Annotated in this window: 81 protein-coding genes and 1 tRNA gene (1 of these 82 running past the window's edge); 66 read left to right on the plus strand and 16 right to left on the minus strand. The window is 71.9% G+C overall.

Features of this window, described 5'->3' with window-relative positions:
* A protein-coding gene (locus tag M3666_RS06620; protein ID WP_251154809.1) for a sodium:proton antiporter crosses the window boundary here: on the minus strand, positions 1–505 show its start. 1,184 nt of this gene lie to the left of the window's left edge; 505 of the gene's 1,689 nt are visible here — the first part of the coding sequence; its start codon is at positions 503–505; its stop codon lies off the left edge, out of view.
* A 116-nt stretch (positions 506–621) separates the two neighbouring features.
* Between M3666_RS06620 and M3666_RS06625 the strand changes: the two genes are divergently transcribed.
* The 3 genes from M3666_RS06625 to M3666_RS06635 all read left to right on the plus strand — a co-directional run bounded on the left by M3666_RS06625 (position 622) and on the right by M3666_RS06635 (position 3,840).
* Positions 622–1,878, plus strand: a complete 1,257-nt coding sequence (locus tag M3666_RS06625) for an inorganic phosphate transporter (protein WP_081984745.1) — start codon at positions 622–624, stop codon at positions 1,876–1,878.
* A 55-nt stretch (positions 1,879–1,933) separates the two neighbouring features.
* Complete coding sequence (locus M3666_RS06630) at positions 1,934–2,230, plus strand: hypothetical protein (RefSeq protein WP_066653232.1); 297 nt, start codon at positions 1,934–1,936, stop codon at positions 2,228–2,230.
* Positions 2,231–2,355: 125 nt separating this feature from the next.
* Positions 2,356–3,840: an aspartate ammonia-lyase gene (locus M3666_RS06635; protein WP_066653235.1), complete on the plus strand. Its 1,485-nt coding sequence runs from the start codon at positions 2,356–2,358 to the stop codon at positions 3,838–3,840.
* A gap of 103 nt (positions 3,841–3,943) precedes the next feature.
* Here M3666_RS06635 and M3666_RS06640 read toward each other — a convergent pair whose 3' ends face one another.
* Together M3666_RS06640 and M3666_RS06645 are read right to left on the minus strand one after the other, a co-directional pair.
* Complete coding sequence (locus M3666_RS06640) at positions 3,944–5,032, minus strand: YihY/virulence factor BrkB family protein (RefSeq protein WP_066653237.1); 1,089 nt, start codon at positions 5,030–5,032, stop codon at positions 3,944–3,946.
* A 176-nt stretch (positions 5,033–5,208) separates the two neighbouring features.
* Entirely contained in the window at positions 5,209–6,525 is a 1,317-nt protein-coding gene (locus tag M3666_RS06645) for an MFS transporter (RefSeq protein ID WP_209686084.1), read from the minus strand.
* Positions 6,526–6,738: 213 nt separating this feature from the next.
* On the opposite strand from M3666_RS06645, the gene M3666_RS06650 reads away from it, so the two are divergent.
* The 3 genes from M3666_RS06650 (at position 6,739) to M3666_RS06660 (ending at position 10,401) form a co-directional block, all read left to right on the plus strand.
* Positions 6,739–7,110, plus strand: coding sequence for an FKBP-type peptidyl-prolyl cis-trans isomerase (locus M3666_RS06650; protein WP_058728797.1), 372 nt, complete (start codon positions 6,739–6,741; stop codon positions 7,108–7,110).
* Positions 7,110–7,946 carry an aldo/keto reductase gene (locus M3666_RS06655; RefSeq protein ID WP_251154810.1) on the plus strand — a complete coding sequence of 279 codons (837 nt, stop codon included), beginning with the start codon at positions 7,110–7,112 and terminating at the stop codon, positions 7,944–7,946. Before M3666_RS06650 ends, M3666_RS06655 begins: the two co-directional genes overlap by 1 nt.
* A gap of 208 nt (positions 7,947–8,154) precedes the next feature.
* Positions 8,155–10,401, plus strand: a complete 2,247-nt coding sequence (locus M3666_RS06660; RefSeq protein ID WP_251154811.1) for an ATP-binding domain-containing protein — start codon at positions 8,155–8,157, stop codon at positions 10,399–10,401.
* Here M3666_RS06660 and M3666_RS06665 read toward each other — a convergent pair.
* From M3666_RS06665 to M3666_RS06675, 3 genes are all read right to left on the minus strand, one after another.
* The gene (locus M3666_RS06665; protein ID WP_251154812.1) at positions 10,391–10,669 is read right to left on the minus strand and encodes a protealysin inhibitor emfourin; all 279 of its coding nucleotides are present in this window, start codon (positions 10,667–10,669) and stop codon (positions 10,391–10,393) included. The two genes, M3666_RS06660 and M3666_RS06665, sit on opposite strands and share 11 nt — an antisense overlap.
* Positions 10,670–10,686: 17 nt before the next feature.
* The gene (locus tag M3666_RS06670; RefSeq protein ID WP_251154813.1) at positions 10,687–11,739 is read right to left on the minus strand and encodes a M4 family metallopeptidase; all 1,053 of its coding nucleotides are present in this window, start codon (positions 11,737–11,739) and stop codon (positions 10,687–10,689) included.
* Positions 11,740–11,823: 84 nt separating this feature from the next.
* Positions 11,824–12,930, minus strand: coding sequence for a glycoside hydrolase family 6 protein (locus M3666_RS06675; protein WP_251154814.1), 1,107 nt, complete (start codon positions 12,928–12,930; stop codon positions 11,824–11,826).
* A gap of 103 nt (positions 12,931–13,033) precedes the next feature.
* Between M3666_RS06675 and M3666_RS06680 the strand changes: the two genes are divergently transcribed.
* The 3 genes from M3666_RS06680 to M3666_RS06690 all read left to right on the plus strand — a co-directional run bounded on the left by M3666_RS06680 (position 13,034) and on the right by M3666_RS06690 (position 14,625).
* The gene (locus tag M3666_RS06680) at positions 13,034–13,480 is read left to right on the plus strand and encodes a VanZ family protein (RefSeq protein ID WP_251154815.1); all 447 of its coding nucleotides are present in this window, start codon (positions 13,034–13,036) and stop codon (positions 13,478–13,480) included.
* 100 nt (positions 13,481–13,580) lie between these two features.
* The gene (gene rpsO, locus M3666_RS06685) at positions 13,581–13,850 is read left to right on the plus strand and encodes a 30S ribosomal protein S15 (protein WP_058742593.1); all 270 of its coding nucleotides are present in this window, start codon (positions 13,581–13,583) and stop codon (positions 13,848–13,850) included.
* A gap of 154 nt (positions 13,851–14,004) precedes the next feature.
* Positions 14,005–14,625 carry a CE1759 family FMN reductase gene (locus tag M3666_RS06690; RefSeq protein ID WP_066653250.1) on the plus strand — a complete coding sequence of 207 codons (621 nt, stop codon included), beginning with the start codon at positions 14,005–14,007 and terminating at the stop codon, positions 14,623–14,625.
* Between the two features lie 27 nt (positions 14,626–14,652).
* Here the strand turns inward: M3666_RS06690 and M3666_RS06695 are convergent, their stop codons facing one another.
* Positions 14,653–15,864, minus strand: coding sequence for a hypothetical protein (locus M3666_RS06695; RefSeq protein WP_251154816.1), 1,212 nt, complete (start codon positions 15,862–15,864; stop codon positions 14,653–14,655).
* Positions 15,865–16,170: 306 nt separating this feature from the next.
* Here M3666_RS06695 and M3666_RS06700 point away from each other — a divergent pair, with 306 nt between their 5' ends.
* Complete coding sequence (locus M3666_RS06700) at positions 16,171–18,444, plus strand: polyribonucleotide nucleotidyltransferase (protein ID WP_066653253.1); 2,274 nt, start codon at positions 16,171–16,173, stop codon at positions 18,442–18,444.
* 81 nt (positions 18,445–18,525) lie between these two features.
* Here M3666_RS06700 and M3666_RS06705 read toward each other — a convergent pair whose 3' ends face one another.
* Both M3666_RS06705 and M3666_RS06710 read right to left on the minus strand, forming a co-directional pair.
* Positions 18,526–19,053, minus strand: coding sequence for a YbhB/YbcL family Raf kinase inhibitor-like protein (locus tag M3666_RS06705; RefSeq protein WP_066653256.1), 528 nt, complete (start codon positions 19,051–19,053; stop codon positions 18,526–18,528).
* A 124-nt stretch (positions 19,054–19,177) separates the two neighbouring features.
* Positions 19,178–19,825 (minus strand): TetR/AcrR family transcriptional regulator, encoded by a 648-nt coding sequence (locus M3666_RS06710; protein ID WP_066653259.1) that lies wholly within the window; start codon positions 19,823–19,825, stop codon positions 19,178–19,180.
* Between the two features lie 244 nt (positions 19,826–20,069).
* Between M3666_RS06710 and M3666_RS06715 the strand changes: the two genes are divergently transcribed.
* Both M3666_RS06715 and M3666_RS06720 read left to right on the plus strand, forming a co-directional pair.
* Complete coding sequence (locus M3666_RS06715) at positions 20,070–21,404, plus strand: pitrilysin family protein (RefSeq protein ID WP_251154817.1); 1,335 nt, start codon at positions 20,070–20,072, stop codon at positions 21,402–21,404.
* Positions 21,405–21,409: 5 nt separating this feature from the next.
* The gene (locus tag M3666_RS06720) at positions 21,410–22,012 is read left to right on the plus strand and encodes a histidine phosphatase family protein (protein ID WP_066657952.1); all 603 of its coding nucleotides are present in this window, start codon (positions 21,410–21,412) and stop codon (positions 22,010–22,012) included.
* A gap of 50 nt (positions 22,013–22,062) precedes the next feature.
* On the opposite strand, the gene M3666_RS06725 is transcribed toward M3666_RS06720, so the two are convergent.
* Positions 22,063–22,572: a GNAT family N-acetyltransferase gene (locus M3666_RS06725; RefSeq protein ID WP_251154818.1), complete on the minus strand. Its 510-nt coding sequence runs from the start codon at positions 22,570–22,572 to the stop codon at positions 22,063–22,065.
* A gap of 22 nt (positions 22,573–22,594) precedes the next feature.
* Between M3666_RS06725 and M3666_RS06730 the strand changes: the two genes are divergently transcribed.
* Positions 22,595–23,347, plus strand: coding sequence for a 4-hydroxy-tetrahydrodipicolinate reductase (locus M3666_RS06730; RefSeq protein ID WP_251154819.1), 753 nt, complete (start codon positions 22,595–22,597; stop codon positions 23,345–23,347).
* Positions 23,344–23,811, plus strand: a complete 468-nt coding sequence (locus M3666_RS06735; protein ID WP_308301836.1) for a tetratricopeptide repeat protein — start codon at positions 23,344–23,346, stop codon at positions 23,809–23,811. The genes M3666_RS06730 and M3666_RS06735 overlap by 4 nt, the downstream gene beginning before the upstream one ends.
* Before the next feature lie 75 nt (positions 23,812–23,886).
* On the opposite strand, the gene M3666_RS06740 is transcribed toward M3666_RS06735, so the two are convergent.
* On the minus strand, positions 23,887–24,798 hold the full coding sequence (locus tag M3666_RS06740; protein ID WP_251154820.1) for a TIGR01777 family oxidoreductase: 912 nt from the start codon (positions 24,796–24,798) through the stop codon (positions 23,887–23,889).
* Between the two features lie 78 nt (positions 24,799–24,876).
* On the opposite strand from M3666_RS06740, the gene M3666_RS06745 reads away from it, so the two are divergent.
* From M3666_RS06745 to dapF, 17 genes are all read left to right on the plus strand, one after another.
* Complete coding sequence (locus M3666_RS06745; protein ID WP_251154821.1) at positions 24,877–25,701, plus strand: thymidylate synthase; 825 nt, start codon at positions 24,877–24,879, stop codon at positions 25,699–25,701.
* The gene (locus M3666_RS06750) at positions 25,701–26,207 is read left to right on the plus strand and encodes a dihydrofolate reductase (RefSeq protein ID WP_251154822.1); all 507 of its coding nucleotides are present in this window, start codon (positions 25,701–25,703) and stop codon (positions 26,205–26,207) included. The genes M3666_RS06745 and M3666_RS06750 overlap by 1 nt, the downstream gene beginning before the upstream one ends.
* Before the next feature lie 372 nt (positions 26,208–26,579).
* Complete coding sequence (gene dapA, locus M3666_RS06755) at positions 26,580–27,557, plus strand: 4-hydroxy-tetrahydrodipicolinate synthase (RefSeq protein WP_251154823.1); 978 nt, start codon at positions 26,580–26,582, stop codon at positions 27,555–27,557.
* A gap of 48 nt (positions 27,558–27,605) precedes the next feature.
* On the plus strand, positions 27,606–29,282 hold the full coding sequence (locus M3666_RS06760; RefSeq protein WP_209686063.1) for a ribonuclease J: 1,677 nt from the start codon (positions 27,606–27,608) through the stop codon (positions 29,280–29,282).
* Positions 29,283–29,370: 88 nt separating this feature from the next.
* The gene (locus M3666_RS06765) at positions 29,371–30,390 is read left to right on the plus strand and encodes an efflux RND transporter periplasmic adaptor subunit (RefSeq protein ID WP_251154824.1); all 1,020 of its coding nucleotides are present in this window, start codon (positions 29,371–29,373) and stop codon (positions 30,388–30,390) included.
* Positions 30,387–31,160 carry an ABC transporter ATP-binding protein gene (locus M3666_RS06770; RefSeq protein ID WP_251154825.1) on the plus strand — a complete coding sequence of 258 codons (774 nt, stop codon included), beginning with the start codon at positions 30,387–30,389 and terminating at the stop codon, positions 31,158–31,160. The genes M3666_RS06765 and M3666_RS06770 overlap by 4 nt, the downstream gene beginning before the upstream one ends.
* Positions 31,157–32,404, plus strand: a complete 1,248-nt coding sequence (locus M3666_RS06775) for an ABC transporter permease (protein ID WP_066653280.1) — start codon at positions 31,157–31,159, stop codon at positions 32,402–32,404. Before M3666_RS06770 ends, M3666_RS06775 begins: the two co-directional genes overlap by 4 nt.
* Before the next feature lie 68 nt (positions 32,405–32,472).
* Positions 32,473–35,529 carry a DNA translocase FtsK gene (locus M3666_RS06780; protein WP_251154826.1) on the plus strand — a complete coding sequence of 1,019 codons (3,057 nt, stop codon included), beginning with the start codon at positions 32,473–32,475 and terminating at the stop codon, positions 35,527–35,529.
* Positions 35,530–35,533: 4 nt separating this feature from the next.
* Positions 35,534–36,169, plus strand: coding sequence for a CDP-diacylglycerol--glycerol-3-phosphate 3-phosphatidyltransferase (gene pgsA / locus M3666_RS06785; RefSeq protein ID WP_066653285.1), 636 nt, complete (start codon positions 35,534–35,536; stop codon positions 36,167–36,169).
* A 44-nt stretch (positions 36,170–36,213) separates the two neighbouring features.
* The gene (locus M3666_RS06790; protein ID WP_251154827.1) at positions 36,214–36,735 is read left to right on the plus strand and encodes a CinA family protein; all 522 of its coding nucleotides are present in this window, start codon (positions 36,214–36,216) and stop codon (positions 36,733–36,735) included.
* A 155-nt stretch (positions 36,736–36,890) separates the two neighbouring features.
* A complete protein-coding gene (locus tag M3666_RS06795) occupies positions 36,891–37,199 on the plus strand; it encodes a helix-turn-helix domain-containing protein (protein WP_058742950.1) in 309 nt (102 codons plus the stop codon).
* A 65-nt stretch (positions 37,200–37,264) separates the two neighbouring features.
* A complete protein-coding gene (locus tag M3666_RS06800) occupies positions 37,265–37,489 on the plus strand; it encodes a DUF3046 domain-containing protein (RefSeq protein WP_209686053.1) in 225 nt (74 codons plus the stop codon).
* A 257-nt stretch (positions 37,490–37,746) separates the two neighbouring features.
* Complete coding sequence (gene recA, locus M3666_RS06805) at positions 37,747–38,805, plus strand: recombinase RecA (protein WP_066653287.1); 1,059 nt, start codon at positions 37,747–37,749, stop codon at positions 38,803–38,805.
* Positions 38,802–39,905, plus strand: coding sequence for a RecX family transcriptional regulator (locus M3666_RS17030; protein WP_251154828.1), 1,104 nt, complete (start codon positions 38,802–38,804; stop codon positions 39,903–39,905). The genes recA and M3666_RS17030 overlap by 4 nt, the downstream gene beginning before the upstream one ends.
* Before the next feature lie 61 nt (positions 39,906–39,966).
* Entirely contained in the window at positions 39,967–41,460 is a 1,494-nt protein-coding gene (gene miaB / locus M3666_RS06815) for a tRNA (N6-isopentenyl adenosine(37)-C2)-methylthiotransferase MiaB (protein ID WP_251154829.1), read from the plus strand.
* A complete protein-coding gene (gene miaA, locus M3666_RS06820) occupies positions 41,447–42,415 on the plus strand; it encodes a tRNA (adenosine(37)-N6)-dimethylallyltransferase MiaA (RefSeq protein WP_251154830.1) in 969 nt (322 codons plus the stop codon). The genes miaB and miaA overlap by 14 nt, the downstream gene beginning before the upstream one ends.
* Entirely contained in the window at positions 42,412–43,302 is an 891-nt protein-coding gene (gene dapF, locus M3666_RS06825; protein WP_066653297.1) for a diaminopimelate epimerase, read from the plus strand. The genes miaA and dapF overlap by 4 nt, the downstream gene beginning before the upstream one ends.
* A 275-nt stretch (positions 43,303–43,577) precedes the next feature.
* On the opposite strand, the gene M3666_RS06830 is transcribed toward dapF, so the two are convergent.
* On the minus strand, positions 43,578–44,192 hold the full coding sequence (locus tag M3666_RS06830; protein ID WP_251154831.1) for a class I SAM-dependent methyltransferase: 615 nt from the start codon (positions 44,190–44,192) through the stop codon (positions 43,578–43,580).
* A gap of 61 nt (positions 44,193–44,253) precedes the next feature.
* On the opposite strand from M3666_RS06830, the gene hflX reads away from it, so the two are divergent.
* Positions 44,254–45,792 (plus strand): GTPase HflX, encoded by a 1,539-nt coding sequence (gene hflX / locus M3666_RS06835; protein WP_066657961.1) that lies wholly within the window; start codon positions 44,254–44,256, stop codon positions 45,790–45,792.
* A gap of 159 nt (positions 45,793–45,951) precedes the next feature.
* On the opposite strand, the gene lexA is transcribed toward hflX, so the two are convergent.
* On the minus strand, positions 45,952–46,596 hold the full coding sequence (lexA, locus tag M3666_RS06840; protein ID WP_251154832.1) for a transcriptional repressor LexA: 645 nt from the start codon (positions 46,594–46,596) through the stop codon (positions 45,952–45,954).
* A gap of 235 nt (positions 46,597–46,831) precedes the next feature.
* Here lexA and M3666_RS06845 point away from each other — a divergent pair, with 235 nt between their 5' ends.
* The 25 genes from M3666_RS06845 (at position 46,832) to M3666_RS06965 (ending at position 71,718) form a co-directional block, all read left to right on the plus strand.
* Positions 46,832–47,206, plus strand: coding sequence for a LysM peptidoglycan-binding domain-containing protein (locus M3666_RS06845; protein WP_066653310.1), 375 nt, complete (start codon positions 46,832–46,834; stop codon positions 47,204–47,206).
* Positions 47,207–47,279: 73 nt separating this feature from the next.
* Positions 47,280–48,404: a histidinol-phosphate transaminase gene (locus M3666_RS06850; protein ID WP_251154833.1), complete on the plus strand. Its 1,125-nt coding sequence runs from the start codon at positions 47,280–47,282 to the stop codon at positions 48,402–48,404.
* The gene (hisB, locus tag M3666_RS06855) at positions 48,401–49,003 is read left to right on the plus strand and encodes an imidazoleglycerol-phosphate dehydratase HisB (RefSeq protein WP_251154834.1); all 603 of its coding nucleotides are present in this window, start codon (positions 48,401–48,403) and stop codon (positions 49,001–49,003) included. Before M3666_RS06850 ends, hisB begins: the two co-directional genes overlap by 4 nt.
* Entirely contained in the window at positions 49,000–49,635 is a 636-nt protein-coding gene (hisH, locus tag M3666_RS06860; protein WP_066653320.1) for an imidazole glycerol phosphate synthase subunit HisH, read from the plus strand. The genes hisB and hisH overlap by 4 nt, the downstream gene beginning before the upstream one ends.
* 132 nt (positions 49,636–49,767) lie before the next feature.
* Positions 49,768–50,514: a bifunctional 1-(5-phosphoribosyl)-5-((5-phosphoribosylamino)methylideneamino)imidazole-4-carboxamide isomerase/phosphoribosylanthranilate isomerase PriA gene (priA, locus tag M3666_RS06865; RefSeq protein WP_066653322.1), complete on the plus strand. Its 747-nt coding sequence runs from the start codon at positions 49,768–49,770 to the stop codon at positions 50,512–50,514.
* 14 nt (positions 50,515–50,528) lie between these two features.
* Positions 50,529–51,353, plus strand: coding sequence for an SseB family protein (locus tag M3666_RS06870; RefSeq protein ID WP_066657963.1), 825 nt, complete (start codon positions 50,529–50,531; stop codon positions 51,351–51,353).
* Positions 51,354–51,463: 110 nt separating this feature from the next.
* Complete coding sequence (locus M3666_RS06875) at positions 51,464–52,342, plus strand: ParA family protein (protein ID WP_066653324.1); 879 nt, start codon at positions 51,464–51,466, stop codon at positions 52,340–52,342.
* Complete coding sequence (locus M3666_RS06880; protein ID WP_374109569.1) at positions 52,326–53,222, plus strand: ScpA family protein; 897 nt, start codon at positions 52,326–52,328, stop codon at positions 53,220–53,222. The genes M3666_RS06875 and M3666_RS06880 overlap by 17 nt, the downstream gene beginning before the upstream one ends.
* On the plus strand, positions 53,212–53,898 hold the full coding sequence (gene scpB, locus M3666_RS06885; RefSeq protein WP_285841128.1) for an SMC-Scp complex subunit ScpB: 687 nt from the start codon (positions 53,212–53,214) through the stop codon (positions 53,896–53,898). Before M3666_RS06880 ends, scpB begins: the two co-directional genes overlap by 11 nt.
* A gap of 233 nt (positions 53,899–54,131) precedes the next feature.
* Positions 54,132–54,434, plus strand: a complete 303-nt coding sequence (locus M3666_RS06890) for a hypothetical protein (protein WP_251154835.1) — start codon at positions 54,132–54,134, stop codon at positions 54,432–54,434.
* Positions 54,435–55,039: 605 nt separating this feature from the next.
* Positions 55,040–55,795, plus strand: a complete 756-nt coding sequence (locus M3666_RS06895) for a pseudouridine synthase (RefSeq protein ID WP_251154861.1) — start codon at positions 55,040–55,042, stop codon at positions 55,793–55,795.
* Positions 55,796–55,806: 11 nt separating this feature from the next.
* A complete protein-coding gene (locus tag M3666_RS06900; RefSeq protein ID WP_374109571.1) occupies positions 55,807–56,940 on the plus strand; it encodes a prephenate dehydrogenase in 1,134 nt (377 codons plus the stop codon).
* Between the two features lie 200 nt (positions 56,941–57,140).
* Complete coding sequence (cmk, locus tag M3666_RS06905) at positions 57,141–57,824, plus strand: (d)CMP kinase (RefSeq protein WP_285841182.1); 684 nt, start codon at positions 57,141–57,143, stop codon at positions 57,822–57,824.
* Between the two features lie 122 nt (positions 57,825–57,946).
* Positions 57,947–59,470, plus strand: coding sequence for a ribosome biogenesis GTPase Der (der, locus tag M3666_RS06910; protein ID WP_066653326.1), 1,524 nt, complete (start codon positions 57,947–57,949; stop codon positions 59,468–59,470).
* 15 nt (positions 59,471–59,485) lie between these two features.
* Positions 59,486–60,085, plus strand: a complete 600-nt coding sequence (locus tag M3666_RS06915) for a hypothetical protein (protein ID WP_251154837.1) — start codon at positions 59,486–59,488, stop codon at positions 60,083–60,085.
* A gap of 70 nt (positions 60,086–60,155) precedes the next feature.
* Positions 60,156–60,686, plus strand: a complete 531-nt coding sequence (locus M3666_RS06920; RefSeq protein WP_209686029.1) for a hypothetical protein — start codon at positions 60,156–60,158, stop codon at positions 60,684–60,686.
* A 58-nt stretch (positions 60,687–60,744) separates the two neighbouring features.
* Positions 60,745–65,208 (plus strand): FtsK/SpoIIIE domain-containing protein, encoded by a 4,464-nt coding sequence (locus M3666_RS06925; protein ID WP_251154838.1) that lies wholly within the window; start codon positions 60,745–60,747, stop codon positions 65,206–65,208.
* 129 nt (positions 65,209–65,337) lie between these two features.
* Complete coding sequence (locus M3666_RS06930; RefSeq protein WP_058728075.1) at positions 65,338–65,634, plus strand: WXG100 family type VII secretion target; 297 nt, start codon at positions 65,338–65,340, stop codon at positions 65,632–65,634.
* An 80-nt stretch (positions 65,635–65,714) separates the two neighbouring features.
* On the plus strand, positions 65,715–66,266 hold the full coding sequence (locus M3666_RS06935) for a hypothetical protein (RefSeq protein ID WP_144411262.1): 552 nt from the start codon (positions 65,715–65,717) through the stop codon (positions 66,264–66,266).
* Positions 66,263–67,117 (plus strand): hypothetical protein, encoded by an 855-nt coding sequence (locus M3666_RS06940; protein WP_251154839.1) that lies wholly within the window; start codon positions 66,263–66,265, stop codon positions 67,115–67,117. Before M3666_RS06935 ends, M3666_RS06940 begins: the two co-directional genes overlap by 4 nt.
* Positions 67,110–68,609 carry a hypothetical protein gene (locus M3666_RS06945; RefSeq protein ID WP_251154840.1) on the plus strand — a complete coding sequence of 500 codons (1,500 nt, stop codon included), beginning with the start codon at positions 67,110–67,112 and terminating at the stop codon, positions 68,607–68,609. Before M3666_RS06940 ends, M3666_RS06945 begins: the two co-directional genes overlap by 8 nt.
* Before the next feature lie 631 nt (positions 68,610–69,240).
* The gene (locus M3666_RS06950; RefSeq protein ID WP_209686020.1) at positions 69,241–69,708 is read left to right on the plus strand and encodes a hypothetical protein; all 468 of its coding nucleotides are present in this window, start codon (positions 69,241–69,243) and stop codon (positions 69,706–69,708) included.
* Positions 69,709–70,016: 308 nt separating this feature from the next.
* Positions 70,017–70,388 (plus strand): hypothetical protein, encoded by a 372-nt coding sequence (locus M3666_RS06955; RefSeq protein ID WP_251154841.1) that lies wholly within the window; start codon positions 70,017–70,019, stop codon positions 70,386–70,388.
* A gap of 103 nt (positions 70,389–70,491) precedes the next feature.
* Entirely contained in the window at positions 70,492–70,740 is a 249-nt protein-coding gene (locus tag M3666_RS06960; protein ID WP_209686016.1) for a hypothetical protein, read from the plus strand.
* Positions 70,741–70,848: 108 nt separating this feature from the next.
* The gene (locus tag M3666_RS06965) at positions 70,849–71,718 is read left to right on the plus strand and encodes an oxidoreductase (protein WP_066653379.1); all 870 of its coding nucleotides are present in this window, start codon (positions 70,849–70,851) and stop codon (positions 71,716–71,718) included.
* Between the two features lie 227 nt (positions 71,719–71,945).
* Here the strand turns inward: M3666_RS06965 and M3666_RS06970 are convergent, their stop codons facing one another.
* Both M3666_RS06970 and M3666_RS06975 read right to left on the minus strand, forming a co-directional pair.
* On the minus strand, positions 71,946–74,114 hold the full coding sequence (locus M3666_RS06970; protein ID WP_251154842.1) for an ATP-dependent DNA helicase RecQ: 2,169 nt from the start codon (positions 74,112–74,114) through the stop codon (positions 71,946–71,948).
* 90 nt (positions 74,115–74,204) lie between these two features.
* Positions 74,205–75,719: a hypothetical protein gene (locus M3666_RS06975; RefSeq protein WP_251154843.1), complete on the minus strand. Its 1,515-nt coding sequence runs from the start codon at positions 75,717–75,719 to the stop codon at positions 74,205–74,207.
* Positions 75,720–75,790: 71 nt separating this feature from the next.
* Between M3666_RS06975 and M3666_RS06980 the strand changes: the two genes are divergently transcribed.
* From M3666_RS06980 to M3666_RS07010, 7 genes are all read left to right on the plus strand, one after another.
* On the plus strand, positions 75,791–76,621 hold the full coding sequence (locus M3666_RS06980; RefSeq protein ID WP_251154844.1) for an endonuclease/exonuclease/phosphatase family protein: 831 nt from the start codon (positions 75,791–75,793) through the stop codon (positions 76,619–76,621).
* On the plus strand, positions 76,618–77,217 hold the full coding sequence (locus M3666_RS06985; protein WP_251154845.1) for a hypothetical protein: 600 nt from the start codon (positions 76,618–76,620) through the stop codon (positions 77,215–77,217). The genes M3666_RS06980 and M3666_RS06985 overlap by 4 nt, the downstream gene beginning before the upstream one ends.
* Before the next feature lie 170 nt (positions 77,218–77,387).
* Positions 77,388–77,461 (plus strand) — tRNA-Pro (locus M3666_RS06990).
* Between the two features lie 122 nt (positions 77,462–77,583).
* Positions 77,584–78,564 (plus strand): GNAT family N-acetyltransferase, encoded by a 981-nt coding sequence (locus M3666_RS06995; RefSeq protein WP_251154846.1) that lies wholly within the window; start codon positions 77,584–77,586, stop codon positions 78,562–78,564.
* A gap of 89 nt (positions 78,565–78,653) precedes the next feature.
* Positions 78,654–80,141 (plus strand): hypothetical protein, encoded by a 1,488-nt coding sequence (locus tag M3666_RS07000; RefSeq protein WP_251154847.1) that lies wholly within the window; start codon positions 78,654–78,656, stop codon positions 80,139–80,141.
* Positions 80,142–80,221: 80 nt separating this feature from the next.
* Positions 80,222–80,860: an SRPBCC family protein gene (locus M3666_RS07005; protein WP_251154848.1), complete on the plus strand. Its 639-nt coding sequence runs from the start codon at positions 80,222–80,224 to the stop codon at positions 80,858–80,860.
* The gene (locus M3666_RS07010; RefSeq protein ID WP_209686002.1) at positions 80,857–81,528 is read left to right on the plus strand and encodes a DUF4166 domain-containing protein; all 672 of its coding nucleotides are present in this window, start codon (positions 80,857–80,859) and stop codon (positions 81,526–81,528) included. The genes M3666_RS07005 and M3666_RS07010 overlap by 4 nt, the downstream gene beginning before the upstream one ends.
* Positions 81,529–81,540: 12 nt before the next feature.
* Here the strand turns inward: M3666_RS07010 and M3666_RS07015 are convergent, their stop codons facing one another.
* Entirely contained in the window at positions 81,541–81,789 is a 249-nt protein-coding gene (locus M3666_RS07015; RefSeq protein ID WP_251154849.1) for a hypothetical protein, read from the minus strand.
* A 306-nt stretch (positions 81,790–82,095) separates the two neighbouring features.
* On the opposite strand from M3666_RS07015, the gene M3666_RS07020 reads away from it, so the two are divergent.
* The gene (locus tag M3666_RS07020) at positions 82,096–83,205 is read left to right on the plus strand and encodes an acyl-CoA desaturase (RefSeq protein ID WP_209685998.1); all 1,110 of its coding nucleotides are present in this window, start codon (positions 82,096–82,098) and stop codon (positions 83,203–83,205) included.
* 132 nt (positions 83,206–83,337) lie between these two features.
* Complete coding sequence (locus tag M3666_RS07025) at positions 83,338–86,121, plus strand: non-ribosomal peptide synthetase (protein WP_251154850.1); 2,784 nt, start codon at positions 83,338–83,340, stop codon at positions 86,119–86,121.
* Positions 86,122–86,450 lie beyond the last annotated feature (329 nt).

Raw genomic sequence — 86,450 nt, forward strand, 5'->3', positions numbered from 1 at the left:
CCGCCGCGATGAGCGTGAAGACCCGCACGAGGGTGAGGGACGCGGCGTCGTTGATGAGGCTCTCGCCGGACAGGACCGTCATCACCCGGCGGGGGAGTCCGAGCTTCCGGCCGATCGCCGCGGCGGACACCGCGTCCGGCGGGGCGACGACGGCGCCGAGCAGGATCGCCGCGGGCCAGTCCATGTCCGGGATGATGATGTACGCGGCGAGGGCGACCGCGAGCGCGGTGACGATCACGAGGAAGATACCGAGACGGCGGATCTGCTTGATGGACTGCCGGAAGCTCTGCCACGACACGTCGAGGGCGGCGGAGTAGAGCAGCGGCGGCAGGACGACGGTGAGGATCACCTCGGAGTCGATCTCGATCTCCGGCAGGCCCGGCAGGAACGACACCGCGAGCGCCACGGCCGTGACGAGCAGCGGCGCGGGCAGCCCCTTGGCCCGCGCGAAGCCGGTCACCGCGAGTGAACCGATCAACAGGATGAGGAGTTCCGCGGTGTCCATGGGGTCCATTCTCCCATCGACATGATTCGCAGGCTGAACGATCCCGCAGGTCGGGTGGCGCGGCGGCGGACGACAGGGTTTGCCCCGGAGCCGATCGGCTGCGACACTTGCCCGCGGTGGACATCACACTCATAGTCGTCCTGGTCATCGCGTTGGCCCTCTTCTTCGACTTCACAAACGGTTTTCACGACACCGCCAACGCGATGGCGACACCGATCGCCACCGGTGCCATGAAGCCCAAGGTGGCCGTCACGGTCGCCGCGGTGCTCAACCTCGTCGGTGCGTTCCTCAGCACCGCCGTCGCGACGTCGATCTCGCACGGCCTGATCAACGAGGGCCCCGGTGGCGTCGCGATCACCCCGGAGATGATCTTCGCGGGCCTGATCGGCGCGGTCGTCTGGAACATGATCACGTGGCTGCGCGGTCTGCCGTCGTCGTCCTCGCACGCGCTGTTCGGCGGGCTCATCGGTGCCGCGATCGTCGGAGCCGGCTTCGACTCCGTGAACTACGCCGCGCTGCTGACCGTCGTGATCATCCCCGCGTTCCTGTCGCCGGTGATCGCCGCGCTGGTCTCGCTCCTCGCCACGCGCATCGCCTACCGCGTGACCCGTCGTCCGGTCTTCCCGAACGAGCGCGGCGGCTTCCGCATCGGCCAGGTGTTCACGAGCTCGATGGTCTCCCTCGCGCACGGCACGAACGACGCGCAGAAGACGATGGGCGTGATCACGCTGACGCTGATCGCCTCGGGCGCGCAGTCGGCGAACCAGGGCGTGCAGTTCTGGGTCGTCGTCGCGTGTGCGCTCGCGATCGCACTCGGCACGTACACCGGTGGTTGGCGCATCATCCGCACCCTCGGGTCGGGTCTGACCGAGATCCGCGCCACCCAGGGCTTCGCCGCCGAGGCGTCCACCGCAGCCACCATCCTCGCGTCGAGCCACCTCGGCTTCGCGCTCTCGACCACGCAGGTGTCGTCGGGGTCGATCATCGGCGCCGGGCTCGGCCGTCGTGGCTCGAAGATCCAGTGGTCGACGGCGGGCAAGATCGTCGTCGCCTGGTTCATCACGCTGCCGGCCGCCGCAGCCGTCGGCGCGATCGCGTCCGGCATCGCCCGGCTCGGTGTCGGGGGACTCGTCATCGACGCGGTCGTCGGCGCAGCCGTCATCCTCGGGCTCTACCTCTGGTCGCTGCGGAAGCCGCACGACCAGGCCGCCGCGATCGAGGTGGACGTAGCCGCCAACGCGGTCTTCACCCGCAAGGAGCTCCGCGACATGCAGCGCAAGAAGCGTGCCGCCCAGGTCGCCGAGCGGCGCGCCGAGCTCAGCCGTGAGCGCACCCTGCGCCGCATGGCCGGACGGAACGGAGGGCGCCGCTGATGGGCATCGCCACTGACTCGCGCAGCTTCGCATCCCTGGGCGGAGGGATCCGCTGATGGGCATCGACTGGTTCGCATTCCTCACCGTGGCGATCGTCGCGGTCGTCTCCGCGTGCTTCGTGGTCCTCGTCTACTCGATCGGCCTGCGCCTCTGGAGCGCCGCCGACACGCGCGCCGGCAAGTACACCGTGAAGGACGACGGCACCGTCGGCCCCGCCACGGCCGGCTTCCCCCAGCCCGGCACCGTCCAGCCCGGCGTCCGCGCGTTCCGCGCGCTCGCCGTCGCGTGCTTCGCCGTCTCCGGCCTGGCCGTGCTCTACGGCATCTACCTGATCGTCCCGCAGTTCCACTGACGGTCACGTCCACCTGACGGACGGGAGGCCCGTGGCGACGCCGCCACGGGCCTCCCGTCCGTCGTCGGTCACCACGCGCGCCCACCTGCCGGACCCGACCGGCCGGACGGGCTAGCCTCGACAGGGTGACCGGCAACGAAGCAGCGCGCACCAGGACCGAGACCGACTCGCTGGGATCCCTCGAGGTCCCCGCCGACGCGTACTGGGGCATCAACACCCTCCGGGCGCTCGAGAACTTCCCGATCACGTCGGTGCCGATCGCGGTGTACCCGGACCTCGTCGAGGCGCTCGCGACCGTGAAGCAGGCCGCCGCGCGGGCGAACAAGGCCATCGGGGTGCTCGACGCCGAGCGTGCCGACGCCATCGACCAGGCGGCGCAGGAGGTCCGCGACGGGAGCCTCCGCGACCAGTTCGTCGTCGACGTCGTGCAGGGCGGCGCGGGGACGTCGACGAACATGAACACGAACGAGGTGCTCGCCAACCGCGCCCTCGAGATCCTCGGGCGTGAGAAGGGCGACTACGCGTACCTGCACCCGATCGACCACGTGAACCGCAGCCAGTCGACGAACGACACCTACCCGACGAGCATCAAGCTGGCGATGATCCTGGGGGTGCGGCGGCTCACCGAGCAGCTCGAACTGCTCTCCGACGCGTTCGCCGAGCGCGGCCGGGCGTTCCAGGACGTCCTGAAGGTCGGGCGCACGCAGCTGCAGGACGCCGTGCCGATGACCCTCGGGCAGGAGTTCACCGGGTTCGCGCACACCATCCAGGAGGACGTCCTGCTCCTCCGCACGGTCTCGCCGCTGCTCGCGGAGACGAACCTCGGGGCGACGGCCATCGGCACGGGCATCACCGCGGACCCGCAGTACCGCGACGAGGTCCGTCGGCAGCTGCAGGTCGCGAGCGGGCTCGACATCGTCACCGCACCCGACCTGATCGAGGCGACGAGTGACGCCGGTGCCTTCATGACGCTGTCCGGCACGGTGAAGCGCAGCGCGGCCAAGCTGTCGAAGATCTGCAACGACCTGCGGTTGCTCGCGTCGGGGCCGCAGGCGGGGCTCGGCGAGATCACGCTGCCCGCGCGCCAGGCCGGGTCGTCGATCATGCCGGGCAAGGTCAACCCGGTGATCCCGGAGGTCGTCAACCAGATCGCGTTCGCCGTCGCCGGTGCCGACACCACGGTGACGATGGCCGCCGAGGGCGGGCAGCTGCAGCTCAACGCCTTCGAGCCGATCATCACCCACTCGATCCTGCAGTCGCTGCAGTGGATGGCGAGCGGGTGCGCCACGCTCCGGGTGAACTGCGTCACGGGCATCGAGGCGAACGAGGCCAAGCTCGCCGCGCAGGTGGACACCAACGTCGGCGTCGTCACCGCGCTGACGCCCTACATCGGCTACGCGGCCGCGGCGTCGATCGCGCACACCGCGTTGACGACCTCGACGCCGATCGCGACGCTCGTCACGGCGGCGGGGCTGATGGACGAGGACCAGGTGCAGCGGGTCCTGTCGCCGGCGCGCTTGTCGGGCATCGAGCTCGCGACGGGGGCGATCCCGATCGTCACCGAGGAGATGTTGGACGCCGAGGCGGAGCGGGTCGCGCGCGAGCGCTGACCCCGTCCCGCGGGACGCAACCTCGGCGGCACTGCGCAGCGGTACAGCGCTGCGAGGCGTCGCCGACGTTGCGTCGTGCGGAGCGCCGCGCGAGCGCTGGAGCCTAGGGCAGCGGGGGCTCGCCGACCCGCACCTGGTGCGACATCGCGCGCAGGTGCTCCTCGGTCGGCGAGGGCTCCTCGTGCTCGTCCTCGGCACGCTGCTGCGCGGCGAGCCGGACCCGGTGCGCCGCAGCGATGTCCTGGTCGCGCCAGCGTGCGAGCGTGAAGTTCCGCGTGACGTCGCGGAGTGGCAGTCGGATCGACTCGTCAGCCTCGATGCCCGCGAGGAGCTGGCGCATCCGGATGACCTCGGAGTCGAGCTCCCCGCCGACGACGAGCACGAAGTTCGAGATGTACAGGTACACGAGCAGCAGGATCGCGCCACCGAGCCACCCGTAGGCCCGGTTCCCGCTGCCGCCGACCGTCTCGACGTAGATCGAGAAGCCGAGGGTCGCCACCGCCCAGGTCACGATCGCGAACGCCGCTCCGGCCGACACCCACCGCAGCTGCGGGGTCTTCACGTTCGGCGTCGCGTAGTAGAGGACCGCCACCATCACCACGAGGACGACGGCGAGCACGGGCCACTTCGCCACGTTCCACAGGTCGTCGATCCACGGTGCCCACCCCAGCTGCCGGACGATCGCCGCCGAGATCGTCGGGGTGCCGAGCAGGATGACGATCGCGATCGCCCCGCCGACCATCACGAGCAACGTGACGAGGAGCATCATGCTGCGGAACTTCCAGATCCGCCGGCCCTCCTCGACCTCGTAAGCGGTGTTCATCGCGCGTCCGAACGCCGTGGCGTACCCGGAGAGCGACCACAGCGTCAGGACGAGCCCGATCGAGAAGCCCACCCACGGGTTGTCGAGCGTCAGCAGCTGGCGCAGCGGCCCCTCGAGGTGCTGCGCGGTCTCGGGGCGGACGATGAAGCCCAGCACCTGGATGATGTCCGTCAGGCTGTCGCCCTGCCGGTCCACGACGGACAGGGCCGACACCACGGCGAGCGCCGCGGGGAACACGGTCAGCAGGGCGAAGAACGTCAGGGAGGCCGCGGCGTCCACGACGCGGTGGCGGATCACCGAGTGGTAGGTGCGCCGGACGACCGCGCGGACGCCGGTCCGCTGCAGGTCGCGCGAGGCGCTGTCGGGCATGCGATGTACCGTACCCGACCCCACGACGGCCGGGAGGCGCGGTGCGGCACCGCCACGCGCCTCCCGTCCGCGGACAGCTGCACGAGACTCGGCCCCGCGGACAAATTCGCCGTTCCCGCGCGCGAGTCTCGTCCGCCAGGCCGAGTCTCGGACCTGACGGGGCCGGCACCCGCCGGTCAGTTCGCGTGCGGGTCGAGTGCGTCGTACCGGCGGAAGGAGGGCACCAGCCGGAGCAGCAGTGCCACGAGGCCGATGATGAGCACGCCGCCGATGATCGGCGGGTACGCGATGCCGGCCGCGACGACGAGGCCGGCGTACAGGTCGCCGAGGCGCGGGCCGCCGGTCACGACCACGATGAAGATGCCCTGCAGCCGTCCGCGCATCCCGTCGGGCGAGGCCGCCTGCAGGATCGTGTTCCGGAACACCGAGCTGACGTTGTCCGCGCCGCCCGCCGCCGCGAGGAACAGCGCCGCGAGTCCGAGTGCGGGCAGGATCTCGATGCCGAAGGCCTCGCCGGACCGACCGCCGAGCAGGTGCGCCACCGCGATGACGACGCCGAACGCCGCGATCGCCGCGCCGTACGCCGTGATCGCCCAGCCGACGGCCTCGCCCTGGCGTCGCACGTGCCCGAGCGGGCCGGAGAACACGCTCGACAGCAGCGCGCCGACGGCGTAGGCGGCGGTCAGGGTGCCGACCGTGATCGACCCGCCGCCGATGACCAGCGCCCCGATCGCCGGGAAGAGCACGCGCGGCTGGCCGAACGTCATCGCGACGATGTCGAGCACGAACGTCATCGTGATGTTGCGGGACCGCCTGAGGAACCGCGCACCCTCGACCAGGGAGCGCAGCCCGGGGCGGAGGGCGTCGTGCTCCGCCGCCATCCGGGGGAGGGTGAAGACGCCGAGGAAGGCGAACGTGAAGAGCACGACGTCGATCGTGTAGGTCGGTGCGAAGCCGACGCTCGCGATGAGGACACCGGCGATCGCCGGGCCCACCGTCACCTGGAACCCGGACGCGATGCCACCGAGGGCGCTCGCCGCCGGGAGCAGGTCCGTCCCGACGAGCCGGGGGACGATCGCCGAACGCGAGGCGTTGCTCACGGTCGCGGCGACGGCGTTGACGGTCGCGAGCACGTAGAGGAGCGCCACGCTGTGCAGCCCGAGCCAGGCGTGCGTGGCGATGAGCGCGACCGCGGCCCAGGCGATGATCGCGGACACGAGGGCCACGAGCCGCCGGTCGAAGGCGTCCGCGAGCATCCCGCCGTAGAGCCCGGCGACGATCATCGGGACGAGGGCGATCACGCCGACGAGCGCGACCGCGAAGGTCGAGCGGGTGATCTCGTAGACCTCGAGGCCGACCGCCACGGTGGTCATCTGCGTGCCGATGCCGGCGATCGCCGTGCCGGCCCAGAGCCGCGCGAACGCGGGGGAGCGGCGGAGCGGGGTGAGGTCGGCGAGCAGGCGGCGGCGGGGTTCGGTGTCAGGTCGTGTCACGGTGGAACCATTCTGCGGCCTGCGCCGCCCCGAGCGGGCGGAATCTGCGGGCTCCGGCGACGCGAGCGGGCGGAATCTGCGGGCTCGGGCGACGCGAGCGGGCGGAGTGTGTCGCGTTCGTCCGCTGAGCGTGACGGATCGCGCCCGTTCGCGGGGAGCGAGACACCCGCGCCGCCGGGGGAGCCACCACACCCCAGCTGGTTGACTGACGCCATGACTGACCTCAACAGCAAGCCCGAGTTCGACGCCCCCGAGGGCCCGGCTCCCACCGAGCTCGTGATCACCGACATCGTCGAGGGTGACGGCGACGTCGCGCAGCCCGGCTCGACCGTCAAGGTGCACTACGCCGGCGTCGAGTACGAGTCCGGCGAGGAGTTCGACAGCTCGTGGAACCGCGGCGAGCCGATCGACTTCCCGCTCGCAGCACTCGTCCGTGGCTGGCAGGAGGGCATCCCCGGCATGAAGGTCGGCGGGCGCCGCAAGCTCACCGTCCCGCCGGAGCTCGCCTACGGCCCGGCCGGCGGCGGGCACTTCCTCTCCGGCAAGACCCTCATCTTCATCATCGACCTGCTCGGGGTCCGCTGATGCAGGTCGGCGCGCCCACCATCGAGCTGAACGACGGCCACCGCTTCCCGGAGCTCGGCCTCGGCACCTACGGGCTGAACGGCGACGAGGGCGCCGCAGCGGTCGGCGCGGCGATCACGAGCGGCTACCGGCTGCTCGACACCGCGCTGAACTACGGCAACGAGGACGCCGTCGGCCGCGCCGTGCGCGAGTCGGAGGTCGACCGCGAGGCCCTCGTCGTCACGTCGAAGCTGCCCGGGCGGCACCACGGCTACGACGAGGCACACCGCTCGATCGACGAGACGCTCGGCAACCTCGGGCTGGACCGCGTCGACCTGTACCTCATCCACTGGCCGAACCCGTCGGTCGGGAAGTTCGTCGACACGTGGAAGGCCTTGGTCGACCTCCGGGACAGCGGCAAGGTCCGCTCGATCGGCGTCTCGAACTTCACGCCCGAGCACCTGAAGGCGATCATCGACGCCACCGGTGTCGCCCCGGCGGTGAACCAGGTGGAACTGCACCCGTACTTCCCGCAGGCCGAGCTCCGCAAGGTGCACACCGAGTACGGCATCGTCACCGAGAGCTGGAGCCCGCTCGCGAAGCAGTCCGAGCTGCTCACCGAGCAGCCGGTCCTCGACGCGGCGGCCGCGCACGGCGTGACGCCCGGCCAGGTCGTGCTGCGCTGGCACGTCCAGCTCGGCGCGGTCCCGGTGCCGAAGTCCGGCGACGCGGACCGGCAGCGGGAGAACCTCGACGTCTTCGGCTTCGCGCTGACCGACGACGAGGTCCGCGCGATCTCCGGGCTCGAGCGTGGGCGTCTCTGGGACGGCGACCCGGACACGCACGAGGAGATGTAGGGGCTGCGGCCCCCACGGACGGACGGGCGCGCCCCGCTGAGCGGCGACGCGAAGCGTCGCGCGGGGCGCGCCGACCGAGCCTGCGAGGGAGGGGTGTCGGCCGACACCGCGCCTCCCGTCCGTCCCCCGGTCGCCCGTGCGTCTCGTCGCCCCCGGAGGTCGCCCGGCGGGACTACACTGGACACCCCTGTTTCCCGAAGGGTGGCGTGTGTCCGAACCGACCGAGACCGACCGCGAACGTAGCTACGTCGACGGTCTCTTCACCCGTCTCGACGAGCTGACGTCCGAGGCCGAGCAACGTCTCGCCGAGACCCGCCGCCAGGCGGTCGGCGGCAACCACCAGAGCCGCAGCGAGCGTGACGCCTACGCACGCCTGTACGAGGACACGATCGCCACGCTCGACCGCGTCGGCGACCGCCTGGTCTTCGGTCGGCTCGAGGTGTCCGAGCCGGAGTCGCCCGACGACACGTTCCGGTACATCGGCCGCGTCGGCCTCCGCGACGTCGAGCACCGACCGCTCCTGCTCGACTGGCGCGTCCCCGGTGCGAGCGCCTTCTACCAGGCGACCGCAGCGCACCCGATGGGCATGCGCGCCCGCCGCCACCTGACGCTCGAGGGTCGCACGGTCGTGAACGTCGAGGACGAGGTCTTCGACGCGACGCTGTACGACGACGAGCGCACGCACCTGCAGGGCGAGGGAGCGCTGCTCGCGGCGGTCACCGCCGAGCGCACCGGTCGGATGACCGACATCGTCGCGACGATCCAGGGCGAGCAGGACCGCATCATCCGCTCCGCGCTCGAGGGCGTCCTCATCGTGCAGGGCGGCCCCGGTACGGGCAAGACCGCCGTGGCGCTGCACCGCGCCGCGTACCTGCTGTACACGCACCGCGACCGGCTCCGGGGCTCCGGCGTGCTCATGGTCGGGCCGTCCCCGGCGTTCCTGACGTACATCGAGCAGGTGCTGCCGTCGCTCGGCGAGACCGGCGTGGTGATGGCCTCGCTCGGGTCGCTGTACCCGGGCGTGCACGCGACGATGCACGACCACGGGGACGTCGCCGCGGTGAAGGGCTCGGCGCAGATGGCGTCGCTGCTCCGCCGTGCCGTCCGCTCCCGCCAGGTCGTCCCGACCGAGTCGGTCGTGCTCGACGTCGAGGGGGAGCGGCTCACGGTGCCACCGCAGCTCGTCGCCGACGCCCTCAAGCGGGCGCAGGACCGCGGGAAGCCGCACAACGTCGCCCGGGTGACCTTCAACAAGATCGCCCTCGACGCGATGACCCGCCTGCTCGCCGACCAGCTCCGCGCCCGCGGCACGACGGTGGACGAGGCCGACGAGAAGGTCCTGCGCGAGGACATCCGCAGCTCGTACGACGCCCGAGTCCTGCTCAACACCGCGTGGCTGCCGCTGCCGCCGGAGAAGTTCCTCGAGGACCTGTACGCGCGCCCGAACTGGCTCGCCTCGCTCACGCCGGACTGGACACCCGCACGCCGCGCACTGCTCCAGCGACCGCGTGGCGCGGGCTTCACGATCGAGGACGTCCCGCTCCTCGACGAGGCCGCCGAGCTCCTCGGGCCGTTCGACCCGACCGGCGGTGCCGCGAAGCGCGCGGCCAAGGCCAGCCGCAACCGCGACATCGAGAACGCCCGCCAGGCGATCGAGAACATGGGCGTCGAGGGCATCGTCTCCGCCGAGCAGGTCGCGGGGTCCTTCGCCGAGGGCGGCGATCCCCGCACGACGGCCGAGCGCGCCGCCGAGGACCGCGAGTGGACCTACGGGCACATCGTCGTCGACGAGGCCCAGGAGCTCTCACCGATGCAGTGGCGGGTCCTCGCCCGCCGGAACCCGCTGCGGTCGTTCACGATCGTCGGTGACATGGCGCAGGGTTCCTCGCCGGCCGCCGCACGCACGTGGGACGACGTCGTCGGTGCGCTCGCACGCCGCCGTCGCGGACGTGCGCCCGTGGTGCCGCTCGACCACCGGATCGCCGAGCTCACGGTCAACTACCGCACGCCGCGCTCCATCGTGCAGGCGGCGGGCGCGTTCGCCGACGCCGCCGGACTGGCGGTCACGCGCACCGAGGCCGTGCGCGACGGCGACCCGGTCGACCGCGTGTCCGTGCCCCGGGCGGCGCTGCTCGACACGGTCGCCGAGCACGTGGACGCCGAGCGGGAGCGCATCGGCTCCGGCACGATCGGCGTCATCGTGCCCGAGGCCGAGCTCACCGCCGTCCGCGAGCGGCTCGCCCGCACCGACGCCGACGTCCGGGGGCTCGGCTCGCCGCGACCGGGGTCGGTGACGGTCTTGACGGGGGCGGACGCGAAGGGCCTCGAGTTCGACGGCGTGCTGTTGGTCGACCCCGACCGGGTCGGCGCCGACGCGGCACGCGCCGCGGCCGCGGTCTACGTGGCGATGACGCGACCGACGCGACGGCTGGTCGTGGTCGACGTCACCGACTGATCGGCTCGCCCTCGTCGCGCACCCGTGCGACGAGGGCCGCCCACGGGCCGTCGAGCTGGCTGCCGGGGATCGTGACGGTGGTGCGGGCGACCGTCACCGTCCACGTGAAGTCGTCGGGGACGGGGTGCCTCCGCCGGACCGGTGCCTCGCGCGGGAGGGCGCCGACCAGGTCGTCCCAGGCGTCCGGGTCGTCGCACGAGTCGGTGTCGATCCGCCAGCCCCGCGAGAGGCCGGCGAACCCACCACTGCGGCGGACGACGATCTGCATGCTCCGGTTGTACGCCGTCACGGACCGGTGAGCACGCCGACGCTCCGCCAGGCGTCCTCGACCGCGGCGTGCTCCGTCGAGCCCTGCCCGAAGCGTGCCGCGGCGGCGTCGACCGTGACCCGTGCGAAGCCGGCGAAGTCGATGTCCTCGGTGGTCTCGGGCGACGTCAGGGCGTCCCACCAGACGGCTCCCGCGCCCTCCCACGCGTACCCGCCGATGGTGGTCGCGGCGAGGAAGAACGCGTGGTTCGGGATGCCCGAGTTCAGGTGCACGCCGCCGGAGTCCTCGGTGGTCTCGACGTAGTCGGCCATGGTCGCCGGCTGCGGGTCCTTCCCGAGCACCGGGTCGTCGTACGCGGTCCCCGGGGCCCGCATCGACCGGAGTGCCACGCCGTGCACGTCATCGGTGAAGAGCCCCTCGCCGATCAGCCACGTGGCCTGGTCGGCGGTCTGCCCGGCGGCGTACTGCGCGACCAGCGAACCGAACACGTCGCTCACCGACTCGTTCAGCGCGCCCGACTGCCCCTGGTACGTAAGGTCGGCGGTGTACTGGGTCACGCCGTGGGCCAGCTCGTGGCCGATGACGTCGAGCGCGACCGTGAAGCGCCGGAACACCTCGTCGTCCCCGTCGCCGAACACCATGCGACGCCCGTCCCAGTAGGCGTTGTCGTAGTCCTGCCCGTAGTGCACCGTGGCGTCGAGGGGGAGCCCGGCGCCGTCGATCGACACCCGGCCGAACACGTCGAGCCAGAACGCGTGCGTCGCGCCGAGTCCGGCGTACGCCTCGTCGACCGCGGCGTCACCGGAGTCGGGGTCGCCCTCGCGCCGGACGACCGTGCCGGGCAGGGTGGTCGTGCCTCGCGCGTCGGCGACGGTGCGCTGCGGCGAGCGGTCGACCGAGCCGCTGATGCCCTGCGGTCGGACGCGGTGCTCGTGCTTCGGAGCGGTGACGACGTCCATCTCGGCGAGCGCGGTCCGTGCCGCCGAGGCCGCGCGGGGGTGCTCCGACGCGGCGGCGACGGCGCGCAGCAGGTACGGCGGGACGACGGAGTGGCGGCGGGTGGCGGTCATGGCGCCATGGAACCACCGACGACCGACGACGGTGCTGCCCGGTCCGGAGCGGCTGGCCGGCTGGGGCTGCCGGGGCCCGGCGGGTCAGTCGCGCTGGCGGTGCTCCACCAGCGCCAGGGCGTACGACTCCCACCACTGCCCGGCCGCCGGTCCGCCGTTGCAGGTGCCGTCGCTGAGCCCGGGCGTCTTCACCCAGAGCAGGGCGTCGAGCCGGGTCGACCCCGCGGTGACGTGCGGTGCCTGTCCGAGTCCCGCACCCTCGGGGTTGCACCAGGTGCCGCGCCAGCCCTGCCCGTTCCGCGAGACGTCGATCACGAAGTGCGGGTCGCCACCGATCGCGTCCGCCAACCGGTCGGCGTACGCGCGTTCCGTGTCCACCCGGTAGAAGTTCGAGACGTTCGTCGCGAAGCCCTGCGTCCGGTCGACCCCGGCCGCCCGCAGCCACCGTGCCATCTCGGTCACGGGGACCCGGTCCTCGTTGCCGCCGTCGAGGTACACCGTCAATCCGTGTCCGGCGAGCTCGTCCACGACGCGGTCCAGCAGTCGCAGGCGCTCCCGGCCGAGGCGCTCGCAGACGTGGATCTGCGCGATCGAGTCCGGTTCGACGAGCACGACCGCGTGCGAGCCGGCCATCGCCCGGACGGCCGACCGCACCCACGGCAGGTAGGCGTCCTCGGCGGTGCCGCCGGCGGAGTAGCTGCCGCAGTCGCGGTCCGGGATCGCGTAGAGGACGAAGACGGGCGTGCGGTGCTGCTGCTCGGCGCCCCGGACCACCCGCCGGACGACCTGTCGGGTGACGGACTCGGAGGGGTTCGTCAGCCAGGTCGCGACGGGCTGGTCCGCGATGACGTCGATCTGCTCGGCGGTCGCGCGTTCGCCGTCCGCTCGGGCCTCGGCGGCTCGGCGCGCAGCCTGTCCGTCCTGGTCCGGCTGGTGGGCCAGGCCGCCCGGGAACGCGGCCGCGGCCGACTCGCGCTCCGCGATCGCCCGGCCCGGCTCGACACCGTTGCTCCTCGTCCTCGTCGTCGTCGCGCCGGGGGTGCCGGTGCCGTCCGGACCGTCGTCGGACCCCGACACCGTGGAGAGGACGAGCCCGCCCACGGCCACGGCGACGACCGCTCCGACGGCGAGCACCGCCCACTGTCGTCGTCCGCTGCCCCTGGTGCGGCCGCGCGTCCCCTGCTCCGGCATGCGTCCATGTTGGCAGCAGGCCACAGCGTCGTGCCAGGGTGGCCCGGCGTCCGCCCAGGTGGGGCGCGGCCGGCTGCCAGGAGCCGGCAGCGATACTGACCGGATGTTCCGGAAGCTCCTGCTGCTCGCCCTCACCGCCGGCTACGCCTGGGTGATCTGGCGGATGACCCTCACGCCGCGGGTCTTCACGCACGCGCAGGACGAGCTCGTGGTGCACGTGATCGGTTGGATGCAGCAGCTGCCGCACGGTGCCTGGTTCACCTACGACCGGGTCGAGTTCCTCGCGAACATCGGGATGTTCGTCCCCGTCGGGATGATCGCAGCGCTGTGGCTGCCGCGTCGCTGGTGGCTGCTGGGCGCCGTGGTCGCGGTCGTGCTGTCGGTCGGGATCGAGCTCGCGCAGGCCCGCTTCCTGCCGTACCGGGTCGCGGATCCGCGGGACGTGCTGTCGAACGGTCTCGGCGGGCTGCTCGGTGCCACCCTCGTCGGGCTCGTCCGGAGCCTGCTGCCGGTGCCGCGACGGCAGCGGCTGCGCGCCCGCCCTGCCTGATCTCTGGTAGTCTCGTCCGGTTGCCGTCGAACGGCCGCGGACAAAGAGCGCCCATGCATCAGGCATGAGCACCGCGCAACGGACAGGAAGGGGATCATCCATGGCACTTGACGCGAAGGTCAAGCAGGAGATCATCGAAGAGTACGCGACCCACCCGGGCGACACCGGATCCCCCGAGGTCCAGGTCGCCGTTCTGACGCGTCGCATCAACGACCTGAACGAGCACCTCAAGGAGCACAAGCACGACCACCACTCGCGTCGTGGTCTGCTGCTCATGGTCGGTCAGCGTCGCCGTCTCCTCGGGTACCTCTCCGACGTCGACATCAGCCGCTACCGTGCGCTCATCGAGCGCCTCGGCCTGCGTCGCTAGTCGACTCGCAGACACTGCGTGACCGAACGCCCCGGTCCTCCTCGTGAGGACCGGGGCGTTCCTCGTCCCCGGCCGGCCACGACCGGGAATGGTTGCGCCCCGGCCTCGGTTCGGTACGATGTTCATGCAAACGCATCGAAAGTCGGGAACTGTCATGACCACAATCGCCGTCGTCTCCGCCGGGCTCTCCGAGCCCAGCTCCACCCGCCTGCTCGCGGATCGGCTCGCCGCGTCCGCGGTCACCGCCGTCTCGGCCGACCAGCCGGGAGGCACGGTGGACGTCCGCCACGTCGAGCTGCGTCCGATCGCCCACGAGATCGTCGACGCGATGCTCACCGGGTTCGCCGCACCGGGCCTGGCCGCCGCTCAGCGCACCGTGCTCGAGGCAGACGCGCTCGTCTTCGTCACCCCGGTCTTCACCGCGGGGATGAGCGGTCTGGCGAAGTCGTTCCTCGACGTGCTCGACAAGGACGGCGTGACCGACCTGCCGGTGCTGCTCGCGGCGACCGGGGGCACCGCACGGCACTCGCTCGCGATCGACCACGCCCTCCGCCCGGTGTTCGCGTACCTGCGCGCCGCCGTCGTACCGACCGGTGTCTTCGCCGCGACCGACGACTGGGGGAGCGAGGCGGACTCCGCCGCGCTGGACGCACGCATCCGCCGGGCCGGGGTCGACCTGGCCTGGGCGATCCGCGCCTCCCGGCGGACGCCGCAGCAGGAGACGCTCGCCGCGCCGACCGACTTCGCGTCCCTGCTCGGTGGCCTCGGCCACTGACCCGCGGTACCGGACGGTGTCGGCCGGTCAGTACCAGTGCGGGTTGACGCTCATCTCGTGGTTCCACGCCGCGCAGGGCGAGCCGTAGGCGTCGTGGATGTACGCCAGCCCCCAGTTGACCTGGGTGGCGGCGTTCGTCCGCCAGTCCGCCCCGGCGACCGCCATCTTGCTCGCGGGCAGTGACTGGGGGATGCCGTACGCACCGCTCGAGGCGTTGAGGGCGTTGGCCCGCCAGCCCGACTCCTGGTTCCAGAGGGAGACCAGGCACGAGAACTGGTCTCCGCCCCAGCCGTAGGCGCCGATCGCACTGCGGGCGTACGCCTGCGCACCGGCCGGGTCGACCGTGACGCCGCCCGTGCTCGGGTAGGACGTGTCGGTCCCGCCGCTGGTCGCGACCGGCGCCGGGGCCGAGGGGGCGGCTGCCGCCGCCGCGCGCTGGGCTGCGGCGGCTCGCTCGCGCGCCCGCTGCTGCGCGGCCTTTTGTGCGGCGACCTGCACGCCGAGCTCGTACCGCTGCTCGGTCGTGGCGGTGGTGTCCTTCAGGGTGGCCAGCTGCGCGTAGAGCTCGTCGCTGTGCTGCTGGGTGTCGGCGACGGCCCGCTCGGCGGCGTCGGAGGCCGTCCGGGCCGTGGCGGACCGTTCCTCGGCGGCGGCGGCGAGGGTGCTCCGCTCGGACTCGGCACGCTCGGCCTGGTCGTGCAGCGACTCCGCCGTGCGGCCGGCGACCGAGGCGTCCTCGAGGACGCCCTCCCACGTGCTCGAGAGCTGGTCGACGGCGCCGAGCTGGTAGAGCAGCTGGTCCGGGTCGTCCGTGGTGGCGATGCGCGTGGTCATCGCGTTCTGGCTGCCGTCCCGGTACAGGGTCGCGGCGAGCTGCCCCGCACGGTCCTGCGCCTGGGTGGCGGTGCGCTCGGCGGTGTCGGCCTGGGACCGGAGCGCCGTGGCGGTCTGCGTCGCCGACGCGAGGTCCGCCTCGGCACGGTCGGCGGCCTCGGAGGCGTCGAGGGCGGTCTGCGACTTCGCCGCGGCGTCGGCCTGCACGGACCGCAGTGCCGCCTGCACCTTCGTCGCCTCTGCGGCCGCGGCCTGCTCGTCCCCCTTCGCGCGCTGCACGTCCTGCCACGTGGGGTACTCCGTCGTCGACGCGCTCGCGGGCAGGGCGGTGACGACCGGTGCGACGAGCGCGCCCACGACCACGGCGGCCGCGACGAGCACGCGCCGGGGAGGGCTGGTGCGCATGTCGGCAGGCTACCGGGGACACGCCCGTTCGCCAGGAGCAACACCCGCCGGGTGCCTGAGGACTGGTAAAGTCCTCATCGTCCGGGGACCGTTCTCCGGACGTCACGCTCCGGACGTCACAATCGCGGAGCTGGCACACAACACTGCGCAGACCGGGCACGGAGCTGGTCATCGGTGGTGGCTCGCGGGCCGTTCGGAGTCCCGAGTGCTTCTACTGCTGGCCAGACATGCGCCCCGACCCCTCGGCGCGCACGCACCACGAGTGCCGTCGCCCAGGTCTGCCGAACACGTCAAGGAGGCACCCTTTTGGAGGGTCCCGAGATCAAGTTCGCCGAAGCCGTCATCGACAACGGCAAGTTCGGCAAGCGCGTCGTCCGGTTCGAGACCGGCCGCCTCGCACAGCAGGCCCAGGGCGCGGTCGCCGCGTACCTCGACGAGGAGACCATGCTCCTCTCGGCCACCAGCGCCGGCAAGCACCCGCGTGAGGGCTTCGACTTCTTCCCGCTGACGGTCGACGTCGAGGAGCGCTCGTACGCCGCCGGCAAGATCCCCGGTTCGTTCTTCCGTCGCGAAGGCCGTCCGAGCACCGAGGCGATCCTCGTCTGCCGTCTCATCGACCGGCCGCTGCGCCCGTCGTTCGTCGACGGCCTGCGCAACGAGGTCCAGATCGTCATCACCGTCCTGAGCATCGCGCCGGACGAGTTCTACGACGCGCTCGCGATCAACGCGGCGTCCGCGTCGACGCAGATCTCCGGTCTGCCGTTCTCCGGCCCGATCGCCGGTGTGCGCCTCGCGCTCATCGGTGACCAGTGGGTCGCGTTCCCGAAGGCCTCGCAGCTCGAGGAAGCGGTCTTCGACCTCACCGTCGCCGGCCGTGTCGTCACCGACGACCAGGGCAACGAGGACGTCGCGATCATGATGGTCGAGGCGGAGGCGACCGAGCACGCCTGGGGCCTCATCCAGGGCGGCGCCACCAAGCCCGACGAGGCGATCGTCGCGCAGGGCCTCGAGGCGGCCAAGCCGTTCCTCAAGGTCCTCGTCGAGGCGCAGGCGAAGATGGCCGCACAGTCGGCCAAGGAGATCCAGGACTACCCGGTCTTCCCGCCGTACGCCCCCGAGGTCTACTCCGCCGTCGAGGCCCTCGCCCTCGACGAGCTCAAGGACGTCTACCAGATCGCCGGCAAGCTCGAGCGTCAGGACAAGGACGACGCCCTGAAGGCCCGCGTCAAGGAGGCCGTCGCCGCCAAGGTCGAGGCCGGGGAGCTCCCCGAGTCCGCCAACGGCCAGGTCAGCGGAGCGTACAAGTCGGTCACGAAGAAGGTCGTCCGCGGCCGCATCCTGACCGAGCAGGTCCGCATGGACGGTCGCGGCCTCGCCGACATCCGTCCGCTCGACGCCGAGGTCGCCGTGATCCCGCGCGTCCACGGCTCGGCGATCTTCCAGCGCGGCGAGACGCAGATCCTCGGCGTCACCACGCTGAACATGCTCAAGATGGAGCAGCAGATCGACTCGCTGTCGCCCGTCACGAAGAAGCGCTACCTGCACCACTACAACTTCCCGCCGTACTCGACGGGTGAGACCGGTCGCGTCGGTTCGCCGAAGCGTCGCGAGATCGGGCACGGCTTCCTCGCCGAGCGCGCCCTCGTGCCGGTGCTGCCGTCGCGCGAGGAGTTCCCCTACGCCATCCGTCAGGTGTCCGAGGCCCTCGGCTCCAACGGTTCGACGTCGATGGGCTCCGTCTGCGCCTCGACCCTGTCGCTCCTCAACGCCGGTGTGCCGCTGCGCGCGCCGGTCGCGGGCATCGCGATGGGCCTCGTCTCCGACACCGTCGACGGCCAGACCCGCTACGCGGCGCTGACCGACATCCTCGGTGCCGAGGACGCCCTCGGCGACATGGACTTCAAGGTCGCCGGTACCTCCGAGTTCGTCACCGCCATCCAGCTCGACACGAAGCTCGACGGCATCCCGTCGTCGGTCCTCGACGCCGCGCTGAAGCAGGCCAAGGAGGCCCGCTCGGCCATCCTCGGTGTGCTCACCGAGGCGATCGACGCCCCCGACGAGATGGCGGACACCGCTCCGCGCGTCATCTCGGTGCAGATCCCCGTCGACAAGATCGGCGAGCTGATCGGCCCGAAGGGCAAGACGATCAACGGGATCCAGGACGAGACCGGCGCCGACATCTCGATCGAGGACGACGGCACGGTCTACATCGGCGCCGTCGACGGCCCGTCGGCCGAGGCCGCCCGTGCGCAGGTCAACGCCATCGCGAACCCGACGAACCCGGAGATCGGGGACCAGTTCCTCGGCACGGTCGTCAAGATCGCGACGTTCGGTGCCTTCGTGTCGCTGCTCCCGGGCCGCGACGGTCTGCTCCACGTCTCCGAGGTCCGCAAGCTCGCCGGTGGCAAGCGCGTGGAGAACGTCGAGGACGTGCTCGGCGTCGGCCAGAAGGTCCTGGTCGAGGTCACCAAGGTGGACGACCGCGGCAAGCTCTCGCTCGCGCCGGTCGTCGCCGACGAGGTGGACACCGAGGGCCGCGAGGGCCACGAGAAGCACACCGAGGACAACGCCGAGGGTTGATCCCTCGCGCCTCGCGCTGCTGACACGACGACGGCCGCCACTCCTGCTGGAGCGGCGGCCGTCGCCGTGTCCCGGGCGGCGTCAGGAGGCGGGGGTCTCCTGCGTGCCGGTGAGCTGCGCGCGGCCGAGCAGGTGCTCGCGGAGCAGGAAGCCGACGACCGCCGGCGTGGCGTCGGCGGGGGCCTCGAGCACCGGCACGTCGAGGGCGCTGACGGTGAAGACGTAGCGGTGCGGACCGTGGCCGGCGGGCGGGGCGGCACCGAGGAAGGTGTCCGTGCCGTACTCGTTGCGACGCCGCAGCGCCTCGGCGGGCAGCAGCGCGTCGTCGGTGCCGGCGCCCTGCGGGAGCGACGTGGTCGAGGCCGGGACGTCCGTCAGGCTCCAGTGCCAGAAGCCCGAGCCGGTCGGGGCGTCGGGGTCGTACACGGTGAGGACGTAGCTCTGCGTGCCGTCGGGGGCGCCGGACCACTCGAGCGCGGGGGAGCGGTCCTCACCACCGGCGTCGGAGCCGCGTGCCCAGTCGGGCAGTGCGCCACCGTCGCTGAAGTCGGGGCTGGTCAGGGTGAACGAGGGGACCTCGGGGAGGTTCCAGTTGGGGTCGTTGGCCATGCGTACAGCCAACACCCGCGTCCTGTCCCGTGGATGGGACGGACGGGAGGCGCGGGACGGCGCCGCCACGTGCCTCCCGGTCGTCCGCTGCCCACCCGGGAGGCGTCGGACGGGCCCGTCCTGGTCAGCGCGTGATGACGCGCTCGACGACCCGCCCGAGCGCGGCGGTGGCCGCGATGGCGTCGCCGGCGTACGCACCGGCCATGACGCCGTCGCGCGCGAGCATGAGCTCGTCGGCGCCGTCGCCCGGCATCGGGTGTCCGGCGCGCTGCAGCAGCGCGAAGAGCTGTTCCGTGTACCAGTCGCGGTGCGCGGCGACGACCTGGCGGACCGGGTCGCGGGGATCGTGGTACTCGGCAGCGGCGTTGAGGAAGGCGCAGCCGCGGAAGTCCGGTCGGCCGACGTCGTCCGAGACGGCGGAGACCCAGGCGCGGACGGCCTCGACCGGGGAGGCTGCCTCCTCGACCAGGCGCGCGAAGGCCTGCTGCACCCGCTCGTCCTGCGCCCGGATGTAGGCCAGGATCAGGTTGTCCTTCGACCCGTAGTGCTTGTAGAACGTCGCCTTCGTGACGCTCGCCTCGGAGATCAGGCGGTCGACGCCGACGCCGCGGATGCCCTCTTCGTAGAAGAGTCTCGACGCGGTCTCGAGGATGCGGACCTTCGCGCCGCCGGAGCGGGGAGCCGGGGGGACGCTCGACCCGTCCGGCGACGCGAGGTTCGTGCTCGGGCCGGGGAGACGCTGGACGGCCGGTTGGGGGGAATCGACCGTCACAGCGCTGCTCCTCGGACTCATCGGCTCCGCGGGGGAGTGGGGGACTCCGCCGCGCAGGACTGATGTCCCGAGCCACCGGGTCGGAATCTAGGGGGGCTTCCGACCCGATGTGACGACTGTACCACAGTGAGGACAGACAGACGAGTCTTTCTATCCTCCTCGAATGTACCCCAGTTCGAGGCACGCGCCGCGAGCCTGTGGAATCTGGATGATCGGCCCCGCCGGGTCAGTAGGCTCTCCTGCGATGAACCAGCCAGTGCCGTTGCCGCTCGAGGCCCAGGACACGTCCTTCCTGACGTCCGGTGGTGCCTTCGTCCGTCGATCCGTGCTGCCGTCCGGTGTCCGGGTCCTCACCGAGTCGGTGCCGGGGGCGAGCTCCACGAGCCTCGGCTTCTGGGTCGGTGTCGGGTCCCGTGACGAGCGCGAAGGGCAGTTCGGGTCCACGCACTTCCTCGAGCACCTGCTCTTCAAGGGCACCGGTCGACGCAGCGCACTCGACATCGCCATCGCGTTCGACTCCGTGGGCGGTGAGCACAACGCCGCGACCGCCAAGGAGTACACCTGCTACTACGCGCGGGTCCGGGACACCGACGTCCCGATGGCGGTCGAGGTGATCGGCGACATGGTCACCGGCTCGGTGCTCGACGCGGACGCCTTCGCCGTCGAGCGCGGCGTCATCCTCGAGGAGCTGGCGATGGCCGCCGACGACCCGGCGGACGTCGCGGGCGAGGCCTTCTTCGCCGCTGCCTTCGACGGGCACCCCCTCGGCCGTCCGATCGGCGGGATACCCGAGAGCATCCGTGCCGTCGGGCGCGACGAGGTCCTCGACCACTACCGGGAGCACTACGCACCGAACGGCATCGTCGTCACCGCCGCTGGTGCCGTCGACCACGACCGCTTCCGCGAGCTCGTCGAGCGCGTCTTCCGCGACGCCCCGCGGGCCTCGCCGCTCGCCCGGCGCTCTCCGCAGCCCGTCGCCGACCCGGCGGTGCCGCGCCTCGCTGTCGCGCACCGGCCGACCGAGCAGGTCAGCATGCTCCGTGGTTCGCAGGGGCTGGACCTCCGCGACGAACGCCGCCCGGTGCTCAGCGTGCTGAACGCCGTGCTCGGCGGGGGCATGAGCTCGCGCCTCTTCCAGGAGGTCCGCGAGCGCCGCGGACTCGCCTACGCCGTGTCCTCCTTCGCCCCGGCCTACCTCGACAACGGCGCCTTCGGCGTCTACGCCGGCTGTGCCCCGGACAACGTCGCCGGCGTGGTCAAGATCATCGACGCCGAGTTCGCACGGATGGTCGACGACGGCATCACCGAGGACGAGCTCCGCCGCGCCAAGGGCCAGATCGAGGGAGCCCTGACGCTCTCGCTCGAGGACTCTGACGCCCGGATGACCCGCCTCGGCCGGTCCGAACTGGGCACGGGGGAGTTCACCGACCTCGGCACCGCGCTGCAGCGGGTCGACCGGGTCACCGCCGGCGACGTGCTCGACCTGGCGCGCGACCTGCTCACCCGACCCACGATCACCTCGGTGGTGGGAGCCGTGCAGCGGGACGAACTCGCCGCGGCCATCGGCGTCGAGGGGTGACGGACGTGTCGCACTACCTGTACCTCGTCCGGCACGGTGAACACCAGGACGCCGAGCACGGACTCCGCGACGGCAAGCTCTCCGAACGCGGCAAGCGCCAGGCAGTGCTCGTCGCCGACCGCCTCGGCGGGGTGCCCTTCGACGGCGTGTACCACTCGCCGCTCGACGCGCCGAGCGAGACGGCTGCGTACCTCGCACAGCGGCTGCCCTCGATCCAGCCGGAGCCCTCGACGCTGCTCTTCGACTGCATCCCGTCGGGACCGACGCCGGACATGCCGCACGCGTACCAGGGCTGGTACGGCGGCGTGACGGAAGAGGAGATCGTCGCCGGGCAGGCCCAGATGGGCGACGCCGTCGCCGAGTGGTTCACCCCGGCGCGCGAGGACCGCCACGACCTGCTCATCACGCACAACGCCGTGATCGGCTGGTTCGTCCGCGAGGCCTTCCAGGCACCGGAGTGGCGCTGGATGGGCACCAACGTGGCGCACACGGCGCTCACCATCATCCGGATCCGCTCCGCGAAGCCGGCCGAGGTGGTCACCCTCAACGACCTGGCGCACCTGCCGGTGGAGCTCCGCACGGGTCTGCCGGTCGAACAACCCGTCTAGCGGCCCGCCACCCAGCGCGCCACGGGGCCGGCCGGGAGGCACGACACCGGTCAGCGCACCGGCTTGCGGTACCAGGCGGTCGCGTTGGGGTTCTCGTTGAACGCCGCGGTGCGCTCGTACCCGCGGCTCCGGTACATCGCACCCGCGGCGACGAGCGAGTCGTTCGTGTCGAGGACGACGCTCGTCGCGCCGAGGTCCCGCGCGGCGCCCTCCAGTGCGTCCATCACCGCGGTCGCCACGCCCCGACCCCGTCCGGCGGGGGAGACGTAGACGTGCTTCACCTCGAACCGTGCGTCGTCGTCCGGCGTGGCATCGCCGTCCGCACGGGCGGCGATCCGTCGCAGGCCGCCGCACCCGATCGGGAGCGCCCCGTCCTCGTCGACCTCGTACGCGACCACGAACACGCCGTTCGGCGCCGTGAACTCGACGGCCGGGGTGCGCTTCCGCGAGTACGAGCCCTGCGCACTCGGGAAGGTCGCCTCGCGCTCGTCGAGGTAGGCGTCGAGCAGCGCGTCGACCTCGGGTGCATCGGCGGGGACGGACCTGACCTGGAGCGGCATGCGTCGATCCTAGGATGGAGCCATGGTCACTCCCGTCGCCGTCGTCGGCGCCACCGGTCGTCTCGGGGGCCTGGTGGCCTCCGTCGTGGAGTCGCTCGACGGCTTCGAGCTCGTCGCGTCGCTGTCCTCGAAGGACGCCGTGCACGAGGCACCGCCGTCGGCGTTCGGCGGAGCAGCCGTCGTGGTGGACGTCACCGTCCCGGCGCTGAGCCCCGCGATCGTCGACCACGCCCTGGCGAGCGGCGCGAACGTCCTCGTCGGGACCTCCGGCTGGTCGCTCGACCGCCTCGCGACGCTCCGCTCCGGGCTCGAGGCGCGGCCCGACCAGGGTGTGCTCGTCGTCCCGAACTTCTCGATCGGGTCGGTGCTCGCCACGCACCTCGCCACGATCGCCGCGCCGTGGTTCCCGTCCGTCGAGATCGTCGAGACGCACCACGCGGGCAAGATCGACAGCCCGTCGGGCACCGCCGTCCGGACCGCCGAGCTCATCGCGGACGCCCGTCGCGAGGTCGGCCCCGTCGACGCCCCGCACGTCGACCAGCGTGCCCGCGGGCAGCAGGTGGCGAGCGTCCCGATCCACTCCCTGCGCCTGGCGGGGGTGAAGGCGGTGCAGGACGTGCTGCTGAGCGGCCCCGGTGAGACCGTCACGATCCGCCACGACACGAACGACGACGTGGCCTACGTCGCAGGCGTCCGCGCGGCGCTGTCCGCCGTGGTCGGTGCCCGCGGCCTGACCGTCGGGCTCGGCAGCGTCCTCGGCATCGGCCAGCCGTGACGTCGACCTGGCGGTCCCTCCGCTCCCCGTTCTGGGGTGCGGCGCTGATGACCCTGCTGCTCGCGCTCTACATCGGGCTCGTCGGTCAGCGTGCGGTCGCGTTCGTGGCGACCGGGCAGCCGATCGGCATCGGCATCGGCGTCGCGCTGTTAATCGTCGCGGCGATCGGCGCGCTGCTGCTCGTGCTCGAGGTCCGCTTCGGGCTGCGCATCACACGGCTCGGCGCGCGGCTCGAGCGCGAGGGCGCGACCCCGGACGACGTCGTCCCCGTCCGCCCGTCGGGGCGCCCCACGCGCGAGGCAGCCGACGAGCTGTTCCCGCGGTACCGGGACGCCGTCGAGGCCGACCCCGAGGACTGGCGCGGCTGGTACCGACTGGGCATCGTCTACGACGCCGCCGGTGACCGCAAGCGCGCGCGAGCGGCGATGCGGACCGCACTGGTGAAGGCGGCGGCGACCCGCTGACGGACGGGAGGCCCGTGGCAGTGTCCGCCACGGGCCTCCCGTCCGCCGGGTCGTCGGGTCGTTCCGGTCGTCGGGTCAGAAGGCCGCGTCGACCGCGTCCTCGGCGTGCTCGTACCGGAACCGGTAGCCGGACCCGGTGAGCTTGCGCGGCACCATGCGCTGGCTCGAGAGCAGCATCTCGTCGGCGGCCTCGCGGAGCAGCGTGCGCAGGGCGAAGGCCGGTACGCTGAACAGGTAGGGGCGGTGCAGGTCCTCGGCGACGCGGCGGGTGATGCGGTTCGACACCGCGGCCTCCGGCCCGGCCAGGTTGACGGGGCCGCGCACGTCGGCGGCCTCCGGGCTGGTGGCGAGGTGCACGATCGCGCCGACCTCGTCCTCGAGCGCGATCCACGGCCAGAACTGGCCACCGGTGCCGAGCTTGCCGCCCAGTCCCGCCTTGGTGAGCGGTACGAGGGGTGCGAGTGCGCCGCCGCCCTGCCCGACCACGATGCCGGTGCGGAGCAGGACGACGCGGACGCCCTCGGGGGCTGCGGTCGCGGCGGCCTCCCACTGCGTGCAGACGTCGGCGAGGAAGCCCCGGCCGGCCTCGGCGTCGTCGTCGAGGACGTCCACGGGACGGTCGCCGTACACGCCCGAGGCCGAGCCGGACAGGAAGAGCGCCGGAGGGTTCGTCGCGTGGCGCATCGCCTCGACGAGGGTCTCGGTGGCCTGCACGCGCGAGTCGAGGATCTCCCGCTTGTACGACTCGGTCCAGGGCAGCCTGCCGATGTTCGCGCCGGCGAGGTTGATCACGACGTCCGCGCCGTCGAGCACCGCCGGGTCGAGCGGTCGCGTGCCGGGGGACCAGCGGAACGCGCTCGCGGTGCGGGGTTCGCTGCGGGTCAGCGTCGTGACGTGGTGTCCGGCCTCGCGCAGGGCGCGGACGAGGGGGGTCCCGATGAAGCCGGACGCACCGGCGACGAGGATCGAGATCGGCTGGGTCGACATGCGGCCCACGGTACTCAGCGAGCCCCGGGTTCTCCTCGTGGACGGAGGCTCGCCGTGTCGTGGACGTAGGCTCTCCGTGTGAGCGAGACCGTGCAGCCCGATCCCACCGTCCCCACTCCCTACGAAGACCTGCTGCGCCGGGTGCTCGAGGAGGGTGCGCCGAAGGGCGACCGCACCGGCACCGGCACGCGCAGCATCTTCGGCGCGCAGCTCCGGTACGACCTGTCGCAGGGCTTCCCGCTGGTCACGACCAAGCGCGTGCACTTCAAGTCCGTCGCCTACGAGCTGCTCTGGTTCCTGCGCGGCGACGGCAACGCCCGGTGGCTGCAGGAGCACGGCGTGCGCATCTGGAACGAGTGGGCGGACGAGGACGGCGACCTCGGCCCGGTCTACGGCGTGCAGTGGCGCTCGTGGCCGACCCCGTCGGGGGAGCACGTCGACCAGATCGCCCAGGTGATCGAGCAGATCCGGACGAACCCGGACTCCCGTCGTCTCATCGTCTCGGCCTGGAACGTCGCCGACGTGCCGGAGATGGCGCTCGCCCCCTGCCACGCGTTCTTCCAGTTCTCCGTGGTCGACGGCAAGCTCTCGTGCCAGCTGTACCAGCGGAGCGCGGACATGTTCCTCGGCGTGCCGTTCAACATCGCGTCCTACGCGCTGCTCACGCACATGATCGCCGCGCAGACCGGGCTCGAGGTCGGCGACTTCGTGTGGACCGGCGGCGACTGCCACGTGTACGACAACCACGTCGAGCAGGTCCGCGAGCAGCTCTCCCGCACGGCGTACCCGTACCCGACGCTCGAGATCGCTCCGCGCGACTCGATCGACGACTACGTGTACGAGGACTTCACGGTCGTCGACTACGAGCACCACCCGGCGATCAAGGCCGCGGTCGCCGTCTGATGGCCTGGACCGAGCCCGTCCGCGGTGTCGGCATGGTCTGGGCGCGCACCGCGTCCGGCGTGATCGGCGCCGACGGCGGCATCCCGTGGCACGTCCCGGAGGACCTCGCGCACTTCCGGCAGGTCACCGGCGACGCCGTGGTCGTGATGGGGCGGCGCACCTGGGACTCACTGCCGCCGCGGTTCCGACCACTGCCGGGGCGTCGGAACGTCGTGCTGACGCGGGACCCCTCGTGGTCGGCCGAGGGCGCCGAGGTCGTGCACGACCTGGCGACCGCACTCGACACCGACGAGACCGTGTGGGTGATCGGCGGGGGAGCCGTCTACGCCGACGCCCTGCCCTTCGCCGACCGGGTGTCCGAGACGATCGTCGACCGTGACGTACCGGGAGACACCCGCGCGCCGGCGCTCGACGACGCGTGGGAGCTCGTCGACGAGGGCCCGTGGCAGGAGTCGCGCGTCGACGCCACCCGCTACCGCTTCCTGGAGTGGCGCCGCCGCGCGTAGTGCCCGCGGTGCCCGCGGTGCCCGCGGTGCCCGCGATGCCCGCGGCCGGCACGCGCCGGCGCGACGTGCTCGCGCACAACACGAAGCACGTCGCGCCACGCAATCCCGTGGCGCGACGTGCTTCCGGTTGTGCACCGCGCCAGCGCGCGGCGTCCACCCGCCGGGCCGTGAGTCGCCGCACGGAGCCGAGCCGCGCCTCCCGGCCGCAGCCGCGCGCCGTCCGCGAGCCGCGCCTCCCGCACGGAGCCGAGCCGCGCCTCCCGGCCGCAGCGGAGCCGCGCCGGAGCCGGCCGCGGCGTCGCACCGTCCGCGAGCCGCGCACCGTCCGACCGGACGGCGGTGCCGTCGCGCATCCCCGGTACGCTGGAGGGCGTGTCCCCGCGTGAGAATCCCTTCGGTCAGGTCCTCGTCGCCCTCGTGACGCCGTTCACGGCCGACGGCGAGGTCGACTGGCCCGGCGTCGAGCAGCACATCGACGACTGCATCACGGCCGGCGCCGACGGCATCGTCGTCACCGGCACCACCGGCGAGACGAGCACGCTGACCGACCCGGAGAAGCTCCGCCTGGTCGAGGTCGGCAAGTCCGTCGCCGCGGGCCGCGCGAAGATCATCACGGGCGGCGGCTCCAACGAGACCGCGCACGCGATCCACCTCTACAAGCAGAGCGAGAAGGCCGGCGCCGACGGCGTGATGATCGTCACGCCGTACTACAACAAGCCGACCCAGGCGGGCGTCCTCACCCACTTCCGGATGATCGCCGACGCCACCGACCTGCCGGTGATCCTGTACGACATCCCGGGCCGCACGGGCATCCCGATCACGTACGAGACCATCGTGCGGGCGTCGCACCACCCGAACATCCTCGCCGTGAAGGACGCCAAGGGCGACTTCGCCGAGGTCTCCCGGGTGCTCAACAACACCGACCTCATGTACTTCTCGGGCGACGACACGAACGTGCTCCCGCACCTGTCGATCGGCGCCACCGGGCTGATCGGCGTCACGGCGAACATCACGAGCACGCCGTACCGCACGGTCGTCGACGCCGTGAACCGCGGCGACCTGGCGACCGCCACCGCGGAGCACAAGCGCGTCGAACCGCTCGTCCGTGCGATCATGACCCACGTCCCCGGGACCGTCGCGGCGAAGTACGTGCTCCACGGCCTCGGCCGGATCGGCAGCCCGCGCGTCCGGCTGCCGCTCGTCGGCCCCGAGGACACCGAGGCCTACGCCATCGAGACCTCCCTCGAAGCGGTCCGGGACATCCCCGGTGCCGACTTCTCGAACTTCCGCCCGGACCGCAACGCGGCGGCCGGCGGCGCACTGCCGAAGGTGCCAGGCACCACACGTTAGGAAAGCACGCGGCGCAGCGGTAGCGCGTCGCACGACAGTCAGGACCGAATGCCCACCCAGATCTCCACACCGCAGCCGCTCGAACCCGGCACCCTCCGCGTGATCCCCGTCGGGGGTCTCGGCGAGATCGGTCGCAACATGACCGTGTACGAGTTCGACGGCAAGCTGCTCGTCGTCGACGCCGGCGTGCTCTTCCCCGAGGAGCACCAGCCGGGCGTCGACCTCATCCTCCCCGACTTCGGGCCGATCCGGGACCGTCTGGACGACGTCCTCGGTGTCGTGCTCACCCACGGGCACGAGGACCACATCGGCGCCGTCCCCTACCTGCTCAAGCTCAAGGGCGACATCCCCCTGATCGGTTCGACGCTGACCCTCGCACTCGTCGAGGCGAAGCTCAAGGAACACCGGATCAAGCCCTACACGCTCGTCGTGCAGGAGGACCAGACCGAGCAGCTCGGTCCGTTCCACCTCGAGTTCGTCGCCGTGAACCACTCGATCCCGGACGCCCTCGCCGTCGCGATCACGACCCCCGCCGGGCGAGTGCTGCACACCGGTGACTTCAAGATGGACCAGCTCCCGCTGGACGACCGGATCACCGACCTCCGCGCCTTCGCCCGCCTGGGCGAGCAGGGCGTCGACCTGTTCCTGCCGGACTCGACCAACGCCGACGTCCCCGGGTTCACCGCGCCCGAGCGTGACATCGGACCGGTGCTCGAGAACGTCATCTCCCGCGCCCGCAAGAAGGTCGTCGTCGCCAGCTTCTCGTCGCACGTCCACCGCGTGCAGCAGGTCCTCGACGCCGCCGCCGCGACCAACCGCAAGGTCGCGTTCATGGGGCGGTCGATGATCCGCAACATGACCATCGCCGCCGAGCTCGGCTACCTCCGGGTGCCGGACGACGTGCTCATCGACACGAAGAAGGCGAAGAACGTCCCGGACGACCAGATCGTCTACATGTCGACGGGGTCGCAGGGCGAGCCGATGGCCGTCCTCGCGCGCATGGCGAACCTCGAGCACCAGATCGAGATCGGCGAGGGCGACACCGTCATCCTCGCGTCGAGCCTCATCCCGGGCAACGAGAACGCCGTCTACCGGGTCATCGACGGGCTGACGAAGCTCGGCGCGAAGGTGGTCCACAAGGGCAACGCGAAGGTGCACGTCTCCGGTCACGCGTCGGCCGGCGAGCTCCTCTACTGCTACAACATCCTGCGCCCGCGCAACGTGCTGCCCGTGCACGGCGAGCACCGCCACCTGTACGCGAACGCCGACCTGGCGATCCAGACGGGTGTGCCGCCGCGCAACGTCATCCTCGGCCAGGACGGCATCGTCGTCGACCTGAAGGACGGCGTCGCGAGCGTCGCCGGACAACTCGACATCGCCTACGTCTACGTCGACGGATCGACCGTGGGCGAGATCACCGACGCCGACCTCAAGGACCGTCGGGTCCTGGCGGAGGAGGGCTTCATCTCGATCTTCTGTGCCGTGGACTTCACGACGGGGCAGTGCGTGGTCGGCCCGGAGATCCAGTCGCGCGGCTTCGCCGAGGACGACTCCGTCTTCGACGACGTCCGTCCGCAGATCGCGAAGGCGCTCGCCGACGCGGCGGGCAACGGCACGCGGGACGCGCACGCCTTCCAGCAGGTCGTCCGCCGCACCGTCGGCCGCTGGGTGAACACGAAGCACCGCCGCCGCCCGATGATCGTCCCGGTGGTCATCGAGGCGTAGGCAGACGCGCCGCAGCCGGCCGGGTGGCCGACCTGCGTCATCCCACAGGCTGATGCTCCCTCGGTATGTCAGCCAATACCGTCCCAGGGTGACCGTCCTGCGTCGCTGGGTGTGGCCCGGCCTGAAGTTCCTCGTGTTCGCCGCCATCGCGGTGTCCCTCGTCCGCCTCGCCTTCTTCGCGGCGCAGCCCGAGGGCGAGGAGACGACCCCGACCGCGCAGCTGGAGGACCCGACCGTCACCGTCGAGACGGGGGACGTCGTCAACGACGTCGAGGCGACCGGTCACGTCGAGTCCGTCGCTGCGACGCCGGTGCGCTCCACCGCCGAGGGCACGGTCAACCGGGTCTTCGTGACGAACGGCACGCACGTCGAGCAGGGCGCGCCGATCATCGACCTCCGGGTCGAGACCCCGGCGGAGGGCACCACCGAGGACGGCGAGCCGTTGCCGGCGTCCGTGACCTTCGCGACCGTCGTCGCCTCGTCGTCCGGCACGGTGTCCGGACTCGACCTGGTGGCGAAGCAGCCCGTCGCGATCGGTGACACCGTCGCCCGGGTCGCCCCGGAGTCGTACCGTGTGACCGCGACGCTCGAGGCCGCCCAGCTCTACCGACTCACCTCGCGTCCCTCCGAGGCGACCGTGACGATCACGGACGGGCCGGCGCCCTTCACCTGCACGAACCTCGCGCTCAGCTCCGCGTCCGCCTCGGCGGCGGGCGAGCCGTCGGACGCGGGTGCCGACGGTGCGGACGGTGGCGAGGGCTCCTCGGGTGCCGAGGGTGCGACGCAGCTGCGGTGCGACGTCCCCGGGGACGTCACCGTGTTCCCGGGGCTCGAGGTCACGGTCGCCGTGTCCGCGGGCTCGGCCGAGGGCGTGCTGACGCTCCCGACGACCGCCGTGCAGGGGACCGCGCAGCGCGGCGTCGTCACCGTCGTCGACGACGACGGGAAGCGTTCCGAGCGCGAGGTCGCCCTCGGCCTCAACGACGGCGAGACCGTCGAGGTGCGTGACGGGCTGACCGAGGGCGAGACCGTCCTGCAGTTCGTCCCCGGCAAGGAGGCGCAGCCCGAGGACGAGTTCGCCGAGGACGGCGCGGTGGTGACCGGATGAGCCTCGTGCACGTCCGCGACCTCCGGAAGTCCGTCCCGCTCCCCGACGGCTCCACGCTGGAGATCCTGCGCGGTGTCGACCTCGACGTCGAGGCGGACAGCCGCGTCGCCATCGTCGGCCGCTCGGGCTCGGGCAAGTCGACGCTGCTCAACGTCCTCGGCCTGCTCGACACCCCGACCGAGGGGCTGCACGAGTTCGACGGGCGGGACGTCGGCCGTGCCGGCTCGGTCCGACGCGACCGGGTGCGCGGCGCGGACGTCGGCTTCGTCTTCCAGCAGTTCAACCTGCTGCAGGGTCGCACCGCGGTCGAGAACGTCGAGGTCCCGTTGCTCTACGCGACCGGCCGGGCGTTCTGGTCGCGTCGTCGCCTGGCAGTGGAGATGCTCGACCGGGTGGGCCTCGCCGACCGTGCCGACACGCAGCCGCACCGGCTCTCCGGCGGGGAGCAGCAGCGCGTCGCCATCGCCCGGGCACTCGTCCGGTCGCCGCGGCTCATCCTGGCCGACGAGCCGACCGGTGCACTCGACGTCGACACCGGCCGCGTGGTCATGGAGCTGCTCGAGACCGTCGCGGCCGAGACCGGCGCGGCGCTCGTCACCATCACCCACGACACCGCGGTCGCAGCACGGGCGGACGTCGTCCACCGGATCGACCACGGGCTCGTCGTCGACACGGCAACGTCCGATACCGCGTCCGCGTCCGCGTCTGCCTCCGCGTCCGAGTCCGCCTCCGCGTCCGCTTCCGTCGACGGGCCGGGGGTGGCGGCGTGAACCGGCTCCTCACCACCGTCGTCGGGACGTTCGTCGAGTCCTGGCAGGAGCTCCGCGTGCACCGCGGCCGGGTCGTGCTCAGCCTGATCGGGGTCACGATCGCGGTGGCGTCGCTCGCGGTCGTCGTCGGCTTCGGGTCGCTCGCCGAGCGGGTGACCGCCGCCTTCAACGAGCAGTACGGCGGACGGCCGGCGACCTACCAGGTCACCGGCTCGTCCTCGGCCACGGGGGACGGCACGGGTGCCGCTGCCGCGGCCGACGCCGCGGCGCTCGACCGGGAACTCCGCGCCGGCGCCGAGCGCTACCACGTCCGGTTCTCGACCGAGGCGTCGTGGACGCAGCGCCCCGTGCAGTTCCCCGACGGGGTCACCCTGGCCCAGGGCGTCACCGTCGACCCCGCGTACGCCGAGATGCACCGCGTCCGCGTCGACGACGGCGCGTGGTTCACCGAGGACGACCGGGACCGGCTCGCGCCGGCGCTCGTCGTCAACCAGGCGTTCCTCGACCGTCTCGGCAGCCCGGACGTCGTCACGCACCCGGTCGTGCGCCTGCCGGGGACGCCCGACGTCACCGCGGTCGTGATCGGCCGGTACGTGTCCTCGGAGTACGACACCGAGCCGATGTTCTACCAGCTGGCGCGGTCCGTCGCGACGTCGAGCGCGGAGGCCGCACCCGACGACGGCTCGCAGCGGCTGTTCGAGGTGTGGGTACCGGAGAGCGACGGGAAGGCGGTCGCCGGACGGATCGCATCGGATGCCGAGCGGGCGCTCGGCCCCGGGTGGACCGTCGACGCGAACCGCTCCGACGCGGCCGGCTCGGTCGACGGCGACCCGCTCGGTGCGCTGCGCTGGGTGATCGCCGGGGTCGCCGTCCTCGTCCTGGTGCTCGGCGGGCTCGGGCTGCTCAACGTGTCGCTGGTGAGCGTCCGACAGCGGATCCGCGAGATCGGCATCCGACGCGGGGTCGGTGCGACCGCCGGACGCATCTTCGTCGCCGTGCTGCTCGAGAACGTGCTGGGGACGCTGGTCGCCGGCGGGATCGGCGTCATGGTCGGCGCGGCGGTGCTCGGGAACGAGACCGTCCGGGGGCTCATCACGAGCGGGGTCGACGTCGGGGGAGCGCCCTTCCCGGTCGAGGCGGCGCTGATCGGTGTCGGCTCGGCGCTGCTCGTCGGGGCGCTCGCCGGGTTCCTGCCCGCGATCGTGGCGGTCCGGGTCAAGGTCATCGACGCGATCCGGTACTGAGCTCGGAGGGCGTCCGGTCGCGGCGGGGCATCCACGGAATGTCCCGAGCGGGGATTAGGCTCCGTCGCATGGCCGGAGGCACCAAGTCGACCACGCGCTCGCGCGCGTCCACGTCGTCCCGCGGGAGCGGGTCGCGCGGTACGTCGCGCACGCAGGCCACGACGAAGAAGCTGCCGCAGGCGGCACCCACCCCGGTGTTCCGCGAGCAGAACCCCGTCGTGACCGCATGGCTCGCGATGGCGCACGGCGTCGGAGCACTGTTCCGGCTGCTCGGCAAGGAGACCCTCGCCAAGGACGAACGACGCGACGGTTTCCCGTTCCTCCTGTTCGTGCTCGCGCTCGCGGGCGGTGTCGTCGAGTGGCTCAATCCCACGAACCCGGTGTCCGTCACGCTCGACGCCTACACGTTCGGCGGGCTCTTCGGGCGACTGGCGGTCGCACTGCCCGTCATCATGATCGTCTTCGCCGGATGGCTCTTCCGCCACCCGGCGTCGGTGCACGACAACACCCGGATCGGCATCGGTCTCGGGCTGATGCTCGTCTCCATCGCGTCGCTCTGCCACGTGTTCGGCGGGCAGCCGAGCGCGTCCGACGGCATGGTCGCCCTGGCCGCCGCCGGTGGTGTCCTCGGCTGGGTGGTGATCAGCTGGCTCGTCGCGGTCGCCACCGTGTGGGTCGCGGTGCCGGTCGCGGTGGTGCTGCTCGTGCTGTCGCTCTTCATCATCACGAAGACCCCGCCGAACAAGACCGGACGCCGGCTCCACGAGCTGTACGCGTACCTGTTCGGTGCGCCGGCCCCCGTGGCCGAGGACGAACCCGCCACCGAGGCGGACGCCGCTCCGGCCGCGCCCCGAGCACGGACGTCGAAGCGCCGCACGAAGGACCAGACCGACTTCCCGCTGTTCGAGGACCTCGGGTTCGAGGACGAGCAGGCTGCCGGCGGTGAGGACGCCGAGAGCACCGTCCCGTGGTGGCGCCGCAACAAGTCCGGGCGCGAGGAGGACCCGGCGTACGACAGCCCCGTGCTGCCCGCGTCGGCGACGCAGGCCGTGCCCGACCGCGGAACCGGTGCCGGTGGTGCCGGGACGGCTGCCGCTGCCGGTGCCGCTGCTCCGGCCTCCGGCGCGGGCGCGGCCGCCGGACTCGTGGACCACACGCCCGTGGCGCCCGCCTCGGTGAACCTCAACGACTCGGTCGAGCACGACGACGTGCACGGCGCACAGGAGGTCGAGCAGGACCTCGCCGTCGCCGAACAGGCCCTCCGCGACTTCGGCACCCCGGTGCCCGAGCAGCCCGCGGCGGTCGCCCGGCCCGACGCCGGAGTCTCCCCGGTGGTCTCGCCGACGGCGCCCGAGCCCGAAGCCGCCGACGACGGCCTGCCCGCCGCGACCGCCGCCGACGAGGACCCGGCAGCCCCGTACCGCCTGCCCGCAGCCACCACCCTCAGCGCCGGCACCCCCTCGGTCGCCCGCAGCCAGGCGAACGACGACATCGTGGCGGCGATCACCGGCGTGCTCACCGAGTTCAAGGTGGACGCGAAGGTCACGGGGTTCTCGCGCGGACCGACGGTCACGCGCTACGAGATCGAGCTCGGTCCCGGTGTGAAGGTCGAGCGCGTCACGGCGCTGTCGAAGAACCTGTCGTACGCCGTCGCGTCGAACGAGGTCCGCATCCTGTCGCCGATCCCGGGCAAGAGCGCGATCGGCGTGGAGATCCCGAACACAGACCGCGAGATCGTCTCCCTCGGCGACGTCCTGCGCTCCGGCGCGGCCACGAAGTCGAAGCACCCGATGACCATCGGCGTCGGCAAGGACGTCGAGGGCGGCTTCGTCGTCGCGAACCTGGCGAAGATGCCGCACCTGCTCGTCGCCGGCTCCACGGGCTCCGGCAAGTCGGTGTTCATCAACTCGATGATCACCTCGCTGCTGATGCGCGCGAAGCCGTCCGAGGTCCGCATGGTCCTCGTCGACCCGAAGCGCGTCGAGCTGTCGATCTACGCCGGGGTCCCGCACCTCATCACGCCCATCATCACGAACCCCAAGAAGGCCGCCGAGGCGCTGCAGTGGGTCGTGAAGGAGATGGACATGCGGTACGACGACCTGGCGTCGTTCGGGTTCCGGCACGTCGACGACTTCAACAAGGCCGTGCAGAACGACGAGATCGTCCTGCCCGCCGGCAGCGAGCGGAAGCTCAAGCCGTACCCGTACCTGCTCGTCGTGGTCGACGAGCTCGCGGACCTCATGCTCGTCGCCCCTCGGGACGTCGAGGAGTCGATCGTCCGGATCACCCAGCTCGCCCGTGCCGCCGGCATCCACCTGGTGCTCGCGACGCAGCGGCCCTCGGTCGACGTCATCACCGGTCTCATCAAGGCGAACGTCCCGTCGCGCGTGGCCTTCGCGGTCACGAGCGTCACCGACTCGCGGGTCATCCTCGACCAGCCGGGCGCCGACAAGCTCATCGGGCAGGGTGACGGGCTCTTCCTGCCGATGGGCTCGTCGAAGGCCGTCCGTGTGCAGGGTGCCTGGGTGCAGGAGAGCGAGGTCGCCGAGGTCGTCGCGCACGTCACGCGCCAGGCGCGCCCCGAGTACCGGCAGGACGTCCAGGCCGTGGTGGAGCGCAAGGAGATCGACGCCGACATCGGCGACGACCTCGAGCTCCTGCTCGCCGCGGTCGAACAGGTCGTCTCGACCCAGTTCGGCTCGACCTCGATGCTGCAGCGCAAGCTCCGCGTCGGCTTCGCGAAGGCGGGCCGACTGATGGACCTCATGGAGTCGCGTGACATCGTGGGGCCGTCCGAGGGGTCGAAGGCCCGCGACGTGCTCGTCACGCCCGACCAGCTCCCGGGCGTGCTCGCGAAGCTCCGGGGCGAGGAGCCGCCGGCTGCTCCGGCTGCCGACGGACCGCCGTCGGTCCGGCCGGGAGGCACGACCTCCGTCGCCGGGGCCGACCCTGCTCCGGCTGCGGCCGGCTCCGGGGCTCCTGCCGGACCCGCCGGGGCGGGTGCCGGTGGTCAGGACGACGACCGGTACGGCTCGGACCCGGTGGCGGACATGACCCGCGGGTACCCTGAGGTCGAGGACGACGGACCGGACGAGGACGCATGGGGACTGACGGGCAGGGAGTGAGCACGTGACCAGCTCGGAGACCACACACGGGGCTCGGTTCCCCTGGCGCGGACGGTTGCTCCGCAAGGGGGACGGCCCGGCATCGACCGCGAACGTCGCCAACATCATCACCGTGGTGCGCATCCTCATGGCGCCGCTCTTCTTCGTGATGCTGCTCTCCGACGGCGGCCAGGACACGTCGTTGCGCGTCTGGGCGGCCGTCGTGTTCGTCGTCGCGATCGTCACGGACAGTGCGGACGGCATCATCGCCCGACGCCAGAACCTGGTCACGGACTTCGGCAAGCTCGTCGACCCGATCGCCGACAAGGTCCTGATCGGCGGTGCCCTCGTCGCGCTGTCGATCCTGGGTGAGCTGCCGTGGATCGTCACGGTGCTGATCATGCTCCGGGAGATCGGCATCACCGTGTTCCGCTTCGCCGTGCTGTCCGACCGGGTCATCCCGGCGAGCCGCGGCGGCAAGATCAAGACCGTGCTGCAGGCCGTCGCGATCACGCTCGCACTGTTCCCGTGGTGGAACGTCGTCGGTGACCTGGCGCACTGGGTGAACGGCATCCTCATGACGGCGGCGCTCCTCGCGACGGTGCTCAGCGGGGCGGACTACCTGTGGCAGGCCTGGAAGCACAACCGCCGAGCAGCATGACGTCGGCCGGTACCGGGGCCGCCGGTCCGACGGGTCGGTCGTCGATGCCGGGGTCGCAGTCGGGGTCGGTATCGGACGAGAAACTGGCGCGCGCGCTCGTCGGTGTCCTGACCGCCCGGGGCGAGACCGTCGCGGTCGCCGAGTCCCTCACTGGCGGACTCGTCGTCGCGACGCTCGTGGGCGTCCCCGGGGCCAGCACCGTCGTCCGCGGCGGGGTGGTCGCCTACGCCACGCCGGTGAAGGCGACGGTGCTCGGGGTCGACGCCGACCTGCTCGCGTCGAACGGCGCGGTCGACCCGGAGGTTGCACGGCAGATGGCCTCGGGCGTCCGGACGGCCCTGGCGGTGGACGGCGTCCCCGCCACGTGGGGGATCAGCACGACCGGCGTCGCCGGACCGGACCCGCAGGACGGCAAGCCGGTGGGCACCGTCTTCGTCGGCATCGCATCCGCGGAACGCAGTGTCGCGACGGAGTTGCACCTCGAGGGGGACCGGGCAGCAATCCGCTCGGCCACCGTCTCCGAACTCCTGGCACGGATGACGACCGAGGTCGACAGCGGGGAATAGGTCCTGTTGCCACTGGGTTACATCCCACGCAATCTCCAGCAGGACGGCAGCCGGCGTGGTTAGCATGCTGCGAACGGCAACGCTACTGTTGCTGAACCCGACCCCAGGTCACCCGGACCGGGCGGGCGCGGAGACGACAGGAAGGAGGAGTCCACATGGTTCTCGTTCGTCAGGAGATCGGCGACGTGCTTCGGGACTTCCGCTTGCAGAAGGGCCGGACCCTCCGTCAGGTCGCATCCAAGGCCAGTGTCGCGCTCGGGTACCTCAGTGAGGTCGAGCGTGGTCAGAAGGAGGCCAGCTCCGAGATCCTCGCCTCGGTCGCGGATGCCCTCGACACCCCGATCTCGACCATCATGCGCGAGGTGGGCGACCGTCTCGCAGTCGTCGAGGGGCTCACCCCGGTCCCCGACACGCTGCCCGACGACCTCGTCGCCGAGTTCGACAACGACCTCGCGGTGCGCTGACGCACCACCCTCTCGAACGCCCTCGCCGGTCCGCCGGCGGGGGCGTTCGTCGTTACGCTGGACCGATGCGCGTGAGTGAGTTCTGGCGAGCCGTCGACCAGGTGTTCGGGGAGGCCTACGGCGCCGTGGTGTCCCGCGACGTCGTGCTCGAGGAGCTCGGTGGACGTTCGGCGGCGGACGCGCTCGACGCGGGCATCGACGCCAGGCGGGTGTGGGAAGCACTCTGTGACTCGCAGGACGTCCCGCTGGACAAGCGGCACGGCAAGGGCCTGGCCGAGCCGCGCGACTGACGCCGTCGTCCGAAACTGTGTTCGGCGTGTTGCTCGAACGCGTGTTCGATCGGTGCTAGGTTCCTGCACATCGGCGCTGTCCCGGACCATCGTCCACAGGTCGCGCGGTCGCAGGCAGTGATGTCGGTGGCCCGCCCTAGGTTCGAGGTCATCGGGAACAGCCCGAAGCCTTGTCGCCGAACACCAGCCCTGCACCACCGGCTGGGGTGGACGCGACAGCCTACAGGCGGCCGACACCGAGCACGAAGGAGCATCCCATGCCATCACCCGCAGACCGCGAGAAGGCCCTCGAGACCGCACTCGCCCAGATCGACCGGCAGTTCGGCAAGGGGACGGTCATGCGTCTCGGCTCGGACGAGCGCGCGCCGGTCGCCACCATCCCGACCGGCTCCGTCGCGCTCGACGTCGCACTCGGCATCGGCGGCCTCCCGCGCGGCCGCATCATCGAGATCTACGGCCCGGAGTCGTCGGGTAAGACGACCCTGACGCTGCACGCCATCGCGAACGCGCAGCGCGCGGGTGGCATCGCAGCCTTCATCGACGCGGAGCACGCGCTCGACCCCGAGTACGCGAAGAAGCTCGGTGTCGACATCGACGCCCTCCTCGTGTCGCAGCCCGACACCGGTGAGCAGGCGCTCGAGATCGCCGACATGCTCGTCCGCTCGGGGTCGATCGACCTGATCGTCGTCGACTCGGTCGCCGCCCTGGTGCCGCGTGCCGAGATCGAGGGCGAGATGGGCGACTCGCACGTGGGTCTCCAGGCGCGCCTCATGTCCCAGGCACTGCGCAAGCTCGCCGGTGGCCTGAACCAGACGCAGACCACGATGATCTTCATCAACCAGCTGCGCGAGAAGATCGGCGTGTTCTTCGGCAGCCCCGAGACCACCGCCGGCGGCAAGGCGCTCAAGTTCTACGCGTCGGTCCGCCTCGACATCCGTCGCATCGAGACGCTGAAGAGCGGGACCGACGCCGTCGGCAACCGCACCCGCGTCAAGGTGGTGAAGAACAAGATGGCTCCGCCCTTCAAGCAGGCCGAGTTCGACATCCTGTACGGCACGGGCATCTCGCGCGAGGGCTCGCTGCTCGACTTCGGTGTCGACCACGGCATCGTGAAGAAGTCGGGTGCCTGGTACACCTACGACGGCGACCAGCTCGGGCAGGGCAAGGAGAACTCGCGCTCGTTCCTGATCCAGAACGCGGACATCGCGGCGGAGATCGAGGGCAAGATCCTCGCGAAGCTCGGCGTCGGTGGCGCCAAGGCCGATGCTCCGGTCGAGTCGATCGCGCCGAAGCTGGCGGAGCGCAAGGGCGCGTGACCGGCGCAGACGACCACGACGAGGGCCTCGCACCGGTCACCGACCTGTTCGGTGCGCGGTCCCGTCGTGGTCGACGCACCCCGCCGGCGGAGCCGGAACCTGTCCGATCGAGCCCGGTCGAGCCGGGCACGGCCGAGCCGGGCACGGTCAGGCCGGGCACGGTCGAGCCGAACCCGGTCGAGCCGAGCCTGAGCCCGGTCGATCTGGCTCCGCGCGCGGAGCGTGGCGTTCCCGGCGGCACCGGGTCGTCCGACGACGGCTGGGCGCCCGAGTCGATGGTGCTCGGTGACGACGAACGGCGGTTCGGCCGGGCACCGACCACCGCGGCGGACGACGAGTCCGCCAGCTCGGGGTCGGCGACGGGGACGCCCGTCGAGGACGACCCGCCGGTGCCGGCCGCGATCCCCTTCCGCGGACAGCAGTCCGAGGCGGAGTGGGTGTCGCCGGTCGTCGGCGACGGCTCCGGTCGGAGTGCACGCGCCGAGCAGCACGGGTACGACGACGACACCGCGGACGCCGCGAGCGCATCGGTGTTCGCCATCGCCAGCGGTGACGAGATCGACCCGGCGGACGCCCCACGACCGCTCGACGAGCAGCGCGCCGATGCCGAGCGCGTGAGCATGCGGGCGCTCGGGCGCAAGGGGGTCAGCGAGTCGGAGATGCGGCAGCTGCTGACGAAGCAGGACCTCGACGACGACGTCGTCGAGCACGAAGTCGCCCGACTGGTGCGCGTGGGCCTGCTCGACGACGTGGCCCTCGCCACCGACCTGGTGGACCGGCTGCACGAGCGCAAGGGCCTCGGCCGCCAGGGCGTGGTCGCCGAGCTGCGGCGCCGTGGCATCGACCAGGCGGCGATCGACGCGGCGCTCGAGGCCGCGGAGGACGACGCCGACGACGAGTTCGTCCGCGCGATCGAGCTCGCTGAGAAGCGTGCACGCCAACTCCGTGGGCTCGACCGTGCGACTGCCGAGCGGCGCCTGAGCGGCTTCCTGATGCGCAAGGGGTACGGCTCGGGAGTCGTCCGCATCGCGGTGGAGCGGGCGCTCGACGGTCCGCCGCGACGCTCGCCCTCGGGTGGGGGCACCGTCCGCTTCGAGTAGCGCGGCGGCGGGCTCGACGGCCGTCCTGCGGACGCCGCGGTCGACCTACACTGGGACGATCATGGCCACCGTCGAAGCCCGCCCCAGAACCTACGAGGTCCGCACCCACGGGTGCCAGATGAACGTCCACGACTCGGAGCGCCTGAGCGGGTCGCTGCAGGCGGCCGGGTACGTCGCGTCGGACGGCGAGCAGGCGGACGTGGTCGTCATCAACACCTGCGCCGTGCGCGAGAACGCGGACAACCGTCTCTACGGCAACCTCGGGCAGCTCGCGGGCATCAAGCGCACGCACCCCGGCATGCAGATCGCCGTCGGCGGGTGCCTGGCGCAGAAGGACAAGAACGTCATCCTCGAGAAGGCGCCCTGGGTCGACGTCGTCTTCGGCACGCACAACATGGGGTCGCTGCCGACCCTGCTCGAGCGGGCTCGGCACAACGACGAGGCGCAGATCGAGATCCTCGAAGCGCTCGACGTGTTCCCGTCGACGCTGCCGACCAAGCGCGACTCCACGCACAGCGGCTGGGTGTCGATCTCCGTCGGCTGCAACAACACCTGCACCTTCTGCATCGTCCCGTCGCTCCGTGGCAAGGAGAAGGACCGTCGTCCGGGCGACGTGCTCGCCGAGATCCAGGCGCTCGTCGACGACGGAGCCATCGAGGTGACGCTGCTCGGGCAGAACGTCAACTCCTACGGCGTGGAGTTCGGCGACCGTCAAGCGTTCGGCAAGCTGCTCCGCACCGCCGGTCAGATCGACGGCCTCGAGCGCGTGCGGTTCACGAGCCCGCACCCGGCCGCGTTCACCGACGACGTGATCGACGCCATGGCCGAGACCCCGAACGTCATGCCCCAGCTGCACATGCCGCTGCAGTCCGGGTCGGACCGGGTGCTCAAGGCCATGCGTCGGAGCTACCGGAGCGAGCGGTTCCTCGGCATCCTCGACCGCGTGCGGGCGAAGATCCCGGACGCCGCGATCTCCACCGACATCATCGTGGGGTTCCCCGGTGAGACCGACGAGGACTTCGAGGACACCCTGCGCGTCGTGGAGCAGTCGCGGTTCGCCTCGGCCTTCACGTTCCAGTACTCGATCCGTCCGGGCACGCCGGCGGCGACGATGCCGAACCAGCTGCCGAAGGAGGTCGTGCAGGAACGCTACGACCGGCTCATCGCGCTGCAGGACCGCATCACCGCCGAGGAGCACGCGAAGCAGGTCGGTCGGAGCGTCGAGGTGCTCGTCGCCACCGGCGAGGGCAAGAAGGACGAGACCACCCACCGCCTGTCCGGCCGCGCCGAGGACTCCCGCCTCGTGCACTTCGCCGTGCCGCAGGGCTCCGCCGTCCCGCGTCCCGGCGACGTCGTCACCGTCGAGATCACGCGCGCAGCCCCGCACTTCCTGATCGCCGACAACGAGGGCCCCCTGCGGATCCGTCGGACCCGTGCCGGTGACGCCTGGGACCGTGCGCAGGCCGAGAGCTGCGGTGTGCCGACCCCGTCCGCCCCGGGCGCCGGGCCCCGTCCGGTCTCGCTCGGGCTGCCGAGCCTCCGTGTCGGACGCTGACCGGCCGCTCGCGGCGGTCGGACCGCGCCAGGACCGTACCCCCGACCTGATCGCGGTCGTCGGTGCGACCGGCACCGGCAAGTCCGAGGTCGCCCTCGCCGTCGCGGAACGGCTGCGGGCGAGCGGCCGTCCCGCGGAGGTCGTGAACGCCGACGCCATGCAGCTCTACCGCGGCATGGACGTCGGCACCGCCAAGCTGTCGGTCGCGGAGCGGCGGGGCATCCCGCACCACCAGCTCGACGTGCTCGCGGTGACCGACGAGGCGAGCGTCGCGGCCTACCAACGCGGCGCCCGTGCGGACGTCGAACGGATCACGGCGGACGGCGGCACCGCGGTGCTCGTCGGCGGCAGCGGGCTCTACGTGTCGGCGGTGCTGTTCGACCTCGCCTTCCCCGGCACCGACCCGGAGCTCCGCGCCGAGCTCGAGCGCGAGCACGCCGAGCACGGGCCGAACGCCCTCCTCGCGCGCCTGCGCGCCCTGGACCCGGCCGCGGCAGCCGACGTCGACTCCCGCAACCCTCGGCGGCTCATCCGGGCCGTGGAGATCGCGAGCCGGTCCGAGGTCGTGACCCCGCGCCTCCCGGCCGCGCCCCGCGCATGGCGACCGGCTCGGGTGCTGCACCTGCACCGCGAGCGCAGCGGGCTCGTCGCGTCCCTGCACGCGAGGGCCGAGCGGATGTTCGCCGACGGCCTCGTCGACGAGGTGGAGGCGCTCCGCGCGGAGGGGTTGGAGCAGGGACGCACGGCGCGCGCGGCGATCGGGTACTCGCAGGCGCTCGACGTCCTGCACGGCCGAGCGACGACGGCCGAGGCGGTGGAGGCGACGGCCGTCGCGACCCGCAAGTACGCCAGGCGACAGGTGTCCTGGTTCAAGCGGTACGACGCCGAGGTGATCGACGTCAGCGGCGCCGACGTCGCGGGGCTGCATGCGGCGGCCCGTAGGATCGTGCCGTGACCGAGCTGCACTTCACGAAGGGCCAGGGGACGGGCAACGACTTCGTCCTGTTCGCCGACCCCGACGCAACGGTCGACCTGACCCCCGAGCGCATCCGGGCCATCGCCGACCGCCGCTTCGGCGTGGGCGCCGACGGTGTCATCCGGGCGGTCCGGTCGGAGGCGATCCCCGAGGGGCGCACGCTCGTCGCCGTCGAACCCGCCGCCACCTGGTTCATGGACTACCACAACGCCGACGGCTCGGTCGCCGAGATGTGCGGGAACGGCATCCGCGTCTTCGCGCGGTACCTGACCGAGTCCGGGCTCGTCGACCTCGCGCCGGGGGAGACGCTCACGGTCGGCAGCCGCAAGGGGCTCGTCGACGTCCAGCGCACCACGAACGGCTTCTCGGCCGACCTCGGGCGCTGGGGCCTCGGCATCGAGGGCGGCGGGGCGAACGACGTCACCGTGCGGGCGAAGGAGCTCGACGGTGCACGACCCGGACTCGGCATCGACGTCGGCAACCCGCACGTCGTCGTGGCCGTGGCGACCGAGGACGAGCTCGCCGAGGTCGACCTGACGTACGTCCCCGTCCTCGACCCGGCGCCCGCAGCGGGCGCGAACGTCGAGTTCGTGCTGCCCGGTGACCCCCTCGTCAAGGACGGCGTGGGGGAGATCACCATGCGCGTGCACGAACGGGGGAGCGGCGAGACGCTGTCCTGCGGCACCGGTGCGGTCGCGGCCGCCCTCGCCACGCGGTACTGGGCGGGGCCCTCGGCGCCGGACACCTGGCGGGTGCGGGTGCCGGGCGGGGTCGTCACCGTGCGGATGTTCGCGGCGGAGGACGGCGAGCACGTCGCGCTGGCCGGTCCGGCAGAGCTCGTGTTCTCCGGGGACCTGACCGTCTGACGGTGCCGCGGTGCCGCGGTGCTGCGGTACCGCGCTGCCGCCGTGCCCGCGCGAGCGGGACGCCGTCGTGCCAGTGCGACGGCGAGGTGCAGACGACGCGCCGGCGTGCTCGCGAGACACCGGCGTGTCCTCGAGACGCCGTCATGCGTGCGAGACGCCGTCGATCTCGGCGGCGTCTCGGCTGTCCGGATGCGTCTCGCGTCGACGCCGGCGTCTCGTGCGGGTACGGGCGCAGCCCAGCGCAGCCCGACCCGCCGCCTGCGCCCTGCCCCGGGCTACTCGGCGGTCCGGCGGACCCGGATCACGCGGAAGCCCTTGTCGGTCGTGGCCCGCGACACCGCGAACCCGTCCCCGAGCGCGTCCCCGAGCCACCGCTGCAGGGAGTCCCCGCCGAGGTCCTTCGACACCACCAGCCAGGCGTCCCCGCCGACCTCGAGCCGGGGCAGCCACGTCAGCAGGATGGCGTGCAGTTCGTCCTTGCCCACCCGGATCGGCGGGTTGGACCAGATCGTGCGGAAGTGCAGGTCCGCCGGGAGCTCGTCCGGCAGCCCGACGGTGACGTTCGACACCCCGGCTGCGACGGCGTTGCGCTGCGCGAGACCGAGGACCCGCTCGTTGACGTCCACGCCCCAGACCCGGGCGTCCGGCGACTCGAGCGCCATCGTGATAGCGATCGGCCCCCACCCGCAGCCGATGTCGAGCAGGTCGCCCTCGGGCGCGGGCGGCGGCACGGAGCCGAGCAGCACCCTGGTGCCGCGGTCGACACCGTCCGGGCTGAACACGCCCGCGGCGGTGGACAGCGTGAGCGACCGTCCGGCGAGCGTGACGTGCACCTGTCGCTCACGGGCCTCCGACGAGGGGTTCGCGGAGAAGTAGTGCTCGTTCGCCATGGAAGAACCGTACCGGCGAGCCCGTGTGTCCCGGGCGTGGCGGCGGTACCCTGTGGAGAAGATGACGGAAACCACCATGAACGACGGACGATCCGACGACAGCGCCGAGGGTGTCGTGGAACGCGTCCTCCGCAATGCCGAGACCCGGGCCACGTCGGCGATCTTCGCTCCGGCCCAGGCCATCCAGACACGATCGGTCGACGAGCACGGCTGGTCCGGCGACGGCGACCAGTACGAGCGCGAGGACCGCGCCGCCCTGCGGCGCGTCACCGGGCTCTCCACCGAGCTCGAGGACGTCACCGAGGTCGAGTACCGGCAGCTCCGGCTCGAGCGGGTCGTGCTGATCGGCGTGTACCCCCAGGGCGACGCCCAGGACGCCGAGAACTCCCTCCGCGAGCTCGCCGCCCTGGCCGAGACCGCCGGTGCCGTGGTCCTCGACGGGCTCCTGCAGCGCCGGCCCAACCCCGACCCGGCGACCTACCTCGGCAAGGGCAAGGCCGAGGAGCTCGCCATGGTCGTCAAGGCGACCGGCGCCGACACGGTCGTCGCGGACACGGAGCTCGCCCCCTCCCAGCGCCGAGCGCTCGAGGACGTCGTGAAGGTGAAGGTGATCGACCGGACCGCCGTGATCCTCGACATCTTCAGCCAGCACGCCACCACGCGCGAGGGCAAGGCCCAGGTCGAGCTGGCCCAGCTGCAGTACCTGCTGCCGCGTCTGCGCGGCTGGGGTGAGTCGATGTCCCGCCAGGCCGGTGGTCAGGTCTCCGGCGGTGCCGGCATGGGGTCCCGTGGTCCGGGTGAGACGAAGATCGAGCTCGACCGCCGGCGCATCAACACGCGCATGTCGAAGCTCCGCCGTCAGATCGCGGGCTTCCGACCGGCTCGGGAGGCCAAGCGCGCCGACCGGCACCGCAACGAGGTGCCGAGCGTCGCGATCGCCGGGTACACCAACGCCGGCAAGTCCTCGCTCCTGAACCGCCTGACGAGCGCGGGCGTCCTGGTGCAGAACCAGCTGTTCGCGACCCTCGACGCCACGGTGCGCCGGACCGAGAGCAGCGCCGGCCGCGAGTTCACGTTCGTCGACACGGTGGGCTTCGTGCGGAACCTGCCGCACCAGCTGGTCGAGGCCTTCCGCTCCACGCTCGAGGAGGTCGGCGAGGCCGACGTCATCGTGCACGTGGTCGACGGGTCGCACCCCGACCCCGCCGCGCAGCTCGCGACGGTCCGCGACGTCATGGGTGACGTCGGAGCGCGGGACATCCCCGAGGTCGTCGCGTTCAACAAGGCGGACCTCATCGACGAGGCGCAGCGACTCGTGCTGGTCGGACTCGTGCCGGACGCGGTGTTCGTCTCCGCCCGCACGGGCGAGGGCGTGCCCGAGCTCCTCGCCGCGATCGAGGCACGGCTGCCAGAACCGGACGTCGAGTTGACGGTGGTGATCCCGTACGACCGTGGCGACCTGGTGTCGTCACTGCACGACGCGGGAGCAGTCGAGACGACCGACTACGTCGAGGACGGCACCCGCCTGCGGGTGCGCGTCTTCCAGCGCCAGGTCGCGGAGCTCGACCCGTACGTGGTCACGCCGGTCGCGACGGCGTAGTCCCGCAGGCGGTCGCGCCACACCACCGGCCGGGAGGCACGGGTCGGCTCCGGCGTGCCGGTCCGGCCCCTCGGCGGTACGGTGCGGTCGCCTGCCCACGTCGCGCCGTCGGACGGTGCGGCGTGACTTCGCACAACGCGGAGCAGCGTTGTTCCGGCGTCAGATCGAGCGCAAGACCGCGACGACCTTGCCGAGGACGGTGGCCGCGTCGCCGAGGATCGGTTCGAACGCGGAGTTGCGCGGGAGCAGCCACGTGTGGCCGTCGCGCTGGCGGAAGACCTTGACGGTCGCTTCCTCGTCGAGCATCGCGGCGACGATGTCCCCGTTGTCCGCGGTCTGCTGCGACCGGACGACCACCCAGTCGCCGTCGCAGATCGCTGCGTCGATCATCGACTCGCCGACGACCTTGAGCATGAAGAGGTCACCCGTGCCGACCAGCTGCCGGGGGAGCGGGACGATCTCGTCGACGTGCTGCTCGGCCGTGATCGGCACACCGGCGGCGATCCGACCGACGAGCGGGACCAGGGTCGTGGCGTCGACGTCGGGCGTCTCGACGTCGGGGGTCGGTTCGTCGACCAGGACCTCGAGCGCGCGCGGACGGTTCGGGTCACGACGGATCCAGCCGCCGAGCTCGAGCTGGCCGAGCTGGTGGGAGACGCTCGAGAGCGAGGAGAGGCCGGCGGCGTCGCCGATCTCCCGCATGCTCGGCGGGTAGCCCCGGCTGGTGATCGACGCGCGGATCGCGTCGAGGATCGCCTGCTGCTTCGCCGTCAACGGCTTCTGGACCCGCAGTTCGTCCGCCACGTCGTCTCGCCCTTCGTCGGTGCCGGGCGGTCGGGCAGGAATGTCAGTGGTCCCCGCTTGACTCGTCCCAGTCGATCGAAACAGTATCCGACCGCTCCGGGCCGGACAAACACCTGTTCGAGCGTGTCGGCAGAAAATCCCGCACAGATCTCTTCCTGGGACTTGTGCGAGGTCGCATTCGAAACTATGTTCGGTACACGACTTCGGTTCCTCCGAACGGGAAGGCAAGAACGACATGAGCACCATCGCCATCGCTGACCAGCGCACTGCGACGCCCGCCGTCCGTACCCGCCTGCGCATCACGCGCCGCGGCCGCATCGTCCTGACGACCGTCGCGGCCCTCCCGGTCTTCCTCGTCGTCGCCCTCTCCGTGCTGAACGGTGGACAGGCCTCTGCCGGCGACTCGTCGCGTGCCGGTGCTCCCGTGCACTTCGAGACGGTCACCGTGCAGCCGGGTGAGACCCTGTGGCAGCTGGCAGAGGAGACCGCGCCGCAGGCCGACCCCCGCGACTTCGTGCAGGACGTCGTGAGCCTCAACGCCCTCGACGGTTCGACGCTGCAGGCCGGCGAGCAGATCGCGATCCCGGTCAAGTACACCGCGGGCAACTGATCCGGTCGGCGCTCGCCTGACCACCGTCCGGACGGCCGGTCGCCGTCCGGGGGTCCCGGCCTACGATGGGTCGGTGGACACCACGCTCGAAGACCTCCCGATCCGTGACGACCTCCGTGGGCAGAGCCCGTACGGGGCTCCGCAGAAGCACGTGCGCGTCCAGCTCAACGTCAACGAGAACACGCATCCCGTACCGGAGGCCGTCGCCGAGGACATCGTCGCCTCGATCCGGCAGGCCCTGACGACCGTGAACCGCTACCCCGACCGCGAGTTCACCGAGCTCCGGGAGTCCCTCGCGGGCTACCTGAACGGTGGACTCTCCGCCGGGCAGCAGCTCACCCCTGCGCACCTGTGGGCGGCGAACGGGTCGAACGAGGTCCTGCAGCAGCTCCTGCAGGCGTTCGGTGGCCCGGGCCGGTCGGTGCTCGGGTTCCCGCCCACGTACTCGATGCACTCGATCCTCGCGTCCGGCACCGGCACGCGCTGGATCCCCGCGCAGCGCGACGACGAGTTCCGCATCGCGCCGGAGACGGTCGTCGCGGCCATCCGGGAGCACCGACCCGACATCGTGTTCCTGTGCGGCCCGAACAACCCGACGGGCACCCCGCTCGACATCGAGACGATCCGCGCGGCCTACGACGCGACGGACGGCATCGTGATGGTGGACGAGGCCTACGCCGAGTTCATGCCCTCGGACGCCCCGAGCGCCGTCACGCTGCTGCCCGGCCGTCCGCGGCTCGTGGTCTCCCGCACGATGAGCAAGGCCTTCGCCTTCGCCGGAGCCCGCGTGGGGTACCTGGCGGCCGACCCCGCCGTGGTCGACGCGCTCCGCCTGGTGCGGCTGCCGTACCACCTGTCCGCGCTGACGCAGGCGGCGGCGGTGGCGGCGCTCCGGCACGCCCCGGTGATGCTGGCGATGGTCGACGACATCAAGCAGCAGCGTGACCGGATGGTCACGGAGCTCCGGGCGATGGGGTACCGCACGTACGAGACCTGGTCGAACTTCGTCCTGTTCGGCGGGGTCGCCGACCCGAACGCGGCGTTCGAGGCCCTGCTCGACCAGGGCGTCATCGTGCGCGACCTCGGCATCCCGAACCACCTGCGCGTGAGTGCGGGGACGGAGGAGGAGACCACCGCGTTCCTCGAGGCCATGCGCCGCGTGGCCGCCGTGCAGCCGCCGGTTAGGGTTGACGCATGACCGCCCGCACCGCCTCGATCAGCCGGAGCACCAGCGAGTCGAGCATCGAGCTCTCGCTCGACCTGGACGGCACCGGTTCGTCCGACGTCTCGACGAGCGTGCCCTTCTTCGACCACATGCTGACGGCGTTCAGCAAGCACTCGCTCATCGACCTCCGCGTGCGCTCGACGGGCGACACCGACATCGACGTGCACCACACGGTCGAGGACACGGGCATCGTGCTCGGGCAGGCCCTGAAGCAGGCCCTCGGCGACCGTGCCGGCATCGGCCGTTACGGCGACGCGCTCGTCCCGCTCGACGAAGCCCTGGCCCAGGCCGTGGTGGACGTCTCCGGTCGTCCCTTCCTCGTGCACTCCGGTGAGCCCGAGGGGTTCGAGTTCCACCGGATCGGTGGGCACTTCACCGGTTCGATGGTGCGCCACGTGTTCGAGGCGATCACGTTCAACGCCGGCATCACGGTGCACGTCCGTGTGTTCGGTGGCCGTGACCCGCACCACATCGCCGAGGCCGAGTTCAAGGCCTTCGCGCGCGCGCTGCGCCGCGCCGTCGAGCTCGATCCGCGGGTCGACGGCATCCCGTCCACGAAGGGGAAGCTGTGACCGCGAAGCCGAACGTCGTCGTCCTCGACTACGGATCGGGCAACGTCCACTCGGCTGCCAAGGCGCTCGAGCGCGCCGGCGCCGACGTCACCCTGACCGCCGACAAGCAGGCCGCGCTCCGCGCCGACGGTCTGCTCGTGCCGGGTGTCGGCGCGTTCGCCGCCGTCGTCGACCAGCTCGAGGGCGTCCGCGGCGGCGAGATCGTCGACCACCGTCTGGCCGGCGGGCGACCGGTGCTCGGCATCTGCGTCGGCATGCAGGTCATGTTCGCCCGCGGGGTCGAGCGCGGTGCGGACGTCGAGGGGCTCGGCCAGTGGCCGGGCACGGTCGAGGAGATCCGTGCCGAGGTCCTGCCGCACATGGGCTGGAACACGGTCGAGGCCCCCGAGGACTCCGTGCTCTTCGACGGCCTGCACGACGAACGGTTCTACTTCGTCCACTCGTACGGCGTGACGGACTTCCCGCTCGACGCCTACGGCCCGTTCCGTGCGCCGCGTCTGACCTGGGCCGAGCACGGGCAGCGGTTCGTCGCCGCGGTGGAGAACGGCCCACTGACGGCCACGCAGTTCCACCCGGAGAAGTCGGGGGAGCCGGGCATCCGGCTGCTCCGCAACTGGGTCGACTCGCTCTGACCCGGCCGTCCACCGGGCGGACGACCGCCCGACGGTCGCACGCCGCGCCTCCCGGCCGCAACGGGAACCAGAGCCGGACCGGCCGCGCCGCCACGACGGCCGCACCACACCGCATCGAGAACCGACAGGACCATGACCGACCTCACCTCGACCCCGCCCCTCGTCCTGCTGCCCGCCGTCGACGTCGTCGACGGCCAGGCCGTCCGCCTCACGCAGGGCGAGGCCGGCAGCGAGACCTCGTACGGCGACCCCGTCGCCGCGGCCCGCACCTGGCGCGACCAGGGTGCGGAGTGGATCCACCTCGTCGACCTCGACGCGGCGTTCGGGCGCGGTGACAACCGGGCGGTCATCGCGAAGGCGATCCGCGAGGTCGAGGGCGTCTCGGTCGAGCTCTCCGGCGGGATCCGCGACGACGCCTCGCTCGAGGCGGCGCTCGCGACCGGTGCTGCGCGCGTCAACCTCGGCACCGCGGCGCTCGAGAAGCCCGAGTGGGCTGCGCGCGTCATCGGCGAGTACGGCGAGCAGATCGCCGTCGGACTCGACGTCCGCGGAACCACGCTGGCGAGCCGCGGCTGGACCGAGGACGCCGGGGACCTGTGGGAGGTGCTCGACCGGCTCGAGGCCGCCGGGTGCGCCCGCTACGTGGTGACCGACGTCACGAAGGACGGCACGCTGCAGGGGCCGAACGTCGAGCTCCTGCGCGAGGTCTGCGACCGCACCGACCAGCCCGTGGTGGCCTCGGGCGGCATCTCGACGCTCGAGGACCTCCGAGCGCTGCGCGAGCTGGTGCCGCACGGTCTCGAGGGCGCCATCATCGGCAAGGCGCTGTACTCCGGCGCCTTCACGCTGCCGGCCGCCCTCGACATCGCCTCGGAGTAGGCACCGTGGCGGGCATCTCGAACGGTCGCGGCACCGGGCCCGAGGCACCGGCATCGGGGGCGCACGACGACGCCCACACCCCGGGCGGTGCCGCGGACTCGGCGGGGAACCCGTGGGCGGGACGGACCTTCGACGCCCACGACGACGTCTACGCCGACGACGACGGCCTGGCGGACCCGGCGCTCGTCGCCGCGATCACCGCCCTGCAGCAGGGCGGGTCGCAGCGAGAGGTCGTCGAGGCCCTGCGTGGCGCACGACTGCTCATCCCGCTCGTGGCCGAGGCCGGTGACGTCGGGCACACCCCCGACGGGAAGCTCGTCGACAAGACCCAGGAGCTGTCGATCGTCACCGTCGCCGGCCCCGACGGGCGCAGCGTCATGCCGGCGTTCACGTCCGCCGAGGCGATGCGGTCCTGGGACGCCACCGCCCGACCGGTCCCCGCGGACGCACGCCGGGTGGCGATGGCTGCGGCGAGCGAGGAGACGCAGCTCGTCGTGCTGGACCCGACCGCGCCGACCGAGTTCGTGCTCCGTCGACCCGCCGTGTGGGCGATCGGGCAGGACCTGCCGTGGACGCCGTGCTTCGAGGACGCCGAGGTCGGGCAGGCCTTCGCCGCCTCCGTCGTCGACGAGTCCGCCGTCGCACGCGTCGAGCTGTCGCCGGGCGACCCGCTCGGACGCTTCGCCGGTGCCGAGCTGACGGTCGGGCTGGCGCTGCACCCGGGGCTCGACCAGGCTGCCGTCCAGGCGCTCGTCGGCCGGCTGCAGCAGCGGTGGACGGCGGACGCCGTGATCGCGGACCGGGTGGACAGCATGCGCGTGGCGCTGCGACCCGCCTGACGCAGGACCGACCGTGCGGCCGGGAGGCACGGCCCGGCGCCGTCCCGCCCGCTGCGGCCCGTGCGGCGGTGCGACGGGGGCCGCTCGCGCCACGCCGGTACGATGACGGGGTGAGCACGAACCCGACGACCACCCCCGGCTCCGAGCAGACCCCGGTCGGCCCCACCGGTCGGCCCGTCCGGCAGTTCCCGGTGCCCGCGCCGCTCGACGGCCACGGCCCGGCTCGCATCATCGCGCTCTGCAACCAGAAGGGCGGCGTCGGCAAGACCACGACGTCGATCAACCTCGGCGCCGCGCTCGCCGAGTACGGCCGCAGGGTCCTCGCCGTCGACTTCGACCCGCAGGGCGCCCTGTCCGCCGGCCTCGGGGTCCGCACCCACGACGTGCCCACGGTCTACGACCTGCTGATGGGTTCCGTGAAGGACCCGCGCGAGGTCATCCGCCAGACGAACGTGCCGATGCTCGACGTGATCCCCGCGAACATCGACCTGTCCGCCGCCGAGGTCCACCTCGTCAACGAGGTCGCCCGCGAGCAGATCCTGGCGAGCGTCCTCCGCAAGGTGTCGAACGACTACGACCTGATCCTGGTCGACTGCCAGCCGTCCCTCGGCCTGCTGACGGTCAACGCCCTGACGGCAGCACACGGTGTGCTCATCCCGCTCGAGTGCGAGTTCTTCGCGCTGCGTGGCGTGGCGCTGCTCATCGAGACGATCGACAAGGTGCGTGACCGGCTCAACCCGGCGCTGCGGCTCGACGGCATCCTCGCGACCATGTACGACTCGCGGACGCTGCACTCGCGCGAGGTCATGGAGCGCGTGGTGGAGACCTTCGACGACCACGTGCTCGACACGGTCATCAGCCGGACGGTGAAGTTCCCGGACGCGACGGTCTCGGCGCGACCGATCACGCAGACGGCGCCGGAGCACGCCGCGGCGCACGCGTACCGGGCGCTCGCCAGGGAGCTCGTCGAGCGTGGCGCCGTCGCCTGACCCACCGAGGTCATCGGCCGACCCGACGACGCCGGCCGACCGCAGCGCCGTCGACGGCGCCGTCGACGGCGCACCCGCGGGCACCACGACCACCCCGGGCTTCCGGGTCCGACTGCGCAACTTCGACGGTCCCTTCGACCTGCTGCTCTCGCTGATCACGAAGCACGAGCTCGACATCACCGAGGTCTCCCTCGGCGCCGTCACCGGCGAGTTCATCCAGTACGTCCGCCAGGCCGAGTCCGCCGACGAGCTCGACGAGGCCAGTGAGTTCCTCGTGGTCGCGGCCACCCTGCTCGACCTGAAGATCGCCGGGCTGCTCCCGCAGGGTGAGCTCGTCGACGCCGAGGACGTGGCGTTGCTGGAGGCCCGCGACCTGCTCTTCGCACGTCTCCTGCAGTACCGGGCGTTCAAGCAGGCCGCGGAGTGGTTCGGGGCACGGTGGCAGCAGGAGTCCCGCCGGCACGTCCGCAAGGTCCGCCTCGAGGAACGGTTCCGCGCCCGCACGCCGGAGCTCGTCTGGACGCTGTCGGTGCAGGACTTCGCCGCGATCGCGACGCTGGCCTTCGCACCGCGGGAGATCCCGACCGTGGGGTTGGACCACCTGCACGCCCCGCTCGTGAGCATCCGGGAGCAGGCCGCGATCGTCGTGTCGATCCTCCGGACCCGCGCCGACGAGGACGTGTCGTTCCGTGAGCTGGTGGCCGGCGTCTCGGAGACGGGTATCGTTGTGGCTCGCTTCCTGGCGATCCTGGAGCTGTACCGGAACGCGTCGATCTCGTTCGAGCAGTTCGAACCGCTGGGGGAGCTGACACTCCGCTGGACCGCCGAGGACTGGTCCGACGAGAGCCTCGCGAACCTGGGAGCCGACTATGACGGATGACACACGTGCCGCCGCGTCGAGTGCCGAGCCCGGGGGAGCGGACGAGGTCGCCGAGGCCCGCGCGGTCGAGCAGGAACTGCACGCCCAGCACACCCCGCACCCGGACCTGCCGGTCGACCGGCAGCTCGAGGCCATCCTGATGATCGCCGACGAGCCCCAGTCGCTCGTGTCGCTCGGTGCCGCGGTGGGCGCGCCGGTGCCCGCCGTCCGACAGGCGATCGAGCGGCTCGTCGCCGACTTCGACGGTGTCGACGGCACCGTCCGTCGCGGCTTCGAGCTCCGTGAGGTCGGCGGCGGCTGGCGCTTCTACGTGCGGCGCGAGCTCGACGACGTCGTCGAGCAGTTCGTCGAGGCCGAGCGGCCGGCCCGACTGTCGCAGGCCGCGCTCGAGACCCTCGCGGTCGTCGCCTACAAGCAGCCGATCACCCGGTCGCAGATCGCCTCGATCCGAGCGGTGAACGTCGACGGTGTCGTCCGCACGCTCGTCGCCCGGGGGCTCATCGAGGAGTCGTTCACCGACGCCGAGACCGGGGCCGTCAACTACGTCACGTCCGACCTGCTGCTCCAGCAGCTCGGCATCAACTCGCTCGACGAACTGCCGCTGATCTCGCCTCTGCTGGAGGACGGCGCGGACGGTTTCGGGCACAACGAAGGGATCCCCGATGGCCGCGTTTGAGGACGAACGACGAGGTGGGTCCCGAGGGGGATCCGACGGACGCTCCGGCGGGTACGGTCGCGGTTCCGACCGCTCCGGCTCGGGTCGGTCTGGAGGCGCGGGGCGCGACCGCGCCGCTGGTCCCGGCCGTGCGGACGGCCGGTCCGGTGAGGACCGTGGCGGGTACCGCGGACGCGAGGAGCGTCCGACGGGTGGCGACCGCGGCGGCCACCGCGGGCGTGAGGATCGTGCCGGTGGTGACCGTGGTGGGTACCGCGGGCGCGATGACCGTTCGGGTGGTGAGCGTGGTGGGTACCGCGGCGGCTCGGACCAGGGCGGGTACCGCGGGCGCGATGACCGTTCGGGTGGTGAGCGTGGTGGGTACCGCGGGCGCGATGACCGTTCGGGTGGTGAGCGTGGTGGGTACCGCGGGCGCGATGACCGTTCGGGTGGTGAGCGTGGTGGGTACCGCGGGCGCGACGACCGTTCCGGTGCTGACCGTGGCGGGTACCGCGGCAGGGACGAGCGATCCGGTGGTGACCGCGGACGGTTCGTGAGCCGCGACACCGACCAGCGCAGCAACGACCGCGGCGGGTTCGTCCGTCGCGAAGACGACCGCTCCGGTGGGTACCGCGGCCGTGACGACCGGTCCGGTGGCGAGCGCGGTGGGTACCGCGGCCGCGACGACCGGTCCGGTGGCGAGCGCGGTGGGTACCGCGGCCGTGACGACCGGTCCGGTGGCGAGCGCGGTGGGTACCGCGGGCGCGAGGACGACCGCCGCGGCGCAGACCGTCGCGACGCCGGTAGCCGACCGGACCGCAGCGCCGACCGCCGGGACGACCGCCGTGACGACCGCCGTGACCCAGCGCGCGAGGACCGCCGAACCCCCGACGGCCGACCGAGCACCGTCTGGCACAACGGCCGTCGCTACGTCGGCGGCACGACCACCGCACGCAACGGTGACCGGCCGGGCGCGGGCGCGCGGGGACGCGTGCCGAGCAGCGCGGAGCGCGGGACGACGCCGCGCCCGGAGGGCGCTCGTGACGAGCACGGCGTCCCGGTGGAGGGCACGCCCGAACGTCCGGTCATCCCCGACTGGGACGCGACCGAGGCTGGGTCGTCCGCCGGAGGTGCCCCGAGCCTCCAGGCCGACGGCGAGCGTCTGCAGAAGGTGATCGCCGCTGCGGGCATCGCGTCCCGGCGGGTCGCGGAGAACCTGATCGTCGAGGGTCGCGTCACCGTCAACGGTGAGGTCGTCGACGCCCTCGGACGCCGCGTCGACCCCGAGACGGACGCGATCGCGGTGGACGGCGTGCCGGTGCAGGTCGACAGCTCCCGGCGGTACGTGCTGCTCAACAAGCCGGTCGGGATCGTGTCGAGCCTGCAGGACGAGCGCGGTCGACGCGACCTGTCGGAGTTCGTCGACCGGTACGAGGAGCGCCTGTTCAACGTCGGTCGGCTCGACACCGAGACGTCCGGGCTGCTCCTGCTGACGAACGACGGCGACCTGGCACACGTGCTGGCCCACCCGTCGTTCGGCGTGACGAAGACCTACATCGCCAAGGTCGCGGGCAACGTGAACCCGGCGACGGTGCAGCGGCTGCTCGACGGGGTGGAACTCGAGGACGGACCGATCGCCGCGGACAAGGTCCGGCTGCTGGAGTCCGCTCGCGGTGAGTCCCTGGTCGAGATCAGCCTGCACTCGGGGCGCAACCGGATCGTGCGACGCATGCTCGACGCGGTCGACCACCCGGTGCTCGAGCTCGTGCGCCGGTCGTTCGGCCCGCTGCAGCTCGGATCGCTGCCGATCGGCAGGGTGCGCGAGCTGTCCACGGTCGAGCTCGGGGCGCTCCTCCGCATCGCCCGCGACGCGAAGGGTGCTGCACAGGGCGACGCCGACGAGGAGGCTGCCGACTGACGCTCGGTAGGCTGAGGCCCGTGACCGACGCCCCCGCCCCGCTCGCCGAACCGGACATCGACCGGCGGCTGCGCGGACCCGTCCGGGTCGTCGGCGCCGGGCTGCTCGGCGCCTCGATCGGGCTCGCCCTGCGCGAGAAGGGCGTCGACGTCGTGCTCGACGACGTCTCACCGGCCGCGCTGGCGCTCGCCGTCGACTACGGCGCGGGTCGTCGACCGGCCGACGGCGACGAGCCGGAGCTCATCGTGGTCGCGGTCCCGCCGGACGTGGTGGCAGCGGTGGTCGAGCGTGAGCTCGTCGCGTTCCCGCGCGCGGTCGTGACCGACGTCGCGAGCGTGAAGACCGGGCCGCTCGAACGCCTGCGGGCATCGGGCGCCGACGTCAGCCGGTACATCGGGTCGCACCCGATGGCGGGCCGGGAGCGCAGCGGACCGACGGCGGCGCGGGCAGACCTGTTCGTCGGACGCCCGTGGGTGATCGCCGGCCACGACGCCATCTCCTACCAGCGTGCCGCGGTGGTCGAGGACCTCGCCCTCGACGTGGGAGCGACGGTCGTCCCGATGGAGCCGGACTCCCACGACCTCGCCGTCGCGTACGTCTCGCACGCGCCGCAGCTCGTCTCGACCCTGATGGCCGCGCGGCTGCAGGAAGCCCCCGACGGGTCGCTCGACCTGGCGGGCGGCGGTGTCCGCGACGTCACGCGGATCGCCGCCAGCGACCCCGGCCTGTGGGTGCAGATCATCGGGGCGAACGCCGCGAACATCCGGCCGGTGCTGACGGACCTGCGTGACGACCTCGACCGGGTCCTCCGCGCGCTCGACGACCCGGACGGCCAGGGGTCCCCCCGGACGATCGCCGAGACCATCGCCGCCGGCAACCGCGGGGTCGAGCGGCTCCCCGGCAAGCACGGTACGACCAAGCGCTTCGCCCAGGTGGTCGTCCTCGTCGACGACACCCCGGGGCAGATCGCCGCACTCCTGCAGTTCATCGGGGAGATCGGCATCAACCTCGAGGACATGCGCCTCGAGCACTCACCGGGCGCACCGATCGGCATCGTCGAGGTGTCGGTCGTGCCCGAGCAGGAACAGCGACTCGTCGAGGAACTCGAGGGGCGCGGATGGAGGATCGCAGCAGCATGGGCATGAACGACGACACGCACGTCACCCTGGACGAGTCCGGCGTCACCGGGGGACCCGAGGGCCCCGACTCCGGCCTGCCCACCCCGACGCCGCCGGGCGACGGAGCGGCCGGCGGAGCCGACGGCGGCGCGCTCGGCGGGCCGGCCGGCGGCCTGGGCACCCCCGGTGGCGAGCCGGGTTCGACCAGCGCCCCGGTCCCGTCCGGTCTGCCGCAGGGCGCCTTCGTGGCGAAGACCGTCATCGCGGTCGACGGACCCGCGGGCAGCGGCAAGTCGAGCGTCTCGCGCGCCGCGGCCCGTGCGCTGGGCTTCGGGTACCAGGACACCGGTGCCGCCTACCGCGCCCTGGCGTGGCACGCACTGCAGCAGGGCATCGACCTCGACGACCCCGCGGCCGTCGTGGCGAGCTGGGACACCTTCGACTACGCGATCGGCACCGACCCCGACGAGTACTTCGTGCGCGTCGGCGACACCGACGTGACCGACGCGATCCGCACGCCGGAGGTCACCGCAGCGGTCGCGCACATCGCGAAGCTGCCCGAGGTCCGCGAGAAGCTCGTGCAGCTCTTCCGACAGGTCATGCGGAAGGCCGACGCGCAGGGCATCATCACCGAGGGGCGCGACATCACCACGGTCGTCGCACCCGATGCCGAGGTCCGCATCCTGCTGACCGCCGACGAGTCGGTTAGGATGGCTCGGCGCTCGGCAGAGGTCACCACGCAGTCAGCCGCCGAGACCTCCGCCGCACTCGCCCGTCGAGACGCGGCGGACGCGAAGGTCGTCGACTTCATGAACGCCGCCGACGGCGTCACGACGCTCGACTCCACCGACCTCGACTTCGACCAGACCGTCCAGGCGGTCGTCGACCTGGCCCGAGCGGCCACGCACTGACGCACGACCGGGCGCCGCCCGGTCACCACGACCGGGCTGCCCGGTCACCACGGCCGGGGAACCGGCCCGGCCGGCACCGGCCACCGACACCGCGGCTCCGGTCGCACACGAGGAAACCCACCATGGCCCAGCAGGACAGCCACGACAACGACGACTTCCCGGAGTACGACGACGCGCTCGGCGAACGGCTCGCCGGACTCGACGACGCCGAGGCGGACCAGCGTGCGAACGCGCTCCGCGTCGGGCTCGACGAGTACGAGCTCGACGACGAGGACGTCGCGCTCCTCGACGCCGGCGAACTCGGCGAGGACGGCGTCCACTACCTGCCCGCGTACCCGGTGCTCGCGATCGTCGGGCGGCCGAACGTCGGCAAGTCGGCGCTCGTCAACCGCATCATCGGTCGACGCGAGGCCGTCGTGCAGGACGTCCCCGGCGTCACCCGCGACCGCGTGAGCTACAAGGCCGAGTGGAACGACAAGCGCTTCACGCTCGTCGACACCGGCGGGTGGGAGCCCGACGCCCGCGGCATCAACGCCTCGGTCGCCGCCCAGGCCGAGGTCGCCGTCGACCTGGCCGACGCCGTGCTCTTCGTCGTCGACGTCACGGTCGGCATCACCGCCACCGACGAGCACGTCGTGAAGATGCTCCGTGGGACCGACCGTCCGGTCATCGTCGTGGCGAACAAGGCCGACGACGACCGCCGTGACCTCGACGCCTTCGAGCTCTGGAACCTCGGGCTCGGCGAGCCGCACCCCGTCTCGGCGCTGCACGGCCGCGGTGTCGCGGACCTGATGGACCTCATCATCACGACGCTCCCCGACACGTCGGCCGTCGCCAAGCAGGAGGTCGGCGGCCCCCGTCGCGTCGCGATCCTCGGGCGCCCGAACGTCGGCAAGAGCTCGCTGCTGAACAAGGCGGCGGGCGAGGAGCGCGTCGTCGTCAACGACCTCGCGGGCACCACGCGCGACCCGGTGGACGAGCAGATCGAGCTCGGCGGGCGCGTCTGGCGCTTCGTCGACACCGCCGGCATCCGGAAGCGCGTGCACCTGCAGCAGGGCGCGGACTTCTACGCGTCGCTCCGCACGACCGCGGCGCTCGAGAAGGCCGAGGTCGCCGTCGTCGTGCTCGACGTGACCGAGCCGATCTCGACGCAGGACCTGCGCATCATCGACCTGGTCCTCGAGTCCGGTCGGGCACTCGTCCTGGCCTACAACAAGTGGGACCTGCTCGACGACGACCGGCGTCGCTACCTCGAGCGCGAGATCGAGCAGGACCTGGCGCACGTGGCCTGGGCGCCGCGCGTGAACATCTCCGCCCGGACGGGTCGTCACCTCGAGAAGCTCGTCCCGGCGCTCGAGACCGCACTCGAGTCGTGGGACACCCGCATCCCGACCGGCAAGGTCAACGCCTTCATCGCCGAGCTCGTGCAGGAGCACCCGCACCCGGTCCGCGGCGGCAAGCAGCCCCGCATCCTGTTCGGGACGCAGGCGTCGAGCCAACCGCCGACGTTCGTGCTCTTCACCTCGGCGTTCCTCGACCCGCAGTACCGCCGCTTCATCACGCGTCGTCTGCGCGAGGTGTGGGGCTTCGAGGGGACGCCGATCAACGTCAACATGCGGGTGCGCGAGCGCCGCAAGCGCACGTAGCGGTCGGACGACGACGTGGCACGGCGAGCACGGCGAGGCCCCCTGGCGGGCCTGCTGGCGCTCGCCGTCGTCGTGTCCGGGCTCGGTGCCGCCTGGCTCGTCACCGGTGACGACGACGTCGTGCGGACCGCACGTGCCACCGACCGAGCGTCGACAGCACCGGACGGAGCCGGACCGCTCGGGGTGTCGAACGCCCTCGGCGCCCCGGTCCCCGGTGCCGACCGACGACCGGACGTCCCGCGCAGCGTCGAGGACTGGGTCGGCCGGGTCCTGCCCGTCTCCGGCACCGTGGTGCCCCTGGTCGACGGGATCGCCGCGACCGTCCGGATCGAGCGCATCGACGAGTCGTCCGTGGCGGTCCGGATCGACGACCTGTCCTCGCCGCCGGGCACGCGCGCGGTCCGACTCGTCCTGTCGCCGGACGCGATGCCCGACCGCAGCACCCTCGCGCACGCCCCCGGCGTCGTGACGGCCTCCGTCGACGAACACACGTCCGGGGGCTTCTCGCTCATCACCGACGGCTCGTCGCTCCAGGCGGACACCCGTTCCGCGGCCCTGGTGGACGACGAGACCGACGAGGTGCTCGGCGTCGCACTGCTCGTCCCCGCCGACTGAGGGGACCCGCGTCGACCGACGAGGACCGGCCCGCACCTCGGACACGTCCCGGATGCGGCACCATTGACGTGTGCGTCTCCCCGTCCTCGCCGACCGTCTCTGGTGCCGGCTGCACCTGGACCGTCTCGCCGGTGGGCGACAGGCCGACTACGTGATCCGCGAGGACATGCTCGCCCACCCGGACACGGTCCGTTCGTTCCGGTGGATCCGCTGGTTGCTCGTCGCCGAGACCGCGGTCGGACTCGCGGCGATCGTCGTCGCCGTGCTGCTCACCCGTGCGGGGGAGACCGTGGCCTGGGCCGTCTGGTTCCGGGCGACCGTGGTGCTCCTCATCACCCTGACGCTCTACGTGTTCGCGTGGCGGGCGCAGCTCGGCTACTACTGGGCGTACCAGCGCCTCCGGCTCTTCAGCAGGATCTTCCCGGTCGTGACCCTGGTCGTCGCTGCCGTCCCCGGGCTCTACCCGTTCTGGATGGTCATCGAGCAGATCCTCTTCTCGCTCCTGATGATCGGCATCGGCGACGTGCTGACGAGCGACCACATGCGCGCGACGTTCCCGAAGCCGGTCCGCACGCCGCGGGAGGACCACTCCACGGACTGACCGACGGCGGTCCCCAGGTCGGCGTGCACCCGTACGATGGTCGGCACGGGGGTGGTGTGTGAAACTCAAGGTGACCATCGCGGGGCCACGAGCAGACCGCGACGTCGTGGTGACGGCGGACGTGACGGCGACCATCGGTTCGCTCGCCGACCGGCTGTCCCGTGGGCGGACGGCGGCCGACGGCGTCCCGCTGACGCTGCGTGTGTGGTTCCCCGACCGACCGCAGCCACGCCTGCTCAACCCGTCCGCGACGGTGCACGAGTCGTCGCTCCGTTCCGGCTGCCGGGTCGAGGTCGTCGCCGCGACCGACCGCCGCCGCGGCGACGACGTCGAGGACGCCCCCGCGGCCGTGGCGCACGTCGTCTCCGGGCCGGATGCCGGCAACGAGTACACCCTGTCCGAAGGGGTGAACCTGATCGGCCGCGACGCGATGGCCCAGGTCTGGCTCGCCGGGGACGACCTGGTCTCCCGTCGTCACGCCACGGTCACGATCGGCGACACGGTCGAGGTCGTCGACCTGAACTCCGCGAACGGGGTCGAGGTCGACGGACGGCTCGTCGCGCGGGCGTTCGTCGACCCGGAGACGACGGTCTCGGTCGGTGACACCACGCTGCGCATCCGACCGCTGCCCGCCGCACCGCCCGTGCCGGGCACGGGTACCCCGGCGTCCGCGGTCCCCGAGGTGGACTTCAGCCGCTCGCCCCGCGTCGAGCCAGCGCACCGCGGCCGGCAGTTCACGCTGCCCGAGATCCCGGTCCCGGGGGAGAAGCCCCGGCTGCCGATGATCGCGATCATCGCGCCGATCATCCTCGGCGCGGTCCTGTTCCTCGTCACGAAGCAGCCGTACACGCTGATCTTCATCGCGCTCTCGCCGGTCATCATGATCGGGACGTGGATCGACCAGCGTGTCCAGGCCCGGCGGCGCCGCCGCGACGAACGCCAGCGGTTCGAGGAGTCGCTCGCCGACTCGCGCGAGCGGCTGGCGGCGGCCCGCACGACGGAGATCGCGGCGCGGACGGCCGAGTCGCCGGCCCCGGCCGTCGTGACGGCGGCGATGCGCGACCGCTCGGCGCTGCTGTGGACCCGGAAGCCCGAGCACACCACCTTCCTCGAGGTCCGCTTCGGTGCCGGCACGCAGCCGTCGCGGTCGACCGTCACGCTGCCCTCCAGGAACTCCGGCAGCGTCGACGACTGGAACCGCGCCGAAGCACTCGCCGACGAGTACGCCACGGTCGGGCCGGTGCCCGTGGTGGAGACGTTCGAACGTGCCGGCGCGATCGGTGTCGCCGGCACCGGGCTGGCGGCGGACGACGTCGCACGGTCGCTCGTGGTGCAGCTCGCGGGGCTGCACAGCCCGGCGGACCTCGTGCTCACCGCCTTCGCCGGCGGCACCACCACCGACCAGTGGTCCTGGCTGAAGTGGCTCCCGCACGTCGACTCGCCCTACAGCCCACTGCGGTCCACGGGGCTCGTGCACGACTTCGCCGGCGCCTCGACGCTGCTGGCCGAGCTCGAGGGACTCGTGGCGACCCGCCGTGCAGCCGGCTCGGGCCGCGGTGAGCAGGTCCGGTCGCGCATCGACGAGTCCCGCGCCCTCGACGAGGACCACGGCGAGTCCGTCGACCGCCTGCCCGCGACGCCGGCCGTCGTCGTGCTCGTCACCGCCGAGGCACCCGCCGACCGTGCCCGTCTCGTCGCCCTGGCCGAGGAGGGCCCGGACCTCGGCGTCCACGTCCTCTGGCTCGCGCCCACGCTGCAGGCACTGCCCGTCGTCTGCCGGACGCACATCGTGCTCGACCGGACGAGCGGGTCTGCCACCGTCGGCTTCGTCCGGTCCGGGCAGTCCGTGGTGCTCGACGAGCTCGACCGTGTGGACAGCATCGAAGCAGCGACCGTCGCCCGTGCGATCGCCCCGATCCAGGACTCCGGCGCGCGGGTCCTCGACGAGACCGACCTGCCGCACAGCGTGGCGTTCGTCGACCTGTACGAGGGCGACGTCGCCGGTGACCCGTCCGCGATCGTCCAACGGTGGTCGAAGAACGACAGCCTGACTGCCGCGTGGTCACCGGGATCCGGGCGCGAGAGCGGCGGCGTCCGTGCCGTCGTCGGTCAGGGACCGAGCGAGCCGCTCGCCCTCGACCTCCGCGCCCACGGCCCGCACGCGCTCGTCGGCGGGACCACGGGCGCCGGCAAGAGCGAGTTCCTGCAGACGTGGATCATGGGCATGGCGACCGAGTACGCGCCGGATCGACTCACGTTCCTGCTCGTCGACTACAAGGGTGGCGCGGCGTTCGCCGAGTGCGTCGGCCTGCCGCACACCGTCGGGCTCGTCACCGACCTCAACCCGCACCTCGTCCGCCGCGCCCTCACCTCGCTGCGGGCCGAGCTCCGGTACCGCGAGCACCTGCTCAACGATCGTGGCGCGAAGGACCTCGTCACGCTCGAGCAGCGCGGTGACCCGGCGGCACCGCCCGTGCTCGTCATCGTGATCGACGAGTTCGCCGCACTCGCCACCGAGATCCCGGAGTTCATCGACGGCGTCATCGACGTCGCGCAGCGCGGTCGGTCCCTCGGACTGCACCTCGTGATGGCGACCCAGCGCCCGAGCGGGGTCATCAAGGACTCCCTCCGGGCGAACACGAACCTCCGCATCGCCCTCCGCGTCGCCGACCCGGTCGACAGCGAGGACGTCCTCGGCGTGGCCGACGCCGCCTTCTTCGACCCGGGCACCCCCGGTCGCGCGGCCGCCAAGATCGGCCCGGGACGCGTGCTGGACTTCCAGACCGCCTACCTCGGTGGTCGCTCCGACGACGTCGTGCACGAGCCGGACGTCGACGTGCAGGACTTTCCCTTCGGCCCCGGCAGCACCTGGCCGAGTCCACCGCGGGCACCGCGCGACTCGACGCGGGCGCGCGACATCGAGCGGCTCGCCGCCACGATCGTCCGCGCGGCGGACCGGCAGGGCCTCGAGGTCCCGCGGAAGCCTTGGCTGGACCAGCTGCCCGATGCCGTCGGCCTGGAGGCACTGCCCGCCTCCGACGGGTCGGCACTGGTGATCGGGACGGTCGACCTACCCGAGTCCCAGCGGCAGACCCCGTTCCGTCTCGACCTCGATGCGGCCGGCAACGTGGCCGTGCTCGGCGCGGGCGGGGCCGGGAAGTCCGCGGCGCTCCGCGCCGTGGCGGTGGCGGCCTCCGCCGCAGCGGACCGGTTCCCGGTCCGGATCACCGGACTGGACTTCGGCGGTGGTGGCCTGCGCATGCTCGAGGCGCTGCCGACGGTGGGCACCGTGATCAGCGGGCCGGACGACGAACGGATCACGCGCCTCCTGGCCGACCTCGAGTCGACGGTCGCCGACCGCTCCGGGCGGTTCGCGGCCGCCCGGGCCGCGAACCTCAGCGAGTACCGCGACGTGACCGGCATCGCCGAACCGCGCATCCTCGTCCTGGTCGACGGCATGGGGGCGTTCCGCAACGAGTACGAGTTCCGCCTCGGCACCCAGCCGGTCTTCGACCAGCTCGTCGCGATCGCGGCGACCGGGCGCGCGCTGGGCGTGCACCTGGTGATGAGTGCGGACCGCATCGCGGCCTTCCCGTCGAACCTGCAGGCCGCGATCGGCGAGCGCATCGTGCTCCGCCTGGCGACCGAGATGGAGTACCACGCGGCCGACGTGCCGGCGGACGTGCTCGAGGACGCCGTGCCCGGCAGGGGACTCGTCGACGAGCACGAGGTCCAGGTGGCGGTGCCCGGTGGCAGCGCCGACCTCGTCGCGCAGGCAGCGGCGGTCGAGGAGCTCGCCGCCGACCTGCTGCGCCGTGGTGTCGCGGAGGCCCCGCCGATCCGCCGACTGCCCGAGGACGTCGATCGAGGCGCGCTGCCGGTCGCCGTGGCCGGGCGACCGACGATCGGCCTCGCGGACGACACCCTCGGCCCGGTGGGCATCCCGACCGACGGCCTCTTCGTGGTCACGGGACCCTTCGGCTCCGGACGCTCGACCACCATGCGGACCGTCCTGCGGTCCGTTCGCGCGACGTGGCCGGACCGACCCGCGCACCTGGTCGTCGGCAGGCGGTCCACGCTGCGCGACGCCACCGACTGGGCGTCGGCGGCGCAGGACGCGACGGACGCCGAGGCCATCGCCTCGCAGCTCGCGACCGCGCTCGAGAGCGGTGCGTCGAGCGGGCCGGACCCGGTGATCGTGATCGAGAACGTCGGTGACTTCGAGGGGCTGCCCGCGGAGAGCCAGGTCGCGCGGCTCATCAAGGCCGCCCGCCGTGCCGGGGTGTTCGTGCTCGCCGAGGCCGACACGGTCACGGCCCCGAACGCGTGGCAACTCTTCGCCGAGCTGAAGACCGCGCGTGCCGGGATCGCCCTGCAACCGGAGGAGACCGACGGGCTCACGCTCTTCCGGACGGCGTTCCCGCGGGTGACCCGGACCGACTTCCCCGTCGGGCGCGGCATCATGGTCGACTCCGGGCGGATCACCCGCGTGCAGGTCGCTCGGGACCCCGAGTCCTCCTGATCGGGGACCCGCTCGTCCCCCTCGAACGGGGGTGTGGACATCGCATGGGCGATTTGTTCCGGACCGGTGTTACCGTTGTCGCGGTCGCCGGAGGGGCTGGCGATCCAGTCCACCGTGAAGGGGTGCAACGTGGCCAACATCAACGTCTCCTACCAGGAGCTCAACAGCAACGCCGACCGTCTGCTCGCAGGGCGTGACGAGATCAACGCGACCCTGTCGAAGCTGCAGGCGCAGATCGCGTCGCTGACCCAGGCCGGGTTCCAGACGGACCGTTCCTCCGGTGCCTACAACGAGGCGTACAACCGCTTCACGAGCGGAGCGCAGAACACCATCGGCGGGCTCAACGACCTCGCGCAGTTCCTCCGCACGACCGCGCAGACGCTGGGCGACGTCGACCAGCAGCTCGCGTCGCGACTCGGGCGCTGATCGGGACGACCGGACCAGGGACGGCCGGCGCTGCAGGTGCCGGCCGTCTCCTCCGTTGGGGGTAGAGCATGTACGGGGAGATGGCACAGCTCCGGGCGAAGGCCCGTGCGCTGCGCGACGACGCCGACGGGCTGCGGTCACGGGCGAGCGCGCTCGTGGCGCAGGCCGACGGGCTGTCGTCGGCGGGGAAGGCCGCCGACGCCGTGCGTCGTCGCGTCCAGGAGTCGGGCACGGAGCTCGGCAAGAAGGCGCAGCTGCTCGACGAGGCAGCAGACGCACTCGATGCGCACGCCAAGGCAGTCGACGCCGTGAAGGCACAGATCGCGGAAGCCGAACGCATCGCACGTGACCTCTGGAACCAGGCCGCGCACCTGGCGGCGAACGTCGTGAACGCCGTCAAGGACGTCGCGTCGAACGCAGTCAACGGCTTCATGCAGGTGATCGGTGCCGCGGGCTCGGGGGAGCCCGACCACGTCCGTGTCTCCGTCCACGAGCTCGGTGGCCAGCAGGTCTCCGACGGCCAGGTCGCGAGCGCAAGGTCGTTCATCGCGCAGGTGCCGTCACCGCCGCCGTCCGGGTCGAAGGACTGGATCGACGTGCGCGGCGCCGCCATCCGGAACGGCGTCGGATGAGCGGGGCACCGGCGACCGACGTCATCGACTGGGACCTGACCGTCGACGAGCTACGCACCGTCCGTGAGCACCTGCCCGGTCTCGTCCTGCCGTCCTTCGTACCCTCGGGGGCGCAGGACCAGCAGTCCACGGGAGCGCTGGTCGAGCGCGGGGTGCTCACGCGACAGCCCGACGCTGACGCTGAGTCGTGGTCGGATGACCTCGACGCGCCGTTCCTGCTCACGCTCGCACTGCAGAACGCCGGCTCGATCGTCATCCAGGTGAGCGCCTGGGCCCCCGACACGACGTGGGCGCACTCGACCGTCATCGGGGGCGACGCTGCTTCGCACCTCACCGTGCAGGGCGCGCGGTCCGGCGACGGCAGCCGTGCGCACCTGCGCGGGACGGTGCTCGACCAGGCGTGGTCGTCACTCGTCGAACTCATCCCGTCGCTCGAGGTCACCGACCCGGCCCGTGGGACGACGACGGTCAGCACGGTTGCCTCGCAAGCGTTGGTCGACGCCATCCAGCGCGGCGACGCCCGGGTGCTCGATGCCGTCGTCGAAGAACTGCACGTCCCGACCGATGCGGTCGGCCTGTTCCGTGGCCTGGCCGAGCCCGTGCAGCACGGCTTCCGCGTGAAGGCCTTCACCGCTGACCGTGGCCCGGTCTTCGTCGCGGACTGGTTCGGCACCCGCCGCGGATGGCTGCGGATGAGCGTCGGACTCGACGCGGAAGCGCGTGGCTCGGAGGTCACGCCCGAACTCCTCACCGATGCCGGCACGGTCACCGTGACGGCGCAGACGGACCAGGAGATCCGCACGGATCTGCTCGGGCTCGTCGCTGGACTCATCAGGGATCGAGATGTCTGACGGGATCAAGGTCGACTACGCGGAGATCGATCGCCTGACCACGGGGATCAGCGCGCTCAACAGCTTCGCCGGGCCGCTCGTGCCGAAGGTCGGAGCGCTGTCGGTGGACGGGGACCTGCTCGCTTCGGCGATCCTGTCGCCGGGTACGGCGCTCGCGGCCGAGGGCGCGGTGATGAACGCTTCGGCGCAGCTCAGCGTAACGATCGTCTCCAGCGAGGCGCTCGTGATCATCACGGCGTCGATCTCGAAGGTGTACGAGGCTGCTGAGGTCGCCCTGGCCGCGGCGGCGGCGCTCGCGGATGAAGCGGTCGATCAGGCCTTGCTCATCGGGGGGTTGCCGGTCACTCTGGTGACTGTCGTCGATCTACTCGGAGTGTCGCTCGCAACCGGGGCATTCCTGGAGGGGGGTCGGGCGCTCGTTGTGTCGCTGGGCGACGCGCTAGGTAATCCTTCGAGCTGGCGAACATCTGGGGGATTTGCGGGGGAAGTAGCGCGAAGATTCATCGACAACTTCTCCACGTCGAACTTCAGCGCTTGGTCCCTGAAAGCATTCGAGACGGCATTGGGATCGCACGGAGACATTGGTTATGACGCCCTCCTGTCGTTGCTGCTACATCAGGGCGGTGCTTTGCGCTTGTTCGAAGATGGAGCAGGGACGACAAGTCCTTCCGACCTCGGAAACACGCTCAAGAAGCAGAATGATCTCGATCAGATCGCCACGGACGTGTACGGTCGTGCCCAGCAATCGGAGGAGGATGATTACGTACCTCCGCTGCTGACGGACGAGAACGGCAACATCGTGCCACGGAGTGTCGACGAACTATGGGCTGGTGCTGCACAGATTGACGGGATCGGAGCGAAGGAGTACGGGGATCTACGCGTGATGCGTGTTGATGGCCCGGGTGGACCGCGATTCGTCGTCCAGATTCCGAGCACGCAGGTATGGGACCCAAGAGCGGGTACTGTTCCAAATGATGTGACTTCGGATGTCCTGGCAATGCGCTACGGAGATTCGACGACGCTGGCTCAGACGGTGCGGTCGACGCTCGACCGCATACCGGAGATCCGTGACGGTCACGCTCCTGTGATGCTCACCGGATTCAGTCTCGGCGGTATCACAGCAGGCGCCATTGCCGAGGATCCGCAGGGTCTCAACGTGCAGCAAGTCGTTACCGCTGGTGCGCCGATCGGCCGGATGGACATTCCCGACTCCACTGCGGTGACGTCGTTCGAAGCGCGCGAAGACCCGGTTGCGCGTCTCGATGGGGCTACAAATCCTTCAAGGGATGGTTGGAACACGATCAGTGCACCAGCTCCCGCATTATCTGGCCACGGGGGCGAGCAAGACTTCGCAACCGCGCACAACGCTTCGCGTTATGCCATCATGGCAAGGCAACATCCTGACAGCCCCGGCTTGGCAGAAGTTGATCGATTCCTGCAGGGTCAACAGACGGTCCAGGACTACCGATTGGAGCGAAGTGCGGGTAAGTAAGTGGGCGAAAGCGGGCAGCGTCGTGTCGTTGCTGACAACCACGGCGCTCCTCCTTTCTGGCTGCTCGGGAGCCTCGGCCGCCCGGGGGCAGACAACCCAGGAGGCTGAGCAATTTCTGCGATCGCTCGCGGGCGTGGAAGCTGCTGAGGTCTCTGTGGAGCGGAACACGTCGGGACTAGACACCAGCAACTCCAACCGAGCCTTGATCATCCTTACTCTTGACCCGAAGACCACAACCGACTCGATCGACGACGCGGAAGTGGATGCGATAATCCAGACTGGATGGTCCCTACAAGCAAATCGCGAACTGGCCAACGGAGTTGGAATTGGGTTGCAGGGGGCGCCCAAGGTCAGTCTCGGCAAGGTGCTTGAGCGATCAGGTTGGGTGAAGACGGGTGCCGCGCTCCCTGGGAAGACCTCCGCAATAATCCCGGCGGATCTCCTCAGGGACCGTCTGGGCGATTGGCCGGCGGCAGCGCCAACGGTCAATCCAGAGGGTCTCTGAGCCGAGCCAGTCAAACGAGGCCGGTGGGGCTGCTGTCCGCAGCGGTGCTCAAGGACGCAGACCACAGTAACGGCCGATCAGTAGCCGGACCCGGTGCGATCTGCACGATGACCGGGTGGTCAACAGATGAGTTTCAAGAGAAGGCACTTTGCGGTCGCGGCCTTCGCGAGTTTCGCGATCTTGCTCAGCTCGTGCACGTCAGGTGCTCAGTCTGGTCGGACTCTCGACCAGGCGTCCGCTGATGCGGCGGCGATTCGAGGAGTCACCGAAGCCTCCGTGGAGATGCGGAACTACCGTTCCGGCTTCACATCTGAATGGGGGACGACGGTGAACTTCACCCCGTCCCCGGGCTTCGAGGAGGGCAGCAAGAGTGCGGCGCTCCGAGAACTGCTGCGGATCGGGTGGTCCGTGAACGAGCACGAGCTGACCAACGGAGTCGCGCTCTCGGTCGGTCGTACCTCCGGGGTTGACCTCGTCGCGCTGGCCCGGGAATCGCATCTCCCGCAGTTCGCGAGCAACCCAAGGCTGCGGTATCAGATCACGTTCTCTGAGTCGGACATGGAGCAGCTCTTCGGGGCATGGCCGGGCAGTTGAGTACGACTGAAGGGGCCGTCAGTGTGGGTTCTGCACACGCGGCCACGCGCTACGGGATGATGGCCGAAGACGCCCATCGACATTCCGGATCCGATCCGGCTCACCGGCAATCCGAGGTGGATGTCAGCCGATCCCTTTCCGGGAGCAAGACCGTGACCGACTACCAGGCCGAGAGATGACGATGCGGAAAGCCGCCGTCCTGGGGATTCTGATTGCCGTTTCTCTCGCATCAGGAGGATGTTCCATGTCGAACGACAACTCCACCGAGACGCAATCGCAGGACAAGGTTGCGCAGCGTCTCAACGGGCTTGCCTGATGTATCCGAAGCTACGGTCGAGTACGAGCAGACCACGGACGGCTTGTCGAAGCACTACGCGATCGCAGTCCAGATCACAGCTCCCGAAGCTGGCACATCCGAGGAGAAGGTGGCGCAGCTCGTCGATGAAGTTCTGCCGCTTGCATGGTCTGTGCAGGGCAAGGAGCCTGATCGCGGCGTCATCCTGAGGATCAGAACGAATCCACAGGTCGCAATCGGGCCTATCGCGGCTGCAGCGGGCTGGAAGGACGTGGCATACCCGAAGAATCCTGATCTCCTGGCGAAACTTCCCTATCAAGCGAGCTTCGGCAAGCAAGCACTTGACGATCAGATCGGTCCTTGGCCCGTCGATGCTGACGGATAGATCCACATCGCGCGAGGCAGGTACGGGCTGATCCCGCGAAGTCTCGCAGACATTCGGTCCGACCACGATCGTCGTTCTTGCAGCTGATCAACCGTGAAGCACTGTGAAGGACTTTCCCGAGTTCGAGGAACTCCTCGAGGCCGCGTGCACGGTACGAGATGGTGAGCCGGCCGCGGGCGTTCGAGTCGTCCTGCGCGGTCACGTCGGTGCGCCGCTCGCGGTCGCGCTCGAGCAATCTGGATGGAAAGTCATCGGATGTGATGAGAGTGATCCGGGTACCGTCATCGTGTCGTTCTCTGAACTACAGGAACACTTCGGCGAGTGGCCGGGCAAGGCGGATCTGGTGCGATGAACGTCGCGTCGTCGTGACCCGGCGGTTGGTCTCTTTGCTCACTGGGTGTGCGGATCAGGGGACAACCAGGGCCAGGCACACCGCAGCGATCGGGAGCATGGTCGGACCATGACGACGAACAGCCTCCCCGGTGGCACCTACGACCTCGGCGACCTCGAGGTCACCCGCTTCGGCTACGGCGCGATGCAGCTCGCCGGCCCGCACGTCTTCGGCCCGCCGGCCGATCGTGACGAGGCCGTCCGCGTGCTGCGCACGGCGGTCGAGCTCGGCATCACCCACATCGACACCGCGGACTTCTACGGCCCGCACGTCACGAACGAGATCATCCGCGAAGCCCTGCACCCGTACCCGGAGCAGGTCCACATCGTCACCAAGGTCGGTTCGCGCCGGAACGACAAGGGGCAGTGGCCGCCGGCGCGGAAGCCCGAGCAGCTCGTCGAGGACGTGCACGCGAACCTCGAGCGGCTCGGTCTCGAGCAGCTCGACGTCGTGAACCTCCGTGTCGGCGGGTTCGACGCCCCGGAGTCGGGCAGCATCGCACCGCAGTTCGAGGCACTCGCCGAACTGCAGCAGCAGGGCAAGATCCGCCACCTCGGACTGTCGACCGTGACGGGCGCGCAGCTCGTCGAGGCCCTCCGGATCGCGCCCGTGGTCTGCGTGCAGAACATGTACAACGTGGCGCAGCGGGGCGACGACGACCTCGTCGACCTCACGGCGGCCGAGGGCATCGCCTACGTGCCGTACTTCCCGCTCGGCGGATTCTCGCCCATCCAGTCCGAGGCGCTCGACACCGTCGCGCAGCGGTTGGGGGAGTCGCGCCTGTCGGTCGCCCTCGCATGGCTGCTCCAGCGCTCGGACAACATCCTGCTCATCCCGGGTACGTCATCCGTGGAGCACCTGCGGCAGAACGTCGAGGGCGCGGGCATCACGCTGCCGGCGGACGCGATCCGCGAGCTGGACGCGATCGGCGCGGCCTGACCCGAGCGGCGCATGCGGGCGGAGCCGACGCTGGAGTCGGCACGCACCGTCGCCTGCACAACCGGGAGCACGGCGCACCACGGGAATCCCCGGCACGACGTGCTTCCGGTTGTGCGGGAGCACCCCGCACCCCGCAGCCCACACCCCGCACCCCGCACCCCGCACCCCGCACCCCGCACCCCGCGCCTCCGGACGGACCACGGACGGTCGGCCGGACCCCGCCGGCGTCAGGCCACGGTCGCGAGCGCGAACGGCAGCACGGCCGACGCCCCCGCACGCCGGAGCGCCCGCCCGGCGACGGTGACCGTCCACCGGCTGTCCACCAGGTCGTCGACGAGCAGCACCGGCCCCTGGTGCGACGCCAACGCCGCAGCCAGCTCCGGGTCCACCACGAAGGTGTCCCACACCCCGGCCAGCCGGTAGACGCTGTTCGTCGCACCGTCTCCGCGGGGCTCCCCGCCGCTCCGTCCGAGGGTCCCGAGGAACTGCAGCCGCCCGATGGAGGACAGCGCCTGCGCCAACGACCCGACGAGCTCCGGCCGCGACCGCGACGACATCGCCACGACGCCGGTCGGCCGTTCGGCCCAGGGCCAGTCCTTGAGGGCGCGGATGCACCCGTCGACCAGCTCGCGGGACACGGGTCCGTCCGGAGTGGTGGCCGAGAACAGCGCCCGGAGCGGCCCGCCCCAGCCGAGATCGGTGAGCCGGGCGACGGCGCGGCCCGGTTCGACGAGCTCGCCGGCCGGGATCCTGCCCTTCACGGGCACGCCGAGCGAGGCCATGCCGGACGGCCACTGCGCGCGCGGCGCGATCTCGACGCCGACCCGGTCGAGCGCGGCAGCCGCACCGGAGGTGTCCGACTCCGAGATCGACGTCGGGTACCAGACACCGGCACAGTTGTCGCAGCGCCCGCAGGGCTCAGCGGACGGGTCGTCCAGGTCCTGCTGCAACAGCTGCATGCGGCACGCCGAGGTGGACTCGTACGCGAGCATCGACGCGGCCTCGGCCTCGCGGGCGGCGGCGACCCGCTCGTACCGGGCGGCGTCGTACTGCCACGGCTGCCCGGTCGAGACCCAGCCGCCGGCGACACGGTGCACGGCGCCGTCGACGTCGAGCACCTTCAGCAGGAGCTCGAGTGTCGATCGCTTGATGTCGACGAGGCCCTCGAGCGCAACGGTCGACATCGCCGTGTCGGTGGAGAGCGCGCCGAGGACGGCGGAGGCGCGGGCCTCGGTCGGCATCGACGCACTCGCGAAGTACTGCCAGATCTCGCGGTCCTCGCGTCCGGGCAGGAGCAGGACGTCGGCGTTGTCGGTCGCACGCCCGGCGCGGCCGATCTGCTGGTAGTAGGCGACGGGCGACGAGGGAGCGCCGACGTGCACGACGAACCCGAGGTCCGGCTTGTCGAAGCCCATCCCGAGCGCACTCGTCGCGACGAGCGCCTTGAGGTCGTTGCCCTTGAGCTGCTGCTCGAGCTGCTCGCGTTCCTCGGTGTCGGTCCGCCCGGTGTAGGCGCGGACGGCGTACCCGTTCTCGCGCAGGAGTCGGGCGATGTCCTCGGCCCCGGACACGGTCAGCGTGTAGATGATGCCGCTGCCGGGCAGGTCGCCGAGGTGCGCGAGCAGCCACCCGAGGCGCTGTCGGGCGTCCGGCAGCGTCAGGACGCCGAGCCGGAGCGACGCCCGCGCCAGGGAACCGCGGATCGTGAAGACGGGAGCGTCCGGGCCCGCGGTGAGCTGCTCCGCGACGTCCTCGACCACGCGCTCGTTCGCGGTCGCCGTCGTCGCGAGCACGGGGACACCCTGGGGGAGGGCGCGGATGAGCTCGGCGAGCCGGCGGTAGTCGGGGCGGAAGTCGTGTCCCCAGTCGGAGATGCAGTGCGCTTCGTCGACGACGAGCATGCCCATCCGGGCGATCAGCGTCGGCAGCTGCTCGTCGCGGAAGCGCGGGTTGTTGAGCCGTTCGGGGGAGACGAGGAGCACGTCGACCTCGTCACGCGCGAGGGCCGCCTGCGTGTCCGCCCACTCGTGCGCGTTCGCCGAGTTGATCGACACCGCGCGGACGCCGGCCCGCGCGGCCGCTGCGACCTGGTCGCGCATGAGGGCGAGCAGCGGCGAGACGAGCACGGTCGGGCCGCCGCCACGTCGCCGCAGCAGCAGGGTCGCGAGGAAGTACACGGCCGACTTGCCCCACCCGGTGCGCTGCACCACGAGGGCACGCTGCCGGTGTTCGACGAGCGCCGAGATGGCCTCGAGCTGCCCGGGGTGGAAGACCGCGTCCGGTCGCCCGGTCAGGGCGGCCAGGGCCTCCTGTGCCTCCGCAGCGATCTCGGCGGACGGCGGAGCCGCCGCAGGAGCAGGTGAGCCGACGGACGAACCGACACCGAGACCAGACATGACCCCATGCTGTCAGCACCCGCCGACGCACCGTGCCCCGACCCTCCAGGCTGTGGACACCACGACGGGACGCGACGAGACGCGACCCCGCTACTGGTACGTGATGAGCGACGGCGTCGGCTGCACGTCGGCCATCGTCTGCTGCGGTGACAGCATCGGCGTGTCCTCGTCGTAGAAGTTCTTCCAGCCCCAGTGCACGCCTTCCGGTGCGTCCTGGTGCAGCGCCTTCCAGGTCGCCTGCTTGTCGGGCTGCGAGCCCTGCCCGTCCACGTGGATGAGGACGTCGAGCTCCGGGTGCGACGCGAGCGACGACCGGTCCTGGATCATCGAGAGCCGGAACTGGTGCAGGACGAACGCCTTCGGCGGCAGGCCCTTCGACCGCACCAGGTCGGCGAGCCACGACGAGACCTCGTTCACCTCGGACGCCGAGACGCTGCCGATCTGCTGCAGGGGCACCTGGTCGGCGGTCAGTCGCCACTCCGGGTCGAGTGCGAGCCAGACGTTCGGCTTCGCGAGCAGCGACTCGTACCGCTTCGCCTGCGACAGGAAGTCGGACCGCCCCGGCTGCAGGTCGAGGATGACCGGCATCCCGGCGTCGCTCGCCGCGTCGACGTAGGGCTCCAGCGTCGACGCCGGCAGCTCGGTCGAGTAGTCGCCGTCCGCCCCGGCGTCCCCGGCGGCGACGGTCGCGATGACCTCCATCGCAGGCGTCACCGGCTCGTCGCCGAGCCCGTCGTACTCCTTCGCCGTCCCCTCGGCGCGGCGCACGGTCGCCGCCGGGTCCTGCTCGCCCAGCACCCCGAGCACCGGCGCGCCGGGAGCGCCGTACAGCGCCACGTAGCGGTGTCCGTCGAAGGGCCGCTGCCCGCCGTGCGGCAGCTGCCAACCGCTCTCCGCCGCCCGGACCGTCCACTGCGGGTCCGGCAGGTCGCCGAACGCCGAGCCGACCAGCACGGTCGGGTGCTCCGCGCGGTCGTGGAGGGCCGACACGACGTCCGGGGCGGCAGCCGGGTCGGTCACGCCGTCCGGCATCGCGACCACACGGGCGCCGGCAGCCTCCGCCGTGGCCACGGCTGCGGCCTCCGACCGGCGGTCGGACACGACCACGGTCGCCGGACGGGAGGCATCGCTCGCCTCGGGCACGTCGCCCCGCTCCGGCGCGTCCTGCTCCGGGACGTCGGTGTCGACCACCACGCTGCCCTCGGCCTGGTACCAGTCGGCCCCGAGCCGGCGGAGCTCGGCTGCCACCCGGTCACCGTCGCCACCCGCGTCGGCGGACGGTGTCGACGAGGGCGTGCCGCCGTCGGGCGTCAGCAGCAGTGGGACGTGCGCCGCACGCGCGGCGCTCGCCGCGTCGCGCACCGCGCCCGCGTCGGAGGCCGACGCCACGACCGCGCCGGGAGCCGACGCGAACAGTGCTCGGCTCGCGGCGACGGAGCGGGCCGACGGGTCCTGCTGGGCCACGACGTCCACCGAGTGGGCGGACGTCCGTGTCAGCTGCGCGACCGTCGGCGCGTCGTCGTGGGAGGTGCAACCGGCAGCGCCGAGCAGGAGCCCGGCGACCGACAGTGCGAGCAGGGTACGGGTGGGACGAGCGCAACGCATCCGAGCCACCCTACGAGGGACCGTCACGACACCCTGTGAGCGCAACAGGTGTCGTCTCGTAGACAGGGTGCATGCCATCCGCGCCGGACGACCACCCGACGATCGGGGCGGTGGTGGCCCCCGAGGTGCACTGCGCCACCCTCAACGTCAGACGTCGGGTGCCGCACGCGCCCGGTCACGCCGACGCGTGGGAAGGACGCCGCGACGCCGTCGTCGCGCTCGTCGCCAGCGAGCAACCGACGGTGCTGGCCGTCCAGGAGGCACTGCCCGCCCAGACCGCGGACCTCACGGCTCGTCTCGGCTCGCGATGGGAGCCCGTGGTCGTCGGTCGCGGTGCGCGCGGCGGTGGCGAGGCGGTCGGCCTGTTCCTCGACCGGGAGCGCCTCGACGTCGTCGAGCGGCGCACGTGGGCGCTGTCCCGGACGCCGTCGCGCCCGGGCTCACGGTCCTGGGCGACGGCCTTCCCGCGGCACGCCGTCGGTGCCGTCGTCGCGGACCGCACCACCGGGCAGGAGTTCACCGCGATCGCGACGCACCTCGACGTCGCCTCGTCCTGGGCACGGCTGCGCGGCGCGCAGCTGCTCGGGCGCATCGTCCGCGAGCGCGGACTGCCGGCCGTCGTGATGGCCGACTGGAACTGCCCGGCCGGATCGGCGCCCTGGCGAGCACTGGCCGAAGCGGGGGTCGTCGACAGCTGGGGGCGAGCCTCCCGGCAGGTGGGGGAGGCCTACGGGACGTACCCGCACTACCGGGAGCCGCGTGTCGGCGGCCGCCGGATCGACGGGGTGCTCGTGACCGAGGACGCCGTCGTCGACCGGGTCGCGGTGAACGTGCGCCGACCGGGCGGTGTCTGGCCGTCCGACCACGCGGCCGTGCACGCCGTCGTGCGGTGGGCCTCGTGATGCGCTCGCTCGGGCTGACCTTCCTGCGCCGGCGGTTCCTGCCGGCCGACGTGGTGCGGGTCCTGACGCTCCTCAGCATCCCCGTGGCCACGATCGGCTGGGGGAGCACGTCGTTCGCGGTGATGTCGCTCGCGTTGTTCGGGGTGGTCCTGCCGCGGATGCTCGGACTCCGGCCCGCGTTCGACCTGGCGGTCTGCGTGCTGGTGCTCGTCGCCGGGTGGTCGAGCGCGCTCGAGTGGTACACGTCGGTGTTCCTCTGGGACAAGCTGATCCACGTCGTCCTGACCGGACTGCTCGCGGCGCTGCTCGCGGTGATCGCCGCGGACCTCCGGCTCGTGCCGCACGCCCCGGACGCCGGACGCGTGACCGTGTCGCTCCTGGTGTTCACCCTCGGGCTCGCGATCGGGTCCGTGTGGGAGATGTGCGAGTGGCTCGGGCACAACTTCGTCGACTCGGCGATCTACGTCGGGTACGACGACACGATCGGCGACCTGGCCGCGGACGGGCTCGGCGGGCTGCTGGTCGGGCTCGCGCTGCCGTGGCTGGCGGCCGAGCGGGACGTGGTGCGGCAGCCAGCGCGCTCGCCGCGGGGCTGACGGCTCGGCCCGGCCTATCGCTCCTGTGGAGGTGGCGACGCGCCGTGGCACGAGCAGGGTCCCGCGTCCGCTATGCTTGACGGGCTGCTCGCGCTCCGGTCGGACGCGGGCGGTGGAACGCCGGAGACGGAGTTCCGAGCCTCTCGGGGCTCAGAGCTCGTGAGAGCTCACGGGCTGTGGCGCAGCTTGGTAGCGCACTTGACTGGGGGTCAAGGGGTCGCAGGTTCAAATCCTGTCAGCCCGACCGAAACCGATGAAGCCCCCGGCGAGACACGTTCTCGCCGGGGGCTTCTCCGCGTTCCGCACGGGGGAGCGGTGCCAGCCGCTCTTGCGCCGCCGCTGCTCGGCCTCCTAGCGTCGACCGGGATGGACGACGACGATCTGCTCACCGCCCTCGTGCCGTGGGCGCCGGAGCACCTGGCCCGCTGGAACGAGCACTGGCGATCGGACCTGCTGCGGACGGTCGGACCCGACCTCGCACTGGTGGGTGACACCTCGTGGGGAGCGGCGGTCCGCGACGCCGTCGGACTCGCCGTCCCGGACCCGCTCGACTGGGCGAACCGGGTCGTCGAGCTGCCCTCCGGCGGATGGGCCCTCACCGGGATCCGCTTCCGTGGCCGCGACGTGTCGAAGCCGTTCGTCGACGTGATCGCGACCAGCGTGCGCCCCGACGCAGCCGGTCTGGCGGAGCTCGGCTCCGTGCTCGAGGACGCCCGTGCCTTCTCACCGCTCTGCTTCCGCGTCCGACTCCCCGGAGACCTCCTGCGCGTCCGCGCTCTGACCGGACACGGGTCCTCGGTGGCACCCGACCAACTCGTGGTCGCGGGGCCGGTGTCGGTGATCGCCGGTCGTGAGCAGACGCCGGGAGCCTCCGCGGTCGAACTCGTCCCGACCACGCCCGAGGCTGCGGCGCCGAGGGTCGCCGCGATCTACGAGACCGTCCGTCGCGTCACGCCCGACCTGGACGAGTGGGCGGCGCCCGCCGACGAGGACGGGCTCGGCGACGCCGACGAACAGGGACTGCTGTTCGAGGTCGTGGTCGACGGACGGGCCGCCGGTGTCGTCGCCGCCGCTCGGGACGACGCGTACGGGTTCACCGGGTTCGTCGTCGAGGAGATCGCGCTCGACGACGACCACCGCGGACAGGGACTCGGGCCGGCGGTCCTCCGGGCCTTGGCACGGCGGCTCCCGGCGACGGAGGCCGACGTGCTCTGGGGACACGTCCACGCCGACAACACCCCCTCCTTGCGTGGCGCCCTCGCCAGCGGTCGGGCGGTCTGCGCCACGTTGGCCTGGGTGACGCCGGACGGCTGGCCCGGGATGCCGGGGTCGCGGCCCGTCAGGTGACCGAGGACCGACCCGGTTCGCTGGAGCCGCTGCTGACGCCGGACGGAGGGCGACAGGGCCGGCGCAGACCGCTGCGGTACGCTCCCGCCATGCTCTGGGGGAGACGACGCACGGGGTCCGCCGCGCTCTTGGCCGCCACGCTGACCGGGGTCCTGCTGCTCACCGGGTGCTCCGGCAACGTCAACGCGGGGAGTGCGGGTGCCGAGAAGGCCGAGCGCGAGCTGTCGGCAGTCGACGGTGTGCGGTCCGTGCGCGGTTCGGGCACGAACAACCTGCCGTTCGCCGGCGAAGCGTCCGTCACCGTGACCACCGAGGACGACCTGTCCGACGCCGACCTTCGACGCGTGACCCACGAGGTCGGACGCTGGATCCGCGATGCCTCCGGCCCGGGTACGACGTACCGCGGCTCGATGGAGGCCGACGGGTTCGGGTTCTTCCTGGAGGAACGCGCCTCCGAGAACGACCGACTGCTCGCCGTCGTCGATCGGCTCCGCGGCGACGACCGCTGGCTCGGTGGCGACGTCGACGCTCCGTCCGCCTCCGGCACCGGCGGAGGTCGCATCGCACTCACCGTCCGCGATGCCGATGACCTGGTGGCCGGCTGGGAGTCGGTGCGGCGGATCGCCACGTCGTCCGACTGGGACACGGCGTCGACGTCGGCGTCCTGGTCGTCGGCGCAGCAGGACGTCATCCGCTCCGACGACGTGCCGGACCTGCGGATCGCGAACGACATCGCCGGGACGGACGACACCGTCGGTGACCCGACGCCCGAGATCACCGCGTACGAGCGTGTGCGTGCCGCGCACGAGGTGACCCGCGCCTCCGTCACGCCGGGTCGTCTCCAGATGCACCTCGCGGACCTCGACGACGTCGGGGACGCGACGGCGCTCGCACAGCAGGCCGCACCGGACGCGCAGGTCATCGTGGACGGCGGCATCGTCACGAAGGACCAGCCCCGAGGCGACGACGACCTGCCCGACGCCGCCGACTACGCCGAGGCGGACCGGCTCGCTGCGATCGCGGCGCGGCCGGGGGTCGCTGCCGTCGAGCTCACGCCGTCCTGGGTGCGGGTCAGGGTCGACGACCCGGACGAGGTCCTCGCGACGGCGACGGCGCTCGCCGCCGCTGCTCCGGCCGATCCGGTGGAGTCGATCCGCGTCGGTCCGCAGGCCGATCCCGCTGACGGCAACGACGACGCTGCTGACCGGGACGCTGCGGACGACACGGACCGTCTGTCCGTGAGCGGCTCCCCGGCGATGTTGGGCCGGTCGATCGACGTCGGCACGGAGCTGCGGGGCTTCCTCCCGGCGTCGTCGGAGCAGTTCGACACGAACCAGTCGGTCGCGGCCACGCTGTCCGACGCAGGTCAGGTGCCGGCGTTCGTCGCTGCCCTGCGACCGGTGCTGCCGGACGGCACCGGGCTGCACGTGAGCCTCGTCGACCGCGGCACCGACAGCACGACGGAGTTGACGCTCCGCGACGGGGAGCTGACGGCCGAACCGCTCCGTGACGGGGAAGAGCGGGGATCGGACCGCACCGACCTGGAACGCGCGCTGCGGGACGCCTGGAACGGCTGATACACGACCGACGGCACCGCCGCGACGACCCGTCCCCGGCGTGACGCCGGTCTCCGCCGCGCAGGCGCTACTGTCAGCACGTGGGGACCAGGGGCATCTACGTCGAGACCGTCATCGATGCGGACCTCGACCGCGTGTGGGCCGCGACGCAGGACCCCGAGCAGCACGTGCGCTGGGACGTCCGGTTCTCGGAGATCGTGCCCGAGGGCGCGGAGGACGGGGCACCGACGCACTTCCGCTACGTCCGACGCTCGCCGCTGCACGACGTGCACGGCACCGGTGTGAGCATCGGGGAACGCCGCCGCCCGGACGGTTCGCGCACGTCGGCGCTGCGCTTCGGGACCGCCGACCGCCTCTCGCCGATCCGCGCGGGCCGGGGCTACTGGCGCTACGTCCCGACCGACGACGGGCGCACGCGGTTCGTCACCGGCTACGACTACGACGGCGGATGGGGGCCGCTGGACCTGGTCGTCCGGCCGCTCCTCGGCTGGGCGACCGCGTGGAGCTTCGACCGCCTCCGGATCTGGCTCGAGGGCGGATCCGCACCGGAGGCGTGGCCGCTCACCTCGGTCCTGCAGCCCTGGCGCCGGGACCGGCCACGAGCCTCCAGGACGCTGCGGGCACCCGCAGGCAGCGCCCGACGCACCGACCACCTGCACGATGCGCCGGCGACGCTGGCGACGCTGGCGACGCTGCCCGACCCGAGGGACGACCGATGACGTCCGTGTTCGAGGAGGCGCTCGGTGCCGACTTCCAGCGACTCCACCCGATGATGCGACGACGCTTCGGAGTCGGCCTCGACGCCGGCGAGGCCTGCACCGGACGTGGCGTCATGTCGTCGATCCGACGCGGCCCGTGGTGGACCGTCCCCTTCCTGCAGATCGGACGGCTCCGGAACATCCTGGTCCCCGACGTCGGGGAGGACGTGCCGTTCACGATCGAGAACCACCCGTACCGCGACGAGCTCGGCCGCGAGACGGTGACGTTCGTGCGGACGTACGAGACCAAGCCCGGTCGCACGGCGCGCTTCGACGCGACGATGGTGCTCGTCGACGGCAGGGTGCTCGACTACCTCGGCACGCACCAGCACCTGGCGGTCGACCTCGACCTGGCGGTGGACGAGCGGGGCGGGCTCGTGCTGACGTCCGACGCGCAGCGGTTCCACGAGGGGCCGGTCTCGTTCCGGTTCCCGATGCTCCTGAGCGGTCGCGCCACCCTGCACGAGTGGTGGTCGGAGGACGACCAGGCGTTCCACGTCGACCTCGAGGTGCACAACCGCGTGTTCGGCTTCCTGTTCGGGTACCGCGGGACGTTCACGTGCGAGTGGACCCCCGCCACCGACGCACCGGACCGGTTGAAGCCGGTCCGCACCGAAGCGCGGACCTGAGACCGCCGGGCGTCAGTCCGTCGCCGCTCGCCCGGAACGGACGGCCCGCACGACCTGGACGACCGCGATCGCGACGACCACGACGGCGACCGCACCGACGGCCCACGACCCGGTGACCCCGAGCACGGGTCCGCTCGTGCACCGGCTCGTGCCCGCACCCGGCGCTGCATCGGCGCACGAGCTCACCCGCGTGACGGCGAGGAGCAGTGCCGGCACGGCCGTGACGAGTGCCAGCACGACCCACGCGATCGCTCGGTCCACAGCGTGCTCCGTCCGCTCTCGTGGTCAGGTGCGACCAGGCTCGCACGCACCGGGGTGACGGGCCGTCTCGATCCCGCAACGATGGTCGCCGAGCGTGGGCGCCCGGCGGACCGCAACCGGGCGCCGGACGGGAGGCGCGTGGCGGCGTCGTCCCGCGCCTCCCGTCCGCCACGGGTTGCGTTTCCCGGACGTGCGCGCGCCGTCCAGGCGTTCTCCCGGTTCCGTGACCTACTGTCGCCGGAAGCGCGGATGCGTGAACTCTCCGGATCGGTCGAAGGATCGCTCACCACAGAAGGTCGGTCCTCGATGACGACCACCCCGCTCGCCCCCGGTTACACCCGGACCCGACCCGGTCCGGGCAGCCGCAACGGTACGTCCACCTACTCCGCGCTCCTGGCGCAGGTGAAGGAGAACGGCCTGCTCCGTCGGCGCACCGGTTTCTACTGGTCCCTGTTCGGCAGCCTGGTCGCGGGTCTCGCGCTGGCCTGGGTGGCGTTCGCGTTCCTCGGTGACTCGTGGTTCCAGCTGATCGTCGCGGGAGCGCTCGGGGTCATCTTCACGCAGTTCGCGTTCCTGTCGCACGAGGCCGCGCACCGTCAGGTGTTCGCGTCGCAGAAGTGGAACGACCACGCGGGCCGGTGGCTCGGCACGTTCATGGTCGGTCTGAGCTACTCGTGGTGGATGAACAAGCACACCCGCCACCACGGCAACCCGAACACCGTCGGGAAGGACCCCGACATCGCGCCCGACGGCATCCGCTTCCTGCCCGAGGACGCCGCCGCGGCGAAGGGCCCGCTGATGCGGACCTTCCTGCGCTTCCAGGGCTGGCTGTTCTTCCCGCTGCTCACGCTCGAGGGTCTCAACCTGCACCGCTACGCCGTGACATCGATCGTGACGGGCTCCGGGACGAAGGCCGACGCACGGCACCGGTGGCTCGAGGGCAGCATGCTCGTCGCCCGGTTCGGCATCTACCTGACGGTCGTGTTCTGGTTCCTGCCGTTCGGCATGGCGTGCGCGTTCCTCGGTGTGCAGCTCGCCGTGTTCGGCGTGATGATGGGCGCCTCGTTCGCCCCGAACCACAAGGGCATGCCGACCATCGCGCACGGCGCCAAGGTCGACTTCTTCTCCCGACAGGTCCGGACCTCGCGGAACATCCGCGGTGGCTGGTGGGTGTCGTTCCTGATGGGTGGCCTGAACTACCAGGTCGAGCACCACCTGTTCCCGTCGATGCCGCGACCGGCGCTGAAGCAGGCCCGCCTGCTGGTCCGCGACCACTGCGAGACGCTCGACGTGCCGTACACCGAGACGACGCTGCTGCGGTCGTACGGCATCGTCGTCCGCTACCTGAACCGGGTCGGTCTCGCCGCACGCGACCCATTCGCCTGCCCGATGGTCGCCGAGCTCCGCATCCACTGACGCGGTCCTCCGCGCCGGCGGGCTGCGGGACCTCGCAGGTCTGCGCGGGTTGCCGCACAGCCCCCACTGCGGAGCGCACCCCCGGGGTACCGTCGGGCGACCACAGTCCGCGCGCACGGTGAAGGGGGCCTCGTGACCACGGCGACCGACACGACGGCGACGACCGACAGGACGACGACGCGGCAGCCGACGGCGGACCCCGGAGCGGCAGCGCCGCACGCGGGGACGGAGCCGTCCGTCCTCGACGGTCTGGCCCTCGTCGCCGACCGCGACCCGCACGCCCTCGCCCTGGTCGACGAGCACGGCGAGACCACCCACGGTGCCCTCGACCGCACCGCCCGCGCCCTCGGCCTGCTCCTGGACGCACAGCTCACCCCCGACGACCACACCGGCCGCGGGGTCGACGTCGAGCAGGGCCGTGCACCCGTCCCCGTCGGCGCGATGGTCGCGCACGGTGCCGGGTCGGTCGTCGCCCTCCTCGGACTCCTGCACGCGGGCCGTGTCGTCGTCGCGCTCGACCCGTCCCTCCCCGGGGCCCGGCTGCAGCACGTGGTGGCGCTCGCCGGTATCGTCGACGTCCTCGCGGACGCGGAGCACGCCGACCGCGCCGCGGCCCTCGTCCCCGAGCCGGGCCGGGTGCTGTCCCTCGAGGACCTGCTCGGAGACGCCCGGACCGCCGCCGCGACCGAGGGCGACCTCGCCGTCGTCCCGGGAGCCCGGGAACGCGGTGGTCGCGACCCGGCGGTCGTCGTCTTCACGTCGGGGTCGACCGGGGTGCCGAAGGGCGTCACGATGACCCACCGGCAGCTCGTCGTCGACAGCGTCGCCCAACGGGAGGCCTTCCGGCTCGTCCCGACGGACCGCGTGGCCTCGGTGCTCCCGCACGGGTTCGCCGCCGGGCTGACGCTCGTGCTGTCGGCCCTGCACGCCGGTGCCTCCCTGCACGTCGCCGATCCGCGTCGCACCGGCGTCGACCGCCTCGTCACCTGGGTCCGCGACGCACGCCTGACGACACTGCACACCACCCCGCACCTGCTGCGGTCGATCACCGGCGCCCTCGACCCCTCCGACGACCGGTTGCGTGCGCTCCGCGTCGTCGCCACCCTCGGCGAGGCGGTGACGGGCACGGACGTCACGGCGCTGCGGCCGCTGCTCGGCCCCGGCGCGTCGTTCTGCAACCAGACCGGGTCGAGCGAGACCGCCGTGTACGCCGTGCACGAGATCCGCGCGGGGGACCCGGTGCCCGAGCGCAGCGTGCCCGCCGGCAGGATCGTCACGGGCAAGCGCATCGAGGTCCGCCGACCCGACGGCTCCGTGGCCGACGTCGGCGAGAGCGGTGCGGTCGTCTGCGTCTCCGACGCCATGACGAGCGGGTACTGGGGCGCGCCGGACGCGACCGCAGACCGGGCGGGCACCGCCGCGGACGGCACGCCGACGTGGACGGTCGGTGACCTCGGACGCTTCGACGACCAGGGCCGGCTCACGCTGCTCGGCCGCGCCGACGACGCGGCGAAGGTGCGCGGGCACCTGGTCGAGCCGAGCGAGGTCGAGGCGGCGCTCCGCACCGTCGACGCGGTGCAGGAAGCGGCGGTCGTCGCGGTGCAGGCCCCACCCGCGCCGACCCGGCTCGTCGCCTACGTCGTGAGCCGCCCGGGTCGCCGCTCGCCGTCACCGGCCGCGATCCGCAGGGCCCTCCGCGACCTGCTGCCCGACCACATGGTGCCGACCACGATCGTCCCGGTGACGACGCTGCCCCGGAACGAGCGCGGCAAGGTCGACCGGACCCGCCTGCCCGATGCACCCGCGCTCAGCACCACGGTGTGCGAGGACGGCGCGGCGTTCGGCGAGGACACCTACGACCAGTGGCAGCTCGCGGTCGGGCAGATCTGGGCCGAGGTGCTCGGGCTGCCCGCCGTCGGGCCGCTCGAGCTGCCGGCGGTCGGGCTCGACAACGACTTCTCCGCACTCGGTGGCGACTCGCTCTCGGCGGAGGAGATGCTCGCCGCCGTCTCCGACCGGCTCGGCGTGGACGTCCCCTCGTCGGAACTCCTCCGGCACCCGACGCTGCGCAGCTTCACCGCGCGGATCCGCCTCGGTGCCGCCGCGGTCCCCGGTCACCCGGACGTCGTGACGCTGACGGCGTGTGCACCGGGCGACGCCGACCCCCTGTTCTGCGTCGCGGGTGCCGGAGCCCTGGCACTGACGTTCGTCCCGCTCGCCCGGCACCTGGGTGACCGTCCGGTGTTCGCCTTCCAGCAGCACGGTCTGGAGCGGCGCTCGGTGCCGGACTGGAGCATCCCGGCCATGGCCCGCCGCTACATCGAGCTCCTGCGGGTCGTACAGCCCTCCGGCCCGTACACCCTCGTCGGGCACTCGTTCGGTGGCCTCGTCGCCCTGGAGATGGCCTCGGTGCTCGCCGGTGCCGGTCACGAGGTCGCCCGGGTCGTCCTGCTCGACACCCACCTGCCCGAGCAGGCCTCCGAGCGGGCCGACACCGTTGAGTTCGGGCAGCTCGACCTCGGCCGGCCGGCAGCGCGTCCGGTGCCCGGCGTGCTCCGGCGGCTCGCCGTGCGCACGAGTGCGCTCCGCAGTCGCTCCGCCACCCCGTTCGCGCGCATCGGCCGCCGGGCTCGGGGCGTCGGCGCCGGGGTGGTCCGCTGGCAGGGCCAGCGCCACTTCCGGGCCTTCTTCGACCAGGCGCTCCTCGTGTCCCGCCGGTGGGAGCCGCGCCCGTACGCGGGCCCCGTCACGCTCGTCGTCGCCGACGGCAACGACTCGGGTCCGGCCCGGTGGGCCCGGTACCTCCGGGGACCGGTGGACGCGGTGCGCGTGCACGCCGAGCACAGCTCGGTGCTGCGGGAACCACACGTCGCCGAGGTGGCGGCGCTCGTCGCCCGGCAGAGCGGGACGCCCTGAGCGAGCGCGGACGGACGGACGGGAGGCGCGGCACCCGACCGGTGTCGCGCCTCCCGTCCGTCGTCGACGTGCGTCTTCCGACCGGAGCGCACCGCCACTGTCCGGTTGCGCACCACAACGCCCGCTCCGGTGGCACATCGGGGTACAGGAACGGCCCTCGAAGTCCGTTTCCTGGGGAAATGCCCGACACGGAACGGGGGACGTGACGAATCTCGGTGTCAGCCCGTCTCATCCGTGAACAGCAACCGCTGGGAACGAGTCCCGGCGGGTCCTCGAAGGGAGACACCAATGGCTGACACCACCACCACCTCGACCACTCCGGCGACCGC

The sequence above is a fragment of the Curtobacterium sp. ODYSSEY 48 V2 genome (assembly GCF_023712625.1).
Classification (GTDB): Bacteria; Actinomycetota; Actinomycetes; order Actinomycetales; family Microbacteriaceae; genus Curtobacterium.

Excerpts from the sequence above, each read along its gene's own strand:
- M3666_RS06630 (WP_066653232.1), top strand. The coding sequence starts at position 1,934 with ATGGGCATCGACTGGTTCGCATTCCTCACCGTGGCGATCGTCGCGGTC.
- M3666_RS06640 (WP_066653237.1), bottom strand. The coding sequence starts at position 5,032 with ATGCCCGACAGCGCCTCGCGCGACCTGCAGCGGACCGGCGTCCGCGCG.
- M3666_RS06650 (WP_058728797.1), top strand. The coding sequence starts at position 6,739 with ATGACTGACCTCAACAGCAAGCCCGAGTTCGACGCCCCCGAGGGCCCG.
- M3666_RS06655 (WP_251154810.1), top strand. The coding sequence starts at position 7,110 with ATGCAGGTCGGCGCGCCCACCATCGAGCTGAACGACGGCCACCGCTTC.
- M3666_RS06665 (WP_251154812.1), bottom strand. The coding sequence starts at position 10,669 with ATGCAGATCGTCGTCCGCCGCAGTGGTGGGTTCGCCGGCCTCTCGCGG.
- M3666_RS06670 (WP_251154813.1), bottom strand. The coding sequence starts at position 11,739 with ATGACCGCCACCCGCCGCCACTCCGTCGTCCCGCCGTACCTGCTGCGC.
- M3666_RS06675 (WP_251154814.1), bottom strand. The coding sequence starts at position 12,930 with ATGCCGGAGCAGGGGACGCGCGGCCGCACCAGGGGCAGCGGACGACGA.
- M3666_RS06680 (WP_251154815.1), top strand. The coding sequence starts at position 13,034 with ATGTTCCGGAAGCTCCTGCTGCTCGCCCTCACCGCCGGCTACGCCTGG.
- rpsO (WP_058742593.1), top strand. The coding sequence starts at position 13,581 with ATGGCACTTGACGCGAAGGTCAAGCAGGAGATCATCGAAGAGTACGCG.
- M3666_RS06690 (WP_066653250.1), top strand. The coding sequence starts at position 14,005 with ATGACCACAATCGCCGTCGTCTCCGCCGGGCTCTCCGAGCCCAGCTCC.
- M3666_RS06695 (WP_251154816.1), bottom strand. The coding sequence starts at position 15,864 with ATGCGCACCAGCCCTCCCCGGCGCGTGCTCGTCGCGGCCGCCGTGGTC.
- M3666_RS06705 (WP_066653256.1), bottom strand. The coding sequence starts at position 19,053 with ATGGCCAACGACCCCAACTGGAACCTCCCCGAGGTCCCCTCGTTCACC.
- M3666_RS06715 (WP_251154817.1), top strand. The coding sequence starts at position 20,070 with ATGAACCAGCCAGTGCCGTTGCCGCTCGAGGCCCAGGACACGTCCTTC.
- M3666_RS06725 (WP_251154818.1), bottom strand. The coding sequence starts at position 22,572 with ATGCCGCTCCAGGTCAGGTCCGTCCCCGCCGATGCACCCGAGGTCGAC.
- M3666_RS06730 (WP_251154819.1), top strand. The coding sequence starts at position 22,595 with ATGGTCACTCCCGTCGCCGTCGTCGGCGCCACCGGTCGTCTCGGGGGC.
- M3666_RS06740 (WP_251154820.1), bottom strand. The coding sequence starts at position 24,798 with ATGTCGACCCAGCCGATCTCGATCCTCGTCGCCGGTGCGTCCGGCTTC.
- M3666_RS06750 (WP_251154822.1), top strand. The coding sequence starts at position 25,701 with ATGGCCTGGACCGAGCCCGTCCGCGGTGTCGGCATGGTCTGGGCGCGC.
- M3666_RS06760 (WP_209686063.1), top strand. The coding sequence starts at position 27,606 with ATGCCCACCCAGATCTCCACACCGCAGCCGCTCGAACCCGGCACCCTC.
- M3666_RS06770 (WP_251154825.1), top strand. The coding sequence starts at position 30,387 with ATGAGCCTCGTGCACGTCCGCGACCTCCGGAAGTCCGTCCCGCTCCCC.
- M3666_RS06780 (WP_251154826.1), top strand. The coding sequence starts at position 32,473 with ATGGCCGGAGGCACCAAGTCGACCACGCGCTCGCGCGCGTCCACGTCG.
- M3666_RS06790 (WP_251154827.1), top strand. The coding sequence starts at position 36,214 with ATGCCGGGGTCGCAGTCGGGGTCGGTATCGGACGAGAAACTGGCGCGC.
- M3666_RS06795 (WP_058742950.1), top strand. The coding sequence starts at position 36,891 with ATGGTTCTCGTTCGTCAGGAGATCGGCGACGTGCTTCGGGACTTCCGC.
- M3666_RS06800 (WP_209686053.1), top strand. The coding sequence starts at position 37,265 with ATGCGCGTGAGTGAGTTCTGGCGAGCCGTCGACCAGGTGTTCGGGGAG.
- recA (WP_066653287.1), top strand. The coding sequence starts at position 37,747 with ATGCCATCACCCGCAGACCGCGAGAAGGCCCTCGAGACCGCACTCGCC.
- miaB (WP_251154829.1), top strand. The coding sequence starts at position 39,967 with ATGGCCACCGTCGAAGCCCGCCCCAGAACCTACGAGGTCCGCACCCAC.
- M3666_RS06830 (WP_251154831.1), bottom strand. The coding sequence starts at position 44,192 with ATGGCGAACGAGCACTACTTCTCCGCGAACCCCTCGTCGGAGGCCCGT.
- hflX (WP_066657961.1), top strand. The coding sequence starts at position 44,254 with ATGACGGAAACCACCATGAACGACGGACGATCCGACGACAGCGCCGAG.
- M3666_RS06845 (WP_066653310.1), top strand. The coding sequence starts at position 46,832 with ATGAGCACCATCGCCATCGCTGACCAGCGCACTGCGACGCCCGCCGTC.
- hisB (WP_251154834.1), top strand. The coding sequence starts at position 48,401 with ATGACCGCCCGCACCGCCTCGATCAGCCGGAGCACCAGCGAGTCGAGC.
- priA (WP_066653322.1), top strand. The coding sequence starts at position 49,768 with ATGACCGACCTCACCTCGACCCCGCCCCTCGTCCTGCTGCCCGCCGTC.
- scpB (WP_285841128.1), top strand. The coding sequence starts at position 53,212 with ATGACGGATGACACACGTGCCGCCGCGTCGAGTGCCGAGCCCGGGGGA.
- der (WP_066653326.1), top strand. The coding sequence starts at position 57,947 with ATGGCCCAGCAGGACAGCCACGACAACGACGACTTCCCGGAGTACGAC.
- M3666_RS06935 (WP_144411262.1), top strand. The coding sequence starts at position 65,715 with ATGGCACAGCTCCGGGCGAAGGCCCGTGCGCTGCGCGACGACGCCGAC.
- M3666_RS06940 (WP_251154839.1), top strand. The coding sequence starts at position 66,263 with ATGAGCGGGGCACCGGCGACCGACGTCATCGACTGGGACCTGACCGTC.
- M3666_RS06945 (WP_251154840.1), top strand. The coding sequence starts at position 67,110 with ATGTCTGACGGGATCAAGGTCGACTACGCGGAGATCGATCGCCTGACC.
- M3666_RS06950 (WP_209686020.1), top strand. The coding sequence starts at position 69,241 with ATGAGTTTCAAGAGAAGGCACTTTGCGGTCGCGGCCTTCGCGAGTTTC.
- M3666_RS06965 (WP_066653379.1), top strand. The coding sequence starts at position 70,849 with ATGACGACGAACAGCCTCCCCGGTGGCACCTACGACCTCGGCGACCTC.
- M3666_RS06970 (WP_251154842.1), bottom strand. The coding sequence starts at position 74,114 with ATGTCTGGTCTCGGTGTCGGTTCGTCCGTCGGCTCACCTGCTCCTGCG.
- M3666_RS06975 (WP_251154843.1), bottom strand. The coding sequence starts at position 75,719 with ATGCGTTGCGCTCGTCCCACCCGTACCCTGCTCGCACTGTCGGTCGCC.
- M3666_RS06980 (WP_251154844.1), top strand. The coding sequence starts at position 75,791 with ATGCCATCCGCGCCGGACGACCACCCGACGATCGGGGCGGTGGTGGCC.
- M3666_RS06995 (WP_251154846.1), top strand. The coding sequence starts at position 77,584 with ATGGACGACGACGATCTGCTCACCGCCCTCGTGCCGTGGGCGCCGGAG.
- M3666_RS07000 (WP_251154847.1), top strand. The coding sequence starts at position 78,654 with ATGCTCTGGGGGAGACGACGCACGGGGTCCGCCGCGCTCTTGGCCGCC.
- M3666_RS07010 (WP_209686002.1), top strand. The coding sequence starts at position 80,857 with ATGACGTCCGTGTTCGAGGAGGCGCTCGGTGCCGACTTCCAGCGACTC.
- M3666_RS07020 (WP_209685998.1), top strand. The coding sequence starts at position 82,096 with ATGACGACCACCCCGCTCGCCCCCGGTTACACCCGGACCCGACCCGGT.